Below are 115,343 nucleotides of genomic sequence, written 5' to 3' on the forward strand. Positions count from 1 at the left end.
GGCATTAATTTCTACAACACCAGGCACCATTGCCATTTGCCGTTGCACAATCCAATCTTGCATTGTACGTAAATCGGATAATGAATATTTATCTTCAAATTCAGGTTCTACCTTTAAGGTATATTGGTACACTTCCCCCAAACCTGTTGAAATTGGCCCCATACTTGGCTGTCCAAAACCCTCTGGGATTTGTTCACGTACTTCGGTCAGTTTTTCAGAAACAAGTTGACGCGGTAAATAGGTACCCATATCATCGTCAAAAACGACGGTTACTACGGAAAGGCCAAAGCGGGACACCGAACGAATTTCCTTTACATTGGGCAAGTTGCTCATTGCAACTTCGACGGGATAGGTTACGAATTGCTCAATATCTTCCGTTCCCAGATTAGGGGATTGTGTGATGACCTGTACTTGGTTATTAGTAATATCCGGCACGGCATCAATGGGCACTTGGGTCATACTATATATACCAGCACCAATCAATGCCAGCGTGAGCAGACCGATTATAAATTTGTTATTGATTGAAAAATCAATGATTCTATTAATCATAGATAAGGGTGTTAATTCAGTTGAAATTTTGGTTCTATACATTGAATTAAATGCAATGCACAATGTTGACGAATCCAATAGATGGACACGTCAAAACAGGATATAGTTATCCTATTAAAACTGAATTATGCCTGAGGGGGCTGAAAAAGGGAATGGGGAATATCTTTGCCGAGGTCATCAAAATGGACAAAGAATTCGTGTGGAATAGCAGGCTGTAGCGGTTGAAATGCAACAAGCCCAAAATTTATCGTGTGAACGTGGCAGCAATGACATTGGCAAAAAGGCGAGCATAACTCACAGTCTTGGTCGTGGTCGCCATCAATATCTATTACCGTAACAACTTGGGTGTCATCGGCACTATTTGTCGCATCGCTACAAGGCACTACATTGAGTGCCAAGAAATAAAACGATAAAATGATTGCTACAACTTTCACAATGCAAAGATAAAAATATTTTGGTGCAACTGTGTTGCAAATGATTTTTACAACGAATCAATCACACTTCCGCAAGTCAACATTGCATCGCCATAGTATGGATTTCTTATTTCTTCTTCCATACTTAACCATACCGCACCTTTATTGTTATTTGCCATAGGGCATTTCTGAATGTAATAATTTGTCGAGTTTTCTATGCTCATTGCAATAGGCACGATATTCTCGTTTAGAATGACGAAGTGAGCGCGCTGGTTTTCCAGAATGTCATTGTTTGCAATGGCATCCAGCATCTCAATACTTTTGGTTAAATGTTGTTTTTCCATCGTACCTAAATCATCAGTCGATATTGCTTTTAATTTTTCTGATGTCGCTTTCGCGAAAGCGGAAACTTGACTTGCATCGCTTGCTACAAGGGCATCTTTCATTTTGAGATATGATGGTAATGCTTTGTCGAAATCAGAACTAAACGCATCGCTGAAACTCATTTCCATATCGCCGATCATTGCTGATTCGTCCTGCATCATTTGCTGATTCATCATTGATTTTTTACCCTGTAATTGTGCTGCTGCATCTACCGTGAACGTTCCATTGGTTACTATTTCATCGCCATTATTTAATCCGGAAGATACTTGGTAAGTTTCGCCAGAGCGATTGCCCAAGGTTACTTCGTGCATTTCAAATACAGGCTCGTTAGGATTGGTTTTCACATATACCAATGAGCGCTCGCCCGTCCATAACACAGCACTTGCAGGCACGGTAAGGGTGTTTTCCATAGTTTGTGTTGCGCCTTTAACCTTACCTGTAACAAACATTCCTGGTTTAAATAGGTTGTCTCTATTTTGAAGGGTTGCACGTACCGTTACCGTTCTTGTAGCATTATTTAAAATTGGGTCAATAAATGAAATTGTTCCCTCAAATTCTTTATTTGGATAGGCATTGGTCGTGATGTTGATTTTTTGCCTAACGTTGAATAGCGCTATTTGATTTTCATAGGCATCAAATTCTGCCCAAACCGAATTGAGGTTGCTCAACTTCACAATAGGCTGTCCTTGATTTACATAATCGCCTTGTGCTGCCATTACTTCTGAAACCGTTCCGGAAACCGTTGCATAAATCGGGAAATTCTCTCGTACCGTTCCACTTTCTTCAATAGCATTGATTTGTGTATCTGAAAGTTTCCAGTTTTTGAGTTTATTGCGAACTGCTTTATACAAAGCGGGTTGCGATTCTTTCAACGATGCTGCGGTAATCAATTCCTGTTGTGCCGCTACAAGGTCTGGTGCGTAAATGGTTGCGAGCAGCTGACCACGATTTACTTGTTGACCTTCATAGTTGACGTTGAGTCTTTCTATTCTTCCTTTGAAATAGCTGGCTTGCACAGTATTGTTTTCTTCATTAGCAGCTATTTTTCCAGAAAGGGATATCATCCCATCATCATCGCTGGCTTCTGCATCGCCCACGATAGTGGTTTGAATATTTGCTAATGCCATAGCATTTTCGGTCATTTTTATCTCGTTTGCTGCGAGACCTTCAGCACCAGCTTCAGCAGGGATTAAGTCCATTCCACATATAGGACAATCGCCAGCTTCGGATTGCATTATCTGTGGGTGCATAGAGCACGTCCACATCTGTTCTGCGCTCTCGCCAGAGTGGTCGTGGTCGGACATATCAGACGTATCCTTATTTGCTGCATTGTCTGAGCTATTTCCAAAAATGAGCCAGCCAGCGCCCAAACCTATGATAACGACTATTGCTATATATAAAATGTTCTTTTTCATATTCATAATTTTATTTTCCTAATTTCAAAATATTAAGAGCGCCACGGACAACTACTATAAAAACGATTGCGCCTACAATCAAATCAGGCAATCGTGAGCCAGTCCATAGTACCAAAAGCCCAGCAAGAATAACCCCAGAATTAATAATGACATCATTTGATGTGAAAATCATACTGGCCTGCATATGGGCTTCTTTACTTTTAGATTTTTGAAGAAGAAATAGACATAGCCCGTTGGCCAATAGTGCCAATATTGAGACTATAATCATTGTTTTAAAATCCGGAACTTCTGTTGGATTTATAAACCTTCTCACTATTTCTACAATTCCTATAACCGCAAGAAGTATCTGAAAATAACCGGCAGTTGTCGCTATTCTTTTTTTAAGTAGTTGGGAACCGCCTACTGCAAAAAGACTTAAACCATATACAAATGAATCTGCCAGCATATCAAGACTGTCTGCAACGAGGCCCATTGATTTTGAAATCAATCCTGTAGTCATTTCAATGACAAAAAAAATAAAATTGATAATCAAAACTGACCATAGTAACCTACTCTGGTTGCTTGCTTCTTCCGCAATTACTTCATCGGTTGGTTCTGAAGAAATCAATTCTTCATTAAACTTTAGGTCTGCAATGGCTTTCTGAATTTCTTCCAAGTTGCCATTATGTAAAACCGTTAGTTTTCTGTTTGGAATATCGAAATCCAATTTTAAAATATGACCAACTGAATCCAACTTCATTCGAATCATAGATTCCTCAGAAGGACAATCCATTTTTGATATTTTGAATATTGATTTATCCACTTTGTTTTACTCGTTTTCTAAACGCTCAATCATTGCTTTCATTTCAGCAATTTCCCTACGTTGCGCTTTAATGATTTCTTCAGCCAGTTTCTTAACTTCTGGGTCTTCAATATCTGCTCGTTCACTTGTTAAAATGGCGATGGAATGGTGTGGTATCATTGCTTTCATCCAAAGTACATCGCCTACGGTTGACTTTTGGTCACGTACGAGTCCTAATGCACCTACAAAGAGAACGATACTTCCCAAAACTATGGCGATATTCTTCTTTTTATTTTGATACATTCCACGCATTGCTACAAACATAATGATGGCCATAGCTGCGATACCAAGGCAGACCATATAAAATCTCGTTAGACTAAACCAAACGTGGTCCCATTCATAGGTATTTAAATACATTGTAATATACATTGCTACAAAAGAGCAAGCGAGCATCGCTACAAAACGTGTGTAATGATTTTTGGATTTTCCTGAATTTTTGTGTTCGTTTGATTTCATAATTTTTGGTTTTATAATTAATTATTGAATTGATTTTGTTCTTAATCTGAGGGCGTTGGCGATAACCGATACAGAACTAAAGCTCATCGCCAAAGCCGCAATCATTGGCGATAAGAGTATTCCAAAAAACGGATACAGTAGTCCTGCTGCAATAGGGATACCCAGCGTGTTATAAATCATTGCAAAAAAGAGGTTTTGTTTGATATTGCGCATTACTGCATCACTTAGATTTCTTGCCTTTACGATACCGTGTAAATCGCCTTTCACCAAGGTAATGGCTGCACTTTCAATGGCAACATCCGTACCTGTTCCCATTGCGATACCTACATCACTTTTAGCGAGTGCAGGTGCATCATTGATACCATCGCCTGCCATTGCAACCACCTTGCCTTGCACTTGTAATTTCTCGACTTCCTGCAATTTGTTTTCTGGTAGCATACTTGCTTGAAAATCCGCAAGGTTAAGCTCATCTGCGACAGCTTGGGCGGTGTCGTGATTATCACCAGTAAGCATAATGACCGCAATTCCCTTATTCTGCAAATCCTTGATAGCTTTTGCACTCGTTTCCTTGATTTTGTCGCCGATAACGACGTAGCCGGCAACTTGACCTTCAACAGCGAGATAGGAAACCGTTTTCCCTTGTTTTTGGTAGGATTGTGCCTCTTCTTCCATAGCTTCGGTAAGTGTGGCATTTGCCTGTTCCATCATTTTGACGTTACCTAAAGCCACTTCTTTATTGTTCACTTTACCTTCAACGCCTTTTCCAGTAACTGCGTTAAATCCATCTGCTTTTAAAAACTCTGCGTTTTGTTCTTTTCCATATTTTACGGTGGCTTCCGCCAGCGGATGTTCACTTTGGCTGTTCAAGGAAACGATATATTGCAGCACTTCATTTTCGGTAAACCCCTTGTCAAAAGAACCCACTTTCTCAACTGTAGGTTTTCCTTCAGTTATCGTTCCGGTCTTATCGACAATGAGAGTATCTACCTTATCCATTTTTTCAAGGGCTTCGGCATTTTTGATAAGCACCCCATTCTGCGCTCCTTTACCAACACCGACCATTACAGACATTGGTGTCGCAAGCCCCAAAGCACACGGACAGGCGATAATTAATACGGCAATCGCATTGACCAAAGCATAAACATAGGCTGGCTCTGGGCCCCAAATCGCCCAAACGCCGAAGGTCACGGCAGCGATGATGACCACGATTGGCACGAAATATCCCGAAACGGTATCGGCCAACTTTTGGATGGGTGCACGGCTTCGACTGGCATCATTGACCATCTGTATAATCTGTGATAACAGGGTGTCAGACCCAACCTTTTCAGCTTTCATCAAGAAGGACTGATTGCCGTTGATAGTTCCGCTACTTACTTTATCATCTACTGATTTGTTTACAGGAATGGGTTCGCCTGTAATCATCGATTCATCGATGGAAGTTTCGCCTTCGGTAATAACGCCATCCACAGGAATCTTATCGCCCGGCTTCACACGTAGGATATCGCCCAATTCAATTTCATCGATGGCCACTTCCTGTTCTTCCCCATCAACTACCTTTATAGCCTTGTTAGGTGCCAATTTTAAAAGTTCCTTGACTGCGGAATTGGTCTTGCTATGCGCACGAGCTTCGAGGACTTGACCAAGTAGAACCAAAGTTAGAATCACCGTAGCAGCCTCAAAATAGACGTGAACCGTACCGGCTTCGGTCTTGAATTGGTCAGGGAAAAAATCGGGTACGAGCATCCCGAACACGCTGAAGAGCCAAGCAACGCCAGCACCGATACCGATAAGCGTAAACATATTTAAGTTCCACGTCTTTATACTGCGGTAGGCACGTTCAAAGAACATCCAAGTAGCGTAGAATACCACAGGAATAGAAAGCGCAAATTGAATCCAGTTCCAATATTTTAATTCTAAAACATCATATAAGGGGTTGTTGGGCAGCATTTCGGACATTGCAATGATAAAAATGGGCAAGGTAAAAGCGACCGCTATCCAGAACTTTTTAAGCAGTTTTTTATAGGTCTTTTCTTCTGCGGATAAATCGGGTTCCATAGGAACTAAATCCATCCCACAAATTGGACAGCTTCCCGGTTCATCCTTAATAATTTCGGGATGCATCGGACAGGTATATTGGGTGTCGGAAGTAACCGTTAGGTTAACTTCTTCAACCAAATCCATTCCGCAAACAGGACAGTCGCCTGGTTGGTCATAGGTTTTATCGCCCTCGCAATGCATCGGACAATAGAACGTTCCCGTTCCTTTGCCTTTGGGTTGTGGTTTTTGTTTTTCGACTTCGGTAGTGTGACGTTGTCCAGCTTTATAAATAGTGTAGGTATCTCCATCGTTTTTTAAAACCTCCTGAAAAGTTTCATACGGAATGATACTTTTCATATCTATGAAGGCTTCAGCTTTTTCTAAATCGACGGTAACATCTAAGACACCGTCAACTTGTGATAAAGTCTTTTCTACGTGTGCTCTGCAACCATTACACGTCATACCATTTATGGGATAAGTGCGCGTTTTGATTCCATCAGGTTTGATTGGATGTATATGATATTTAGCCTTTCTCTCTTGGACCGCATTTTCAAATTCTTCAATTTCAATGTGTTGCTCCATCTCAATGGTAGCCGTTTGATTTTCAAAATTAATAGCTACGTCTGTAACTCCTACAACATCTGATAACGCACTTTTTACCGTTCTCAGACAACCTTTACAAGACATTCCTTGTATTTGATATGTGTGTTTCATTCTTGATTTATTTTAATCTGATTAACATTTGCGATTCCAAAGATAAGCACAAAGAATCGCAATCCCACTTCCAAAATCACTGTCGATTTAGCCACTATAGAAACTGGAACTATATCTCCGTATCCAACAGATGAAAATGTTATAATACTCAAGTAGAAATACTCAAAGAACACCGTCCAGATAGAACTATTTATATCATAGTTGCTCTTAAAATTATTGTCATCTATGAGGTGTAATGCTGCGAAGTCGCTTGCAAAAGAAAAGATGATTAAACCTATTAATAAGGTAAATAGAACAAGTACGTGACTAAGTAAATGGCTTTGACTTATAATTTTTACAAGTTGGCTGAAAGAAAGATGCACAATGAAGAATATTTTTACAACAGTAAGCATAAATACCATCCATACATTCCAATTATACTCAATGTTAGAAATAAGACCTATATCTACAAATGCAACTACCAGAATTACAGCTATTGTAAGTCCAGCTTTGCGAAAAAGCTGCTTGTAAAATGAGTCTATTTTTTCTAGTTCCATTTTTATAATTACTGTATTTGTGCCTGATACGAGAAAGGTTCTAACCAACCATCAATGAAAATTACTTTTCCCGTATCAGGACTTAATCTTCTCTTAAGCTATCCATATAGCCTATAATTTCTTTTACTGCGGTACTGTCCATTCGCGCATCACCGTGAATGAGCTCGTAACTATCCATCGGCATTTCGCCGCTTTCTATTTGTTTTATAATAGAACGCAACTTGCTGTTTTTCCTTCGGCTGGAATAGGTGTCCCATTCATTAAAATTAAGTTCATCCTTTCCCTCCTGTATGTGGTCCTCCAGATACCAAGCGGCAGGCTGTATCTTGCTGTACCACGGATACTCTGTATTGTTGCTATGGCAATCATAGCAAGAAACCTGCAACTGATTTTTAATCGTTGCAGGTACTTGATTTACTATCATAAAATCATTTTGTGGTACAGTATCGCTCTCGTTCAAGGTTACTGGAAAGAGCTGGATCACTACCAATGCCACAAGTGAAAGCCACGCTATGATTTTTAAATACTTCAATTAGTTGATTTCTCGCTGTACTTTACCACATCTCAACATTGAACTTCCATAATAGGGATTCAATACATTTTCTTCTTTGCTCAACCACGCTGTACCACCATCGTACATAGGGCAAAATTGCTCGTAAAGTTTAGTCTTTGTACCAGTAATTGCCACCATATCGGTTACATCCTTACTTAATATCTTAAAATGTTCACGCTGATGCTTGATGTCACTTTCTGAAATGTGTTCTGCGTGTTCTGTGGCATCTTCGATAATGTCATTTAATTCTGATTTTTCATTATCGGAATAGTTTGAGGCATCAAAAGATTTAAGAGATTGAGCCAATGTATTTCCCAATTCTTTCGCCTTGCCATTATCATCGCCTACAAGCGCATCTTTTAAATTGAAATAATCCTTCAGGATTGCTTCTGCTTTTGCATCTTGGTTGTCATTCATCGCCATATCCTTTTTGTCATCCATAGACTCTTGGTGCATCTCGCTGCTCATAGGTGCAGTAGATTCATTTTTGTTTCCATCTTTACAGGAAACCGTTAGTACCATTGTGGCAGCAAGTGCCATTATACCTATTGTTCTTTTTACTGTTTTCATCTTGTTTATTTTAAATTGTTAATTATTAAAATCGGGCTAAAAGACCGCCACCCCAGCCATATTTATTATTGTAGTTTCCTTGTATTGAAAAATTACGAGAAATGATATATGAAAGTCCAACCAGCCATTGGGTTTCACTTTCAAAAGATAAATTGTTATCCAAATTATTGACCCAACCAAAATCTGCTCTGTACTCATACTCTCCTTCTAAAAATATTCTTGGAAAAATCAATAGTTCTCTGTCCAAGCGTATTCTTGGGCGTAGTTGGTGGTCCATACTCACATCTACATTAAACCTGTAAGGCGTAAAATATTTAACCCCAACTAATCCTACAGTATTAAATGTGTCATAAGAATCTGGTGTTGAAGTTTCGGTGTTTACTCCTGCATACACCCGTACCCAATCATTGAGGTATCGATTGTAGTTCACTTCTATCTCGGCATTTTGGCTATAATCAAATTCGGCTCGTAAACTAAATTCATTTCTGATATTGCTTGACGTTAAAAAGAGTTCATTAAAGTTTGAACCAGCACGAGCCAATCCCCACGAATAGTAATGGTCTGTCTCATCAATTAGGTTTTGTACTGGATAAGGTTTCATCCTTTCATCTCGTGGTGTATCATAGCTAAATATTCTTGCCATACCACCCAGCATATGGTATAATACGTGACAATGAAAAAACCAATCGCCATATTCTTCGTTATAAAATTCGATGACCACTTTTTGCATCGGTGGTACGTTAACCGTGTGCTTTAATGGTGAACGCTCTCCATTTTCATTAATCACCCTAAAATAATGTCCGTGCAAGTGCATTGGATGGTGCATCATTGTCATATTGTTAAGCGTTATTCGTACAACTTCTCCCTGATTGATTTTTATTTTATCGGTTTCTGAAAGTGGTACTCCGTTTATTGACCATACATATCGGTTCATATTACCAGTTAGGTTAAATAGCATCTCACGTGTAGGTCTGTCTTCGTCAAATTCGGTACTTTCTGGCGCTTTTAAATAGTGATAATTAAATGGGGATTGAAACCGAAACCATAGGCATCAACACATCTTTCCCATTATCGCTGAAGTTGACATCGCTACGTTCCGTTACGGGCAAATAATCCACGCCAAAACCAATCATAGGCAAACTCTCACGCTGGTTGAGCAGTTCAGATTGTGCCACCGATTCATAAAGTTTGTCATATTTGAGCAGTTCAGGGTTGAGTGCAAGCGCTTCATTGTCATAAAAAGGGTCTTCCTGCGGAATTTCCATTTCTGGAACAACGTCAACCGTCATCATTGATTCGCGGTTGAGCAAATTGTTGAAAGCCGTTTGTTCTGCTGTAAATTCTTCTTCCAGCACTTCCTTTTGTTGTTGTAATTCATTTTGTCTAATCTGAAGTCGCAATACATCTACGGCACTCGCTTTGCCCACTTCTACAGATGTGAGTGCAAGTTGCTCGTAGGTTTCCAGAAGCTGTATATTTTCATCCAGCACAGCTTGCTTGGCACGTATAGAATACAGGCTATAATAGGATTGTGCGACCGAAAGTGCGAGCTTGCGCTTTGCAATCGTGATGTCCACATATTCGGCATCTGCCATTGCGGTGGCATAATTTTCACGAGCGGTAATGGTGCCGAACCACGGCAACATTTGCTTGATACCTATTCGTGCACGTTGTGCGCCAACTCTGGTTTCAGGCTCGCTCACAAAGTAGCCAGCACTTACTTCGGTATTGGGAATCCAGTTGGCTTCGTTTACCTTTTCTTCGGCGATATTATAGCGCAGTTCAAAAGCTTGAATTTCTGGATTGTTCGCTTCAGCTTCTTGGATGTAGGATTGTAGTTGTTGCGCCTGCCCGCCGATTCCGACAAGAAGCAACGCTAAAATCACCAAGGCGTTCAGGCGGGCTTTCGCACTTCGTCTTCGCTCAGTATGAACTTCAGCGGAAACAAACAAAAACACGAGTATATATTTTAATTTTTTCATCTGTTTGCTTTTTTAAGTTGGTATTCCTTTTTCCAACTGTATAGGACTGGCAGTAGAAAATAGGACGTAACGTCGATTATCATTCCGCCAAAAATGGGTATCGCCATCGGTATCATTATATCGCTTCCCTTGCCTGTGGATGTGAGTACAGGAAGTAATGCCAACACCGTAGTTACAGTAGTCATCAAACACGGACGAATACGTTTACCTGCGGCTTCCAAAGTTGCGAGACGAATGCCCTTTTTATTGTCTGGTTCGTTGCTTTTAAAAGATTGGTCTAAATAGGTGGCCATTACTACACCATCATCCGTTGCGATCCCGAAAAGGGCAATAAAACCTACCCAAACGGCCACACTTAAATTGATAGTTTTCATATTGAACAAATCCCGCAGATTTTCGCCGAAAAAGCCGAAGTTGAAAAACCAATCTTGTCCGTATAGCCATATCATTATAAAGCCACCAGCAAAGGCCACGGCGATTGCGGTAAACACCATAAGCGATGTGGAAACCGACCTGAATTGGAAATACAAAATCAAGAAAATAACCAGCAAACAAAGCGGTACGACAACCGATAGCGTTTTTTCTGCTCGTAACTGATTTTCATAGGTTCCCGTAAAGCGATAGCTCACGCCTTGTGGTACGACCAGCGAACCGTTATCAATATTTTCTTGAATTAAGGCTTGGGCATTTTCCACCACATCTACTTCGGCAAAGCCATCGAGTTTATCAAACAGCACATAGCCAATTAGAAAAGTATCTTCACTCTTAATGACCTGTGGTCCTTGCTCGTATCGAATTTCAACCAATTCGCCCAGCGGTACGGGACTTCCTTTTTCAACAGGAACATAGATATTATGCAAGTCGTCTGGATTTGCCCGCAATTCTCGTGGATAGCGAACCCGAACGGCATAACGCTCACGACCTTCCACGGTTTGCGTTAGTGGCATACCGCCCACGGCCACTTGAAGGATTTCCTGCACGTCCATTATGGACACCCCATATCGAGCCAATTGGTCTCGCTTAATATCGATGAGCAAGTAGGGTTTGCCCACGATACGGTCTGCAAAGACAGCTTGTTCTTTAACGCCTTCGGCTTGTTTCAAGATGTCTTCCAGTTGCAGTCCAAAATTTTCTATGGACTTTAAATCCGGACCTTTTACCTTGATGCCCATAGGCGCACGCATTCCCGTTTGTAGCATTACCAAACGTGTTTCGATGGGTTGCAACTTGGGTGCAGATGTCACGCCTGGTAGTTTGGTTACTCGAACTATCTCGTTCCAAATATCATCTGGACTCTCGATGTCTGGTCGCCAATTTCGGTAGTACTCGCCATCTTCATCTTCAATCAAGTCTTCGCGTGTGGCAGTAGTTTTTAGCGATATTTCGTCATAGTTGGCATCTTCATCTATCTCGTTGTTCGGATTGATAATGAATTTGTCGTTCTTCAGTACAAACAATCCATCATCATTGACTTTATAGCGTTGTCGTTGGCCAGATGCATTGCGCATATATTCAGATTTATACTGAATGACATTCTCATACATTGAAAGTGGTGCTGGGTCGAGTGCGCTTTCCGTTCTTCCAGCTTTTCCCACCACAGTTTCAATCTCTGGGATGCTTGCCACCGCCATATCCAGCTGTTGCAATACACGTTTGTTTTCTTCAACGCCTGCGTGCGGTAAGGATGTGGGCATCAATAAGAATGAACCTTCATTGAGTGCTGGCATAAATTCCTTACCTGTGTTGCGCATAATGATGATGCCCAACGTGAGCACCGTAGCCGGAATGATTAAGAACAGATATCGGTTCTGAAGTGCCCATCGCAAAATACGCGCATAGTATATCCTAAAAATCGAGAACACACCGAGCAGTCCAAAACAGATGATGGAAACAAATATCAGGTTCATAACAATGCTTCGGTCAAAGCCTAATGGTCGCCAGTATTCTGCTAATAAAACTACGATAGCAATAGATGAAATGATGATGTCAAGCAGGTTTTTGCGCTTTTGCGAAAGCGTACCGCGCATCTTTAAAAATGATGTGATGGCAAAGGCGATTAGAATTAGTCCTAACCAAAAGCCGTAAACGATGGCGAGAATTCCCAATAAAACAAGTGCGCCATTGATGACGTACTGTGTCCGTTCACGCAAATTCGTCTTACGGAAAAGGAATGCCGCAATGGGTGGAATGAGAAACAGCGCAATAATGAGCGATGCCGTGAGTGCCATTGTTTTAGTAAAGGCGAGCGGGCGGAATAGTTTACCTTCAGCACCTATCATTGTGAATACTGGTAGGAAACTGATTATGGTCGTTAAAACTGCCGTAAGGATAGCGCCGGAAACTTCGGCAGTTGCGTTGTAGATGATTTCGTTTGTGGTGTATTCTTTACCGTTTTCATTAAGGCGTAACTTTTCATCTTCCAAGTGCCGTATCATATTTTCGGCGAGTATCACGCCCACGTCCACCATTGTACCGATGGCAATGGCAATACCTGAAAGTGCGACGATATTTGCATCTACATTAAAGAGCTTCATCGTGATGAAAACCATCAAAACGGCTACGGGTAACAACCCTGAAATAAGGATGGATGCACGCAGATTGAAAACCATTATAATAATGACCAAAATGGTAATTAGGATTTCCAAAGTGAGTGCTTCATTGAGCGTTCCCAGCGTTTCTTGTATGAGTTCTGTCCGGTCATAAAATGGTACAATGGTAACTTGCGAAATGCGACCATCTGATAAAGTTTTTGTGGGAAGTCCAGAGCTTATTTCGGCAATTTGCGCCTTGACATTATTGATAACTTCCAACGGATTTGCACCGTAGCGAGCGACTACGACACCACCTACGACTTCGGCCCCTTCCTTATCGAGAATACCACGTCTGGTAGCAGGCCCCAAATGGACGTTAGCCACATCTTTGATGCGGATGGAAGTGAAATTTTCAGAATCTACAACTGCATTTTCAATATCTGCTATGGACTTGACGTAACCCAATCCGCGTACGAGGTATTCGGCTTGATTGATTTCGAGAGTCTGTGCCCCTATATCTTGATTGCTCTGTTTGACGGCTTTAACCACATCGCCCATACTCACATTGTACTGGCGCATTTTTTCTGGGTCAATGTCCACTTGGTATTCCTGAACATAGCCACCAATGGAAGCTACTTCAGAAACACCACTTGCCGATGACAATCCATATTTCACATAGTAATCCTGTATGCTACGCAATTCCTGTAAATCCCATCCGCCAGTTACGTTGCCGTCTTTATCACGACCTTCCAGCGTGTACCAAAAAATCTGTCCCAGACCTGTGGCATCTGGCCCAAGAGATGGATTGACACCATCGGGCAAAAGGTTTGCAGGAAGTGAGTTCAGTTTTTCCAGTATGCGACTGCGCGACCAATAGAACTCGATGTCTTCTTCAAAAATGATGTAGATGCTGGAAAATCCAAACATCGAAGAACTACGAATAGTTTTTACGCCTGGAATACCAAGAAGGGAAGTGGTAAGCGGATATGTGATTTGGTCTTCAATATCCTGTGGCGAGCGACCTTGCCACTTGGTAAAAACAATTTGTTGGTTCTCGCCAATATCAGGTATGGCATCAACGGCAACTGGGTCTGTGGGCAAAAAGCCTGTTTCCCAATTAAAGGGTGCGTTGACGATGCCCCAACCCACAAATAGGGCGAGTAGTAGAACGGCAACAAGTTTGTTTTCTATGAGAAATTTAATGCTCTTATTTAGCATAGCATTTGATTATTAGATAATTGGAATTACGTGTTGCAGAATATGGCAAACACGAGTTTTAGCCCACGACAGCGTAGCTGTTGGGCTTCATTCTGAAAATCTAATAAATCAAATTAAGAAAGTCTGGTGCAGCACTTGCACATCCCGTTTGACAAAGGGTCGCGGGTAATCGTTGAAAGGAACTTCTTCAGATTCGGTTACTTCAAATAAGTTTATATAAGAATAGGTAAAAGCAGCGACGAACGTTTGCTGCTCGAAAGAAAGTGTGTCAAAAGATATTTTAAGGTCGTCTTTGCCTTCCTTTACAATTTGTTGGTCAGTACAACAAGATTTCTCAGTCATTTTAGGATTCTCACAAGTTTTGGTAGGTTGCGCTTTTTCCATTCCGCAACCTTCAGCTTTTGAGAATAAACTGAAATCGACCAAATTGTCCCCACAATAATGCATATCCACAGTAAATGACATAGTAGAGAACATCACTACAAAGGCCATCGAAATGGATAATATTTTATGGAAAGCCTGTTTCATCGTTGCAAAATTACAAAAATTTAACAGTTTTTATTGGGATTAACAGAAATTTAATTTTCTCATTAAGTTTATAGACAACAATTATTTCCAATGTCCAGTTGCAATTAAAAGCCTTTTCATCTTAATGAGTTGGTCTTCATCTTTGAAATATTTATGGTTAAGCATCTTTTTAAGCTGACCAATTGTTTCAGTCGAAGTTAATCCCGTCTTTTCACAAATTTGATGAAACTTTTGAAGTTCCTCTAACTTAAATTTTGCCTTTTCAACAAATTGTTCGCCATTTTCAGATTCTTCATAACTTGATTGAATTTCGAAATGTTTTTCTATTGTTCCTGGCTTTCCAATTATCAACTTCTCAGCATTACTCTGAATGATAGCGTTGGTCGTAAACACATAATCCCTATCGTGAACCATTCTATGAATTATAGTTTGACCATCAGCAATGCTGTTCGGAAAGATTTCCAAATAATATTGAGTATCTAACGGTAAAGTTATTACTGAGTCAGGATTGAAAAGGCCTTCGAATCGCGTTGATTTTATACCACGTATAGATACTGGATTATCGCAGGTAATCAATGGTGCATCTTTATCATTAATTCGATGGACATTTATCGTGCAATCATATTTAAAGTCCACAAACTCTTTCCATTTCTCTAAGTGCTGCACCAAGAATTTAATCCTGTTTCGCTCTTTAAATTCTTGTCTAACTTTATCTATATCCTTTATATTGAACTCGTGTCTTTCTTCTTCAAACGTAAATTTCACCTCGCCATTTTCGTCTGCATACAGTAGCATTCTATCTAAAATTTGGTCAGTAAAGGCATTTTGATGATTAAGAAATCTTGGTGTTCTAAAGTAAAGAGATAGACATACGTATAATACCTGTTTCTTTTGCTCAGGGGTCAATATTTTCACACTTTCATCAACAAGTAGTCTATATATTTTGGGAAATTCTGAATCTACGTGTTCGGCGTAATGGTGTTCTAAATCGTATTTCCTATCAACTTCAGCATTCGGAATTGTGTAAAGATTTTTTTTGAAACAGATACTTTTCGTGCTAATCTTTTCAAGTAGCAAATCGTCTTCAAGTCTATAAGCATCTACTAAATAGTTGCCCTTTTTGGCTTCGACACCAAAATTTTTTAGGTAGGAACGTGGTATGTAGTGTTGTTTGATGGGTTCGTTTTTTGCCATATCTTAAATATTTAATTGTACAGTCCAGGAATATATGTTTTAGGTGTAAGAAAAGGAATTGATAATCTCGCTTGAACGGTTTGATTAAAATTAAAATTTTTGAAATCTGTTATTTCGTAAAAATCGTTTCGTGTGGGTTCAGAATCTAAAGCATAAACAACACCAAATGGTGGGAAGGTAATTTCACCAAGATGATGAAACCCTTTTTCGGTTCTTGCCATTCCCCAGCCATTTCTAACTTGTTTTGTAATGGTGTGGTAAACAAATACTCTCAAGCTATCTGGAAGCGCCCTTGAATCCTTATCCAAAATAAAATCCGCAAGCCCTTCTAAATTTAAAAGTTGGTCGCTTGTATCTATCGCCATAAACATTGCTAAAATCTGTTTGAGAATGTTTAGTGGCTGTAAGGCATATTCAAAAGTAATATCTTTTGATGCCAAAATTCTATGTGTCAGCGCCATCATTCCCATATAGGCGAATTTCTTGTAGCTGTCCCCATAGTAACTACCTGTGAGATTGTTACAAGATTTGCATAAGTAATATCCACCTGCACCTTGATTACTTCGAATTTTTTTACCGTATAGAAAACTTTTTTTGTCGTGAAGATGGACGGACTTTTGAAAGAATACAGGGTTAGAATTGAAGGCACTTTGTGGCGGAACGTGCTCGAACGTCAATTTTGCATACTTACCGCAGATTCTGCAAATTCCTACTTTCTTCAACTAATACTTAGTAATTAAGATTTTTAATTTTCTCAGTTAAACCATCACATTGAATTCTTTCTTTGGCTTCTCGTTCAATCCTTAAACCCAGACCTTTCGTCTGGTTAATATGGTTTGATGTAAGTTGATTGACATAGGCATAGATTATTCCAACTTCCGTATTCATTTTTGTGTTCCAGTCGAAATCATACAGTTCTTTCAATTCTTCAGTTGGTGTTGTTCTAAAGACGAAATTTGGATTTTTATAGTGTCTGCCATCGTCCAGCAATATGACCATAAGAAAGACCCTACTAAAACCTATGTTTATGTAACCATCTGCTTGCTTTGTCCCTTTTTTCTGAACGCTTGTAATCTTGTTGATTTTTGGCGGTTGATTTTCTAAGGATTCTGATTTTACTATTTTACATTCTATGCCAACTGCATTGCTTTCATTGCCTTCTTTGTAAAGAAGGATGTCAATGTCGCCAGGTTTCTTTTTAGGTTCTGTTATTGGTTCTTTCACGCCACAATGATGGATGACAGAGGATGATGAAAATAGATTTTTGAAAAGTATATGTTTAAAGTCGGCATTGCTCATCAACCAATTAATAACATCGTCTTCATTTTCAAAGGTTCTGGTCACGCTTGCACCAGGCTGAGGATTATTCACAAAAAATGAAATTTTTGATGCACCTGTAATAGGTTGTCTATCTGAAATAACAAATTGTGTAACCTCGTATTCAGGCGGTGGTTCTTTTTGAATGAAAGTCCTAATTGTTTTTTTGAGTCTCGCCAGTATTTTCATAAATTAGAATGGCAATATTTGGTCGGTAAATTGCTTGAATATCTCGCTGGCAAGTGTTTTGTTTAAAGCCCTTGCAGCAATTAAATCCCCGAGTTTTGACTTTAACAATTGCCCGAAAGATTTCTTACTTAGCTTGGGAATATCATCTCGTAGCTCATCAAATTCATCAAAAATGATTTGCTGGCCAATTCCCAATTTTTCGACTTCTTTTAGAACACCCTCAATAAGTGCTTTTAACTCTTCATCAGAACTACTAATTTTCGTGTAGTCTGTAACTTGCGCTTTTCTTGACTGTTCTATTGCATACTTTCCTTCCAGCGTAAGTCTGGCGCCTGTATCTTTTGTAGTAATAGTATCAATAAGATTTCTGTTTTCAAGCATTTTGGCATAATCCCAATCTTCGCCGTGATTGTTCAACTTTATACCATTGCCTTCCAGAATCCATTTGATAGAATGATATAATCTGTCATCATAAAGCTCATAGAGTTTGCTAAGAATGAGGTCGAGCCTACCTTCGGTGTCAAGATTCTTGCGTTCTTCTAAATTAATTTCTTCAGCTCTTATTATTGCATCGGAAATGAATAGCATTTTCAAGTAGTAGTCAAGACCATTGATTTCATCTTTTAGGTCTTGAATTATGTTTTTAATCCTTTGGTCAATACCTAATTTCAAGCCAGTATTATAACCTCTTTGGGCTTTGAATTCATATCTAAAGTTTGTATGTTCAGGTTCAAAGGAAGTTTTTACATAGTCTATGACCTCATTTTCCCAACGTTGCTTTTCTTCCTTTAGGCTTTCTAAATCATTTTCAGTTCTTGAAGACCTATATTTTTCGACCAGAGCTTCGCCTTTAGCTTTCTGTTCTTCAATTTTATTTTTAAAATCTATCCATTTGACCTTTAAAACCATACGCAAAAAGTTTAGCTTGTAAAGGTAGAAGAATGAAGTTCTAAAATGTTAAAATTTCTATTTAAGATGTTCACAGCTGGTAAACAATTTGCCTAAAAATTGACAACGCTGTCCAAAGCATCATCTGCATCTTTATGGATGAAATTGGCTTGATATTTTATTGTAGTAGTAACGGATGAATGCCTGTAAAGTTTTTGAAGCATTTTAATAGGAATTTTGTCTTCTGAGATATGGCCAAAGCTGTGTCGAGCTATATGCATAGTTACCTTTTTGGTAATTTTTGCTTTCTTGGCGACCCCAACCAAATATTTATTGAACTTTTTAGTAGCCGTTTTGGTCTTGGCATAGACATCTTTCGCATCTTTTAAATCTGCCTTTTTCATTTCGGGAAAAACGAAATCGTCATTGTCCCGTTTTTCAGATTTGTAATATTCCAATATAGGGAAGACTTTTTCTGGTATTTTGAGAGATAGTAATTTGGAATTTTTATTCATACGGTAGTGAAGTCTATCATCATAAATATCTGACCATCTAATTTTCAGCAAATCGGCAGCTCTGATACCTGCAAAATAGAAACTGAATAACCATACGTTTCGTGCGTGAGTTTCATTTTCAGTAAGATTTTTAGCAGATTCAAACGACTTTATTTCTTTCTTGGTCAATCCTATTTTTTCAGTTTCAGGGAATTTTATCCTAATCTTACCTGAGCCAAATGGATAAAATTTTCTATCAACAACACCCATTTTTATCGCTCTGTTGTATATTGTTCTTATAACAACAAGATTATTAACTATCGACCTTTCAGAGAGATTTAATTTTTTCAAATAAATCTTAAATTTTCTCAAAAAGGCTTCGTCTATTTCTTGAAAGGTCAACTGCTTTGACTTATTAAAGTTTATTACGTGGTTAACACGAGCCTTATCGGTAGACAGTTGAGAGAGCTTTTTATTGGATTCAAGTTCGGAAAGAAAATCTCTTGCAACTTCATAAAAAGTACTCGATTTTGACTCTGAATAGAGTGCTTCTTTTATTTGATTTGCAGAGAAATCTTTTTTATCTGACTGTAAATCTATTAGTGTTTTATTGGCCTCTAATAGCTTGGTGGAAATCAAATTATTTAATCTGTTAGCATTAGTATGGGATTTCCTAACACGTAAGTTCTTCTCATCCCAATCTTTTAAATCTATGTAATGACCAACATAGTGATATGTTGAGCGACGGTTCTTGGTTATGCGGATTGCCAAAGGATAAAGCCCTTCTTTATTTGGTTTCTTTCTTATAACTACTTTTGCATTTGAGGCCATACCATTGAATTTTAGATTATAAAGATAATCAATTTTGGTACAACATAGGTACAACATTTATTGATTTTAAATCATATTAAATGAAATCAATTAATATTAAATATTTATTAATCAGTTGATTATAAGTATATTTAGCTAAATTTACCATCAAATACGCTGGATTCAAAATCCAGTTCCTTTGGAGTGTGGGTTCGATTCCCACCTCGAGTACAGCAAAGACCTCACAAATTCTTGTGAGGTCTTTTTAGTTTCGAGAAATCAAATCTGCAGACTCTTAAGAACATGCATAATATCGATTATTTGTACATAATACCTTACAAATGAGTCGAGTTTAGTAATTGTGAGTTTTATTTGTTATGTAATTCCAGACAAACAATAGTTTGTCTATACAAAAAAATGCCATTTCCCAAAGGTGGTATTGATTAAAACCTACTTTATGCAATATTTATTTACCTATTTAAAGGTAATTTGCGGCTACATATGTGCTATTATCTTTTTGGTTCCCTATAGCATTGAGGCCCAAAGCCATGATAAGGTCAATTTTAAAGAATCTATTTCTATTCGTTCAAATGCCAGTATTTTAAGTGCGGGTACGCAAGAATATGATTTTGAAACCATCAATAAAAAGTCAAAAGAACTCCCTTTTGTTCCCTTACTGGAAATAAAAGAAAATCTTGGGTTTACGGATGGTAACTACTGGATAAAATTTAATCTTGAGAATTCAGCTCCCCAGGCTAAGAACTACTATTTAGAAACTGGGAGGCCAATTACAGATATTGCAAATCTATATTTGGTAAGAGCTAATGGACAAGTAAGCAATCAATATAGTGGTGATAAAATTCCGTTTGGCGAAAAAACAGTGCTCCATAGAAAATCAATTTTCAATATCAATTTGGGAGCCAATGAAAAGGTTGAGGCATTTATTCATTTAAAAAGTGATGGAGAGGTTTTGATGCTGCCTTTAAGATTGTATGAGAAAGATACTTTTTTATACCTGACCTATAAAGAACAAGTATTTTATGGCTTTTTCTATGGAATACTGATCCTAGCATTTATTATTTATTTGTTTTTCTATTTTGCCTTGAATGATAGGGCATTTATTTACTATGGGCTTTATGCCTTTTTTATTGCTACTTTACAATTTACCTTGGATGGTTTTTTCCATCAATATATAACTCCACAAGGAGGTTGGCTTTCAGATAGGTCTGTTTTGATTGCGGCACTACTTTCATTGACTTTCTTTAATAAATACGGGAAACAATTTCTAGCTATCGCATCCCACGGCAAATTTTTGCTCATCACCAATAATCTGTTCAATATTCTTTTGTTGGCATCTTTAGCTTTACTTGTTTGTTTACCTAATGCCCTAAAGGTGCTATATCCTATTGCTAATGTTTTAGGAATGTTGGTAATAGCACAAATGATAGCTTCAATAGGATTTTTAAAAGTAAAAAGAGTGCCTGTAGATGGCTGGTTTATGATTGGAATCTCTTTCTTAGTGCTTGGGTTTATCGTGTTTATTCTTAATAATTTCAACTTAGTGGAAAACTCATTCTTAACAGATAATGGGGCAAAGTTTGGAATTGGATTGGAAATAATTTTTCTGTCTATATCCATGAGCAATAGGATTCGAAATTTAAGAATGGAGAATGAAAAAAATCAATTATTGGCCTTACAACGTTCGGAAGACATGAACCAGATAAAATCATCGTTGTTATCCAATATAAGCCATGAACTTAGAACGCCTTTAAATCTTATTATGGGAATGACTTCATCTTTACAGAACGATAATGGGGATGGAAATTTAAATGAAAAGTATAGACATATCATGAATTCATCTGAAAACCTGTTGGGTTATATAGATGATATTTTGGATTTTACCGTAATTGAAAAAGGAGAGCAAGAGCTGAAAGAAAACAATTTTAATTTAGAAGATTTAGTATCTAGAGTTGCAAAAATCAATGCAAAAAAAGCAGCAGCAAAAAATTTAGAATTCAACTATAAAATAGCTGAGAATCTTCCCAAAGAAATAGTAGGCGACAAGTCTAAAATTGCCCAAATAATGAATAATTTGTTGGATAATGCAATTAAGTTCACTACTTCTGGACAGGTAGATTTTAAAGTAAGATATAACCAAAAGAAAGATGCTGGTTTTGTATTGGAATTTTTGATAGCTGACACAGGTATTGGTATTTCTGAAGAAAAGATGAGTACCATGTATGAGTCTTTTACTAAAAAATCATTTGTTGATAATAGAAAGTTTAGCGGTCTAGGTCTAGGTTTATTTGTGGCTAAGAAGTATGTGGAACTCCACAATGGAACTATTTCAATAAAAAATAATACTACTTTAAATGGGGTTACGTGTAAAGTTTCTTTAAATCTTAAAGAGAATAAGAAACACATTGAAATGGAAACTTCTAAGGAATTAAATTCTGCTTCATTCGATTTAAATAATGCCAGTATATTATTGGTAGAAGACAATAAGATGAACCAAGAAGTGATTAAACTCTTGGTCAAAAAATGGAAGAATGTTTCATTGACAATTGCCAATCATGGAGAAGAAGCAATTAGAATTTTAGGAAAGAACACTTTTGATTTAATTCTAATGGATTTACAAATGCCGATCATGGATGGTTTTGAAGCTACAGAAATGATAAGGAGCGGTAATGCGCCCTGCCAAAGTAATATTCCTATAGTGGTGATTACTGCGGATTGTACCAGTGAATCAAAAGAACGAATTTTGGGCTTGGATGTGAATGATTTTATGACAAAACCCATCAAATCTGCATTACTTTTTCAAAAAATTCAAGGAAATCTTTTCAAAAACGTTGGAACACTTACTAAGCAGGGGATTTCAATGAGTGCTTAATTTTTAAGTTGTTTTGGCATTAAAAGAAAGTACAAATGAGGTCTCCACATTAGGTTTTGAAAATACTTTTAAATTGCCGCCATGCAAGTGCATAATCTGTTTGGATAAACTTAATCCAATTCCAGTTCCTTTTTCTTTGGTCGTAAAAAATGGAATAAAGATGTCTTCTAGAATATCGGTTGGTATTCCTGGGCCATTGTCTTTAACTTCTATATTTTTATTTCCTTTAATATCAACGTAGGCACTAATTTTAAGTTTCCCACCTTTTGTATTTTCTATAGACTGTAGACCATTTTTGACTAGATTAATCAAAACTTGAGTGAGTTGTTTTTCATCTATAAACAGTTCTAAATCTTCAGGTTCATAGTGCCAGGTTATTTCAGTTCCAGCACTAGGATCTAATTGCATTAATACTTGGGCTTTTTCAAATAGTTTCTTTGCACTAACCAGTTCTCTATCGGGCTTTGGAACACTTAATAAACTTCTATAGGATTGTACAAATTCCATTAGATCATTCCCTTGGTTTTTTATTACTTCTATACCTTTAGCCGTACTGCTCAATTTATTTTCATCCAATTGTTCGGATTTAACCAGGCCATCGGGTGTCTTATAGTATTTTAAAATCGATTCAGAAATAGAGGTTATTGGTGTAATGGTGTTCATGATTTCATGGGTCAATACGCGAATTAATCTAATCCATGAATCTGTTTCCTTTTCATCCAGTTCTTTATGGATATCCTGCACCACCACTAATAAAAGCGATTGACCATCCAACGTAATTGGTGTAGACTTTAATGCAAGTTGTATTTGTTCTCGTTCGTTGGTGAGCTGAACCATCTTGCGTTCAAAAGGCTGAAAATTTTTGAAAATGGCATATAATTTTTCATCAATCTTCGCCAGTTGTTTAATATGGTTCAAAGGAGCATAGTTTAATAATTTCTCTAAAGTTGGGTTGGAATAAAGTATATGTCCTTTGTCATTAAAAGTTAAGATACCGATACTGGCTTGCTTTAAAATCTCTTGATAATATTGCTCTCGAACCTGCAACTGTAGATGTACCTCTTGTATTAAACCATTTACCCTATTCAAGCTTTGGTTCAACTCTTTGAATGATTTTATAGAGACCCTTTCTGGGAAACGCAGTGTGAAATCTTCATTTCTGATTGCATCAAAAAAATAGGCTATCTTACGATTGGTACTATTAATAAAGCTTATTAGGGAATAGGTTTGTATGCATATTAGGGCGGCCATTGCTAACGAAAAGTACCATTCTTTTACAACGGCTACAGCTAAAAAGATTGAGGTAAGGGTAATAAAGAGTACCCTGAAAATAAGCTGAAAATAAAAATTTCTACTAGCCATTATTTATCTTCTTTAACTTGTTGTACAAAGTTTGCCTTGACACTCCTAATTGGTCGGCTGCAGCGCTATAGTTCCCATCATTTTCATCTAAGGCTTTTAGAATCATTTGTTTTTCCATTTCCTCTAGCGTGGTTGGACTGTTTGTTAAAGCTGTGGAAGATTTATTGTTTAGAAGAAAATCCTCTGCTTTTAATACTGCTCCTTCGCTAAGTATCACAGCACGTTCTATAGTGTGCAATAATTCCCGTACGTTTCCTGGCCAGCCATATGCCATTAATTTATCTTGTGCAGAATTGTTTATGCGAAGTGCAGGTTTGTCATACTTATTGCCAAAACGCTTTAAGTAAAAATCTGCTAAGATTAGAATGTCTTCATCCCTATCTCTTAACGCAGGAACTTCAACAGAAATCGTATTGATTCGGTATAGCAAATCCTCTCTAAATAGTCCATCGTTTACCATTTGTTCCAAGTTGCAGTTGGTTGCACATATCAACCTAATATCCACCGGAATAGTTTTGTTCGATCCCACTCTAACAATGGATTTATTCTGAATTGCAGAAAGTAACTTTGCCTGTGCCTGTAGGGATAGATTTCCTATTTCATCTAAGAACAGTGTGCCTTTATGTGCAGCTTCAAATTTTCCAGTTCTATTTTCTTTGGCATCTGTGAAAGAACCTTTAACATGGCCGAACAATTCACTTTCCAAAAGATTCTCTGAAATGGAACCCATATCTACTGCTATAAAAACTTCACCTTTTCTTTTGGAAGTTTTGTGGAGTTCTCTAGCTATTAGTTCTTTTCCCGTACCATTTTCTCCAGTAATTAGAACATTGACATCAGTTTTTGCAACTTTTCTGGTAAGGCTCAAAACTGTATTTAAGGCCTTGGAATTACCTATAATATAATTTTTGTCTTCGTTAATGACTTGCTTTAAATTGCTCTCTTTCTTCTTTAGTTGATGTATCTCCTGTTTCGATTTTCTAAGCTCAAAAGCTGCTTTTACGGTAGCTAAAAGCTTATCGTTGTTCCATGGTTTCAATATAAAATCCGAAGCGCCTTCTTTTAGCGCTTGTACTGCTAAGTCTACCGCTCCGTAGGCTGTCATCATAATTACAGACGTATGAGCTGCCTTCTTTTTAATCTCCCTTAACCAAAAAAGACCCTCATTACCTGTATTGACTCCGGCAGAAAAATTCATGTCCAAAAGGATGATATCAACTTCTTTTAAATCTTTAGATGAGATTTGATTAGGGTTAGAAATAGTTTCCACAGTTTTATATTCAAACTGCAATAGAATTTCTAAAGCGCTCAATACACTCTTGTTATCATCTATTACTAAGATTTTTGCGTCTGTCATAGTCTTTTTGCTAAAAAAGCTAAGTTAAAACTACAATATGAATTTTAGTTTTATTTTAAAGTGTAAAATATTTTGACAATATCTGTATAATAATTTTACACGAATCTTATAGCTCAATATCTACTTACAATTTAATTAATTGACTATCAATTAATTAAAATATTGGCATAAGAATAGTATATAGTTTGGCACATTAGTTTTTTATGATAGCAAGAATTAAAATAACCATCCTTCTCATTTGTGCGATTAGCTCCAATGCACTGGCCCAACAAAAATGGTCTTTGGACGAATGCGTTTCCTATGCTTTGGAGCATAATCTGCAATTGAAAGATTTCCAATATACTACAGAATCAAATAGAGAAACCTACAGGCAATCCATAAGAAATTTACTGCCCACTGTAAATGGCTTTGCAAATTATTTTATTCGTTATGGGCGTCAAATAAATCCAGAGGATAACAGTATTGTAAATACTGATATTTTTTCGAATAATTATTCTTTAGATGCCTCTTTTGATTTATTTCAAGGATTTCAAAAAATAAATGCCATTAAAGTTTCAAAGTTTTTACATAAAGCGACTAAAGAAGAAAGTCAACAACAAAAATATCTATTGGCTTTTCGGGTGATGTCAGCTTATTATGATATTCAATTCATAGAGGGACTTATTGTCATTTCGGAAGAGCAGGTCACTATCTCCCAAACCAATTACGACCTTGTTAAAAAACAAATAGAGTTGGGCCTTATGGCTAGAGCAGACCTTTATGAGGCGGAATCGCTATTGTTGACCGATAAATTAACGCTTACACAAAATAAAAACCAATTGAAAGCGGCAAAACTTACACTGCTTCAAGCTATGAATGTTGAGGGTGAAAGTGATATATCCATAATAACAGAATCGATTTCCCCAGAAAAAAAGGAGTCATCAGAAATGGTGGCTACCGATTCCATTTTTGTAAAGGCCAAAGATTTTATACCCTCTATTAAGGCTCAAGAATACCGTATAAAGGCCGCCAAAAAACAGTTAGGGGTAACTCGTGGCGGATTACTTCCTTCACTTACTATAGGAGGAGGTGTAGGTACTGGCTATTTTGAAACGATCAGGGATTCTATTACAAGCGAAACAGTTCCCTTCAGAGAACAATTCCGCAATAATACCTTTGAATATGTTGGGGCCACATTAAATGTGCCTATTTTCAATGGTTGGGCAAATCGTTCTAGGATTAAGCAACAGAAAATAGCCTTAGAACGTGCTAAAAATAATGCTAAAGTCACAGAGCAAGAACTTTATCAAATCGTTCAACAATTAGTACAAGAGCATGATGCTCTTGGCGCAGAGACTGAACAAACGCAAAAGAGAATGAGATTGCAAGAACTTGCCTTTAACATTGCTCAGAAGCGTTATGAAAGAGGCATGATAAACACGATAGAACTCGGTCAAGCAAAAACACTTTTTGCTACTGCACAAAACCAAAATTTACAGGCACAGTTACGATTACTGGTCAACACTACAACACTGGATTTTTACAAAGGACTTCCAGTGTTTAATATAAACTAGAATAGAAAATCATAGCATGGATATTAAAATAGAAAAGAAAAAAGGATTAAAACCAAAACATTTTGGCTACATAGCTCTTGGAGCTTTATTGTTATTTGTTGGTTATCAATTGCTTTCTCCTTCGGTCTCTACATTTAGAACAGAGAAAGACAAACTTTCCATTGCGCAAATTTCTCAAGGAAAGTTTGATGACTATATCACAATTAACGGTAATGTTGCTCCAATTTCTACAATATACATGGATGCTTATGAAGGTGGGAGGGTAACTGAAAAATTGATAGAAGAAGGAGCTACCGTAAAAAAAGGGGATATTATTCTTAAGCTTGAAAATATCAACCTTTACGAACAGATTCTCAATAGTGAAAGTGATTTGGCCTTAAAACAGAATGATTTGCGTTCCACAAGATTAAATTTTGATTCTCGTCAAGTAGAAGGTCGCCGTTCTTTAGCTACAGCAACCACAGATTTACAGCGATTGAAGCGAAATTTTGAGCAGAACGAAGCTTTGTTTAAAGAAGAATTGATTTCAAGGGAAGAATATCAATTATCAAAGGAAAACTACGAACTGTCCAAAAAACAGTACGAAATTTTGAAAGCCCAAACAGAGACTGATGATGAGCTAAGAAAAACTTCGCTTACCGGATTGGATGCAGATTTATCTAGAATGCAGAAAACATTGGGGATGGTGTATCAAAGATTGGACCACCTAAATGTACGAGCTCCAGCCGACGGACAGCTTGGATTTTTAGATGCAGAGATAGGGCAGAATATCACTCAAGGACAACGTATTGGACAGGTTAACGTGTTGACCGATTATAAGATTGAAGCAGATATTGATGAACATTATATTGATAGGGTCAAAAGGGATTTAGTCGCTGTGTTGGAACGTAATGGCACGGAGTATCCATTACGATTGCGCAAGGTATATCCTGAAGTAAGGAACGGAAGATTTAGAGTAGACTTGGTTTTTACAGATGCTAAACCGGAAACTATTAGAACAGGCCAAAGTTATAATATCAAATTACAATTGGGCGAATCTAGTGATGCCCTGTTATTGCCAAAAGGAAGCTTCTTTACAAGTACTGGAGGACAGTGGATTTTTGTTGTTGCTCCTGGTGGTGATGAGGCCTTAAGGCGACCCATCCGTGTTGGAAAGCAAAACTCAAGGTATTATGAGGTTTTGGAAGGTTTAGATGCTGGAGAAGAAGTGATAACAAGTAACTATGACTCTTTTGGCGAAGCGGAAAGAATAGTTTTAAAATAAAATAGAAAATCGTCACAAAAGGCGGAAAATAATTGTCTTTATACTAACTGAAATAATCGAATAGAAATGATAACAATCAAGAATTTAAAAAAGAGCTTTAGAACAGAAGAGGTAGAAACATTAGCACTTAATAATGTTAATCTACATGTAGAGGACGGAGAGTTCGTTGCCATCATGGGACCTTCAGGATGTGGAAAATCCACATTGCTTAATATTATTGGAATGTTGGACAACCCAACAGAAGGAAGCTACAATTTTGCAGGAAATGAAGTTGGCGGACTTAAAGAAAGCCAACGTACCCAGCTTCGAAAAGGAAACTTAGGTTTCGTTTTCCAAAGTTTTAATCTCATTGATGAGCTTACAGTATATGAAAACGTAGAGCTACCGCTCATTTATTTAAAAATGGGCAAAAGCGAGCGTAAAGAAAAGGTCATGGCTGTTTTGGAACGCATGAAGATTGCACATAGGGAAAAGCATTTTCCGCAACAGTTATCAGGTGGTCAACAGCAACGTGTGGCCATTTCACGAGCAGTGGTAACCAATCCAAAATTAATATTGGCAGATGAGCCAACAGGTAACCTGGATTCCAAAAACGGAATCGAGGTAATGAACTTGTTGACAGAGTTGAACCAAGAAGGTACAACCATAGTTATGGTGACTCATTCAGACAGAGATTCGCATTATGCACACAGAGTCGTAAACCTATTTGATGGTCAAATAGTAACAGAGAGTCAGAACAGGGCAATTGGTGCTATGGTGTAGGAGTTTATTCATCTCCCCGAACTTGTTTCCGGGACAATCAATTCAGAAGTTATCAACAAATCAAAAAATGAACAGTCATGAAACTCATTCAAACAAAATTAGCCAAAACAATATTTACTATACTGCTTACATGGTTTGTATCAGAGTGGTCTTTTGCACAAGTAAAAACTTACGAAACTAATCACTTCGATAAGGTTATAGTTAGTCCGCACATCTCAGTAAATTTTGTTGAAGGAGACTCGGAGACAGTTATTGTAAATAGTAGTACTGAACCTATAGAAAAATTAAATATTGAGGTGATTGGAAAAACACTTCGTATTTATCTTGATGATGCCAAAATGGTTACCAAACAAGAAAAGGTTAAAAATGATACATGGAAAGGTAAACAGGATATTTATAAAGGAACTGTTATAAAAGCAACAGTAACATATAAGAGTCTTAGGGAGCTTTCTTTAAGAGGGGAACAAAAATTTATTTGCGAAAGCCCTTTAAGCGGAAAAGACTTCAGACTAAAACTTTATGGTGAGTCACAAGTATACCTTAATGAAGTTGATTTGGAAAATCTGCATACCACTATATATGGTGAAAGCTATCTTGAACTGAAAAAAGGGAAATTAAACTATCAAAAAATCACTGCTTATGGAGAGACTACAATAAATAGCCTAGAAGTCCAAACCAAAAGGGCAAAGGTTACTGCTTATGGCGAAGGGAGTTATCGATTAAAAATTTCCGATAGACTAAAAGTTACTGCGTATGGAGAAGCTACTATTGCTTATGAAGGTTCTCCAGAAATTGACAAAGGAATAATAATAGGTGAGGCCACCATTCAAAAAATATAAGTCATGTTCAAGAATTATTTGAAAATCGCTTGGCGAAACCTCCTTAAAAACAAGGTTTATTCGTTTATAAATATTGGCGGGTTAGCTATTGGAATAACAGCATGCTTGTTGATTTTGCAATATGTGGCCTTTGAAACCAGTTATGAGGATTTTCACGAAAACAAAGATTTGGTTTATCGCGTAAAGCAAGACCGATACAATGATGGTGTCTTGACAACGGAATGGGCTGCAGGTGCTTTTGCCGCAGGGACACAATTTAGTGAAGCCATCCCCGAAATAGAAGAATACGTTAAATTAGTTGATGCAGGTCAAGTAATCGTTGATAACGGGGATGAAACTTTAAAAATCGAAGACGTATTCTATTCAAGTGGGGCATTTTTTGAAATTTTCTCATACCCATTGCTTTCAGGAGACAAGGGAACCGTTTTAGAAGAGAACAGAACTGCCGTACTTTCTGAATCTACAGCGCTAAAAACATATGGCACTACAGATATCATTGGCAAAACGATTGAATTCAATGGCAATAGCCGTTATCGGATAACGGGTGTCTTTAAAGATATGCCCACGAACACTCAGCTTAAACCCAACATATTATTATCCTATACCACCTTTAGGGAAAGAATCTTGGCTGAAAATGACCAAGATCCAGATGCGGATTCCGATACTTGGTGGTTTTCTGACGGCTGTTTGACTTATTTTAAATTGAAGAAGGGTGTTGCCCCTTCCGTTGTAGAGAACAAGTTTGTTTCTGTTGTAGAAGAACAAGCTGGAGAAGAATTGAAAGCGTCCAACTCCAATGCGGTCTATACTTTGATTCCACTAACAGATATTCACCTCTATTCCAACTATATGATGGAACCAGGAACAAATGGTGATGGCAAAACTGTATACCTATTGTTAGGGATTGCATTTTTTATAGTGGTCATTGCATGGGTGAATTACATAAACCTTGCCACCGCTAGGGCCATCAGTAGAGCAAAAGAAGTAGGAATTAGAAAGACTTTGGGATCTCAAAGAAAACAACTGATAGTTCAATTTTTCATTGAATCATTTCTTTTTAATGGATTGGCATTGCTCATTGCCTTGGTTCTAACAGCAATTAGCATCCCATTTTTCAATGATATTTCTGGACAAGAATTGACTATTAACTTTCTTATCGATGGTGGTTTTTGGCTAGGTTTGGTTTCATTATTTTTCTTAGGAGTATTACTTTCAGGTGCTTACCCCGCATTTGTACTATCAAGATTTCGACCGGTAGAAGTTTTAAAAGGTAAGATGGTCAGTACCAAGGAAGGCTCTTTGTTACGCAAAGGTTTGGTTGTTTTTCAGTTTGCCGCTTCCCTATTTTTATTAATAGGTACTTTAACTGTGTACCAGCAAATACAATTCATGCGAAAGCAGTCCCTCGGTCTTGATATTGATAAAACATTAGTAGTCGTTCCACCAATAGTTACTGATTCTACCTACATGGGCCAGATGAGGTCATTTAAAGAAAGCCTTTTACGATACCCTTCAATTAAAAGTGTAGCTGCTGCATCTACTATTCCAGGACAACCAGTAGGTTGGAATGCTGGAGGGATAAAATTGACAACTCAAGAGGAAACTGAAGGAAAACAATATAGAGTTATCGGTGTAGATTATGACTATATGGATCAGTTTGGACTGGAAGTGATAGCAGGTCGGGCATTTTCTGAAGAATTTGGAACTGACCCTGAATCGGTGATTTTTAATAGAGCTGGTATTTCTCAACTCGGTTTTAAAAATCCTGAAGATGCATTGGGTAAGAAAGTTGATTTTTGGGGAAACCAATACACGATTGTAGGGGTCGCTGAAAACTTCAATCAAGAATCGTTAAGACTTCCTTATGAGCCCTTGGTTCTTAGACTAATTCCAGATGTTAGGGGTTATTTTGCCATCAAGCAAAGTTCGCAGGATATTGCCCAGACTGTGGCTCAGGTAGGTCAAGAATGGGATAAGTTTTTCCCTGGAAATACTTATGAGTATTTCTTTTTGGACGATCATTTCAATGAACAATACAATGCTGACCAAAGATTTGGAAAAGTGTTTGGGCTTTTTACGGGATTGGCAATTTTAGTAGCCTGTTTAGGACTTTTTGGATTGGCGTCTTTTACAACTTTGCAGCGCACCAAAGAGATTGGGATTCGAAAGGTCTTGGGTGCCTCCATACCAGGAATTCTAAAACTTTTGTACAAGGAATTTGCGATTCTTTTGGTATTTGCCTTTTTGATTGCAATTCCTATCGCATGGTTTACTTCTAGTAATTGGCTGGAAGGCTATGCTTTTAGAATTGATATGCACTGGTCATATTTCTTACTGCCTTTTCTTGTAATTGTTTTAATTGCATTGGTAACCGTTAGTTTTCAAACTATAAAGGCTTCATTGGTAAACCCCGTAAAAAGTTTACGTACCGAATAACCAATCAAAAACGAAAAATCATGTTCAAAAACTATTTAAAAATCGCTTGGAGAAACTTGTTAAAAAACAAGGGGTATTCTTTGATTAATATCGGAGGCTTGGCCTTAGGTATGGCTGTGACACTTATTATTGGGCTATGGATGCATGATGAGTTAACTTATAACGACTACTTCAACAATAAAGAGAAGATTGCACAAGTATGGCAGTCACAGACCTTCAATGGTAATGTGGGAACTGGACAGGCAATACCTTTGCCCTTGGAACCAGCTTTACGAGATGGTTATGGTGATAACTTTAAGCATTTGATGATGGCCTCATGGACTCAGGATAGTTATATCAAATACAAGGATAACAGTATTTCTAGGCCTGGCAACTATATGCAGCCTATGGCCACAGAGTTATTAAATCTTGAAATCCTTAAAGGTGAAAAAGATGGCTTGCGCGAAATAAATTCCATTATGCTCTCAAAGTCTACAGCTGATGCCTTGTTTGGAGAAGAAGACCCAGTAGGAAAAGTGGTAAAAATTAGTAATCAGTATGATTTGAATGTCAGCGCTGTCTACAATGATATTCCTTATAATAATACATTTAACGATACGGATTATATCATTCCATGGGACCACTATGTTGCCAATCGCGAGTGGATTCAAAATTCATTGGATAACTGGGGCAACAACTCTTTTCAGATGTTTGTACAGTTGTCGGAGAATACCAGTATGGAAAATGTATCCAATACAATTAGGAATGTTAAAAAAGATTTGAACGAAGATACTGCAGAGTTTAATCCTCAAATTTTTCTGCTTCCAATGGAAGATTGGTATCTGCGCAACAACTTTGAACAGGGTATACAAACTGGTGGTCGAATCAAATATGTGTGGCTATTTGGAATCATTGGAGCATTTGTTTTGCTATTGGCTTGTATAAATTTTATGAACCTTAGCACCGCACGCTCTGAAAAGCGAGCAAAAGAAGTTGGTATCCGAAAGTCTATCGGGTCACAAAAAGGACAATTGATCTATCAGTTTTTGAGCGAATCTTTTTTGGTGGTTCTTTTTGCCTATTTCATCGCCATTGTCGTTGTGTTGTTGTGCCTTAATGGCTTTAATGAATTAGCTCGAAAAGAAATTGTATTTCCATGGAATAGCTCAATTTTTTGGACACTTTCAATCGTATTTATTCTTTTTACCGCTTTGTTGGCAGGGAGCTACCCCGCATTATATTTATCTTCTTTTAGACCTGTAGACGTTTTAAAAGGAACTTTTAAAGCTGGAAAATATGCAGGTCTACCAAGAAAGATATTGGTGGTGCTACAGTTTACGGTTTCCGTGGCTTTTATTATTGGTACGGTAATAGTCATGCAACAAATTAACCATGCCAAAAATCGTCCAATAGGCTACGATAGGGAAGGATTAATACAGATTCCCACATGGTCTGCAGATTTTGAGGGCAAAACCGATTTAATGCGGGAACAATTTATAAATTCTGGTGCTGCAATTGCCATGGCAACATCTAGTAGTCCAACAACCCAAATATGGTCTAATAGAAGCGGTTTTACGTGGGAAGGAAAGCCCGAAGGTTTTCAAGAAGACTTCGCCTGGACTGAAGTATCGCCGGAATATGCCAACACACTAGACCTAAAAGTAGTGCAGGGAAGGGATTTTTCTAGGGATATGGCTTCGGATTCATTAGGAATACTTATCAACAAAACTGCTGTAGAATATATGGGGCTGAAAAATCCTGTAGGCACTATAATTCGTGATTCTGATGAAGAAGATCCAGGGCCTGATAGGAAAATTATCGGTGTGGTTGAGGATATTATTGCACAATCGCCTTACGAACCTGTGAAACAAGGTTGGTATGTATACGACCGACACGACAATTTCAGTTATTACAATTTAAGGTTAAACCCAGAACAGAGTGCTAGTCAAAGTATAGCAATTATTGAACGGGTATTTAAGGATAACTTTCCAGCGATTCCTTTTCAATATGACTTTGTAGATGATCAATATGCCAGAAAATTTGCTTCTGAACAACGTATTGGGACTTTGTCAGGAATATTTACGGCATTAGCTATCCTGATCAGCTGTTTGGGCCTTTTTGGTCTTACATCTTATGTGGCGGAGCAAAGAACTAAAGAGATAGGGGTACGAAAAGTATTGGGAGCATCAGTTTTTAATGTATGGAACATGCTCTCTAAAGATTTCTTAAAGTTAGTTGTTATTTCCTGTTTTATAGCTGTGCCAATTGCCTATTATGTAATGAATGGTTGGTTACAGGAATACCCATATCGAGTAATTCTTAAATGGTGGATTTTCGCCTTGGCCATGTTAGCAGCTATGGGTGTTACGGTACTTACAGTAAGCTTTCAGGCAATACGTGCTGCAAAGCAAAATCCGGTGAAAAGTTTACGAACGGAGTAAACTTGATGACTGATTGTTCGGTACTTGAGGGATTTTTTTGGTTTACTAGATAATAGTTCCTTAAAAATTGTAAACTAATTGTACAGATGCTGTCTAAAAATTTTACATAGAATTATTGCAATTGTTTTTTAAATAACTGTTTTTCAGCATATTAAAATATGGCATGAAAATAGGACTACCAAAAACATTATCAATCAAAAAATGAACGGTCATGTTAAGAAATCAATTTAAAATCGCATGGAGAAGCATTAAAAAACAACCCTTTTTAAATGCCTTAAATACTTTTGGCCTAGCTATTGGAATAGCCGGAACACTTTTGATTTGCCTCTACATATATGATGAGTTGAGTTATGATAAAATGTTTGCCGAGGCCGAAAGAATTCACAGGATTAATGTAGATATGAAATTTGGAGGACCGGATAGGGAGATGTCACAAGTTTCGGGTCCAATGGCGGAAGCAGTGCTTAATGATATCCCTCAGGTTGAAAGTACTGTTCGTTTTAAGCCTTGGGGCTCATCCTCCTTAAACAAAACGGAAAACACCAATCTAGTTCTGGAAGATAAAACTGCCTTTGTGGATAGTACTTTGGTATCAATGTTTGGTTTAAACATGATATTTGGAAATCCAGATAAAGCACTTACGGAACCCAATACTTTAATTCTTACCAAAACTGCTGCCGAAAAGCATTTTCCTGTTGCAAGCGCTATTGGACAAAAACTAATTCTAAATGAAGGCATTACTTATACTGTTACTGGAATTATTGAAGATTTACCTGAAAACTCTTTTTTGGAAGGTTACTCGGTGTTTATGTCAATGACAAGCTATGTAGATAACTATTTAAATTGGGGAAGCCATAATTACAACACATTTATCAAACTAAAACCAAATACTGATGCGAGTGATATTGCCGAACCCTTACAAGGCATGATGGAACGTTATTTAATGCCTTATGCCCAACAATTTTTCCCAGGAATTACTATGGAACAATTTGCTGCCTCGGGCAACTATGTCAACTATTCCACCACTCCATTAACAGATTTACATTTGTATTCGCATAGGGAGCAAGATATGGGAAGAAATGGGAACATAGACAATATTTACATTCTTGGTTTTATCGCAATTTTTCTGATTTTGTTGGCCAGCATTAACTATATGAACTTATCTACGGCTTATTCATTAAAAAGAGCTAAAGAAGTAGGTATCCGAAAGACACTTGGTTCAAACAAAGGGTCTCTGGTAAAACAGTTCTTGACCGAATCTGGCTTGATAACTTTTGGTGCCATGTTGGTTGCAATTTTATTATCAATAATTGCCTTACCATTTTTTAACCAGTTGGCTGATAAATCCATTGATGTTCCTCTGCTAAATCCTGTTTTTTGGGCGGTTCTGATTTTGTCTACCGTCCTTTTAGCTCTTTTTTCAGGTAGTTATCCTGCTTTTTTTATGTCAAAATTCAAACCTGTCAAAGTATTGAAAGGAAGTGGAGAGGCTAGTGCAGGTGGTTCAAAATTTAGAAAGACCTTGGTTGTTTTTCAGTTTGCCGTTTCAGTTTTTTTGATTGTTGGCACTTTAGTAGTGTCTAAACAAATAAGCTATATGCAAAACAAAGACTTAGGTTATAGTAAAGATCAAATCCTGTTGGTAAACAACATGAATAGGTTAAACGACCAGGCTGATCCTTTTAAGGAAGAAGTAATGCAATTAGCTCAAGTTTCAAATGCATCTCTTAGCGGTTATGTTCCTACTCCATCGTACAGAAGTGATTCTTCCTATTTCTTGGAAGATAAATTAGAGCAAGAATCGGCAATAAACATGCAAGGGTGGCTCGTTGATTTTGATTACATGGAAACCTTAGATTTAGAGTTACTATCTGGACGGACTTTTGACCCAAATATCACAACCGATTCTACTGCAATAATTGTTAATGAGTCTGCCCTAAAAGTTACAGGCCTTAACCAGCAAGAGGTTTTAGGTAAGCGTATTTTCAATGGAATAGGAGAAGAAGATATTTCTGAGTTCACGGTAATCGGGGTAGTAAAAAATTTTCATTTTGAGACCATGCGACAAGAGGTTCGGCCTCTTTCGCTACAAATAGGAAGAAGTACTGGAAACCTTATCGTGAAACTTAAATCAGGTAGTTTTAAAAACACCATTTCCCAAATACAAGAACTATGGGAAGCAAAATCACCAAGTTTGGCATTTAGTTATCAATTTATGGACGAGTCTTTCAATGAGGTCTATGAAAACGAAAAAAGATTAAGTGATATTTTCATCATATTTACTTCACTTTCAATTTTTATAGCTTGTCTTGGACTTTTTGGACTGGCCGCGTTCAACGCTCAAAAACGTATTAAAGAAATTGGAGTACGGAAAGTACTGGGGGCTAGTGTAAGTCAAATTTCATATAGACTTACCATAGACTTTTTAAGACTGGTAGGAGTAGGTGTTTTAATATCCTTGCCATTGAGTTGGTTTGCTATGAATAGATGGTTACAGGATTTTTCATATCGCATAGAAGTCAGCTGGTGGATTTTGGCATTGGCCGGGCTTTTGGCAATTACAATCGCCATAATTACGGTAAGTTACCAGAGTATAAAAGCTGCTATTGTAAATCCTGTAAAAAGCCTAAGAACCGAATAGAAGAATCAATCAAAGACAATCAATTATGATTAAGAATTATATCAAAATTGCCTGGAGGAACTTATTAAAAAGAAAAGTATTCACAGCCATTAATGTTCTAGGTCTAGCGATAGGTTTTGGCAGTTGTATCCTAATTTTTCTATTTCTTAATTATCACCTGTCATTTGATAATTTTCATGCCAATGCAGACCGCATTTACAGAATAAATACGGAAGAAATTACCGATGATATAGAGTACAATGCAAGCGTACCCCCAGCATTTGCAAAGGTATTTAGAGAAGAATATGACTATTCTGAAAAAGTTGCCAAAATTGTACAACGAAATGATATAATACTTGATATCAATGAAAACGGGAAGCTTAATAAGCTAAAAGAGAATGTCGTTTTTGTAGAAGAAGATTTTTTTGAAATCTTTAATTATCCTTTGATTTATGGTGGAGAAAAAGTACGCCTTGCAGCCCCCAATACGGCTGTACTTACTGAAGATATGGCAATTAAAATGTATAGTAGAGCTGATGTCGTTGGTAATAACTTCGTTTTAGAGAATGATAAGACCATAACAATTACTGGAGTATTGAAAAACCTGCCTCAGTCTACTTTTCTAGATAGAGAACTCTTTATCAGTTTTGAAAATCTAGGTGATAATGCTGGATTTGCGGCCAGTGAAAGCTGGGGCGGTATTACTGGTAACTTACAGTGTTATGCTTTATTAAGACCTAATCAGAATATTGCCAATATCGAAAAAGCTTTAATTGAGCTTCCAAAAAGGCATCGGCCAAATAGTAAGAACAAACATGTATACAAACTACAACCACTTTCTGACATCCATTTTAATGCTGATTACGGCGGACTAAACCCTGTTCTACTATGGATTTTTGGTATTGTTGGCCTTTTCCTTATCGTCATTGCCAGTATCAATTTTATTAATATCTCTACTGCACAGGCTTTCTACCGATCTAAAGAAATTGGCATTAGAAAAGTGCTGGGTAGCTTTAAACAGCATCTATTTTGGCAATTCATATCGGAAACATTTATTATCAGTCTTGTTGCGCTCTTCATAGGCTTTGTACTTTCGGTTTTGTTTTTGCCATCTTTCAATGATCTTTTTAATATTAAACTAGTTATAAATGATTTATGGACTCCTGACTTTATAGGTTTCATTGCTCTTGTATTAGTAGTAGTTTCCTTTTTATCGGGAAGTTACCCTGGAATTCTTATGAGTCGAATAGTTCCTGTATTGGCACTGAAAGGTAAATTGGGGCATAACGATACTGGTGGTGTAGCTACCCGAAAGGTTTTGGTAGTGACTCAGTTTGTCATATCCATAGTCCTTATTGCAACAACAATTATTATCTCAAGGCAAATTGATTATGCTGTGAACTCCGATTTGGGTTTTGACAAAGAGTCACTTGTTATGGTAGAAATCCCAAGCAATATTGAAGAAGACCAACTCTATAGTCTCAAAGAACGGTTAAAACAAATTCCAAGTGTAAGAGAAGTTTCAACTTGTTTCAGTAGTCCTGGTGCATCAAGTAATAATTGGGGTACAAACATTAGATATGGTACAAGACCAGAAGATGAAGAGTTTAGTATCAATGCTAAATTTGCTGATGTAGATTACATTAACACTTTCGGTCTAGAGCTTTCGTATGGCAGAAACTTCTTTAAAAAAGATTCTATTGATGAAGTGGTAGTTAATGAAAGACTAGCCGAAAAACTGGGTCTTTCTTCTCCAGAACACATGTTGGGGCAACAAATTGCTGTAAACGGCGGAACCATAGGTGGAACTATTGTAGGTATCATAAAAGACTTTCATAATAACAGTTTTACAGAAGGTATCAGCCCAGTAATTATAGCGCCTTTAGCCGATACTTATGGCGAGATTGCATTAAAGATAAATAGTAAAAATACGAAACAGGCCTTAGCTCAAATAGATGAAAAGTGGTCAGAAACTTTTGATGGCTATCTTTTCGAATATCGATTTTTAGAAGATAGAGTGACGGAACAATATGAACAAGAGCAACGTTACTTATCTCTTTCAAAGGTTTTCTCTGGTCTTGCCATTTTTATTGGCTGTTTAGGCCTTTACGGGCTTATTCTCTTTTTTGTAGGGCAGCGGACAAAAGAAATTGGGATTAGAAAAGTACTGGGAAGTAACATGGCAAATATACTTACTTTATTGTCACAAGATTTTCTCAGACTTATACTTGTTGCCGGTATATTAGCCACGCCTATTACTTGGTATTTTATGGCGCAGTGGCTCCAAGGATATGCCTATAGAACAGAGATTCATTGGTGGTATTTTGCCATTGCTATTTTAGCAATCATTATAATTACAATAGCAACAATAAGTTATCAAACTTTAAAAGTGGCCATCAAAAGCCCCGTTGATAGCTTAAGAACGGAATGAAATCATCAATCAAAAAAAATCATGTTTAAAAATTATTTAAAAATCTCGTGGCGTAGTCTTCTCAAGAATAAAACATTTACCGTTTTAAATAGTATTGGCCTGTCTGTTGCTTTTGCTGTTGCCATTCTATTGTCCATGGCTGGTTTTTTTGACTTGTCGTATGACCAATTCCACACTAATGGCAAGGACATTTACAAGGTATACTCTATGTGGCAAAATCCTAAAGGACCACAAGTAAGTGTAAGCCATGCTGCTCCTTTGTTGCCCACTATTATGGATGAAGTTCCGGGAATTGAGAGAGCCACTCGCCATTTGCAGCAGGAAGCGGTATTAACATATGGCGAAAAAGAAATTAATATGGATGCTATATGGGTTGATGCTGATTTCTTCAACATGTTTACTTTTCCAGCTATTAAGGGAAAAATGGACAATCCTTTGGAAAAACAATCAGATATCGTCATCACGGAAGAAATAGCAAAATCGTTGTTCGGTGATGAAGAGTCCATAGGTAAAACAGTACAAATTTTAATTAATGGAAAAGACGAGCCTTTTACCATAGGAACTGTAGTAAAGAATAACCCATCACAGAGTACATTGGAATTTGAAGTTGCTGTGCGGTTTGAAAAAGAGGCCGACTATTTAGAAAGCAAAGATGAATGGGGTGCGAGGTATCATGATATATATGTACAATTGGCCAAAAATGTTGCTCCCGGCCAATTTGATATGGCGACACGCTCACTAGTCGCGAATAATTTTAAAGAACGAATAGATAATGCTATACGAGATGGGGCTCATCCAGATGCAGAGGGACTTTATTACAAGGTTGAACTTTTGCCATTACTGGATGAAAATTTTGCGACCTTCAAAAATGGATATATAGAAGTCAGCCGCAGTAACGTCTATTTGGTATTGGGAGTTGCTTTTTTGATTCTATTTATTGCTTGTGTCAACTTTATAAATATGAGTATTGCCAGAAGTGGACTGCGCTTAAAAGAAATTGGAATGCGAAAAACACTTGGAGCGAAACGCAAACAGCTCTTTTTCCAGTTTTGGACAGAAAGCTTACTCGTATTTCTGTTTTCTGTAGGTGTTGGATTGGTGATAAGTATTTTACTCCTTGATGAATTCAAAACTCTGTTCAGAACAGATGTCTCCTTTGGATTAATTTTATCCCCGGTTACCATCCTACTTTTTTTACTCAGCATACTAATAATAACCCTAATTGTAGGTGGTTATCCTGCATTGTTAATGAGTAAGTTAGGTGCTATTCAATCTTTAAAAGGAAAATTGGACTCCTCTGGCAAGAACAAAGTTAGGGACGCTTTAATGATTCTACAATTTGGTATTGCCATATTAATGATAACAGGAACTTTAGTGCTGCATAGTCAGTTAGATTTTATGCGCAATAAAGACCTTGGTTTTAATAAGGAGCAAGTACTCTCTTTTCCTTTGGATGGAAAGAAGAATAGCTATGATGCTCTGGAATTACTGAGAAATGAATTAGCAGGTAATCCTGATATTTTGGAAATATCAGGAGCAGACAATAATTTGGGATACGGAAAAGATGGAAGTGTCTCGAGTAGTATGTTTGGTTTTGAGTATAAGAATAGGGTAATCAATACTAACTATCTAACGGTGGACTATGATTATGTGGAGACATTGGATTTGGAGCTCGTAGCTGGTCGAAACTTTAATAGGGAATTTGCAAGTGATCGCTCAGGGGTGGTCATCAATGAAGCCATGGCAAAGGAGTTTGGGGAAGAAGATCCATTGACGGCATATATTAGTTTTAGTGATTCACTACGTTTTCCTGTAATTGGGGTGGTCAAAGATTATCACTTTGAAGAATTGGATAAGACCATAGCCCCCATTACCATGATGATGAGCCGTGATTATGACTTGTATTATGCCTATGTAAAAGTAGCTCCGGTTAACCTTGCAAAATCCTATGATGCCATTAAAGACGCGTGGGCTCGAGTCTCTCCCAATTCAAAATTCTTGGGATCGTTCTTGGATGAAAACATTAACCGTACTTTTAGAAAAGAGGAGCGAGTGACCACTATGATTACAAGTGGTTCTATACTTGCAATCGCATTGAGCTGTATAGGTCTTTTTGCTATTTCATTGTTGATTGTAAATCAGCGTACTAAAGAAATAGGGGTTCGAAAAGTAGTAGGTGCCAGTGTAACCAACATTACATTTTTATTAACAAAAGACTTTTTGAAATTGGTTGGGATATCATTTTTAATTGCCTCCCCAATAGCCTGGTGGTTTATGAAAGAATGGTTAAAGAATTATCCTTTTAAGATAAACCTTAGCCCCTTATTTTTTATCGCTGCAGGATTGTTGGCCGCAATCATTGCCATATGTACCGTTAGTTTCAGAACGATTAATGCAGCAAAGCAAAACCCAGTAAAAAGTTTACGGACAGAATAGCTAATTAAGTGTAAACATATTATACAAAAACTGTCCAATTATTTTACACTTTAAAAATTAGTATGAGTATATAATAATCTCACATTCATACACTTAAATGTTTGGCATAAAAATCGTTTACCGTACACCATAAAGATTCCATTAACGACTTAAACAAAAAATATGTTCAAGCTTTTTCTCAAAATTGCAACAAGGTATTTGCTTAAAAACAAGTTATACTCTTTTATTAATATTTTTGGCTTGGCTATCGGTGTAACATCCTTTATACTTATTATGCTGTATGTAAATTATGAGCGCAGCTATGATAAGTTTGAGGGTTCAGAAAATGTTTACAGACCGTATATGGATTATTTGGAGGGTGGGACATTTGCTCCAGGTGATGCCATGACGTATAACCTTTCTGGTCCAACCTTAAAAGAGAAATTTCCAGAAGTATTAGATTATGTAAGGTTCTATTATTTTGAAAAACTGACTTTTAAAGTTGGTGATAGAATATTGGAACAACCTTTAGGTTCGTTATCGGATTCATCCTATTTTGATATTTTCAATTATCCCTTATTGAAAGGGGATAAAGAGACTGTTCTTGCCGAACCTTATTCCATTGTACTATCCAAATCATTTGCGGAAAAGCTTTTTGGTAATGAAGATCCTTTACAAAAAACAGTCTCTGCTTTTCAAGATGGTCGAGAAGCGGTATTGACCGTTACTGGGGTAATGGAGGATGTTCCGAAAACAGCTCACTATAGAAATTCGTTTTTAATTTCTTACGAGACAGAGAAAACATGGACAGATTGGGGTCCAAGAGCCCATGAGCTCAACTGGAATATGAATAATTACTATACCTATATTAAGGTAGCTCCAAATACTAATGCCGAACTTCTACGCCAAAAAATAATTGATAGCGATATTGAAGAAGACACAGAAGAACGTCACAATATTGAAGCTATTGAAAGTATTCACTTATATTCTAACAAGCCTTATGAAGTATCTGCTAATGGTAGTGTTACGCGAATCAAGTTTTTAACAGCGATTGCCTTTATTATTCTTATTCTCTCTTGGTTGAACTATGTGAATCTTTCTACAACAAAATCTATGGAAAGGGCAAAAGAAGCTGGTATAAGAAAAGTTGCTGGAGCAAAAAAATCGCAGCTGATTATTCAATCTTTAGTAGAGTCGGTTTTACTCAATTTTATTGCTATGGCAATAGCCCTGACTATGGTTTTAATATTATTGCCCATTTATAACAATATCACAGGCACAGACCTTAGCCTTAATCTAGAAAGCCTTTTCAGTTTCTTGCCCTATTTCGCTTTCATCCTATTAGGCATGATAGTGGCAGGTCTTTATCCAGCACTTTTATTAAGCAGTTATTCGCCTGCGAAGGCACTAAAAGGAAAAATAAAAACTTCAACCCAAGGTCTAAGTATTAGAAAAGGGCTAATTGTCACTCAATTTTTAGCTACTATAATTTTATTGGTAGGCACTTTGGTGGTTACTAAGCAAATAAACTTTTTAGAGAGCCAGCCAATAGGAGCTGATATTAATCAAACTATAGCACTTCGCGGAGAAGTGGTTACCAATGAAGCCGATTCTTTGGTGGTTAATGATTTTAAGGTTTTAAAAGAGGAACTTAAGAATTTACCTTTTGTCAAAAAAAGCGCTATTGCACAGACTTATCCTGGCGATAGTTTTGATAATCTCTCCTCAACGCGAGGAATTATGTTGCCTGATGGACGGAGAGTAGATGAGAAAATATTTTACAGCTATCATTCACAGCCAGATTATTTTGACTTGATAGGATTTGAATTCTTGGCAGGAAGTACATTTCTTCCTTCATCTGATTGGAAAGGTAATCAAGTTGTGGTCAATGAAACTTTCTTAAAGACAATGGGTATTTCATCTCCTGACGAAATATTAAATAAGACCATTAGCTTCTGGGGTAATAATGATTGGAAGGTTACCGGTGTGATTAAGGATTACTACCATTTTGGCTTAAAAAGTCCAGTTTTACCTATTGTTATTAGATACCAAAATCAAGTTAGCAATCTATTAGTGAAGTTAGACGCTTCTGCAACTTCAACCGCAGGGTTTGGTTCGGCAATAAGCCAGATTGAAACTAGATGGAAACAAATCTTTCCGCAGAGTACGTTTAATTATACGTTTTTAGACCAAAAGTTTGAAGCCCAATATGAACAGGACAAAGCTTTTAAATCGGCCTTTCAGATCTTTACATTGCTTGCTATTATTATTGCATCAATGGGTCTTTTTGGGCTTACCTCATACACAGTTGTGCAAAGGAAAAAAGAAATTGGTATCCGAAAGGTAAATGGTGCAACAATAACCCAAGTGCTTACACTATTAAATAAGGACTTTGTAAAATGGGTAGCTTTTGCATTTATCATTGCCGTGCCTGTTTCTTGGTACGTAATGAATCAATGGTTAGAAGGGTTCACTTACAGAACAACACTTAGTTGGTGGGTATTTGGCCTAGCAGGGATTTCAGCATTGTTAATTGCTTTGTTAACGGTAAGCTGGCAAAGCTTCAAAGCGGCCATCACAAATCCGGTAGAATCTTTAAGAGATGAATAAACCATTAATTAATCCGAAAATGATGATAAAGAACTTTTATAAAATCGCTTGGCGAAATTTGATAAAGAACAAACTAAGTTCATTTATCAATATTTTCGGATTAACTCTTGGAATTAGTGTCTGTATTGTGATTCTAATATTTGTTCACTATGAATCGACATTTGATGCGTTTCACGATAAATCTGAGGAAACATTTCGGGTTGTACAACATAACAAGCTACCTAATGAAACATTATATTGGAATACCACAGCTTATCCATTAGCAGAAGCATTACGAAATGATTTTCCACAAGTTGATATTGTCACACAAATTGCCGGACCAGTAAGTCGGGTATTTAAAATTGAAGACTCCTTTAAAAATGAAAACTTATTTGAAGAGCCCAGCGTTTTATTTGTAGATAATTATTATCCAAAAACTTTTGATGTAGAATGGTTGGCTGGAGATAAAGATACTGCCTTAAGGGAAACAGCGTCCGTGGTGTTAACAGAAAAACTTGCAAATAGATATTTTGGCCTCTCTACAGCCAATTACCAAAACGCTCTAGGTAAAACCATCTTATTGCAAAGCAAAGACCCCTTAACAGTTACTGGGGTAATTAAAAGCCCAAAAGGCAATTCTGACCATCAATATAATATGTTAATCCCGTATGAATTTTTTAAAATCAATAACCCCTATTTTTCAGCAAATTGGTCAGGGAATTATCAAGGAACAACTTATGTTGTTCTAAATGAAGCCTCACAAAAAGCAAGTTTTGAATCGAAAATTACCAACTGGAAGAGCAAATATTTAAACCCGCAAGACGATAAACGTATTTCATACCATTTACAACCACTTACTGAAGTACATAATGAGACCATATACGGAGCAAGTCCTGGAGGTTATATCATGCCTAAAAACATATTGAACATAGCATCTGTTGTTGCATTATTTATCTTCATTATTGCCTTAATCAATTTTGTAAACTTGGTAACGGCGCAATCAAACGCTAGATCAAAAGAAGTAGGTGTCAGAAAAGTAATGGGCGGAAGCAGGGCAAACTTAACATTGCAATTTGTTTTTGAAAATGCTTTTATCATTTTATTTGCTGCTGTACTATCTATTGTTGTAATTCAAGGATTTATTCAATTATTGAATAACAACTTAGCTACAATTAACCTTCAACTGGAATTTGAAGCAACTCATTTGCTTTATATACTTTTTGCCATTATTTCGGCCGTAGTTCTTGGTGCGGTATATCCAGCGATTATTCTATCAGGATTTAAACCTATTCAAGCATTAAAAAATAAGTTTAGCAGTCCTACTGGCACTAAAATTAATTTGAGGAAATCATTGGTGACGTTTCAGTTTGTTATGGTTCAGTTATTCGTTATAGCAGCTATTATTTTGGCCTTTCAAATGAATCATTTTAAAAATAGTGAACTGGGTTTTCATAGAGAAGCAGTGGTCATCACAGAGTCTCCGGATTATGAAAAATCTACTGTTTTTAGGGAAAAATTACTTGCTAATGGTGGAATTTCAAAAGTTTCATATGGATCAGGACCACCTATGGCTGTAAACGGATTTCAATTGGGCACCAATTACCGTTTGCCTGAACAGTCGGAAGAAGAATCAATGGATACAGAAATGAAAATAGGTGATTTGCACTATCTTGATTTTTTTAATCTAGAATTATTAGCTGGAAGAAATTTTCTTTCCAACAAAGAAGCTTTTGATGAATTCATCGTAAATGAAACTTTTTTGGCCTCTTTTGGATGGAAACCGAGTGATGCTATTGGTAAGAAAATACAAATAAATGAAGGCCAAGCTACTATTGTTGGTGTAGTAAAAGATTTTCATAATAACTCGTTGCAATATGAAATTACACCTTGTATTCTATTAAACTGGACGTATTATCAAAATAATGCCTTTATTAAAATGAGTGATTCGAATTACACCGCGCTTAATACCATTAAAAGTAATTGGGAAGAAACTTACACCAACGCTATTTACGATTTTCAATTTTTAGATGATGGGATAGCTAAACAATATATGGTTGAAAATATGATTTTTACCGGGTTTGGAATCTTTTCAGTACTCTCTATTTTAATCGGCTGCCTAGGGTTGTTCGGTCTAATGTCATTTATTGTTGCCCAAAAGAGAAAAGAAATAGGGATACGAAAAGTTTTGGGTGCATCCATATTGGAAAATATCTCCTTCTTTACCAAAGAGTATTTTTATTTGGTGCTACTGTCATTTATTATAGCCACGCCTATAGTTTATTATTTTATGAACTTATGGTTAGAGAGTTTTACTTATCGGATTCAACCCTCATTTTGGATGTTTTTAATTGGAGGACTTTCAACTTTTTTAATTGCCATGGTAACTTGTAGTTTTCAATCGATAAAGGCTTCAAGGGCAAACCCAATTATTGCGCTCAGAGAGGAATAAAAAACAAAACAGATTCCCATCTATCTGGGGTTACATAAAATATATAAGTATTATGCTACTACAACTAAACAATGTTTTTAAATGGGTCAATTCTGGAGGCCAGCGTATTTTTTTGCTAAAGGATATTAATCTAGGAGTTGAAGAAGGGGAATTTATTTCTGTGATGGGGCCATCTGGCTCAGGCAAATCCACCTTGCTCAACGTAATTGGTATGTTAGATGGATTTGATGAAGGAGAATATAGTTTTCTATACGAGTCTGTTCATAAGCTTAAGGAAAAACATAGAGCAAACTTGTACAAAGAATATATTGGCTTCGTATTCCAATCCTATCATTTGCTAGATGAACTAACTGTTCAGGAAAACCTTGAAATGCCTTTGCTCTATAAAAAGTTTAAAGGTTCTGAAAGAAAAGCTATGGTTGCAGATATGCTGGACCGCTTTAACATTGTTGGGAAGAAGGATTTGTTTCCTGCTCAATTGAGCGGGGGACAACAGCAACTAGTTGGCGTGGCTCGTGCTCTGATTGCTAATCCAAAATTAATCCTAGCTGATGAACCTACGGGTAATCTTAATTCCAGTCAAAGTGAAGAAATCATGGAACTATTTAAGCAACTTAATCAAGAAGGGGTAACAATTATTCAGGTTACCCATTCTGAACAAAACGCAGCTTATGGTTCTCGAATTATTAACCTGCTGGATGGTAGAATGATATAAAAATTGAAACTAGAATAAAATAAAAAGCCTTCAACGAATGTTGAAGGCTTTTGCGGTCTGGACGGGATGCTGCCCCAGTAATTTAACTTTTCATTAACATACATTATTATACTGATAATCAGTATTTTATGTAAAATAAATTTTTGATTTTACATCATAAAACACTATTTTTGGCAAAAATGCGGCACGAATGCGGCACGCTGATGTACAATTATAAGTTTTACATATCGGACAAATCCAACCAAAATGGAACCCATAGTATCAAATTAAGATACTATGAAAATCGTAATTCCAGAATTCAAATCGATACTGGAATCGAAATTCAATCCAAACATTGGAATAAAGAAAAATCTTTCCTTAAAAAATCAAAGGAAGTGGGTTCAGAATATGTTCAGCTCACTCAAATGGATAGTTTGGCCAATCAAATTATTTCTTCTTATCGAAACCAGGGCAAACCGCTTTCCAAAAAATTATTTAAAAAGCAATTTGAAGATGGGGAACCCTCCATAAACACAAAACCTGTTGAAGATTTTTTTACTGAATTTGAGCATTATCTAGAAAGCAAAAAGGGAAAGGTAGTCAAAGACGTTATCAAGGATTACAATTCCCTTAAAAAGCATTTGGAAGGTTTTCAAGAATTTTCAGGAATTATTGTAGATTTTAATGCGTTCGATTACCATTTCTACCAAGAATGGACGGATTATTTGGCCTACCATGCACCTTTAAAAAATGGAGGAGTCGGTATGAAGAACAATACCATTGGTAAATTGGTCAAGAACCTGAAGGCTTTTCTAAACGATCGTATGCGCAGAAATAGAATCAAACCTATCGATTTAACGGCCTTCAAGGTAGTACAAGAAGAAGTTGACCATATTTATTTAACTGCTGATGAGATACAGGCCATTGCGGCCGTTGATTGTAAAGATGATGAAGAGCTGGAAAGGGTAAAGGATTTCTTTGTAATTGGTTGTTTGACGGGGCTTCGGTTTTCCGATATCTCAAGGATTCGGCCTGAGTATTTGGACAATGAGGGGTTTTTAAATATTCGGCAAAAGAAAACTTCAGGCCGTATTGTAATTCCATTACGCAAACAGGTGAAGGAAGTTTTAGCAAAATATGGTGGCCAAGCCCCGGATATTGATTCCTTTACCTTTAATAAACGTATTAAGGAACTTGGGGATGGGGCAGGACTTCATCAAAAAGTGGAAATTGAACATAAACGGGGTACCATTAAAGAGGCACAACTTTTGGAAAAGTATAAACTGATCAGTTCTCACACATGTAGACGCTCTTTTTGTACCAATGCCTATCTGTATGGTATTGATGTGCAGTTGATTATGAAAATTTCAGGGCATAAATCGGAGAAGGCATTCCGGCGTTATCTCAAAATATCAAATTACGAGGCCGCACAGAAATTGAAGGAGGCTTGGGGGTTATAAACGCGTTAGTTTTTTAAATTATTGTTTCTGGTAATTACAGCAGCCCCTTTAAACCTTGAAAAAATGGGAACCTTTTAGAGGTGAGATCCTATTGAAGCTCGATTACTCCCAAAAACTGAAGAGGAGGCACTTCAATGAGTTCAAAATTTAAGTCATTAAAGGTTCCGTTAAGCGGTAAGTAATAAGATAAATCACATGGGATTTGGGTTAGCTCAGCGAAAAAACTAATCTGGATGGAATTGGTTTCAGATATATGTATAGTGTATTGAAAGCTGGATTCATTCGGAATCAATAGCTGGATGGTATTGTCCAACTTTCTGATATCTGCCTCCGGGACGGCAAATTCCCTAGGAGGATTGAAACTGAAACCTGCATTTGGAAAATCTCCTTCAACCTTTATGCTTTCTGGGTCGAAAGTGCCATTTTCAAATAGATTGGCACCCTCCGCATCTACCAATTCTAGGTAAAGGGAGGGAAAGGCAGGGTCAAAAAGTTCACAGTCAATCCCATTGTTATTTTCTGAACAACTAGTCCAAAACAGCACTGCCAAAAGCAAAAGGTAGATTTTTTTCATATTGTAAAAACTTGCGCACGATACCGTCCAATGCTTTTAAAGAGATGGTAATCCTCCAAAAAGGTTGTTTTAAATACCATTAAAAAAGCATTATCAAATAGAAAGCCCAAGATAATAAGTCCCCAGTTTCAAATATCCAAGCTTCAATAATTGAAGGGTTCAAAGATAAAATTTAGAAAAGAAATAAGTACCAAAAAAGGTTCGTTTTGCAAAACCAATATCAAAAGCGATAACGCGACACGCCAGACGTCCTTAATGTTGAAAAATCCAAAAACAAATTGTCAAACAAGATATGTCTGGATAAACGGCCGTTTTAATCCGCCTATTTCTCCAGAGCCTTATTTTCCATACTGTCCCAATCCATATTTAGCGACCAATGCACCATTTGGTTTCTTGCAGTTTTCTGGAAAGTCGGAAAAATAGATACAATCTGGCAGACCATCCTTGAATTTAACTGTCACAGCACCAGTCTGTTTTCCTAGTAATCCACTAAAATTATAATTGGCTGTCAAGGAAACAGTTTGGGTCTTATCGGAAGACTTAAACTCACGAACATTACTTATGCTATTGGGAACGTACCTATTCATAGCCCACGTTTTGGACTGGTTGCCCAATATGTCGTTGAGCAGCTTGGAAACGTTTTGCTCACCTGCAGGACCACCTAAAATCTTGATTTTCTCATAGACGCTCATCCCTTTTAAACGTGCAGGTGGTTTTTGATTGGCATAGGCCAACAAATTCGTAGCAAACTGCTCTACACTTTTTGAGTCGCAACCGTTCAATCTGAAGAAATTGGCCATATCGGTCTGTAGCGCTTTGGCCTTATGAATCTGATCTACCGAATTGCCCATCGCATTGGGATTGGTATACATATCAATTACGGTGCGCAGGGCGTTCTGGTCTTGTTTTGCGACCAAACGCATTTTTGCAGCGTACAGTTTTGGGTCAGCATAGATGCCTGTACCAACAGTCCGCCAAGCGATGCAATATCGGTCAACTTCCACACCCCAGCCATTTGTGGTGACATTTTCGCGCGAGCATTCTTGCGTCATAATCTCTACTTTATCTTCAGGAAGCTGCTCTGGACAGAGACTACCGAAGGTGTTTAAGTACCCGCTAAGAATCATCAAGAAATGACTGCTGTTGACATCCAGTTCAATATTCTCAAAATGACCACGGTAGATGTAATCGAAGAAAGCGGCATTGTTCAACCCCAAAGTCTTAAACTGCATCGTTCCCTCATCCTTTCCGTTGGTGTTCAAATACGTGATACGATCTTGGCTTTTGGTCAATTTTTCCTGTTGTTTTGCTAGTCTCTGTTTTTCGACCAATTCCTTTTTTCTAGAAACAAGTAGCCCATTTAATTTCTGGTACTGGATAGATTGTATAGGTAAATAGCCTAAATATTCATTTTCCAAACGTTGAAAATTATTACTATCCGCCTGAGCTATTCTATCTTCAATGGTTTTTAATTGGGTTTCAATGAGCCGTTCTTTTCTAGAAAGAAGTTTTTCTTCGCCTTTTTTTACTTCATTATTACCTGAAAATGCATTGTAATCATTTTTAAAATCAAGGATTTTCTGATTGATTTGGGAAATATCCGAATTCTGGTCGACCGAGCTCAGGTCCGAATCGACAGCATTTTTTAATAGTATCGAAGCCTTCATTTTCAGTCGGGATTGGAATTCAACCTGCTTACCTTGAGAAGCTTCAGGTAACAATTGCTGCCCTTGCTGTTTTAGTAGCGTTAATTTGGTCAAAGACTTTTTTTCATTATTTAATTTGTCGATAGAAGATATAACTTCATCAAGTTGAGTATCCACCTTTATGGCAATAGCTGCATCGATTTTTTCATTGGCTTGTTTTAGCTCACTATCTAAAAGTATAGCATACTCACTGGTCAAACTTTTTTTCAACTTCAAAAGTTCAGTTTTGGAAATCCCTTTTTCTGATGCTGTATCTAGTTCGTTTTTAAGTTGGTCGCGTTTAGTATCGACTGTTGCAATTTGTTTGATAAAATTTGGATTGCCGTACCCTAGATAGTTATTGTAAATAATGTTCTGGAACACCCAATTGAAGTGTGGGTCGTTTCTGTAATTTCCTTTGGCAAAACAAGCTTGAATTTTTCTGAAATCCTTGACCAATGCTTTTTGGGAAAGTTGTTCGTAAGCTTTTCCACTATAGGGTTCAAAATAAGCTTTCGAGAAATAGTTGGTTGCTAGTTTTTGCATCTTTCCGCGATTCATAGATCTCAAAGATGTGGTCTCGGGATATTCTTGTTTAATCAAATTCATCCATTCTACCAAGTCATTACAATTTTGAGCAACCACTGTAATGGCACTCAAGGTGAAAACTATAAAACATAGAACTCTTTTGGTCAGCATTGGTTAAATAGTGGGTTTAATTGATTACCATAAAGATATAATCATTTTATGAAGTTTACTTCCTAATCATTAGCATAACTGATATTGTTAAATACACCATCAGTGATTTGTAGCACTTCGCCAGTATCTGAATTTTCCACGTTATACTCGAACTCACCGGATATGGTTTGGGTATCTTTATTGATTGCGGTAATTCTCAAAAATCCAGTACTACCATCCGTATCAAAATCAAAATTTTCGCCTTCAGTTCCATTGGATGAATATCCTCCTGCGAATTGCAGCGCCAATGGGTTAGTTATCGGATTGTTAATCTGAACGCCTTCCGTGACAAGGTCAAAACTTGATCCTGCCATGGAAAGAGCAATGGCTTCACCTTGGGTGATGTCCGCACTTAGGTCAATACCGGCAATGGTAAACGTAAAAAAAACTTCACTTTGAACAAGTTGGGCCGAAATGGTAGACACGCCTCTGTCAACAGGTATCGCCTCAAAATCGTTTCCATTAATCTTTGCCGTGATAAACGAATCGCTCAATACTTGGCCATCATCATCCATAAAATTTGAATCATCCTCACTACTGCAGGCTATCAGTAGAATCGAGAAAAGGATAGGAATAATTCGCTTCATAAGAATTTGTTTTTTTAAAACTTAAAGATGCAAATACCACTTTGAAAAAGCTACAGAAAATGTATTATCGTAGGTCTTAATTAGCTTATCGTCAGGTTTTAATTGTATTACCGTTTTTAATGAGTATTTTGTTAAGCCAAACCAAACTTTAATGAGAATACATATTACCCTTTTCTTATTATGGCTTTGTCATTTAGGTCATTCACAAAATAAAGAAGCGGATTCCATCCAAGAGCTCATTATAAAATATGAGACAAACGATACCACGCTGGTCAACCTCAGGCAGAGCTATGTGGCCAAGAAAATGTTGATGACCCCAGCTGATACCACCTGGCTTGCTTACAATAAAAAAACACTCTCGTTGGCCGAAGAATTGAATTATACAAAAGGCGTACTATTGGCCAACAATAATATCGGAGTTATATATCATTATTTTCGTTCAGACCCTTTAACAGCTCTGGATTACTATCAAACGGCATACAGTATATCCGAAAAAAATCCTTCATTGAAACGCTATCAATTCTCAATGTTGACTAATATGGGTTTAATACATTACGAGCAGGAAGATTATGATAAAGCCATGCCTATCTTTAGAAAGTTACTACAGTATCCGCAACGAAAGAGCAATATGCTCTCCAATATTGGTAATATTTATGGGCTTCAACAGCAAACGGACTCTGCGGTATATTATTTCAAGGCGTCAATTAAGGAAGCAGAACGTACTAATGATATGCTGCAAATTGCCAATGTTAAAAGCAATCTTGGATTGGTACAATCACAAGCGGGACAAGTATCCGAAGGATTGGCCAATACAGCTTTCAGCCTAAAAATGATTGATTCTTTGGGTCTCGAAATGATTAGGGTGCCAGCTTACGTCAATGCTGCAGAAGTCTATATGCACAGCAATGATTTGGACAAAGCTGAACACTATGCCACTGAAAGTCTTAACGCAATCAAATCTCTCAACAATCTATACACAGAAACCAAGTCGCTTCAAACCTTGGCGACCATCCAGGAAAAAAAAGGCGACTATCAAAAGGCTTTGGAAAATTACAAGGCTGCGAATATCCTGAATGACAGCTTGGTGAATGCCGACCGAAAAGTAGAAATATCACGTAAGGAAATTCAGTACGAAGCTGATAAAAAAGAAGCACTTGCTTTAGCAGAGGCAAAACGCCAGCGCACCATCAAAAATATATTACTAGCAAGTAGTAGCGGTATTGTGTTGGCATCTCTACTCGCATTTGTATTCTATAGACGAAAACAAAAGGCGGACACGGCCATAAAGGAAGCTGAGTTCAATGCCACCGTGGCCGAAGTTGAACTAAAGGCACTTCGTGCTCAGATGAATCCACATTTTATCTTTAACAGCCTTAATTCCATCGGCGATTATATCTTGAACAATGATACACAATCCGCGAGTGACTATCTCAGTAAATTTGCCCGGCTGATGCGATTGACCCTGGAAAATTCTGATAAAAAGCTCATCACTTTGGAAGAGGATATTCAATTGCTTAACGCCTACCTGGCCATCGAGCAGAAACGGTTTGATAAGACCTTTGATTTCGAAATCCAAGTTGCCGACGATTTGGACACTGATGAAGTTCTGCTGCCCCCAATGTTGCTTCAGCCCTTTGTAGAAAACAGTATCATTCACGGACTCTCGAAATCGGAAAATGGTGGTAAGATTCAAATTAACTTCCAATCTGTACAGCAAAAATTGATTTGTACCGTAGAAGATAATGGTGTAGGTCGGGCTAAGAGCAAAAATAAGAATGGACATCTGAAGAAAAGTTCAATGGGCGTGACCATCACCCAGAATAGAATTGAGGTTCTAAATAAAACCAAGGATGCCAATGGGTCTGTCAAAATAATTGATAAGGAAATTGGCACCAAGGTAATCGTATCACTACCCTTAGCATTGACCTAATTGAGATTTAGTTTATGGATTATTGGGTTTTGTTATCTTGAAGTCCTTAATTTGACCTACTTCAAGAAAAGTTGCCATGATAAACACGCTAATTGTAGATGATGAATCCCATTGCATCAACCGCTTGTTACATTTAATAGATAGGAAACCTGGAATCTTCAATATTGTTGCAACCTGTAAAAGTGTGGATGATGCGCTCAAGGTCGCAGATAACAACTCATTAGATTTAGTCTTTTTGGATATTGAAATCAAGGATAAAACTGGTTTTGACTTTCTACGTCAAGTAGAGCATACCAACTTTAAAACAATTTTCACCACCGCTTTTGACAACTATGCGATTAAGGCTTTTAAGTTCAGTGCTTTTGATTATTTGATGAAACCCATCGATTTTGATGAATTCAATGAAACTATCGTACGCCTTAAAGAAGAGATACAATTTAAAGGACACTATGGCCACGTGCAACAATTATTTGAAAATATAGAACACGAACAGCCAAAGCTTTTAACCATCCCTTCCGTTGAAGGTTTTGAAACCGTTTTGGTAGCGGATATTGTACACTTAGAAGCGAATGGTAATTATACCTACATCCATACCAAGGATAAAAGGCAAATAGCTAGTAGACCCATAAAATTTTATGAAAATCTTTTAGATGGAAAACAGTTCTTCAAGTGCCATAAATCCCATCTTATCAATATGGAAATGATTAAGACATTTTATAAGGGAAAGCAAGCTTACGTTATAATGACCAATGGTAACCAGGTTCCGTTAGCGGTTAGGCGAAAGGATCGGTTTTTGAGACGGTTCAATTAAATCAACTCTCATCATGTCTAGCTACTTTAATTCCTTCAGCTTAGCAGATTTCGACTCAAAATAATTCTAATACTCTGGTTCGTTTGGTCTACGCGTGTCTGGCTGTAGGGGCATTTTGACGTACGAATGACCTTCATACTATAGTGCTCAAAATCTTCGGTAATCAATCCATAAAATTAGTAGAGTGGGCTTAAATACAAAGGCCACATAGCTGGTTTTGGTAAATAACTCTAATTTCTGGTTTCCCGAATCTTAAATCTCAAGTGGTGCCAAATAACGGCTGTGGATGTTACAGAACTCCGATAATTATCAATTTTAGCTTTTACATGTCGGACAAAAATCCAACCAAAATGGAACCCATAGTATCAAATTAAGATACTATGAAAATCGTCATGCCAGAATTCAAATCGATACCGGAATCGAAATTCCTTTGAAGTATTGGAACAAGGAAAAATCTTTCCTTAAAAAATCAAAGGAAGTGGGTTCTGAATATGTTCAGCTCACTCAAATGGATAGTTTGGCCAATCAGATTATTTCTTCTTATCGAAACCAAGGCAAACCGCTTTCCAAAAAATTATTTAAAAGGCAATTTGAAGATGGGGAACCCTCCATAAACACAAAACCTGTTGAAGATTTTTTTACTGAATTTGAGCATTATCTAGAAAGCAAAAAGGGAAAGGTAGTCAAAGACGTTATCAAGGATTACAATTCCCTTAAAAAGCATTTGGAAGGTTTTCAAGAATTTTCAGGAATTATTGTAGATTTTAATGCGTTCGATTACCATTTCTACCAAGAATGGACGGATTATTTGGCCTACCATGCACCTTTAAAAAATGGAGGAGTCGGTATGAAGAACAATACCATTGGTAAATTGGTCAAGAACCTGAAGGCTTTTCTAAACGATCGTATGCGCAGAAATAGAATCAAACCTATCGATTTAACGGCCTTCAAGGTAGTACAAGAAGAAGTTGACCATATTTATTTAACTGCTGATGAGATACAGGCCATTGCGGCCGTTGATTGTAAAGATGATGAAGAGCTGGAAAGGGTAAAGGATTTCTTTGTAATTGGTTGTTTGACGGGGCTTCGGTTTTCCGATATCTCAAGGATTCGGCCTGAGTATTTGGACAATGAGGGGTTTTTAAATATTCGGCAAAAGAAAACTTCAGGCCGTATTGTAATTCCATTACGCAAACAGGTGAAGGAAGTTTTAGCAAAATATGGTGGCCAAGCCCCGGATATTGATTCCTTTACCTTTAATAAACGTATCAAGGAACTTGGTGATAAGGCGGGGCTGCATCAAAAAGTGGAAATTGAACATAAACGGGGTACCATTAAAGAGGCACAACTTTTGGGAAAGTATAAACTGATTAGTTCCCATACTTGTAGGCGTTCATTTTGTACCAATGCCTATCTGTATGGTATTGATGTGCAGTTGATTATGAAAATTTCAGGGCATAAATCGGAGAAGGCATTCCGGCGTTACCTCAAAATATCAAATTACGAGGCCGCACAGAAATTGAAGGAGGCTTGGGGTTTGGATTGAAATTGTATTTCTATAATTACCAAGTATTAGCCCTCTAAGAAATATATATCCGACCTAGAAGGTTTCAACGATTTAATTTTTATAGGCTTTTAGAGAGGGGATATTTATTTTAGACTTCCTAAAGAAATTTTCGGAAATTTTTTCTGTGAATCACTTCAACGGAAGCATTATAACTTTCCATAAAGGATTCAGGAAATTTGGCTTTGGCTTTTGGACTCCATTTAAACTCGAAACCAGTAATTTTTCCAGATTCTTCTTCAACATAGTCGATTTCTTGTTGCTGCTTTGTTCGCCAGAAATAGGAATTGGCCAAAGAGCCCTCGTAGGCCCGTTTTTTGAGACGTTCTGTTATTAAGAAGTTCTCCCAAAGCCCTCCAATATCACTTCGGCTGTCCAGTGCATTGAAATTCCCGATAATGGCGTTTCTAACTCCAGTGTCATAGAAATATATTTTTTGGTTCGTCTTTATTTCATTCCTTAAGTTTCTGCTAAAACTTGTCAGCCTAAAAATTACATATCCCTTTTCCAGTAAATCGATGTAATTGGCAACGGTATTTTTATCAACTCCCACCAATTGTGCCAACTCATTATAGCTAACCTCATTTCCTAATTGTAGCGCTAGGGCACGTAGAATTTTTTCCAAAACGTGAGGCTTTCGTATCCCGCTGAATGACAAAATATCTTTATACAGATAACTGTTTGTCAATTGTTTTAAAACTTCGATTTCGTCTCCAGGATTGTTGATGACATCAGGATACATACCGTAAAGAATTCTCAATTCGAGCTGTTGTTCTGACTTTACGTAGCCGATATCCCCCTCCAGTTCTTTCCAGGAAATAGGATATAATTTATATTCCCATTTTCTTCCTGTTAAAGGTTCGCTGGTTTGGTTGTTTAATTCAAAGGCTGAGGAACCGCTTACAAATAGTTGTACTTTTTTGAATTGATCAGTAATTATTTTTAAGGTCAAACCAATATTTTCTATGCGTTGCGCTTCATCGATAAATAAGGTGGTATGGTCACCTATGATACTTTTTAATTCCTCTGTATTGGGGTTGGTCAACAAATTTCTTACCGTGGAATCGTCGCCATCCAAAAACAAATGTGACCTATTTTTTAATATAGAATTGATTAAGGTCGTTTTTCCAACTTGTCTAGGCCCAATGACAATGATTGCCTTCCCCTTATCTAACTTGTTTGTTATTTTATCTTCTAAGATTCGTTTTAGCATGGTTATTTAGTGAACGTATTCACCAAAAGTAATTCTTTTTGGTGAATACGTTCACCAAAAGTTATTTAAATTGTATAGAGTTATTACACTAATTGCCCACTATGCAATGATTTTATTCGGGCTTTTCTAACTCCAATATTAAAATCTCATAGCAATATTCGTTTGATAAAATGTATGATAACTGCTTTAAATGAATAATGATACATATGTTCATATGACTATAGCATCATATGATGATAGCAATATTGCATTCTATATTCCGATGGATTGTTTTTGTAATGATTTTACTTTTTTGTGGTTAGGGGAAAAAGACCTAATGTAGACTACCCTTGGTCTTTCGACCCTCCACCTGAGTCATTCCTTTCCCTAGCCACATCCTTTCTGCGAAAGTTCACAAAAACTGCTGGTTTTTGTGAACACCCTTGAAAAAGAGGATAAAGGTGAAAAGCGAAAGGGCTTTTCACCCTTATCTGCCATTCCGTTTCATATCCCATAACATTCAGTTCAAATATGCTGTACAGCATTTTGTGTACAGCACTCAGGTAAAATGCTGTGCAATGCTGCTAGGTTTGTAAAACAAAGTACAAGAGCAACTTGTTGCAAAAAGGGATAAGCGATTCTTTTATAGTCCAGTCTTTTTAAGGTCTTATACTAAAAAGTTGAATTTTTTAAGGGTTACCATACACAAAATGATGTATGCCAAACAAATAAAATCTTGTCCAATGCCATTAGGTTTGTTCAATAAAGTAAATCATTAAACCACTGTATCATGAAACGAATATTTATCATGGACGATGACGGACTCAAGGAATATGTTCCATTAGAATCACTTCAAAAGCAAAAGGATTCCGTTATCGAGAAACCGGCTGAAGAAGTTTCAACCGAAGAAGAATTGTTGACCATCGCAGATTTGGTCAAAAAATTCAAAGTAACCCGGCCCACAATTTATGCATGGATGAATAAAGGGTTGTTGAAAAAAATTGCACTCGGGGGTAGGGTATTGTTTCATCCGGATGATATCAATGAACTTATTAAGCGAATGAGAACTACTTCTTCGTAAAATGAGTAGAAAGAAACTGAAATCTGAATCAACCCTATTTTTAATCGGAGTTCGTGAAGCAAGCCATGTTTTTGCAAGCAAAAACTGCTCACTATGTTCGCATGGCTTGTTGGGAATACTCCCCAAACCCCTAGGATATGGCAGGACCAAAAAAGAAAATACAAGACTTGAAAGCTATTCGGGTCAACGTTAGGATGACCGTATCGGAATATCTAAGGGTATCTGAAAATGCAAGTACCTTGGGCGTTTCAATTCCTGACTTTATGCGTTTGAAAACGACTGGTAGGGTATTGCCCAGAAAAAGAATATCCCTGGAGGACAGAAAACTTTTTATCGAGATGGGTAGAATCGGAAACAACATTAATCAATTGACCAAAAAAGTACACTTGGGAATGAACAACTCTCCGCAACTCAATTCCCTGTTATTGGAACTCAAAAGCAATCTCGATGTCTTAAAATCAAATATTGTAAACAATGATAGCCAAGCAGATTAAAGGAAAAGATTTTTATGGAGTGTTGGCCTATAACGAAAAAAAGGTCGGCCAAGGAATGGGTTATGTACTGGATACCAATATTACCTATGGAAAATCCGTTGATATGACCCAAGAATTCAATATAGTTAGACAGCTGCGACCAAGATTGGGAAAGGCGGTATATCATGTTTCGCTGAGCCTGCCCTATGAGGATACATTGTGCGATAAGCAATTCACTTCTTTAGGAATGGATTACCTAAAGAGCATGGGGTTCGATGACAATCAATATATCATGTATCGACACCAAGACCAAGAACATGAGCATATCCATATCATTGCCAATAGGGTAAAATTTTCCGGAGAACTTGTCAGCGACAGCAAGGATTATGAACGAAGTGAGCAATTGGTGCGGAAACTGGAATTAGTGTACAATCTATCGCAGCTTGAGGATAATAAGTTGACAAGAAATGCAACCATTACCCAGAAAGAGATACAAAAGGTATTTCGAACTGGGGAACCTCCCATGAAGTTGATGCTTCAGTACCATCTTGAAAATTCTATCTCTAATTCCAAGAATACAACAGAATTGATAAGGGAATTGGACGCAAAGAATATAAGTCCCAAGTTCAACGTAAGTAAAAGTACAGGCAGGGTAACCGGAATATCCTTTAGATACAAAGAAATCATTTATAAAGGAAGCAGTCTTGGGCGACACTATTCCTGGAACAACATAATAAAACGTATCGATTATGAACAAGACAGAGACCGTGCGGTTATTCTCGAAACTAATAGCACAGAACGAAGAATTGATATATCTTTTGAAGAAAATTCAAACTCAGCAACAGCACATATCGGAAAAAAACAACCTATTCCAGGACGGCATATCAAAGCTGCTGAGCAACCAAAATCTTATCTGGAAAAAGCTCCATCAGACGGATTGAAACCCTTTCAAATTGAGGATAATCCTTGGAATGCATTCAAATTAGAACTTGATAACGACAGTCGATTTAAAAGGAAAAATCGTAATGGAAAAGGGTGGAAACGGTAGTCGTAATTATTGCCACTATACTTCCAAGTTTACTAAGACCCCGATTAAAATCTTATTTACAGCAAAAAAAATTGAAAAAAATATAATCCTATCACTCAATTTGCTCGGATTCAAATAAGAGAATATTATCTCAAACAAGTCTTACTTCGATTTATTTGTGGACTATAGCAGGGGAAACCTGCTGCAGTAATGAATAAGATAAAGAAACTACTACTATACATTAATCATTCATTAGCCCATGAAACGCTCTAATTAACAGAGATATGGTCTAATATTAGACTAAATTCATTGGAAAGCTTTCGATTTTCTATTAATATGCTATTACAATTATAATTAAATCAATACATTCGTATATCGCGATTCGCGAATCACAAACCATCCATATGAAAAAACATAGTGGTATGCGGCCGCATGATGTGGTTATATTGCTTAAAATTGTTGCTAAGGGCGATGCATCTTGGTTCAATAAAGATTTGGCCAATGAATTATATATCAGTCAGAGCGAAATCAGTGAATCATTAAACCGAAGTAAAATTGCCGGTCTTATTTCTGGAGACAAAAAGCAAGTTTTTAAGTTAGCCCTGCTTGATTTTTTACGATACGGTTTACGTTATGTTTATCCCGAGCAACCGTCATCCTTAGTTCGTGGGGTGCCTACTTCCCATAGTGCTCCACCGCTAAATGAAGTGATTCAAAGCGAACAAAACTTTGTTTGGCCTTATGCCCTTGGTACAAATCGTGGGTTCTCCGTAGAACCCTTACATCCCAATGTACCCAAAGCTTGTTTGGAAGACCCTAAACTTTATGAATTGTTGGCCATGACAGATGCTTTGCGATTAGGAAAGGCAAGGGAACGAAATTTAGCTATTGAAGAACTTGAAAAGCGTCTACAATGAGGAACACGCTAATAAATAAAGAAATTATTAAAAGAGTCGCCTTGGCTTTGGGGGATTTGAACAATGTTGTCATTTATGTAGGTGGTGCTACAGTTAGTTTGTACATTAATGACCCAGCTGCCGATGATGTTCGGCCCACCAAAGATATTGATATTAGTTTACAGATTCTTTCCATTCCACAATTGGAAGAAATCAGGGAGCAATTGAATGAAAAAGGGTTTTCTCAATCCGCTGATCTCGACGTAATTTGTCGTTTTAAGTTGGATGACATTCTAGTAGATGTAATGAGTACCAAGGCTGTTGGTTGGGCTCCTGCCAATCCATGGTTCGCAAAAGGTTTCGATAAAAGGGAGAAAGTGAAGATCGACGATATTTCAATACAAATCATGCCGCTCCCTTATTTTCTAGCCAGTAAATTCTCAGCCTTTAAGGATAGAGGTGGTAATGATCCCCGTCAGAGCAAAGATTTGGAGGATATCACTTATATTTTAAACAATCGCACTGATTGGCATAAAGTTATCAAGGATTCCGGGAAAGAGGTGATAGACTTTTTGAAAATGCATTTTCAAGAAATTTCTAAAAGTGCTGGAATTCAAGAAACCATGCGCGGATTTTTGTTTTACGAAGAGCAATCGGAGCGATTTAAGATGATAACCAAAAAGATTGATTACTTATTATAAATCGATTTTAATTAAAAGAAATGCGGTGGTAAATTTCGTAGCGCGCAATTATTTAAAGCTTTAAATGACCACAGAATAGCGAATAGAAGAAAACCCCATCAAGCACGCCAAAAGATTGTTTTTACCACCTAACTTTTTACTAAAAACGTCGCGGAAAAGACTTTGACAATAACTGCCTTACCGAAGAACATAAATTAGAATGATTACGATTGACGATCAATTGTTAGTAACAGACGAAATGAATGCAGTCGTAATTGATTACACTCAAAAAATAGTCTTGAAAAAATTATTGATGAAATTCGCTTTTAAGTCAGGGGACCAAGCTGAAGTTGTCACCGATTTAATTCAAAGTGTTAATTATTATGGGATGGATACAAACCCTCCCGAAATTGAACTTGAACTTTCAGCGTATGTATGGAGTTTCTTTACGGCTCTCAATAAAGAAGAACTTACCGCTTTATACTTTTGGGTACTTAACAAAAACTACCTCTGCTATTTGGATGAATTTGAATGTAATGACGACCCGTTCAACGAAAGTGAATTCGATAGAAAATTTGGTAGGGAATTGGCCTTTAAAATTTATGAGCCAAATGATAGCGGTTTAATACAAGACACCATTCACGTGCTAGAGAATTTCTTAATCAACTTTGCTACAGAATTGGATTTATCTCTAGTCGATGAATATACTTCAGAACAGATTTTGGAAGAAATAGATTATTACTGCCTGTAATGGAATAATCATTTCATTCTTAAACCTTTTCAGTTAAAGCTGGCCATAAACCTGCCTACTACACAGGTAAATTTAAAAGAATTAGTAAGCATCGATATTAATTGTGCCCCGGCTTTATTGCTCTGACCAATTACTATCACTTAGCGGATTTAATTTTTTAATGACTTCTCTTGCCCAGGATATGTAGTCCTTGGTATTCGAATTCATCTCGTTTTTTTGTACAGCTTGTTCTTCCATTGCGCTTATATAGTGCTCAGCTACTTTTGCTTTATTCCAATTTTCTGCATCAATAAATAATTGGTTCACTTTTGCCTGCTCTGATTCTTTGGCTTTTTTTAGGGCCTCTAGTTTTTGTTCCTGTAGCAATCTCTTATTCTCTTCAATGGCCTGTTCTGTCCTTAGGTCATGCCAATATTTGCAGTCCTTTTCTATCCAGGCTATTATTTCGGGTAGACATTCTTCAAGTTTTCGTTTTGTATTATCAATCCATTTTTTTTGATTGAATGAAGGGCCAGCCTGAAATTCAAGTTTATCAGACTTTTCCCAAGATTCTCTGCTCCATCCGCTTTCATCTTTATTTCTTATTCTATATACCTTCTGCCTTAGGTTTATTTCTGTTTTTTGACCAAACATCTCAACGTGTGCACTATTACAATAAAATACAATTTTACATCCCATGGCTTCCACGATTTTTATTAAAGTGTCCATAAACCGTAATGCTCTGTCTCTATGTTTCAAGTCTGTATGAATGGGTAATAAGTCGTTTTCATTTGCGACTTCCCAGTATCTAAGTCTTTTCTCGCTATTGTCTATTTTTTCCAGGAGTTTCTTTGAAGTCATGATTAATGGATGATACGTTGAGATTCTTGCCGGCACTTTAAAATTTAAATCTCTCCGCTGTTCAAGTTCAAAAGCCCTTCTATGGTAATCGGTTTTAAATTTTTTATGTTGTTGCCTAGGATCAAGGTTTATTTTAGGATTCTTGTTTTCAATTTTTGGTAGGGTAATTTTTTCTATTTCCTTATTGAACCTGACTTTAGACCAATAGCCTCTAGTAGGCAACGGTATGTTGTTTTCTAAGCAAATGTCTTTAAGATATTGGGTTTCGATGTTGAACTTTGTAGCTAGTTTACTTAAAGGTTCATTCCAAACAAGGTCAAATAATTCTTGTCGGGTGTATATTTTTTTAAGCATGATTAAAATGTTTTAGTAAAAATGCGAGATGATTAGTAATTATTGCTAACTTACTCGGAAAATTACTATAAGTGTATTTAGCTGACTACATAAAAGAAAAACTTTCTTTAGAAGAGTACTCATTTTCTACAGAGGAGCTTCAAGCGGTTACACATAAAGAAAAAGAAGCTTTAACAACTGATTTGTCTTACTTGACAAAAAAGGGAGACATTATGCCTCTGAGGAGAGGATTTTATTTAATCATTCCTCCTCGGTACTCTAAACAAGGCAAATTACCTGTACAGCTATATATTGAGAATCTGTTTAAAAATCTCAATCGCCCTTATTATTTGGGTCTATATTCCGCAGCTAAGTTTCATGGTGCAAGTCATCAACAGGTTCAACGTGATTATATTATTACTACCAAACCAACCTTACTTGATATAAATAGAGGGGCTACAGATTTACGTTTTTTTACAACGGCAAATTGGCCCGAAAAAAATATACGTATAAAAAAAGCAGATGCAGGAACGTACAAAATTTCCGACCCGGTTTTAACGGCAGTAGACCTGATTCATTACCAAAACAAATTGGGAGGATTAAATAGAATGCTGTCGGTAATCGAGGAGTTAATAGAGGAAATGACTGATATTTATTTGAAAGACCTACTTAGTTGGTATCCCCATAAAAGTACGTTGCAAAGATTCGGATATTTATTGGAAGATCTTCACCCTGATAATCCATTAATTGATTTGCTATTTGAATACTTCGAGTCAACGAAATTTTATCCTGTTTTGTTAAGTCCAGAATCAAGACAAAAGCCAGGAGCAGTAGATAACAGATGGAAAGTAGACGTTAACCTTATTTTAGAGAGCGATATATGATACCGAGACCCCACCTAGCAGCTTGGCAAGAGCATGCTCCTTGGAAATCATTTTCACAGGTAGAACAAGATTTGGTAATTAGCAGAACTCTGGTAGAACTATTTTCGGATGATTTCTTAAGGGAGCATTTGGCATTTAGAGGTGGTACGGCCTTGCATAAATTATATCTGCATCCTGCACCAAGGTATTCCGAAGATATAGATTTGGTTCAAATTAAACCCGGTCCAATTAAACCGATAATGGAACGTATTAACGAAGTCATCACCTTTTTTGAGGAACCTCGTAATACCAAAGTTAGTGGCCATGGTGCAAAAGCTTTGTATCGCTTTACCTCTGAATATGAAGATATTCGGTTGCGACTTAAATTAGAGATTAACTGTAAAGAGCATTTTAATGTATTGCCATGGGTTGAATTTCCTTTTGAAGTAAAAAGTGATTGGTTTACTGGTAAGGCTAGTATTAGGACCTATAGTATAAATGAACTTTTAGGCACTAAGTTGAGAGCGTTATATCAACGTAGTAAGGGAAGGGATTTATTTGATTTAGACTATTCCAGACTGCATTTAGGTTTAGACCACGAAGCTATCATCCAATGCTTTAAGGACTATATGGCGTTCTCTGTGGGTAAACCACCAAGCCAAAAAGAATTTCTGCTGAATATGGAAGAAAAGGAAAAAGACCTGAATTTTACAGGAGATATGGAGGCTTTATTGCGACCAGAGATAAAATATGACCAAAAAGCCGCTTTTGGGTGGCTGACAAATGAACTCATAACTAAAATGATGTAAATGAGAGTAATAATTACCCTATCTCTTTCAAAAATTGTTTTGCCGTTAGATAAAAAATAGAAAACCAAAAATGACAAGCATAAACCAAAGAGCCGAATTACAAGCCAAAATCTGGAAAATAGCCAACGATGTGCGTGGCTCTGTAGATGGATGGGATTTTAAACAGTTTGTATTAGGCACACTGTTCTACCGATTCATTAGCGAGAATTTCACCATTTACATTGAAGGTGGTGACGATAGTGTAAACTATCCAAACTTGACGGATGATGTGATTACACCGGAAATAAAAGATGACGCGGTAAAGACAAAGGGCTACTTTATCTATCCGAGCCAACTTTTTGTCAATGTTGCCAAAACTGCAAATACAAATTCAAATCTCAATACGGACTTAAAAGCGATTTTTGATGCTATTGAAAGTTCTGCAAATGGCTATCCATCAGAGCAAGATATAAAAGGATTGTTTACTGATTTTGATACAACTAGTTCACGACTTGGTAATACCGTTGAAAACAAAAACAGCCGATTAGCATCTGTTATTAAAGGTGTTGAAGAGCTGAATTTTGGAAAATTTGAAGAGAGCGAAATAGAACTTTTTGGTGATGCTTATGAATTTCTAATTGGTAATTATGCCGCCAATGCAGGAAAATCGGGCGGTGAATTCTTCACTCCTGTTCACGTTTCCAAACTCATTGCTCAATTGGCAATGCATGGGCAAACAACCGTGAACAAAATTTATGACCCAGCAGCAGGTTCAGGATCTTTACTTCTACAAGCCAAAAAACATTTTGATGATCACATCATTGAAGAAGGTTTCTTCGGGCAAGAAGTAAACCATACTACCTACAATCTTGCTCGTATGAATATGTTTTTGCACAACATCAATTACGACAAGTTTCACATTGTATTAGGTGACACCCTGAGGAACCCACAGCTAGCGGATGAAAAGCCATTTGATGCCATAGTATCCAATCCTCCTTATTCTGTAAAATGGATTGGTGATGCTGACCCTACCATGATTAATGATGACCGTTTTGCTCCTGCTGGTGTTCTTGCTCCAAAGTCAAAAGCCGATTTTGCTTTTGTGCTGCATGCACTGAGTTACTTATCTAGCAAAGGGCGGGCTGCCATTGTTTGTTTCCCTGGTATTTTCTATCGCGGTGGTGCAGAACAAAAGATTCGAAAATACTTGGTTGATAACAACTATGTAGAAAGTGTTATCTCCTTAGCTCCTAACCTTTTTTATGGAACATCAATAGCCGTCAACCTTCTGGTACTTTCCAAGCATAAAACCGAAAATAAAACACAGTTCATAGATGCAAGCGATGAAGATTTCTTTAAAAAAGTAACCAATAACAATGTGATGACCGATATGCACATTGAAAAGGTGATGAAAATGTTCGATAGTAAAGAAGAAATAGCTCATGTGGCAACCTCTATAGACAATAGCAAAATTGCTGAAAACGATTACAATCTATCGGTGAGTTCTTATGTGGAAGCGAAGGATAATCGGGAGAAGATTGATATCGTTGAGCTTAACAAAGAGCTCGCAAAAACGGCGGAGAAAATAAAAATGCTTCGTGCCGATATAGATAGAATAGTAAAGGAGATTGAAGCATGAGTGATTTTAGCAATTTGTTAGAGGGTGTGAAATTGGAGTGGAAGATGCTAGGGGAGGTTGTAAATATTAAGAATGGGAAAGATTGGAAGAAATTAAGTCCAGGAGAGATTCCTGTTTATGGTTCAGGTGGGATTATGAACTTTGTAAATACTTACGCATATAACAAACCAACAGTATTAATACCACGGAAGGGTTCAATTACAAATATATTTTATGTTGAAACTCCTTTTTGGAATGTGGATACAATTTATTACACTGAAATTGACACTAATCAAATTATTCCTAAGTTTTTTTATTATTTCATGAAAACTTTGGATTTAATAAAATTAGATACAGGGTCCGGAAGACCGAGTTTAACTCAGGCAATTTTGAATCTTATCCAAATTCCCATCCCACCTCTCGAAATCCAAAAAGAAATCGTTCGTATTCTTGATTCTTTTACAGAGCTTACAGCAGAGCTTACAGCAGAGCTTACAGCAGAGCTTACAGCACGTAAGCAGCAGTATAGTTATTATCGTGAGCAATTGTTCTGTTTTGAAAATGGAGAAGCAGATATGAAATCGCTAAATGAAATTGGGGAATTTCAAAGAGGCAAACGTTTTGTAAGAGCCGATTTAATCTCTGAAGGAATACCCACTATTCATTATGGTGAAATGTATACGCACTATGGTACTTGGGCAGCAGAAACTAAATCTTTCGTTAGCGAAGAACTAGTTAAGAACAAAAATCTAAGAATAGCAGAAAAAGGAGATGTAGTAATTGTTGCAGCAGGTGAAACAATTGAAGATCTTGGAAAAGGAACGGCTTGGTTAGGTGATGAAGGTGTTGTTATTCACGATGCTTGTTTTTCATATAGAAGTCCTTTACACCCCAAATATGTAGCTTATTTTACCCGCACAAGACAGTATCATGACCAAATAAGAAAACACATTTCTTCGGGTAAAATTTCTGCGATTAATTCAAAAGGCTTAAGTAAGGTCGTTATTCCAGTTCCTTCAAAAAAGGAACAAGAACGCATTGTTTCAATCCTTGACAAATTTGATGTGCTCACCAGCTCTATAAGTGAAGGGCTCCCAAAGGAGATAGAGCTTAGACAAAAGCAGTATGAATATTATCGAGGTATGTTATTAACCTTCCCCAAAGAAAATATAGAAGTGTAACATGGGACAATCTTTACCAGAAATAGCGCAAACTCTAAGAGACGCAGATAAAAAAATGCAACTGATTTATGCATTTAATGGTTCTGGAAAAACACGGTTATCTCGTGAGTTTAAAGATTTAATTGCACCAAAAGACCCTGATGCCGAAGGTGAATCTGGCATCAAAGTACTTTACTACAATGCATTCACCGAAGATTTATTCTATTGGGACAACGATTTGGAATATGATAACGATAGAAAGCTAATGATTCAACCAAATAGTTATACCAAATGGATTCTTCTCGAACAAGGCCAAGAACCTAACATCACAAGCCATTTTCAACGCTATACCAACGATAAGCTAACACCTCGTTTTAATGAACAGTATACCATCAAGGATAAGGAAAATAAGGATATAGTTGTTCCTGAATATTCTGAGGTGCATTTCTCATTTGAAACGGGTGACGAATCTGGTTCAAGAGATGTGAAAATTTCAAAGGGAGAAGAGAGTTGCTTTGTATGGAGCGTTTTCTACAGTTTATTAGAGCAAACAATTAATGTTTTGAATGTAGCTGAAGTAGCTGAACGTGAAACGAATCAATTTAATGATTTGCAGTATGTTTTCATTGACGACCCTGTCAGCTCATTAGATGATACACATTTAATTGAATTAGCCGTTGACATTGCTAAGTTGATTAAATCCAGCACATCTGAATTGAAGTTCATTATCACTACACACAACCCACTATTTTACAATGTAATCTTCAATGAATTTAATAGAGTAAGTAGAACTAGAAAATGGCGTTTAGAAAAATTAATTGATAGCACTTTTGACCTTATTGATCAACCAAAAGATTCGCCATTTTCTTATCACTTATTTCTTTTAGCAGAACTTGAAAAAGCAATTGAATCGGGCGAAATTCAGAAATACCATTTTAACTTTCTCCGAAACATATTCGAGAAGGCCTCTACTTTTCTTGGCTTCAATAAATGGGAGGAGCTCCTACCAAGTGATGCCCGTGAATCATATTACAATCGCATCATCAATTTGTCGAGCCATTCAAAACACCACGGAGAAGAGGTTTCAATACTGGAAGCTAATGACAAAAGAGTTTTGGGTTTCTTGGTTAAAGAAATAATCATAAAGCTATACCGCTTTAAACCAACAATTATGGAAGTTGAAAATCAAGAGAATGTCACAGTATAAAACCATAGCGGAATCAAATAACTTCATCGTATTAAACAAATACACGAAGTATTCAGAAGTAAATGAAGCTCCCGTGAGCTATCAAACGGAATCTGCACTTGAGCGAGAGTTTATCCAAGATTTGATTAGTCAGGGATATGACAATCCTATGAACCTAAACACCCTTGAAGCCATGTTGGCCAATGTTAAAGAGCAATTACAGGCGCTTAATGACATGGAGTTTAAAGATGGAGAGTGGGCACGTTTTGTTGAGGAATATTTAGATAAACCCGGAGACAACATTTTAGACAAGACTAGAAAAATACACGATAATTTTATTTACGACTTTGTATTTGATGATGGACATATCCAAAACATCTATTTACTGGACAAAAAGAACATCGTTCGCAACAAAGTTCAGGTAATCTCACAATTCGAACAGAAAGGGGCACATTCCAATCGATATGATGTTACCATTTTAGTAAATGGCTTACCACTTGTTCAAGTAGAATTAAAAAAGCGTGGAGTTGCCATTCGTGAAGCTTTTAATCAAGTGCATCGCTACAGTAAAGAGAGCTTCAATAGTGAAAACTCATTGTTTAAGTACTTACAGGTATTTGTTATATCTAACGGTACTGATAGTCGTTATTTTGCCAACACGGTAAAACGGGATAAGAACAGCTTTGACTTTACCATGAATTGGGCTAAAGCTGATAATTCCTTGATAAAGGATTTAAAGGATTTTACCCTTACATTCTTCGAAAAGCGCACCTTATTAAATGTATTGGTCAATTATTCCGTATTTGATGTAAGTGATACGCTCCTTGTCATGAGACCGTATCAAATAGCAGCTACAGAAAGAATCTTATGGAAAATAGAAAGTTCGTATCAAGCCAAGAAATGGTCAACAAATGAAAGTGGTGGTTTCATTTGGCATACTACTGGTTCGGGTAAAACCCTTACCAGTTTTAAAGCAGCAAGACTTGCTACCCAACTTGATTTTGTTGACAAAGTATTCTTTGTGGTTGATCGCAAGGATTTGGACTTTCAAACCATGAAAGAGTATCAGCGATTCTCCCCTGATAGTGTGAACGGTTCAGATAGTACAGCAGGTTTAAAACGGAATATTGAAAAAGAGGATAACAAGATTATAGTCACTACCATTCAGAAACTGAATAATCTGATGAAGAGTGAAGGTGATCTTTCTATTTATCAAAAACAAGTTTTATTCATCTTTGATGAAGCACACCGATCACAATTTGGAGAGGCTCAAAAAAATCTTAAAAAGAAGTTTAAGAAGTACTATCAATTTGGTTTTACAGGCACGCCTATTTTTCCTGAAAATGCTTTAGGTTCAGAAACCACAGCAAGCGTCTTTGGTCGTGAATTACACTCGTACGTAATTACAGATGCAATAAGAGATGAGAAAGTTCTCAAATTCAAAGTGGACTATAATGACGTCCGCCCTCAATTCAAAGGAATTGAAACTGAGGTTGATGAGACAAAACTAAGTGCAGCAGAAAACAAAAAAGCCTTACTCCACCCTGTTCGCATCAAAGAAATATCACAATACATCTTACAGAATTTCAGGCAAAAAACACATAGAACGAGAGGAGGCAATACAGGTTTCAATGCCATGTTTACCGTTAGTAGTGTTGATGCGGCCAAATGCTACTATGACCAACTGAACAATCTCCAAAAAGACAGTGAAAAGCCTTTGAGGATAGCTACTATCTTTTCATATGCAGCCAACGAAGAACAAAGTGCCATTGGTGAAATTGTTGACGAAACCTTTGAGCCGTCTGCAATGGATCAAAGTGCAAAAGAATTCTTGACCAAAGCCATCAATGATTACAACACCATGTTCAAAACGAGTTATGGCGTTGAAAGCAAAGAATTCCAAAATTATTACCGTGACCTTGCCAAACGAGTAAAGAATAAAGAAATTGATTTGCTGATAGTAGTTGGCATGTTCTTAACTGGTTTTGATGCACCAACACTGAATACCCTGTTTGTTGACAAGAACCTGCGTTATCATGGTTTGATACAAGCCTTCTCACGTACCAATCGAATCTATGACGCTACGAAAACATTTGGTAACATAATTACCTTCCGTGATTTAGAAAAAGCTACTGTTGATGCCATTACGCTGTTCGGTGACAGCAATACCAAAAACGTAGTATTAGAAAAAAGCTACAAGGAATATTTAGAAGGCTTCACAGATATTGCAACAGGAGAAGCACGAAGAGGATATATTGAAGTAGTAAACGAGCTAAATGAAAAATTTCCGAACCCTGACGAGATAGCTACCGAAAAAGACAAAAAGGACTTTACAAAGCTATTTGGCGAATACTTACGAGTTGAAAACATACTCCAGAACTATGATGAGTTCACTAACCTAAAGGCTCTACAATCAATCGATTTAAACGACCAAAAATCTGTTGAAGAATTCAAAGAAACGCACTTTGTAACAGATGAAGACATAGCAGCAATGCAAAAGATTGAATTGCCTGCTGACCGTACAATTCAAGATTATCGTTCAACTTATAATGATATTCGTGATTGGTTAAGAAGAGAGAGAAGCGGAAACGAAGCAGAGGAATCAAATATTGATTGGGATGATGTGGTATTCGAAATAGACCTATTAAAATCACAAGAAATAAATTTAGACTATATTCTTGAATTGATATTTGATAGTAATAAGAAAACTAAAGACAAATCAGAATTAGTAGAAGAAATAAGACGTGTAATTCGTGCCAGTATCGGCAATAGAGCAAAGGAAAGTTTAGTAGTAGATTTCATCAAAGAAACAGATTTAGATGATATAAAAGAAAAGGCCAATATTATAGACGCTTTTTTTGGTTATGCTCAAGAAAAACAAAAAGTAGAAGCATCGGTTTTAATTGAAAATGAAAACCTTAACCAAGATGCAGCTAAGCGTTATATATTATCATCATTAAAACGTGAATATGCTAGTGAAAACGGTACAGAATTAAATTCAATTCTACCTAAAATGAGTCCTTTAAACCCTCAATACTTAACTAAAAAACAAAGCGTTTTTCAGAAGATTTCGTCTTTTGTAGAGAAGTTTAAAGGTGTGGGTGGTCAAATATGAGTTGATTATAGAAAGACAAGAATTGTAGCGAATTTTATTACGAGTATTTCTTCACCTTAATTTCACTTTCGATATTAACTAAAATTGTTTTAAGAAGGTTTGGTAACCAAATAGAATTGCAATATTCCTACAATAATCACAATAATTAAGCTAAATAACGCTATCCAATTTTTTGCTAATACCTGACTACCTCTTTTCATTAAAAGTAAAACAAGAACCATTGTTGAAAGCGAAGCACCAAGAACAGCATAAAAATAGATTGCTTTATCAAAAGAATCAATAAACTGAAAACCGGGAATAGATGCTATAACAAAAGTAACGATGGCAGTAAATATTCCTATAATTTCAAGTGACCTAAAATCATTGTTTTTTAGTTCCTCTTTTAAATCTGTTATTTCTTGCAATTCAGCACCAATTGCCTTTATCGAATTGGTTAGTAGGTTTAGCTTATCAAATTGAAGCTCTAATTCTGTAAATTCCTTTTGATTGGTATACTGGGGGATTGGCAAAACGAATGTTGAGGCATAATATATACCTTTAAATTCAGGATAAGTGACAGGAACAATTGAATCTTTAAAAGGAAGCTGAAAAATTAAACTATGATGATTATATGCCCATTGCATTCTTTCCTTACAACGTTTAATAACAGGCTCCAGTTTTTTTAATTGTTTTGATTCTTGGGTAAGGTTTTTAAATATTTCACGCTCGTCAATAGCAATTTGAATTTTTCTTAACTCGTGATCTATAAATTTCTTATCCGCAAAAAAATTATCAATACTAAACTTCTTCTGTAGTTGTTCTATTTCAACCTTTAAAATACTTAATTTTTTTTCATTTAATTCTGGTATTGAAATCTCCAGAGAATATAGATTATTAAGCACATAAATAATTGCCTTTCTATAAATTTGCTTATCAACCTTTTCATTAATGCCTTTCTCTTTTTGTAAAAGAACGTCAGCTATACCTCTTAGTTCTATAGGATTTTTTTGTACATCCTTATAAAATTTTACTAAAGTGTGTATTTCCTTTAAATTAAGTTTTGATAAATCTTTTGCTTTTAATTGTTGGGAATGTTTCGTTATTTTTTGCTTCCACTGATTGAATAATTCATAGTGGCTATCCGCATATTTAGCCCATTCAGTTAAAATTTCGTTTTGACTATGAAACTCTTCGTCATCAAAATGTTCTTTAACTTCTCCATCAGAAATATATCCTTTACTTCTAATAGAATCATCTAGCATTGAATAAACAAATTGCCTTACAATCCATTTGTGCTTAAGGAAATTCACTTTTTCAATTACTGATGTTTTTATTTTACTCGGGGTTGAAGATTTTTTTAGCAAAGTTAAAATTCTGGAAAGCCTTTGAATAATAGAATCTTCATCATTAAAGTAATGGTCGATTACCTGAACCTCTAAGTAGAGAAGAAAGAGCTTAACTTTATTTCCCAACTCTGATTCTAGATTATTTTTACTTCTAAAATCAATTGCTGAGCTATAACTAATTTCGTGAAAAGGATATGTAGTTAAAAGGGAAAGGTGTGCAGCAAAATTTTTATAATATGAAATCAACCTCCTTAAAAAATCTACAAGTTTACGTTTTATCTGACTTTCAAGGAATTCTTGAATGTGTTCATCCTCTCCTATTTCATCAAATTTTTCGTTAATGAACTTTTCAAGATTGTCTAGCGATTTCTTCGTTTTTTTACTACCAGCTTTCACATATTCACCAGACAATAGTGAATCACAAAATAAATCAAATGAAGTATCTATTGCTTTATCGATTAAATCTGGGTAGTCCTCATTAAGCTGCTTAGCGGACATACCAACTAGCCAATTTTCAGGAAACTCAGATTCTAATTTGCGTTGTATTTTTTTTAAGCTTTTCAAGCACTATTTGATTTGCTAAAGCATGAAGATTTTTTCTTCTTCCTTTATTTCAGAAACAGGAATATGGATGCTATTTAAGCCTTGTTTTTTTGCTAGATTATAATAGTATTGCCAAGAGTACCATGAGTGGCTTAAATCAACTAGTTCAAATGAACTAGCCAAAATGATATTGGGGTTAGAAGTTTTTAAGGATTCGATAGCCTTATCAATATCTATTTTCAATTTTGGAGATGGCAATTCTATATTTGAGTTTGGGGTAATAGTACTATTTCGATTATTTACAGTAATATTTGTGAAATTGTTATTTCTGATTGAACTGTAGATATCACTTTCTACATGGCCATAAGGCATAGCATAGTATTTGTCGAATACAGTATCAAGTAAAGTATCCTCTGAATTCGCTTTTGTATTAACTGCAGATGCGAAAAAAAGAAGTTTAAGTACTTTCAAAGTACTTAAATCATTAGTTTCGGTCCCTGCTTTTTCAGAATGCCAATCAACTAATAATTTTATAAAATATTCGAAGTAAGGAATTTTTTCGTCTTGATTCATAGTTGTGTCACAAAGATATATTAAGTATATGATATATGATAATGCTTTTTATGAATTTTGTAAAAAACATTGAATCAAATAGTTAAGTTTGTAATGCATAAGGATTATTTGTAATTTTTTGGAAAAATCAATTGCCAAAAAAATAAAGTTCTATCTCATAATTCAATTTCAATAAAACAATCTCTTGAAAAATCTAAATGTTCATTTATATCAACATACCCCAATTGATTGCACAACATAGTTGTACCTCCTAACTCCATACCGCAGCCAATGTTTCTATGTACGTGGCCATAAATCCAGTAATCAATGTTTGATGTTGTTATGTAATCGGTTTTATCAACAACAAAGGCATCGTTGAGTAAACTGCCTTTGAATTCTGGGGAATTACACAATGGCGTTGGCAAATGATGGGTAACCACGATCGTTTTACCGACATGATTTTCGAGGTTTTGATTGAAAAAATCAAAAGCCTCCTCATGAAGCTGATTGAAATCATCGACGCTCAGCCGTCTATCCCCCATTCGGATATGATAGAAGTCATTTACCCCACTAGATACCGAGTTTCTATTTTCAGCATGTATATGACTCCAAAAGGTAGAAAATAGCAGCCTGAGATCATTTATTTTTACAGATTGATTATTTAGAAAGAACACGTTACGCTGTAATTCCCATTTAAAAGGTTTTTTATGCGACAACAGGTCATATCCGCCATAGTATTCATGGTTGCCGGCTATTACATAGGTTTGTTGGTAATAGTCAGATGCCCACTTAAAAAAATCAAGATTTTCAAAATCATTCCCCAGATAGTGAGTATCTCCGGCAACAATAAGAATCTCTCCTGAAGGTATTAAAGGGTTATTCGATAGCCATCTTTTGTTTTTGGCAAATTCTAAGTGCAGATCGGAGCAGTATTGTATTCTCACTTTATTTCAATTTAGAAAAAGAAAAGTAAGAAGATAAATTGATTTTATTTCATTTTACAATTAATGCTATTATCAATTGTAGGGTAGTGTAAAATGCTGCAAAGAAGTAAAAAAGGGGTAAAAATGCAGCACGAACGCAGCACGCTGATTAACAATTATTTAACTTTAACATTTTTATAACACTGAAAGTCAGATAATTAAAATAAAAAAAGCCTCTAAAAATAGAGGCTTTTGCGGTCTGGACGGGACTCGAACCCGCGACCCCCTGCGTGACAGGCAGGTATTCTAACCAACTGAACTACCAGACCAATGATTTTATCTTTACGACTCCTGCGACAGCAGAATTCAAATCCTGTTCAAATTGCCTCTCTCAAAGCGAGGGCAAATATACACTCACTTTTTCTTTTGAACAAACAAAATTTTCAAATCAATAGAATTTTTGTCGTTCGGTCATAAACGTATTCAGAACTTTAGAAAAGTCTGAGCGAACATCTACTCCGACATACTTGATTTTATATTGCGAACATTTCAGTTTTAAATCGTTTAAATAATGTTTCACTTTTTTTGAATAGGCTTGTTTAACGTTCTCTGAATAAACATCTATATGCTTCCCGGTTTCAACGTCAACAAAGCGTTTTGGGGAATTGTCGAAATCAAAATCTAGCTCGTGTTCACTATCTAAAAGATGGAACAAGACCACTTCATGTTTGTTATATTTTAAATGTCGGAGTGCTTCAAACAATCGTTCTTCCTCTACTTCGGTTTGGAACATATCTGAAAACAGAAAAATTAAGCTTCTTCGATGCAGTTTTTCAGCGATTTGATGTAAGTAATGGTAAGTTTTACTTTCTTTTGTGGGATTTGTGTCTGCTGTGACTGAGTTTAACTTATCCAATAACATTTGAAAATGGCGCTCACTACTTTTCTCATTTACGTAAAAATTATAGTTATCCGAATAAATACTTAGTCCAACAGCATCGCGTTGCTTTTTTAGAATATTCATCAAAGCAGCAATTGCCATAACTCCAAAACCTATCTTGTTCAAGTTGCCAAGAGATAAGTTTTTGACTTGAGGATAATACATGGATGCAGAATTATCCAATATCATATGGCACCGCAAGTTGGTTTCCTCTTCGTAACGCTTTGTATACAACTTATCTGTTCTGGCGAAAAGTTTCCAATCTATGTGTTTGGTACTCTCACCAGTATTGTAGATTTTATGTTCGGCAAATTCTGCAGAAAAACCATGAAATGGACTTTTATGGATACCACTGATAAAACCTTCTACAACTTGTTTAGCTAACAGCTCTAAGTTGTTAAAAAGTTTTGCTTTGTGAAGTTCTGATTTAATGTCCATTAATAATCCCAAGATAAAATAAAAAGGTCTGACAATTGCCAGACCTTTTCTAAAATGTAACGATTACTAGTGATTACAATAAAGCATCAATAGCGTCAGTATATACTTTTTTAGGTGATACCCCTACTTGACGACTTACAATTTCACCGTCTTTAAACACCAATACGGTTGGAATATTACGAACTCCATATTTAGCAGCAAATTGCTGATTGGCATCCACATCCACTTTGCCAACTACGGCTTTACCGTCATATTCGGTACTAACTTCATCAATGATTGGGCCTACCATGCGGCATGGACCACACCAAGCTGCCCAAAAATCTACTACTACTGGTTTATCGCTTTTTAAAACAACTTCATCAAAAGTTGCGTCTGTTATTTCTAGTGCCATGTTTTCTTTATTTACTGTTATGCAAAGTTAGTCAAATATACCCCTGTTTCCTTACGGGTTAAGCATTCGTTTTGATTATTGATATATCAGTAAAATTTATACTAATTTAACTTGTAATGGACTTCTTGCTCTTCAAGATTATGTAATAATTCGCTGGTAATATGGACTTTTTGTTTTCTGCTGGACAAGTTTAGTTTTATTTCTTCTTCCATTTCATAGACTACAAAATTTAATGAATGACTTCCTTTATGGGAACGAAGCATATCTTTTAATGCCATAATTCGTTTTTCTTGTAATGCTGAAACATTGAGTTTTATGGTCAACTTCTTGGCATAAGCATCCATTACATCTTGCAGTTGCTTAAAATCATTGTACTGTAATCTTGGGTCTCCCTTTTTGCCAGTTTCCCTATTTGTCCAGCCTTCACGAATAAAAACCTTTATGTAAGCAAAGGAATTAATCATTAGAAAATGCCTGAACTTTAAATATTCTTCTCCAAAGATTCTGAACTCATGGGTGTCCGTATAATCTTCCAAAGTAAAAGCTGCCCAACCTTTTCCATTTTTAGAAACCCGATGTTGCACATCAGTAATCACTCCTGCAAAAGAAAGTTCACGATTTACATAACCATTTAAATCATCTTTAAAAACAGAAACACTGGTATTACAGAAAGCCTTTATTTCTTTTTTAAAATCATCTAAAGGATGGCCGGACAAATAGATTCCGACAACTTCCTTTTCACGTCTTAACTTTTCCATAGTGCCCCAATCTTCACACGGTGGAACAACAGGTTCTGGTATTTGTACTTCACTTGCATCTCCAAATAGGCTTACTTGAGAAGAATTCTCGTTTTCTTGAAACTTAGCACCATATTTAATTACTTTTTCTAAGAAAGAAACTCCTTCACCTTCATCGTGAAAGTATTGTGCTCTTAGGGTATCTCCAAAAGAATCGAAACCACCGGCGACAGCAAGATTTTCAAATGCCTTTTTATTGGCAGCACGCAAGTCTATACGTTTGGCCATATCAAAAACTGATTTGAAAGGTCCATTTTCCTTTCGTTCTGCTACAATGGATTGTACCGCGGAACGGCCAACCCCTTTTATGGCACCCATACCAAAACGTACAGCGTAATCTTTGTTTACAGCAAATTTGTAGAAAGATTCGTTCACATCTGGGCCCAATACATCTAATCCCATCCGTTTACACTCTTCCATAAAGAAGGTCACTTGCTTGATGTCGTTCATGTTATTGGATAACACGGCAGCCATATATTCAGCAGGATAGTGGGCTTTTAAATATGCAGTTTGATAAGCGATGTAGGCATAGCAGGTAGAGTGACTTTTGTTAAATGCATAGGAGGCAAACGCTTCCCAATCTTTCCAGATTTTCTCCAAAACTTCCCTTGGATGCCCATTCTTTTCACCGCCATCTAAAAACTGTGGTTTTAATTTTTGAAGTAGAGCGAATATTTTTTTCCCCATGGCTTTTCTGAGCACATCTGCATCACCTTTGGAGAACCCAGCAATTTTTTGTGATAACCGCATCACTTGCTCTTGGTAGACAGTAATTCCATAGGTATCCTTTAGATACTCTTCCATTTCTGGAAGATCATAGGTGATTTCTTCATCCCCATGCTTACGAGCGATAAAGCTTGGAATATATTCCATTGGTCCGGGACGATAGAGCGCATTCATGGCAATCAGGTCATCAAAAACCGAAGGCTTAAGATTTTTCATATGCTTTTGCATCCCAAGGGATTCATATTGAAATATACCAACTGTATCCCCACGCTGAAATAACTCATAGGTTTTTTCATCGTCTAGTGGGAATTCATCTGGGATTAACTCTTCTCCTGTTCTTGCCTTAACAATTTTAACGGTGTCCTTGATTAGCGTTAAGGTTTTTAAACCTAGGAAATCCATCTTCAATAGTCCAGCATTTTCAACAACGGAGTTGTCAAATTGCGTCACATATAAATCAGAGTCTTTAGCGGTGGCTACTGGAACAAAATTTGTAATGTCATCCGGGGTGATAATCACACCACAGGCATGTATTCCAGTGTTTCTTAGTGAGCCTTCTAAAACACGAGCCATGTTTACGGTCCTTCCTTCTAAATCATCTCCTTCAGAAATATTGAGCAACTGATGTACTTTGTCCAAATCATCTGAGCGGAACATCTTTTTAAGTGCCGACTCATCCTTTCCAAAGATTTTACCCAACTTAGACATAGTGGGAATTAATTTGGCGATACGGTCAGCATCATTCAATGGCAAATCCAATACACGTGCAGTGTCTCTAATAGAAGATTTTGCTGCCATGGTACCGTAGGTAATAATTTGTGCTACTTGGTTTGCACCATATTTATTAATAACATAATCCATCACGCGACCACGTCCTTCATCATCAAAATCGATATCAATATCAGGCATAGAAACCCTGTCAGGATTTAGAAATCGCTCAAAAAGTAAATCGTATTTAAGAGGGTCAATATTGGTAATTTTTAAACAATAGGCAACTACAGAACCCGCGGCTGAACCACGACCTGGACCAACAGAAACATCCATGTTCCTTGCTTCGCGGATAAAGTCCTCAACAATTAGAAAATAACCAGGATACCCCGAATTTTCAATGGTTTTCAGCTCAAAATCAATGCGCTCTCGAATCTCATCGGTGATGTCACCATAACGTTCTTCGGCACCTTTGTAGGTAATATGCTTCAAATAAGTATTCTCACCTCGTTTTCCACCATCGGTTTCATCTTTGGAAACCTTAAATTTTTCTGGAATATCGAATTTAGGTAGCAATACATCTCTGGCTAAATCATATGGTTCTACCTTGGAAACAATTTCCTGCAGATTAAAAATCGCTTCAGGAATATCTTGGAACAAAGCCTTCATTTCTTCAGAAGACTTAAAGTAATATTCTTGATTGGGCAAGCCATATCGATATCCGCGACCACGACCTATTGGTGTAGTCTGCTTTTCACCATCTTTTACACACAATAGAATATCGTGCGCTTCGGCGTCTTCTTTGTTGCCGTAATAGGTATTGTTGCTGGCAACAAGTTTTACCTGATGTTTTTTGGCAAATTCTAGGAGTACTTTGTTGACTCGATTTTCATCTTCTTGATTATGGCGCATGATTTCTAGATAGAAATCGTCACCAAATTCTTGCTTCCACCATAAAAGAGCTTCTTCGGCCTGTTTTTCACCAACGTTCAAGATTTTTCCTGGAACTTCTCCATAAAGATTCCCAGAAAGCACTATAACATCTTCTTTGTATTGTTGAATTACTTTTTTATCAATTCTTGGAACGTAATAGAATCCATCTGTATAAGCAATAGAAGACATTTTTGCCAGATTATGATAGCCATTTTTGTTTTTGGCCAAAAGCACAATTTGGTAACCGTAGTCTTTTACATTTTTATTAGTATGATCATCGCAAACAAAAAATTCGCAGCCAATAATTGGCGTTATTTCTTGCTCATTTGGTTGTTCACCATTCTCTATTAAATCACCATTTTTTTCTTTAACGGATTTATTATGTGCTTTTATTTCTTTTACAAAATGAAATGCCCCCATCATGTTCGCATGGTCGGTCAAAGCAACTGCCGGCATTTTTGCATCTGCAGTTTGTTTTACCAATTCTTTCATGGACATGGTGGACTGCAATACCGAAAACTGCGAGTGATTGTGTAGATGCACAAAATCTACATTGGCAAGGTCTTTTATATTCTCATCTAGCTCTTGTTCAGAAATTTCACCCGTGTCCTTTTCCCAAAGTGCATCTGCAATTTTTTTGGAGGCTTTTTTTAGATTGATGTGCTTTAAGCCAATCAGTTCAATCTCTTGCGGGTTTGCCTCAGAAAAATTCTCAAAATAATCTGGCTGAACGTCAAGCTGTTCTTTGGTATATTGTTTTCTTCGAATAAGCTCTAAAAAACAACGCGTGGTAGCTTCAACATCTGCAGTGGCATTGTGCGCTTCTGCAAATGGTTCTTTAAAGAGGTATTCATGAAGTTCAGTAAGCGTGGGAAGTTTAAATTTTCCACCTCGCCCTCCAGGTATTTTACATAGATCAGCAGTATGTTCTGTACACGTGTCTAAAACTGGTAGCTCTTGCAAAGGATTGGCAACACCTTCCCTATGGAATTCCGCTCCCATAATGTTAACATCAAAGCCCACATTTTGACCTACTACAAATTTTGCTTTGGAAAGTGCTTCGTTAAATCGTTCTAAAACTTCATTTAAGGGTATTCCTTCTTGTTCAGCAAGTGCTGAAGAAATGCCGTGAATTTGCTCAGCTTCAAAAGGAATATTAAAACCTTTAGGTTGTACCAAATAATCTTGACTCTCCACTAGATTACCCATAGTATCATGTAATTGCCATGCAATCTGGACACAACGAGGCCAGTTATCCGTATCTGTTATTGGTGCATCCCAACGTTTGGGAAGGCCTGTGGTTTCAGTGTCAAAGATTAAGTACATATATCAAATTCTGTCAGTTCGAGCTCACCCGAAAACTAATTAAAAAGTAGTGAATAAAAATACCTAAAAAGCCTATTTTGAAAAAACAGAGTTGTGCTAAGTTATTAACCAAAAAAGCGGAGCCATGGCTCCGCTTTCTACATCAATCAAAAACGATATTTTATGATACTGCGTTTTCGTATAGATTTGCAGTATCTAAAGTTTCACGTATTGCGTTTCGCTGTGTCATCAACAAGCTTTCTGTTGTTGGTGGCAACACAAAATCCTTATCGTGCAAGATGTCGTTATAAGTTTCGATAGCTTCTTTTTCCCCACGATTAACTTCTTCTAGCATTGCTTCCTCATTGTTATTAGAGAAGAACAATTTGAAATCTATCCATTTTCTATGTATAGTTCCTTTGGTACTTCCGCCTTTATCAGGTGATTGCCCAAATAATTTGATTTCTTTTTTCAATTGGTGTCCAAAGTCATAGCGTTGTGCAGCCCTATTTTCAAAGAACTCCTTAATTACTGGGTTATTTACTTTTTCAGCTGCTTGCTTAAAGCCTTTCTCAGCATCATAAGTTTTTTCTAATAATTCGTTTAATTTGTTTGACATTTCTACTGTAAACTTCATTTATTCATCTTCATTTTAAATTCAAATGTTATTGTCTCTCAATAACTTATACTACTTAATATACAGTAATATCTCGGAAAGTCAAGTATACAAAGGGGTTTAGCATGGTTTTAACGGAATAAGGGCTTAATGTTAAAGCTATTTAACTTTCTCGCCTTGTAATAGTTGTAGTTTTTAAAATAAGCCTTATTTTTGCACCCGCTTTTGTTACGAATGATTTCGTTTCTTGCGAAAGAGAGATTCCCACGTTCGTGGGAATGTATTAATAATCAGGGTCGGGCACCCTACAAATTAATGTGATATGCCAGTAAAAATTAGATTGCAACGCCACGGTAAAAAAGGAAAACCATTCTATTGGATCGTTGCCGCAGATTCCCGCGCAAAAAGAGACGGTAAATTTTTAGAAAAGTTAGGTATATATAATCCTAACACCAATCCAGCTACAATTGATTTAAATGTTGATGGGTCTGTACAATGGTTAAGCAATGGAGCACAACCAACAGACACGGCTAGGGCAATTTTGTCATACAAAGGTGTAATGATGAAACACCACTTGTTAGGTGGTGTGCGCAAAGGAGCCTTGACCGAAGAGCAAGCGGAGAAAAAATTCAATACTTGGTTAGCCGAAAAAGAAAAAGCTATTGCTGCTAAAGTTGATGGTTTGGATAAAGCACAAGCTGATGCAAAAGCAAAAGCACTAGAGGCTGAAAAAGAATTTAGTGATAAAAGAGCTGCTGCTGCATTGCCAGAAGTGGAAGAAGCTGCGGAAGATGTGATTGAAGAAAGCGCACCAGTGGTAGAAGAAGTTGCAGCTGAAGCTACAGAAGTAGTTGAAGAAGCAAAAGAAAAGGTAGAAGGGGTTACTGAGAAAGTGGAAGAGACAGCTTCCAAAACTGCCGACGCAGTTGCTGAAAAAGTAGAAGAAGTTAAAGAAGCAGTAACTGAAACTTCTGACGAAGTTGCTGAGGAAGTAAAGGAGGCTACAAAATCAGAAGCTAGCGAAGAAGAAACTTCAAAAGAGTAATTGTTGTAGACGATGCAAAAGGAAGATTGTTTCTACCTAGGCAAAGTCGTTTCAAAATATAGTTTTAAAGGCGAGGTATTAGTGAAAATTGATACTGATGAGCCTGAGACTTACGAAAACATGGAATCAGTTTTTGTTTCATTGGGAAACAATCTGGTTCCATTTTTTATTGATAGATGCCGTCTTCACAAATCAACTTTGCTTCGAATTGATTTTGAAGAAGTGAAAGACGAAGCTGCTGCGGACAGAATTTTAGGAGCAGAGCTTTACCTTCCATTAGCCATGCTTCCACCCCTTAGGGGCAACAAATTCTACTTTCATGAAGTAATAGGTTTTACACTGCAAGATAAAGTATACGGAAATATCGGTATTATAGCATCCATTAACGACTCTGCTTCGCAGGTTCTTTTTGAAGCTAAAAAGGGAGACAAAGAATTACTGATTCCAGTTACTGATGATATTATCACCAAAGTGGATAGAGATTCTAAAACAATCCATGTTAACTGTCCTGAAGGGTTGGTGGATTTATACTTAAGCTGATAAATGTCCAAACCCTTTGAATTCAAAGAATTTACAGTTAATCAGGACCGATGTGCCATGAAAATAGGTACAGACGGGGTCTTACTAGGCGCGTGGACAGCTTTAGAAAATAACCCAAACTCCATTTTAGATATTGGTACTGGAACGGGAATAATAGCTTTACAAATGGCACAGCGTTCCAATGCTGAAACAATAGATGCCATTGAATTGGAGGAGGGCGCTTATGAGCAATGCGTGCAGAATTTTGAGGAATCCCAATGGGCAGACCGCCTTTTTTGCTATCATGCCAGCTTAAAAGAATTTGCAGAGGAAATGGACGAAACCTATGATTTAATAGTTTCAAATCCACCCTTCTATATGGAAGATGTTTCTAGCGGTGATAAATCGCGAGATAAAGCAAGACAGAATTTGTCCCTTCCCTTTGGAGAACTTATAGAAGGGATTAAAAAGTTACTTTCCAGCGAAGGTGAATTTGCAGTCATAATTCCTTTTAAAGAGGAGGAAAATTTTCTTAAACAGGCAATGGCGTTCGGTTTGTATGCTAACCGAATTACATATGTAAAAGGAAATCCAGATTCAGAAATTAAAAGAAGCTTATTGCAGTTTTCATTTAAAGAAACTACTATCCAAAAGGAGGAACTGGTTATCGAAATAGATAGGCATCAATATACAAAAGCGTATAAAGAATTAACAGCTCCCTTCTATTTGAAAATGTAACAATCGCGATACGTAATGTTACATATCCTTATTACCTTTGAATATCGCAGTAATCATTCTCACGAAGGTGAGAATCTATTATTTTATTAAATGATTAAAGAGATTCCCGCTTTTGCGAGAATCACAAAAAATAAATTCTATTTATGAAGCCTGATCTATTTGAAGCTCCTGACTATTATAATCTGGATGATTTACTTTCTGAAGAACACAAATTGGTTCGTGATGCCGCTCGGCAATGGGTGAAACGTGATATTTCGCCAATCATTGAAGAGTATGCTCAAAAAGCAGAATTTCCAAAGCAGATTATAGGTGGTTTGGCCGAAATTGGTGCTTTTGGTCCCTATATTCCTGAGGAATATGGCGGTGCTGGTTTAGACCAAATTAGTTATGGTCTCATTATGCAAGAAATAGAACGTGGGGATAGTGGAGTAAGATCTACCGCTTCAGTACAATCTTCGTTGGTCATGTACCCCATTTTTGCCTACGGAACGGAAGAACAACGAAAAAAATACCTGCCCAAATTGGCCACAGGAGAATGGATGGGTTGTTTTGGTCTAACTGAACCTAATCATGGGTCAAACCCAGGTGGGATGGAAACTAAATACAAAGATATGGGTGACCATTATTTGTTAAATGGGGCCAAACTTTGGATTTCAAATTCACCTTTTGCAGATGTGGCTGTTGTTTGGGCTAAAAATGAAGAAGGAAGAATACAAGGGCTTATTGTAGAACGCGGTATGGAAGGTTTTTCTACTCCTGAAACCCATAATAAATGGTCTTTACGTGCTTCAGCTACTGGAGAACTAATTTTTGACAATGTAAAAGTTCCAAAAGAAAATTTGTTGCCAAATAAATCAGGTTTGAGTGCACCTTTAGGTTGTTTGGACTCTGCACGCTATGGAATTGCATGGGGAGCAATTGGTGCTGCCATGGATTGTTATGATACTGCACTTAGGTATGCTAAAGAGCGTATTCAGTTTGGAAAACCAATAGCTGCATTTCAGTTACAGCAAAAAAAGTTGGCTGAGATGATTACAGAAATTACAAAAGCACAATTGCTGGCTTTTCGCTTGGGACAAATAAAGAATGAGGGTCGTGCTACCACAGCTCAAATTTCTATGGCTAAACGGAATAATGTAGATATGGCCATTAAGATTGCTCGCGAAGCCAGACAAATGCTTGGTGGTATGGGTATTACTGGTGAGTATAGCATTATGCGCCATATGATGAATTTGGAGAGTGTGATTACTTACGAAGGCACTCACGATATTCACTTGCTAATTACAGGAGCTGACATTACGGGGCATCCTGCTTTTAAGTAAACTATTTAACTTTTTCTATTCGTACAACAATGGATTTGCTAATAGGGGTTTTGCTTCTATCTGCAAAATGATTGTAAGGCACTAACACATTTGTCTCGGGAAAATAGGCACCTAAATTCCCTTGGGGAATATTATAAGGGATAATTAGGAAATTACGAGCCACTCTGAGTATGTTGTCATAATTACTGGTGATATTCACCACATCCAACTTTTTTAAATGGAGCTTATTCATATCCTCTTTATTTATAAATAATACTCTTCGTTCATTGTAGACTCCTCTATATCTGTCATCTAATCCATAAATAGTGGTATTAAATTGGTCATGGGAACGAATGGTCATCAACATGAATTCATCTTCTTTTAAATTATGCTGAGGTAGATTATTTATGGTCAATTGTGCCTTGCCGTTGGGTAATTTGCTAAAGTCCAATTCTCGAACATTATTTGGCAAATAATATCCAACTCCTTTGGAACGTTCCTCTGTTCTATCAAAACCCTTAATTACCTTATCAATATATTCCCGAATTAAAGCATAGTCGTCACCTAAGGTTTTCCAATCCATAGGATGTTTGCCTTTAAAATAAGTATGTGCAAGTGTGGCAATGATTTCCGGTTCACTCATTAGATTATCCGAAGCTGGCTTTAAAATGCCTTTAGATTGGGTGACCCTGCCCATACTATTCTCAACAGTAAATTTACGTTGCACGTCATTTTTCATATCCTTTTCCGATCGGCCAATTGTTGGGAGAATCAAGGCTGTTTTTCCCGTAACTAAATGTGTTCTGTTGAGTTTTGTACTTATCTGTACGGTAAGGGCACAATTCTGAAGTGCTTTTGCAGTATACTCCGTATCAGATGCAGCCATTAAAAAGTTTCCACCTAAACACATAAAAACTTTGACTTTTCCTTCGTGCATTGCTTTCATGGCACCAACGGTATCTACGCCTTCTTCGCTTGGGGGTGTAAAACTAAGGTGTTCCTTTATTCGTTTGTTTAAATTTTTATCTACAAAATGCTGAATTCCTACGGAACGGTCTCCTTGTACATTGCTGTGTCCACGCACGGGACAAGTGCCTGCATTAGGTTTCCCTATTGCACCTTTTAAAAGCAGTAGATTAATATATTCTCGAATGTTCTCTACACCGTTTTTATGTTGCGTAAGACCCATTGCCCAACAAACGATTATTTTAGATTTCTTGGCTAATAGGTCAACTGTTTCATTAATTTTTTCTTCAAAAACACCACATAGAGTTAAAAGCTCATCTTCATCATATTTTTTTAAATCGAGTAGAAGTGTATCATATCCATCTACGTATTTATTGATAAATTCATGGTCAAAGACTTCGTTAGATTCGGTATCTAGCTTTGCCAATCGTTTCAAGATTAATTTTACTAAGGCGATATCTTGATTAATATTTACCTGAAGATGAATGTCTGCGATATCTTCACCTCCACCAACTAGTCCCTTAATGTGCTGTGGGTTTCTAAAGTTGACTAAACCAGTTTCCTCCAGTGGATTTATACTGATGACCTTTCCACCATTTTTTTTGCATTTTTCCAAAGCGGAAAGCATTCTGGGATGATTAGTGCCCGGATTTTGCCCAGCAACTATTACGACTTCAGCTTCATATAAATCTTCTAATTTTATGGAGCCTTTTCCAATTCCCAAGGTCTCTCCAAGTGCTACTCCACTGCTTTCATGACACATGTTGGAGCAATCTGGCATATTGTTGGTTCCCAAGGCGCGCGCGAACATTCCATACAAAAAAGCAGCTTCATTGCTAGAACGGCCAGAAGTATAAAAAATAGCTTCGTCAGGAGCATCTAGTTTCCTTAATTCAGTAGCGATAAGTTTAAATGCTTCTTGCCAAGAAATGGGTTGGTAATGGATACTGCCAGGTTTAAGAACCAATGGCTCTATAAGCCTACCAAACTTATTTAGTTCAAAGTCTGTAAGTAGTGAAAGTTCTTCAACAGAATGTTTTCGAAAGAAGGTTGCATTTGCTTTTGTAGAGGTTGCTTCATCGGCTAAAGCTTTAGCGCCATTTTCACAATACTCTGCAACTTTTGAGGGTTTTTCTGGATCTGGCCAAGCACAACTGGGGCAGTCAAAGCCATCTTTTTGGTTCATTTCCAACAAAGCTTTCATGGAACGGACAATGCCCATTTCTTTAAAACCATGTCGTAAAGCTTCTTTAACTCCTAACAATCCAGCAGCGTGCGCTACAGGTTTATCCAATCTGATATTTAACAGTTCTTCTGACCCACGGACGGATACATTTCTTTTGAAGTCTTGGGACATGTTTAAGCTTTTAAGTTAGCGTTTTTGGGTTAGGATAATTATCAGACTGATCTTCAATGGTGTTGTCTAAACATGTAAAATCTTTTTCCAACAGCAGGTAGAGTTTGTCGCCAGAAGAAAGCTCTTGGACATTCTCAAAACCAATAATAGTACTGGTGTACCAACCTTCAATTTTGGCTCTTGGAATGTGTAAAGTTATTTTTCCCTCGGAGAATGTTGCATTCATTTTTTCGTGATAGGTAGTGATTTGAATGGCATATTTAAAAGCGTTGGATTCAAATAGCACTTTTTCTTCAATAAATCCAATTTCTGTAAGGGTTTTAACCTCAGATTGTGTGAGTCGAAAACGAATGGAGTTACCTTTGATACGAATCTTCATTTAAAATCTTTTGAGGATATTAAAGCTACGTTTTTAATTGTATTTATTGTCTATAGATATTAAAAAGTAAAATGAAGTTTAATAGCACTATAACATCTTAAACAATTCAAGTATTTTTAATACATGTTTGCCTTAGTCGATTGTAATAATTTTTATGCTTCTTGTGAGCGGGCCTTTCAACCGCAGTACAACAATGTGCCTGTCGCTATCCTTTCGAACAATGATGGGTGTTTTATATCTAGGAGTGACGAGGCAAAAAAACTGGGACTCCCTATGGCAGCACCTGCCTTCAAATATTGGCAATTTTGTAAAGAGCATAAGATTAAAATCTTTTCTTCAAATTATCCTTTATATGGGGATATGAGTACTAGGGTAATGAATATCTTGGGAGAGTTTACCCCAGATATGGAAGTTTACAGTATAGACGAAGCTTTTTTAAAGTTTGAAGGTTTTGAGAACTGTGATTTTGATTCCTATGGAAGAAAAATTCAGTATAAAGTCCAAAAATGTACAGGAATTCCAATTAGCATAGGTATTGCACCAACTAAAGCTTTGGCTAAAGTTGCCAATAAAATTTCTAAAAAATTAAGAGACAAAACCAGTGGGGTTTTTGTAATAGACTCAGAGCAAGGAAGGGTCAAAGCCTTAAAATGGACAAAAATTGAAAGTGTCTGGGGTATAGGTCATGGAAATTTAAAGAGACTACAGACCAAAAATGTAAAAACAGCTTTTGATTTTACCCAACTTTCAGATGAATGGGTAAAAAAGCAGTTAGCAATAACGGGCTTAAAACTTAAAAAAGATTTAGAGGGAATCCCTACGCTTGATTTGGATGACGACACTCGTGATAAAAAAGCCATCGCTACCACGCGTAGCTTTGAACGCACATTTTCAGATATTGAAAATATTAGAGAACGTATTTCAACTTTTGCCAGTAGCTGTGCTGAAAAGCTAAGAACTCAAAATAGCAGCTGCAACATTATAGTGGTCTTTTTAAGAAGCGATAGGCATAAAAAAGACAGTCCGCAAGATAGAAGTAGTGCTTTGGTAACGCTTCCTTTTCCAACAGATTCCTCACTTACGATTTCAAATCATGCGGTAAAAGCCATAAACTCTATTTATAAACCAGGCATAAAATATAAAAGGGCAGGAGTGGTGGTGAGTGGATTGGTTCCCACAAACGCACATCAATTAGATATGTTTGAAAGCGAGAACCCCAAGCATAGTTCCCTTATGAAAACGCTGGATGAGGTCAATGCCAAGTTAGGGGATTATAAAATTAAAATTGGCAATCAAGATTTAGAACGTACTTGGAAGATGCGTCAAGAGCATTTATCGCCCAAATACACAACCAATATCAATGATATTATAAGAGTGAGATGAAACCTAAAAAGAAAATAGATAGTAATAAGCTGCGATTTTTTGGTTTAGACCGTGCTGGGTCGTCTTCAATTACAATTTCTAACAATAGTATTTCAGCTGGGTTTCCTTCACCAGCAGATGATTTTAAAGAAACGCGCATAAGCCTTGATAAAACATTGGTTAAGAATGAAGAAGCTACTTTTTATGCTCGAGTTAGCGGAAAGTCTATGATTAATGCAGGACTAGATGATGGAGATTTATTGGTCATAGATAGAAGTCTTGAGCCAGAAAATGGTAAAATAGTAGTTTGTTTTATTGATGGGGATTTTACGGTAAAACGATTGAAAAAAGAAAAGGATAAACTTTTCCTTATGCCAGAAAATGAATCTTACCAGCCAATTGAAATTACGGAAGCTAATGATTTATTGGTTTGGGGCGTAGTCACTTATGTTATAAAAGCTTTATAGATAGTGCATAAGTATATTCTCTTGGCACAATATCAAAACCTTTACTATCTTTGTCATGTTGTGTTGTGTTTCAATTCAATGTTGAATTGAAACTAGGTATTGCATTTAGATGCAAACCAATGAAAGGCTTTCCTTATGGGAGGCTTTTTTTGTTTGATAAAACTCTGTTTTATCAAATCCCGAACTTGTTTCGGAATCAGGCTTTAGAATTCTAAATGAATTACTTGATGAATTAAGGATGCCGCAAGTTTTGCTGTTTGACTGTCTCGGTCATATTTTGGATTCATTTCTGCTAAATCCATACTAACTACTTTTTTGGAAGTAAAGATTTTTTGTAGACAAGCCAGCACAATATCGGGAGCAAAACCCATTGGCGAAGCAGCACTAACCCCTGGCGCATAAGCCGAAGAAAAGCCATCTAAATCAATAGTTACATAAATACCATCTACACGCTTCATGAATGCATCTAGTTTTTTATGGATAGCCCTTAAATGATTTATAGAAAACTCATCTCTAATAACGTAATCAGCATTATATTTTTTTGCGGTTTCAAATAGCTGCGTATCATTGGCATCTTTCCTAATTCCTAAGCATAGATAATTGAAACCTGAATTTTCTTGAGCTATTTGATAAAAGGGAGTACCCGAAGTATTTCCCTTTTCATTAGAACGCAAATCAAAATGTGCATCAAAGTTTAGGATTCCAATTTTTACATTTTTATTCTTGGACTTCAAATATTTATTAATTCCATTGTAATGGCCGTAAGCAATATCATGCCCTCCTCCTAAAAGAATTGGAAAAGTGTTCTTTTGTAGTAGCGATGAAACTTTTTCAGCGAGTAGTTCTTGTGTTTTTTCCATTTTGTCGCCTATGCAAAACACATCTCCGGCATCAACCAAATGTTCTGAGTTGGATAAATGATTGGGCATTTTAGCCAAAGCCTTTCGTATGACATTTGGACCGTCTTTTGCGCCAACCCTTCCCTGATTTCTTTTTACACCTTCATCACAGGCATACCCCAAAAGCGTAAATGTCTTTCCCTTAGCTTCTGCTATGGATGACAGCGATAGAAGCTGAACCTTTTCATGTAAATAAAGCTCTTGGTCAGATACTCTACCTGTCCAATTTTCTTGTGATGGGTTTTGATACGACATAGCTTAAAAAAGGTTGTCCAGTAAATTTTCATTTACCAGATTGGGTAAGGTTATTTTTAACTGTGGTGTTCTTTCCATTTCACGTTTAATGGCAAATATGGCCTCTTTGTTACGAGCCCAACTTCTACGAGAAATACCATTGTTTACATCATAGAAGAGCATATTTTTTAATCGTTTGCTAGCTTCTTCAGAACCATCTAATAACATTCCAAAACCGCCATTAATGACCTCTCCCCATCCAACGCCGCCACCATTATGGATGGAAACCCATGTTGCCCCCCTGAAACTATCTCCGATGACGTTATGTATGGCCATATCAGCTGTGAATTGGCTCCCGTCATAAATATTGCTGGTTTCTCGAAAAGGAGAATCGGTTCCGCTTACATCATGATGGTCGCGCCCGAGTACAACAGGGGCTGAAATATGGCCGGAAGCAATGGCTTGATTAAAGGCCTCTGCTATTTTGGTACGACCCTCAGCATCTGCATATAAGATCCTGGCCTGCGAACCGACGACCAATTGATTGTCTTCAGCTTCTTCAATCCAAGTAATGTTATCCTGCATTTGTTGCTGAATTTCCGCAGGCGATGAAGATTTGATTGCCCTTATGATTTCAAGGGCAATCAAATCGGTTTTTTTTAGATCTTCGGGCTTTCCAGAAGTACATACCCAGCGAAATGGTCCAAAACCGTAATCAAAGCACATTGGCCCCAAAATATCTTGAACGTATGATGGATAGGCCCATCCCCCAGCCCCTTCCCCAAGGGAAGGGTGGCTAGAAAAACTACCTTTATCATTTTTAAAAATTGCTGCTCCTGCGCGAGATGATTCCAATAAAAATGCATTACCATAATCAAAAAAGTAAGTTCCTTTTTCGCTGTGCCTATTAATAGCATCTACTTGTCTTCGTAAAGAAGCTTGAACCTTTTCTTTATATGCTTCAGGATTTTCAACCATCATGGTATTTGCTTCCTCAAAGGATAGTTCAACAGGATAATAGCCACCAGCCCATGGGTTGTGCAATGAGGTCTGATCAGAACCTAAATGGACATAAATAGCTGACTCATAAAATTGGTCCCAAACGGTAACCACATTGCCGATAAAGGCAATAGAAACAACCTCATTGTCATGAATTGCTTTTCGGGTTCTTTCAACAAGTTCATTTATGTCAGAAATAAGTTCATCTACCCAGCCTTGCTCATATCTTTTTTTGGCAGCTGAAGGATTTACCTCTGCGCATACCGTAATACATCCTGCTATATTCCCTGCTTTAGGTTGTGCGCCACTCATACCTCCAAGACCAGCAGTTAAAAATACTTTTCCGTTAGGAGAATCTCCTTTGTCCAAGACTTTCCGAAAAGCATTCATGACAGTGATGGCAGTACCATGAACAATGCCTTGAGGTCCAATGTACATGTATGAACCTGCAGTCATTTGTCCATATTGGGTAACTCCCAAAGCATTATATTTTTCCCAGTCATCGGGTTTGGAGTAATTGGGAATCATCATCCCATTGGTGACAACAACTCTTGGCGCTTCCTTTGAAGAAGGAAAAAGTCCCATGGGATGACCGGAATACATATGAAGTGTCTGCTCATTGGTCATTTCTGCCAAATATTTCATGGTCAATAAATACTGCGCCCAATTTTGAAAGACTGCTCCATTACCACCATAGGTAATCAATTCTTCGGGGTGTTGAGCCACTGCTGGGTCCAAATTGTTTTGAATCATCAACATGATAGCAGCACCTTCTTTGGTATTCGCAGGATATTCATGTATCGGTCTAGCATAAATTTTATAATCCGGCTTAAACCGAAGCATGTAAATTCTACCATATGTTTTTAATTCGTTCGCAAAGTCTACTGCCAATTCCTGATGCCATGCTTTTGGGAAATAGCGCAAAGCATTTTTGATGGCTAGCTTTTTTTCTTCAATAGAAAGAATCTCTTTTCTTTTTGGAGCTGGGTTTCCACTTTTGGGATATGCTCTTTTTTGGGGTAATTCCGAAGGAATTCCTTGTAAAATCTGACTTTTAAAACTATTGTCTAAGGTTGTCTCCATCTTACTATATTTTAGCTCCATTTTTCCAAACAGCATTAGGTTTTAGCTGCCCTTGATGGTATGTAATTTCTTTATAATTGGCTGTTGGGAAAGTGATGAAATCTGCGATTTTTCCTTTCTCCAAAATTCCTTTGTTTTTTAGTTCTAATGCAGCAGCAGCTCGGTAGGTAATACCTGCTAAAACTTCAGCATTGGATAGTTTTTCAAACGTTCCAAGAATTGCAGCCTGCGTCAATAAATCTCCCATTGGTGCTGAACCAGGGTTGTGGTCACTTGCTATGGCTAAAGCTCCACCAGCATCCAACAATTTTCGGGCAGGGATAAAATTGCATCCCAATCCTATTGTTGCCCCGGGCAAGGCAACAGAAATGGTATTGCTCTTTGCCAATAATACAATCTCTTTTTCTGAGCTTGCTTCTAAATGATCTGCACTTACCGCATTGTAATGTATAGCTGTTTCACTACCTCCTACAGAAAACTGATCGGCATGAACGGTTATGCTAAACCCCATAGCCCTAGCTTTTTGAAAATAGGGAGCAATATCTAAAGAAGAGAAAGCACTTTCCTCAATAAAGGCATCAATTCTATTGGTAAGGTTTTCAGACTTTAAAATGGGGAATAGTTTTGAGCTAATTTCTTCTAGATATGCTGATGCGGAGCCATCCCAATCTTTTGGTTTCATATGTGCCGCTAAACAAGTAGGGATTAAATCCGGTTGAATTTTAGAGTCAGCCTCTTTAATTGCCCTAAGCATTTTTAATTCTTCATCTACAGTAAGTCCGTAACCACTTTTTACTTCAATTGTGGTAATCCCAGATTTTAAATGTTTTTTTGCTCGCTCAATGATTCCAGCAACCAATTCTTTTGAAGTTGCTTTTCGGGTTTTAGTGACCGTGTCCCAGATTCCACCTCCCGCTTTTGCAATTTCTAAGTATGATTTACCTGAATTTCGAAGCGCAAAATCATTGGCTCTTGAGCCCGCAAAACAAATATGTGTATGCGCATCTATCATTCCTGGAATACAAACTGATTCGCCTTCAACATGTGCTATTTCAACACCATTAGATTTTAAATCATCAAATTTTCCAATACCGGTTATTTTTCCTTCAGAAATGAGGATGCCCCCATTCGTTATAACTTCAAGTTGATGGTCTTCCAATGCTCCTTTTAATGGAATATTGGTCATGGGTAAAACTTGCGTAAAAGGTCCGATTAAAACTGACTTTTTCATACTAGAAAATTTCAAATTCTTCTTGATGGGTAGTATCCCAAGTTATATTGTTTTCTTTCATTGTATTTTCAACAAGTTGGGTGACTTGACCCGTTTTGACGATGTCAATAGCTGTTTGGATATCATCTGCAAATACACGGTCCTTATCAGCAAAACTTACCTTAGTCCTTAAAAATTGATGCACTTTGTCTAACAAGATACCAGACTTTAATGGTTTTCTAAATTCAAAGGCTTGTGCAGCAGTTAGAAGCTCTATTGCCAATATCTTCTCTACATTTTCCAAGACTTGAAGGGCTTTTCGTCCACTTATAGATCCCATACTAACATGGTCTTCTTGACCCAATGAAGTAGGAATGCTATCTGCGCTAGCCGGAAAGCATAAACCTTTATTTTCACTTGCCAAAGCAGCTGTAGTATATTGCAAAATCATATAACCAGAGTTGATGCCGGTATCGTTCATCAAAAGCTTGGGAACTCCTGGGCTATTGCCCTCTAAAGCTAAGTAAATCCTCCGGTCCGATATATTACCAAGTTCAGAAGCAGCTAATGTAGCATAGTCCAGTACCATGGCAATAGGTTGTCCATGAAAGTTACCTCCGCTAATCGTCAGTTCACTATCAATGATAACTGGGTTGTCAGTAACGGAATTTAATTCTGTTTCTATCAATTCTTTTAAATGTAACCATGTATTTCTGGAAGCCCCATGGACCTGGGGAATACAGCGCAAAGAATAGGGGTCTTGTACACGTTCACAGTCAATATGGTCTTCTAAAATTTCGGAACCTTTAAGTAAGGTTCGGATTCTACCAGCAACATGTTGGTTCCCTTTAAAAGGTCTAAGCTCATGCAACTCTTTAAAAAAGGGTTTAATGGAACCCTGCAGACCTTCAATCATCATTGCGCCTATGATATCGGCTTGTTTTAAACAAGAATGGAGCTTTTCTACAACTAAAACTCCATGTGCCAAAATGAACTGAGTACCATTTATAAGGGCAAGTCCTTCTTTGGGACCTAATTCTATAGGGCTGAGACTTGTTTTTGCAAAAAGCTTAGAGGTTTCAATTTCTTTTCCTTCAAAATAGACTTTGCCTAAACCAATTAAAGGTAAAAAAAGATGTGATAAAGGAGCTAAATCACCAGATGCACCAACTGAACCTTGGGAAGGCACTACCGGAATAGCATCATGCTCTATATGCCACAAAATACGTTCTAATGTTTTTAGTTGTATGCCTGAAAACCCTTTTGCTAAAGCCTGCATTTTTAATATCAGCATTACTTTCGAAAGTTCTTTGCTAATAGGTTTTCCAACACCTACACTGTGACTTTGTAAAATATTTGTTTGCAGTATTTTAGTTTCCTCTTTAGATATTTTGGTGGTGCAAAGAGGTCCAAAACCAGTATTTATGCCATAGACAGGCTCATTCTTTTCTACAATGTCTGCTACAACTTGGACGCTTTTAGCAACCTTTTTTTTAGTTTCCTCTGTTAAGATTCCCTTTACTTGATTACGTGCAATTTTTAGCGTTGCACTTACAGTCAATAGGTCTTCTCCAAACTGAAATATTTTCAATTGCTCTTTCATTGGTTGCGTAGGTTTTATAGTTCTATAAAAGTAAAAGCTATATTTGATAATTACCAATACTATTTTTTGTATTAATTAATAATCATGAGTTATCAAATTGAGTTAAGACACTTTAGTTATTTTTTGGCTGTAGCAGAGGAATTGCATTATAGGAAAGCGGCAGAAAAATTATTTATTTCACAACCTGGACTTAGTACCCAGATTAAACAGATGGAATCAATTTTAGAGGTGAAGCTGTTTGAAAGAGATAAGAAGAAAGTCAGTTTAACGGCTGCTGGAGCTTTTCTTAAGGGAGAAGTGGAATTTATCATGAACCATTTAAATCAAACGAAAAGACATTTAAAACTTATTGATGAAGGTCTTTTAGGGGAAATCCGTATTGGTTTTTTGGGTTCTGCTATGCAAAAAGTAATACCAAACCTATTATTAAGTTTAAAGGATACTGCTCCAGAAGTCCACACAAGTTTGGAGGAACTTTCAAATAATGCTCAGATTAATGCTTTGTTAAAAGATAAATTGGATATCGGCTTTGTTCGATTGGCAAGAGTACCCAATGGGCTTAAAATCAAGCCAGTTTTTGTAGATACCTTTTCACTTGTTGTTCCGGTTGATTTTCATATTGATGAGTCAAACTTTAAAGGAATGCATCAATTAGCGGAGAGTGATTTTATTTTGTTCTCCCAAGATTACAGTTCGTTATACTATGACACCATTATGAGTATTTGTGAGGATGCAGGTTTTACCCCAAAAGTTTCCCATAAATCCGTTCATGCACTTACTATATTTAAGTTGGTAGAGAACGGACTTGGAATTTCAATAGTGCCAACAGCTTTGCAATATGGATTTAAAATGAATGTAAGATTTATTGAATTGAAAAAAGTAAAACAAAAAGCTATCCTTTCTGCTGCCTGGAAAACAGACAATAGGAATCAAGTATTGCAGTTATGTCTAAATTCTCTTTTTGGGCATTAGAATTAGATGTGTTTAGAGTAATTTTATAGTAATAAAATAATAGTATGATTTTTGACCTAATCAAAAGAAGAAGAAGTGTCTTCCCTGTTCAATATAATGATAGGCCAATTGCCAAAGAAGCCCTGGAAAAGTTGCTTGAAGCAGCTAATTGGGCTCCAAATCACAAGAAAACTGAACCTTGGCGTTTTAAGGTGTTGAATGGTGATTCTAAAGCTAAATTAGGTGAGTTTTTGGCAAACAAATACCAAGAAGTCGAGGCCAGGCCCAAGCAGATAAAGATTAAAAAACTTCAGGAAAACCCAAAGAAAGCAGGAGCTATTATTGCTATCTGCATGCAGCGAGACCCAAATGAAAGCTTACCAGAATGGGAAGAAGTTGCAGCTACGGCAATGGCTGTTCAAAATATGTGGTTAACGGCCACCGATTTGGGAATAGGTTCCTATTGGAGTTCTCCAGGACTCATAAAATATATGAATGAGTTCTTTGATTTAAATGATGGGGAGCGTTGCTTAGGCTTCTTTTATCTAGGGTACTATGATGAGGAACTATTAGAAGGAACACGACAACCTATTGAAAATAAGACAGTTTGGTTGGACTAGCTAAACGTAAATAGCTCTGCCCCATACTCAATAGCCTTCCAAATAAATAGTCCTAAATAGATTACGGTCACTAAAAACTTCATAAAAGTCCCTGTTAAAAAACCCAAAAAAGAACCAAAAGCTGCTTTTAGGGCACTTTTCTGATCTGCTTTATTTGCCAATTCCCCAACCAAAGCTCCTACAAAAGGCCATATGATTATCCCAAACGGACCAAGTACCGGGAAAATTATGGCAACCAATAGTCCAATTATCGTGCCCCACATCCCAGCTTTACTACCGCCAAATTTTTTGGTTCCCATAGCTGGAATAATATAGTCCATTATGGTTATAAGTAGCGCAAAGAATAGTGTGATTCCTAGTAGCCACCAATTGTCCGGTACTGCATTGGTCAAATACAATAACAGTAGTCCAACCCAACTGATGGGTGGACCCGGGAGCACAGGCAAAAAACTACCTAAAATACCTATAAGCATTAAGATAAAACCAATAACTAACAGGACTATATCCATTTTAAAATTTATCTATAGGACAAAAATAAGCAGTAAATGTTACAGATTTTTCAAAACCTGTGACTAAAAAACTCCGTAGGTAAAATGAAAATAATAGTAAACATTAAAAACCTTAAGTCAGCTTTTCTATAAAATGGTCTCACTATTAAAAATACCCCGAGTACAAGAATACCTCATTTTACTCTGTTTGCTAACAGTTTCAATAACAAATGCGCAGGTAATAAAAGGTAAGATAACAGACGAAAACAACAAGCCTCTACAGGATGTTGGTATTTTTAATAAAACTAGTGGTCAACATACCCATAGCAATGGGACTGGTTATTTTGTTTTGGAAAGAACTTCAACTTTAGACACGGTTTACTTTTCCAGATTGGGATACGCAACAGAAATCATTCAGATTACAAAAGAGAACCTAAAAGGGCTTCTTAATTTAAAACTAAAAGAATCCTCGGTCTCTTTAGAACAGGTAATAGTAGTTTCAGAAGTTGATGCATTAAGTCATATTGTAGATGTGGATGTTAAGACAAATCCTGTAAAATCATCTCAAGAAATTTTAAGAAAGGTACCTGGTTTAATTATTGGTCAGCATGCTGGAGGAGGAAAGGCTGAACAAATTTTCCTTCGCGGTTTTGATGTAGATCACGGTACAGATGTTGCTCTTCAAGTTGATGGGTTGCCAGTGAACATGGTATCACATGCGCATGGTCAGGGTTATGCTGATCTTCATTTCGTAATTCCCGAAACCATAGAGAATGTCAATTTCGGTAAAGGTCCTTATTATGCAGATCAAGGCAACTTTAATACAGCGGGCTATGTAGATTTAAGATTGCGCAAAAGTCTGGATGAGAGCATGGCTTCTCTAGAAGTAGGAGATTTTAATACCCAACGATTAGTAGGGATGTTCAATGTGCTAGATCAGAGCAATAACAACGCATACCTAGCTTCTGAACTTTATTTAACTGATGGGCCTGTGGAATCTCCTCAAAACTTCAATAGAATAAATATAATGGGGAGATATCGTTACTATTTGCCAGGTAGCCAGGAATTGCTTTTGACCGCTTCACATTTTCAGAGTAAGTGGGATGCTTCTGGACAGATTCCACAGCGAGCGGTAGACCAAGGACTCATAAGTCGTTTTGGGGCGATTGATGATACTGAAGGTGGTGAAACCGGTAGAACAAATTTTTTGGTCAACCATAGTATAACCTTAAATGAAAATCAAACGGTTAAGTCAAAAGCATATGTTTCTAAGTATGATTTTGAATTATATTCCAACTTTACTTTTTTTCTAGAAGACTCGGAGAATGGAGATCAGATAAGCCAACGGGAACAAAGGACTATTATTGGGGCAGAAAGTGTTTTTGAAAATAAACACATGGACCTTTTTGACACTAATTTTGAGTATTCTGCTGGATTGGGTTTCCGCTATGATAATGTTGATGACAATGAACTTTCAAGTACATTGAACAGGCAAACTACTTTAAATCAGATTTCTTTTGGAAATGTGGATGAGGTAAATATGTACGGATTTTTAGATTCAGAATTACAAGCTGGTAATTTTACGTTTAACCCTTCTATACGATTAGATTACTTTAAGTTTGATTATATAAATAGACTAAGTGCCTTGTATGATAATCAAAGCGAATCAAAATTGGCGATAAGCCCTAAATTCAACACTATTTATTCGCCAAATTTTAACACACAATTCTTTTTAAAAACAGGTATAGGGTTTCATTCCAATGATGCTAGGGTAGTGGTTGCTAACGATGGTAAAGATATTTTGCCTGCTGCTTACGGAGTAGATTTAGGAGCTATTTTTAAACCAATGGATAAGTTTGTTCTTAATACAACACTTTGGGGATTGTGGTTAAATCAGGAATTTGTGTATGTTGGAGATGCAGGCGTTGTGGAGCCAAGTGGGAAAACTAGAAGGTTAGGTGTTGAGCTTGGAGCACGCTACCAAGCAACAGATTGGTTATACCTTTATTCTGATGCCAATTACACATGGGGCAGAAGCATAGAAGAACCAAAAGGGGAAAACTTTATTCCTTTAGCGCCAGACTTTACTGCGGTAGGTGGATTTACAGTAAAAACAAATAACGGATTTTCTGGTGGGTTGAATTACAGGTATATTGATGACAGACCAGCAAACGAAGATAACTCCATAGTGGCCGAAGGCTATTTTGTTACTGATGCAAATATTAGTTACACCCATAAGAACGTGACGTTTGGTCTTACGGTAGAAAACCTTTTTGATGTGGAATGGAACGAAACCCAATTTGCCACCGAAAGTCGCCTATTTAATGAATCGGAATCCGTAGAAGAGATTCATTTTACGCCGGGCACACCTTTCTTTTTACGTGGAAAAATTGCTTTTACTTTTTAGAAAGCTGATTTTTAACTAAAAAATTAGTTTAAACTAAGAATTTAGTTATATTTGTTTCATTATTGAACTAAAACATTAGCTAAATGAAACAACTCACCAAGGCAGAAGAAGAAGTAATGCAACTACTTTGGCAGTTACAAAAGGCCAATGTCGCGGCACTTATCAAAGAACTTCCTGAGCCAAAACCTGCATATAATACAGTTTCTACCATTGTTCGCATTTTAGAGGACAAAGGGTTTGTAGATCATGAAAAAATTGGTAAAGGGCATGTGTATTACCCTTTGGTTAATAAATCAGAATACAGTAATCAGTCCATAAATAAATTGGTAGATGGGTATTTTCAAGGGTCATTTAAGAGTATGGTTTCTTTTTTTATGAAAAAAAATGATATCAGCCTTGCTGAATTGGAGAGTATTATGAATCAAATTAAAAAAGAGGAAAAATGATACAGTATATTATAGAATGTTTGGCTTTTCAACTACTCTTTTTGGTGGTTTATGACGTGTTTTTAAAGCGAGAAACTTTTTTTCAATGGAATCGTGCTTACCTAATAATCACTTTTGTTCTTTCTATGTTGCTGCCATGGATAAAAATAGAAGCTTTAAAAACTACTGTTTCTGAAGATTTTGTAAGTTATCCTGTATTTCTGTGGCAACTAGAAGGTGTAGAATTAAGCACTACGCAACCTAAGACTAATTGGTTGGCTTCTTTGCCAACGGAGTACATCATTTTTGGATTAGGAGTAATAGTTTCGGGCTTATATTTTGTATTTAAACTCAATCAAATTTATTCGCTTAAAAAAAAGGGAACTATTCGTTATTATCAGGACTTTACTAAAGTTGTCATCAAGAAAAGTGAGGTGGCATTTTCGTTCTTTAAAAATATTTTTTTAGGGGAAGAAATTCAGAAAGAAAACGAGAACAATATTATTGCACATGAGTTGGTGCATATTAAACAATGGCATTCACTGGACTTGCTCTTTTTTGAAATTATGCGCATTGCTTTTTGGTTTAACCCTCTGGTTTATGTGTATCAGAAAAAAGTTTCAGAACTACACGAATTTATTGCGGATAGTGCAGTTGCAAAAACAGATAAAAAAGGGCAATATCAAACACTTTTGGCAGAAGCTTTTCAAACGGACAATATCAGCTTTGTCAATCAATTTTTTAAAAAATCATTAATCAAAAAACGAATCGTCATGATAAGTAAAGAGAGGTCAAAAAAAATTTATCAGTTTAAGTATTTATTGTTAGTGCCCCTTGTTTTGGGGATGTTGGTCTATACGTCTTGTGAATTAGATAATAAAGAGACATCTGTTGAAGCTGAAACACCTTTAAAGGTCACTGTTGAACAGGAGAGTGTTCCTTTTGCCATAGTGGATGAAGTTCCCATTTTCCCTGGATGCGAAAATGCGGTGGATAAAAAAGCATGCTTTCAAGAAAAAATAAATGAACATATCCGTAAAAACTTCAACTACCCTATTGATGCACAAGAGTCAGGTATCCAAGGAAGAGTTTTAACTTTATTTATTATTGGTGCAGATGGAAAAATTAAAAATATTAAAATGCGTGGTCCAGATAAATTACTGGAAACAGAAGTAAAGCGGATTGTAGAACGTTTACCACAAATGCAACCAGGAAGACAAGATGGAAAAGCGGTAAATGTTCCTTTTTCTATCCCAGTTACTTTTAAATTAGCAGGCACTTCTTCTATTGTTGATAAAGATGGTCTAATAATAGTGGGCTATAATGGACCAAAAGAGAAAAAAAATGTTGACAGTGTTCCTTTTACATTAGTTGATGAAGTTCCCATTTTCCCTGGATGCGAAAATGCAGCAGATAAAAAAGCATGTTTTCAAGAAAGTATGAAAAATCACATTAAAAAGCATTTTAATTATCCTGATGAGGCACAAGAGCTAGGTGTTCAAGGTCGTGTGAGTTTATTGTTTATGATTTCAAAAGATGGTTCCATAAAGAAAATTAGAAAACGAGGTCCTCATGAATTATTAGAGAATGAAGCGGTTCGCATAATTGAGCGACTACCAAAAATGCAACCAGGGAAACATGAAGGAAAAGAGGTGGATGTGCCTTTTGCTATTCCAATAACATTCAAGCTAAACTAATTTGAAACAACTTTTTATCTTATTGATAGTGGTATCTATTTATAAAGCCGAAGCACAATCTTCGGCTTCTTCGGTCGCAGACAGTCTTTACCTTTTAGGGAATTATGCCGCTGCTATAAATGCGTATTCAGAAATAGGGGATGAGAAATCTAGCCTCCAAATTGCTCGAGCATACAATGCCATTGGAAATAAAGAAAAAGCAATTTTACAATACCAAAGTATTCTTTCAAATAACGATAAGAATACCTTAGCAAAGTTTGAACTGGGAAAACTTTTAGACAAGTCTAAGAAGTACGAGAAAGCAGCAATCTTGTTTAGGGAATTGACCACGTCTAAAAGTGAAAACCCAGAATTTTATTACTACCTGGGTAAAGCATTACAATCAAGTTTAGCTTATGAAGAAGGAAATAGAGCATTAAAAAAAGCTATCCAATTAGATAGTACCCATTTAAGGAGTATTTATTTGTTGGGCAAATATTATGTTGGCGTAGAAGAACCTATGAATGCAATTAAAATCATTGATTTAGGTTTAAAAACCGCTCCGAATGATGTTGCTCTTTTAAATTTAAAGGCATTGACCAGGTTTGATATTGGCGAATATAATATAGCTGCACCCTTATTTGAAAGACTTATAGCACTTGGAGAAAAGAAACCTTTTATCTATAAAAAATTAGGATATTCCCAGGCTAATATTAAAGAATATCAAAAGGCTAAAGTTACTTACAAACATCTGGAAGAATTATCCAACTATGAAGCCGATGCATACCAAGGATTGGGACAAGTGTATCTTTTAGAAAAAAAACTAGATAGTGCTGAAACTTATTTCTTAAAATCCATAGAAGAAAGACGTTATATTTTTGACAATGAATATCAAAGTTTAGGGCGAATTGCGCGTTTAAAAGGGGAGCTCAAGAAATCATTGGATTATTATACCAAAGCATGGGAAGAGGATAAGATGAATCAATTGAATTATTGGCAAATTTGTGTCTTGGCAGATGAGTACTATAAAGACCCTAAAATCAAATTGAGGCATTACGAAAAACTTTTGTCAGACTTTGAAAGGGTATACCCTTTTTTAAAGCAAAGAGCACAAAAACGTATTAAGGAATTGAAAGAGGAAATCCATTTTAACTCCGAATGAATTAACCAAAAAATCGTAATTTCAGCCAAATTCTATGGGTTCGCATGCGAAAGTTTTTGTTCTTTTTTTTTCTGTTATCACTTGTTTCTTGTGAGTATTTTAGGTCGCAAGAAAAGCAGACCGAGCAAATAGTTAATGATGAATTACTGGCCATTGATTGGAACGATGTAGATCAATATCCTCTTTTTGAAAATTGTGATGAGAATGCTACCAAAGAAGCACAGCGCAACTGCTTTCAAGTGACAATGTTGAGCTATTTTGCCACTGCTTTTGATGATTTGGAATTTGAAGTTGAAAAGGATATTAATGATACATTGCACATTGATTTTTTGATAGATGAACATGGTTTTATGACGGTATTGGAAATTCAGGAGAAAGATAATGTGAATAAAGTATTGCCCCAGTTAAAAGAAGAGTTTTCTAAAAGATTAAACGATTTAACTACGGTTGCTCCTGCACTTAAAAGAAGTACGCCAGTAAGTGTAAAATTTAGATTGCCAATCGTACTAAATACCACAAACTGATTTGGCCAAAGAGAAAATTATATTAGGTATAGACCCAGGGACAAGCATTATGGGTTTTGGAATCATTAAAGTGGTGAATAAAAAGATGGAGTTTATACAAATGAATGAGCTGCTTCTTAAAAAGTATGATGACCCGTACACAAAGTTGAAGCTTATTTTTGAGCGGACTATAGAATTGATAGACACCTACCATCCAGATGAAATTGCAATTGAGGCTCCTTTTTTTGGTAAAAATGTACAGTCTATGTTAAAATTGGGCCGTGCGCAAGGAGTTGCCATGGCAGCGGGTTTATCCAGACAAGTCCCAATAACGGAATATCTTCCCAAAAAGATAAAAATGGCGATTACCGGTAATGGAAATGCAAGTAAGGAGCAAGTTGCCAAAATGTTACAAGGAATGCTTGGACTAAAATCATTGCCAAAAAATTTGGATAGTACTGATGGGTTGGCAGCTGCAGTTTGCCATTTTTATAATGAAGGGCGTGTTGAGGTTGGGAAGTCCTACACCGGCTGGGAAGCTTTCGTAAAGCAGAATCCTAAGAAGCTCGGATAATGGGAGGAATTTATATCCACATTCCTTTTTGCAAACAAGCGTGTCATTACTGTGATTTTCATTTTTCTACCCAAATGGGGAAAAAGGAAGCTATGGTAAATGCGCTTTCCAAAGAAATTAGACTTAGGAAAAATGAATTTAAGGATAAAGTAGTAGAAACTATTTATTTGGGAGGGGGAACACCTTCCGTGTTATCAGTTTCGGAAATTGAGAGGCTGATAACTTCGGTTTACGATAATTATAAAGTACTAGATGCTCCAGAAATCACACTGGAAGCTAATCCCGATGACTTAACGGAAGAAAAAATTAATCAATTAGCGGAAAGCCCAATCAATAGACTGAGTATTGGTGTGCAATCTTTTTTTGAGGAAGATTTAAAGTTGATGAATCGTGCGCACAATTCAAGCGAAGCTGAACAATGCATTCAGCAAGCTAAGACACACTTTCATAATATTTCTATAGATTTGATTTACGGAATGCCCAATATGCCCAATACTCGCTGGAAAAAAAATATTGAAAAGGCAATTTCATTTCAGATTCCCCATATTTCTAGTTATGCGTTAACCGTAGAACCCAAAACTGCATTAGCAAATTTTGTGAAAAAAGGTTTGGTACAACCCGTTGATGATGAGGTTGCCCAAGAGCATTTTAATATTCTTAATGATACATTAACAGCTGCTGGTTATAGTTGTTATGAAATTTCAAACTTTGGAAAACCTGGTTATTTTTCAAAGAATAATTCCGCCTATTGGCAGCAAAAAAAGTATATAGGTATTGGGCCTTCGGCACACTCATTTGATGGTATGCGAAGAGGTTGGAACATCAACAACAATCCAAAATACATTAAAACCATTGAAAGTGATGAACTGCCCATGGAAGTCGAAGTTTTGTCAAAAACAGATAAGTACAATGAATATGTGATGACCGGCTTGCGAACAATTTGGGGTGTTTCTTTGTCAAAAGTGGCTACAGAATATGGTAATACATACAAGGAATATCTTTTACGACAGGCAGATAAATATATTGAACAGCATTTATTATACCTAGATGATGATACCCTACTTGCAACTAAAAAGGGTAAGTTTTTAGCTGATGGAATAGCAAGTGACCTCTTTATGTTAAATTTGAGGAAATGATTGCTGCCATAAAATATAAATCAACAAAATATAAGATAGATTTAACCAAACCATTGGATATTTCTATTGCGTTGCGAGGAGATTCTTCAGATGTGAATGCATGGTATTTAGAGCATCCAAAGATTGAACCGCACAAAGAGAATGGTTTTATAGGTAAAGTGTCTGAAGGGTCATCAGTGAATTTTAATAACATTTGGTTCAATCCACATTCCCATATAACACATACAGAATGTGTGGGTCATATTTCGGAAGAGTTTCATTCTATAAATCAGAATTTAAATCAGTTCTTTTTTTTGGCAGAACTGATTACCGTAGTTCCTGAAAAGCAAGGGGAAGATTTTGTGATTTCAAAAAAACAGTTGCAATACGCCTTGAGAAATAAAAAACGGGAAGCTTTAGTTATTAGAACGCTTCCCAATTTAGGGAATAAAAAAAGCATGCAATATTCACACACTAATCCGCCCTATTTGGTAGAAAAAGCTGCAATTTATTTAAGAGAAAAAGGGATTGATCATTTATTAATTGATTTACCATCAGTAGATAGAGAAAAAGATGATGGGGTTTTAGCTTCGCATAATGCCTTTTGGAATACGCAAGGTGCTGTAAGAACTAAAGCAACAATTACTGAATTTATTTTTGTGAAGAACGCAATAGCTGATGGGACATACTTTTTAAACCTACAAGTGGCACCTTTTGAGAATGACGCTAGTCCTAGTAGACCGGTGTTGTATAAAATACTAGATTAATGAAATTACTTATAAAGCTGGAAGAACTGGCAATGTTTATTTTAGGAATATATCTTTTTAGTCTTTTACCCTTTCAATGGTGGTGGTTTTTAGTTTTAATTTTAGCTCCCGATATAGGAATGTTAGGTTATTTTTTTGGAAGTAAGACAGGTGCAATTTCATATAATGTTTTTCACCATAGGGGTTTGGCAGTTGTACTCTATTTTTTTGGGATTTATTTTTCGACACCTTGGTTACAGTTGATAGGAATTGTTTTATTTGCCCACGTAGCTATAGACAGGTTTTTTGGTTATGGGCTTAAATATAACAAAGGTTTTAAATTTACCCATTTGGGAGAAATAGGAAAAAATAATGGATAGTTTAATTGAAGCTTTATTAGGATTAGTCTTAGGCGCTATTTTAATGTATTGGGTCTACGGGCTTTTTACAAAAAAGAAGCGTAGGGAACTTACCGAACATCAATCTACAGTGATACTCGACCGAATTAAAAGCGTTTGTAAACTGGTTTCTGTAGAAGGGGATTTTGCTGAGATATATCGTTATGAGAATATTAAAGATGGGTTTATGAGTATTTTAAGCAGCAAGAAGAAAGCTTTAGTGGTTATAAATGCGAAAGCTCAAATAGGTTATGATCTTAAAAAGATAAAAATGTCTGCTGATAATGAAAAGAAAAGAATAATCTTGACTGAATTCCCAGAACCTGAGATTTTATCAATTGAACCGGACATTCAATTTTATGATGTAAAAAACGGACTTTTTAATTCCTTCTCACCTGATGATTTAACACAGTTAAATCAGAATGCAAAAGAACATATCCGGGAAAAAATTCCAGAAAGTGGTTTAATAGATACTGCAAAGAAAGAAGCTTTACAAGCTGTACTTTTAATTGAAAACATAGTAGAGACCATAGGTTGGAAACTAGATTATACCGCTTTAGAGATTAGTAATAGAGAAAAACAATTTTTAGAAAATTAATAGATGAAAAAAGTAATTTGCACTTTGTTGTTCGCTGGACTTTTAATCACATCCTGCAATCAAAAAAATGATAATATGAAAACCTTTGATTCTGCTTTTGCACACACTGTATATTTTTGGTTTAAAAGCCCAGATAATCAAGAACATCGAAGCACGTTTGAGGCTTCACTTAAAAAATTCTTGGCGAACTCAAAATACGCAAAAACCAATTTTATTGGGACACCACCAAAAGCATCAAGAGATGTTGTTGATGGGTCATTTACCTACTCCTTAATCGTAACATTTGAATCTGTAGAAGCACAACAAAATTACCAAGAAGAAGAAGCGCATTTGATTTTTATTGAAGAATGCAAAGACTTTTGGGATAAGGTTATTGTCTATGATTCTAATGGGGTTTAGAAGATGAACGTTGAAGAATTCAGAACGTATTGTTTAGCTAAAAAAGGTGTGACTGAAGAATTTCCCTTTGATGAGCATACCTTGGTTTTTAAGGTTATGGGTAAAATGTATGCTTTGATGTCATTAGAACGAAGGCCTCCTCAAGCTAACCTTAAGTGCGACCCAGAAAAGGCTGTATCCCTTAGAGAAGAATATGATGGTATAATTATTCCAGGATACCATATGAGCAAAAAACATTGGAATACACTGTATTTGGAACAGTTACCGCCAACTTTTACCAAAGAGCAAATAGATCATTCATACGGCCTCGTTGTCAGTGGCTTGACCAAAAAACTTAAAGAAGAGTTGGGAAATCTTTGATTACTAAATCAAAATTTAGTAGAAGTATTGAATACCTATCTTTGAGCTTTTAAAGAAGCAATGCAAAAACTTTTTGAGTTCTACATTAAGAATCTAGAACGTTATACCAGTGAGGGTCTTAAAATTCAGAAACGATTAAAAATTCTTTCTTATTCTCGCTTAGCTATGTTTGCGGCGACTATCATAGCGGTTTATTTTTTATGGTTTGATGTAAAGTTAGCTACTCTTTCTGCTTTTTTGGGTATGGGAACTTTCCTCTTCTTGGTGAGGTATTATGAAGATGTCAAACAGAAATACCGTTTTACACATGCTCTTACAAAAATAAACTCAACAGAGTTAGATGTATTAAAATATGATTTTGATACTCTCCCAGATGGCGCTGAATTTATAGACGCGAACCACGATTATAGTCAAGATTTAGACCTTTTTGGAAAAGGTTCTTTTTTTCAATACATGAATAGGACCCAATTGGATGATGGAACAAATTATTTATCAGAGCTTATAAATAGTAATAATGTTGAGTCCATAATTGCCAAGCAAGAGACTGTTGATGAGCTAGCAAGAAAGCCTGAATGGCGACAGAATTATACTGCCAAAGCCATGCTGATTAAATCTGAAAGCACTACAAAGGAAATCGTTAATTGGTTAAATAAACATACTCCGTTTGTGCCAAAAGTGATGCGTTATTTACCATGGTTGTTTTTAGGGGTTACCATTGCACTTTGCGCTTTACTGTTTTTAGCTTCTTGGTCATTTTCATTATTTATTTTTTGGATTGTTTTAGGACTTGGGATTACTGCAAGATATTATAGACAGATTAGTCTACTGGCAAGGAGAGCGGATAAAGTAAAAGCGGTATTCAAGCAGTACTCAAAACTGATGGCATACATTGAAGAAACTAATTTTGATGGAGCACAATTAAAATATCAGAAACAGAAGTTACTGGTAGGGGATAAAAATGCTTCAGCAACGGTTAAAGAGTTTGGAAAACTACTTGATGTCATGGATTACAATAACAATGTATTCTATGCTATTTTTGGGAATGGATGTTTTTTAGGGGCTTTAAGAACCGCTTATCAAATTGAAACTTGGATTAAAAAACATAAGGACAATGTTCCCGATTGGTTTGAAGTAATTGCATTTTTTGATGCCTACAATAGCTTGGGTAATTTCTCATTTAACCACCCTTTATATACGTATCCCATTGTCCAAGAAGGGCGAGTCTCACTTGCTTGTAAAAAAGCAGGTCATGCAATGATACCTGCCGATAAAAATATTCGTAACGATTTTCAGATTGGCCAAGAGAATTTCTTTATTATTACGGGCTCCAACATGGCGGGTAAAAGTACCTTTCTCAGAACAGTGGGATTAGCTATTGTTATAGCAAATATGGGTCTGCCAGTATGTGCGGAGGAATGTTTTTATTCTCCCATTAAATTAATGACCAGTATGCGAAGTATCGATTCCTTGACTAAAGGGGATTCCTTTTTTCTTTCGGAATTGAAACGTCTACGGAAAATTGTTACAGCTTTGAAAAGTGAACGCTATTTTGTTTTGTTAGATGAAATCTTAAAAGGAACAAATAGTATGGACAAAGCGTCAGGGTCTAAAAAATTCCTAGCTCGTTTAGTCAAAGAAAGAGCTACCGGATTAATCGCCACACATGATTTAAGCCTTTGTTCCTCTGCTAAAGATTTTAAACAAATACATAATTATTATTTGGATGCATCTATTGAAAATGATGAACTCTATTTTGACTATCTCCTAAAAAGAGGGGTTAGTAAAACAATGAATGCTTCTTTCCTATTAGAAAAGATGGATATAGTTTAATGAACTAGATTGTTATTTCAGGTTGTAAGGCTGAGCGCAGTAAAAGCCTAAAGCCCTTTGATCTGTGTATTGTGAAATGAATTTGCTTGTAAGCGCATCAATTCTTCTGCTTTTTCTTTTTTGTATCTATATAGCTCTTCTTCAGACTTAATGTCCTCATAGATTTCTTGGTTCATGGCAGCATCGGTGGACATTAATAATTTACGTTGAGTTACTTTTTGTGTAACCCAAGTTGCAACGATACTTTCTTGCTCTTCAAGCTTATAATCGTATTCTCCTTTTGGAGCCAAAAGCTTGGCAATGATTGGAGCAGTTTCGATAGCTAAGAATAACAAAAAAATAAAAAATGAAGGTAGCCACGGTAACTTGTTTAAAGCGTTGATACGAGCCATAAGCCCATCAAAACCATCAATAACTGGCTGCGAGGTAGTTACGGCTTTATCATAATCAGTATTCAAAGAAGCAATTTGATTTTCAATTACAGCAATCTTTTCACCATTAGTTTGTTTTAACTGCTGCAGTTCTGCCAAGTAAGCATCATGTTTTTCGCGCTTTTCAGCATAAACTGGACCTTTTCCTAAGAGTTTGGTTCCAGCTGTACCTTCGGCTTCAGCTATATAAGTATTGTAAAGCGCATTTGTTTCAGCCTCTTTTTGAGCAACCTCATTTTTTAGGTTGGCAATATCCTGATTCAGACTTTCAATTGTTGGAGTGTATTGTAAAGCCAGTTGTTCTTTGTTTTCTAAAGTCATGGCATTTTTTTCCTCTAATAAAACCTGGTTGATTTCTTTTTCAAAGATTTTCATCTCCAAAGGCTTAGAAATAACGATGGCTATAATGATGGCAAGGATAACCCTTGGAGCAGCTTGTAGCAATTCACTTTTAAAACTGTCTCTTTTTTTAATAGTAGAAACTATATATCTATCTAAATTAAAGATAAGCAAGCCCCATATGAGGCCGAAGAAAATAGAAGTATATACATTGTCGAAAACAGTATAAAGTGCATAACCACTTGCAATAAAAGCCATTACGGCGGTAAAGAAAACAGTGGCGCCTATACCAGCATATTTATTGCGTTCTCCGTTGGAACAAGTATCTAGAATATTAGTGTCCGCTCCAGAGCAGAAGATGAAGAATTTTTGTAACATGATAGTGCTCGTTTTGGTTTGATAGACTATTAGAACGTGGGTATTTATATTTTGTTACACAAAAAGCCTTCTAAATGAAGGCTTTAACAGTGATTTATGATTTTGATGGAGCCAAAGATTTCAAGTCTTTTTCCAGAAATAGACTTTTGGTTTCCCATTTTTAGCTCCAACAGTTTGTACACGTTCTATATGCTCGTTTTTAGTAAGCCATAATGCTCTTTCTATAGAAATAGGTTCGTCATTATAGAAAAAAGAAGCTTCTTTTTTTATCATTTCTGTTAAATCGATAACTGAGTTTGGATTGCTATTTTTATTGTGATTATTGTAGGAACTTTTGCTTAAATCGGTTAAAACTATCGCATATTCATCTTCGGAATAATCTTCGGTGGCAACCTGTATGGATTTGTTGTTGCGCATTAATTGATGCGCTTTAGCAGAGCTTATTTTTTCTCCATCAAGGTAAAAGGTAGGTTTCCTCTTTTGATTGCTGGCTAACAATCTGCCCTGCTTATCCACTTGTTGTCCTTGTCCATTAAAATATCTGGTAATACCATCTTTTTTAATGTAAAATAGTTCTTTGCCATCCACTTTAATATTACCAGTTTCTAGATTTACTCCAGAAGAAGTTTTTTTAATGCGTATTGGCGCTTTAGAGATTTTTACTTTAGGATTTTTAGAGTCGGTCTTAGATGTTTGGATGTTTAGGTTTTTGTCCTTCTTAAAAAGTTCAATGGCTTTATCTGAAGAAATTACCTTTCCTTCATAATAAAAATCAGCTCCCTTTTTTGCCATCTTAACTATATAATCCAAAGGTTCAATTGGCTTTGGTGGAAGCGGAGGCTGCGGAGGGAAAATGCTAACATTATCCGTATTGAATCCAACTACTACATTACCTTCTTTATATACCTTTGAAATTACCTGCCCTTCAATTATATCCTCTGCATGGGCTTGTTTTGGATTTAGAATTTTGCCTTTACCATTTACTTTTTGCCCCCAACGATTGTAATATGTCTTGTTACCTTTTTTAGAAACATAAAATAGGGTTTGACCATCTACTTCAAGAAATCCAGTTTTTGAATTCTTCTTTTTCTGTAGGGGAGCTTCTGGCGCTTCGGGAGCAGTTGGTGGCTTGGGAAAATCCGGAAAAGACTCAGCGTCTGCTCTTTGCTTGTTGGACATTATGCTGTAAATATATTTTAACTGCTCTACATCTTTCATTGAAATCCGCATATCATCACGGGACATTTCATTGTATTTTTTTGCTAAAGCATTGTATGTTGCCATTTGTTCGCGGGAAGCTCCTTTTTGAATATTCTTTGGCAAACATTCTGGAAAAGGCTGGGCGTTTTCTTTTTGCTCATTGCTCATTTTACGATAAATGAGTTCCAAGACTTTTAAATCGTTTAATGGTATTACCCGTTTTTCAATCGGTATTGCATTGTATCTTTTAGCTAAAACATTGAATTCTATAATTTCTTTTTTACTTGCACCATCTGTATCTACTATATTCACAGGTAGTTGGTTTGTTCCTTCTAATTCCTTTTTTATGTTTTTTTCTATATTAGATTTTGTCCTTTCAATGAGTTTGGTTTCTGTAAACCCGTATAGCATCATTGTTAAAAGAGGTAGAAGTAATAAACTTCGCAATAGAATCGCTTTTTTTGATGTTTGTGTTTTCATGACATTAAATCGTTTTTTGATTGATGAATAATTAATGGCATTTGCCATTCTTGACTGATAATTGGTGTGGCTGTCGGGTGATAAATACGACATTAATGTATTTTGGTAAGTTGGTTTATCTATGTTCTTTTTAAGCACTGCTTGATCGGCTAAAAATTCGTGGTTTAGCTTGATGGCCTTTTTGAAAAAATAGACCAACGGATTGAACCAAAGAACAGCCTGAAGCAATTCTATGAAAACCACATCATAGCTATGCTTCTGTTTTGCATGGGTTTCTTCATGTAATAACACTTCTTTTGGTATTTTGTTGGATTCCAATCTCTTTTTATTCAAAAAAATGTATTTAAAAAAGGTGTGCGGTGGAAAGTTCTCTTGTAGCAATACCTGAATAAAGCTAGCAGACCTTTGTCTAGGATTTTTACGAATACGCCATATAATCTGACCAAGATTTCTAATGAACTTTAATCCGAAGAATGTCAATCCCAAAAAATAAATAGTCCATAACATAGGTTCAAAATGGAAGATATCGTTTTCCAGGGCGGCTGGCACTCCTATATAATCATTGTCGGTTATGGCAGGCGACTGTATTTCAATAGTAGCTTCAGGATTAACTACAACATATTCTGTAAAAACTAGAGCTGGAATCAAAAGCGAAGCTACTATGGACAAAAGCAAATAGAATCTTTTGAAAACGTGCATATTTTCTTTCTCTAGTAGCAGTTTATAAAAGACAAAGAATATAGCCATGCAGGCTGCAGACTTAAAGATGTAAATAAGCATGATTATTTCTTTTTTATTTCGTTATCGATTAAGGCCTTTAACTCTTCTAATTCATCTTTACTCAAATCCGTG

89 protein-coding genes, 1 tRNA gene and 4 pseudogenes (1 of these 94 running past the window's edge) are annotated in these 115,343 nt (G+C 36.6%); 51 read left to right on the forward strand and 43 right to left on the reverse strand.

What is annotated here, in order from left to right; all coding sequences use genetic code 11:
- The 18 genes and pseudogenes from AACP56_RS13870 to AACP56_RS13955 all read right to left on the reverse strand — a co-directional run.
- On the reverse strand, positions 1-549 hold a 549-nt coding region (locus tag AACP56_RS13870), incomplete at its 3' end, for an efflux RND transporter permease subunit (RefSeq protein WP_339337547.1).
- A 125-nt stretch (positions 550-674) separates the two neighbouring features.
- Positions 675-983, reverse strand: coding sequence for a DUF6660 family protein (locus tag AACP56_RS13875; RefSeq protein WP_179241116.1), 309 nt, complete (start codon positions 981-983; stop codon positions 675-677).
- A gap of 47 nt (positions 984-1,030) precedes the next feature.
- Complete coding sequence (locus AACP56_RS13880; protein ID WP_339337546.1) at positions 1,031-2,761, reverse strand: efflux RND transporter periplasmic adaptor subunit; 1,731 nt, start codon at positions 2,759-2,761, stop codon at positions 1,031-1,033.
- A 10-nt stretch (positions 2,762-2,771) separates the two neighbouring features.
- A complete protein-coding gene (locus AACP56_RS13885) occupies positions 2,772-3,563 on the reverse strand; it encodes a cation transporter (protein ID WP_339337545.1) in 792 nt (263 codons plus the stop codon).
- A gap of 6 nt (positions 3,564-3,569) precedes the next feature.
- On the reverse strand, positions 3,570-4,058 hold the full coding sequence (locus AACP56_RS13890; RefSeq protein WP_339337544.1) for a DUF305 domain-containing protein: 489 nt from the start codon (positions 4,056-4,058) through the stop codon (positions 3,570-3,572).
- A 21-nt stretch (positions 4,059-4,079) separates the two neighbouring features.
- Positions 4,080-6,809: a heavy metal translocating P-type ATPase gene (locus AACP56_RS13895; protein ID WP_339337543.1), complete on the reverse strand. Its 2,730-nt coding sequence runs from the start codon at positions 6,807-6,809 to the stop codon at positions 4,080-4,082.
- Complete coding sequence (locus tag AACP56_RS13900) at positions 6,806-7,393, reverse strand: ion channel (protein WP_339339981.1); 588 nt, start codon at positions 7,391-7,393, stop codon at positions 6,806-6,808. The genes AACP56_RS13895 and AACP56_RS13900 overlap by 4 nt, the downstream gene beginning before the upstream one ends.
- Positions 7,394-7,427: 34 nt before the next feature.
- Positions 7,428-7,877 carry a heme-binding domain-containing protein gene (locus AACP56_RS13905; protein ID WP_339337541.1) on the reverse strand — a complete coding sequence of 150 codons (450 nt, stop codon included), beginning with the start codon at positions 7,875-7,877 and terminating at the stop codon, positions 7,428-7,430.
- Positions 7,878-8,468, reverse strand: coding sequence for a DUF3347 domain-containing protein (locus AACP56_RS13910; protein ID WP_339337540.1), 591 nt, complete (start codon positions 8,466-8,468; stop codon positions 7,878-7,880). It abuts the gene before it with no gap.
- A 25-nt stretch (positions 8,469-8,493) separates the two neighbouring features.
- Positions 8,494-9,492 (reverse strand): annotated as a pseudogene (locus AACP56_RS13915) (multicopper oxidase domain-containing protein); the annotation flags it as partial.
- Positions 9,491-10,357, reverse strand: a pseudogene (locus tag AACP56_RS13920) (TolC family protein); the annotation flags it as partial. The pseudogenes AACP56_RS13915 and AACP56_RS13920, both read right to left, overlap by 2 nt.
- 89 nt (positions 10,358-10,446) lie before the next feature.
- Positions 10,447-14,199 carry an efflux RND transporter permease subunit gene (locus AACP56_RS13925; protein WP_133642511.1) on the reverse strand — a complete coding sequence of 1,251 codons (3,753 nt, stop codon included), beginning with the start codon at positions 14,197-14,199 and terminating at the stop codon, positions 10,447-10,449.
- Between the two features lie 108 nt (positions 14,200-14,307).
- Positions 14,308-14,727 (reverse strand): HYC_CC_PP family protein, encoded by a 420-nt coding sequence (locus AACP56_RS13930; RefSeq protein WP_133642510.1) that lies wholly within the window; start codon positions 14,725-14,727, stop codon positions 14,308-14,310.
- 81 nt (positions 14,728-14,808) lie between these two features.
- The gene (locus tag AACP56_RS13935; protein WP_133642509.1) at positions 14,809-15,921 is read right to left on the reverse strand and encodes a DUF4238 domain-containing protein; all 1,113 of its coding nucleotides are present in this window, start codon (positions 15,919-15,921) and stop codon (positions 14,809-14,811) included.
- Positions 15,922-15,932: 11 nt separating this feature from the next.
- Positions 15,933-16,643 (reverse strand): hypothetical protein, encoded by a 711-nt coding sequence (locus AACP56_RS13940; RefSeq protein WP_133642508.1) that lies wholly within the window; start codon positions 16,641-16,643, stop codon positions 15,933-15,935.
- 7 nt (positions 16,644-16,650) lie between these two features.
- Positions 16,651-17,427, reverse strand: a complete 777-nt coding sequence (locus tag AACP56_RS13945) for a hypothetical protein (RefSeq protein ID WP_133642507.1) — start codon at positions 17,425-17,427, stop codon at positions 16,651-16,653.
- Positions 17,428-17,430: 3 nt separating this feature from the next.
- A complete protein-coding gene (locus AACP56_RS13950; protein WP_133642506.1) occupies positions 17,431-18,336 on the reverse strand; it encodes a hypothetical protein in 906 nt (301 codons plus the stop codon).
- Positions 18,337-18,428: 92 nt separating this feature from the next.
- The gene (locus AACP56_RS13955; RefSeq protein ID WP_133642505.1) at positions 18,429-19,640 is read right to left on the reverse strand and encodes a site-specific integrase; all 1,212 of its coding nucleotides are present in this window, start codon (positions 19,638-19,640) and stop codon (positions 18,429-18,431) included.
- Positions 19,641-20,076: 436 nt separating this feature from the next.
- Here AACP56_RS13955 and AACP56_RS13960 point away from each other — a divergent pair, with 436 nt between their 5' ends.
- Complete coding sequence (locus AACP56_RS13960) at positions 20,077-22,509, forward strand: hybrid sensor histidine kinase/response regulator (RefSeq protein ID WP_339337539.1); 2,433 nt, start codon at positions 20,077-20,079, stop codon at positions 22,507-22,509.
- Positions 22,510-22,512: 3 nt separating this feature from the next.
- Here the strand turns inward: AACP56_RS13960 and AACP56_RS13965 are convergent, their stop codons facing one another.
- Together AACP56_RS13965 and AACP56_RS13970 are read right to left on the reverse strand one after the other, a co-directional pair.
- A complete protein-coding gene (locus tag AACP56_RS13965) occupies positions 22,513-23,871 on the reverse strand; it encodes a sensor histidine kinase (protein WP_339337538.1) in 1,359 nt (452 codons plus the stop codon).
- Positions 23,864-25,228, reverse strand: coding sequence for a sigma-54-dependent transcriptional regulator (locus AACP56_RS13970; protein WP_339337537.1), 1,365 nt, complete (start codon positions 25,226-25,228; stop codon positions 23,864-23,866). The genes AACP56_RS13965 and AACP56_RS13970 overlap by 8 nt, the downstream gene beginning before the upstream one ends.
- Before the next feature lie 203 nt (positions 25,229-25,431).
- Between AACP56_RS13970 and AACP56_RS13975 the strand changes: the two genes are divergently transcribed.
- From AACP56_RS13975 to AACP56_RS14035, 13 genes are all read left to right on the forward strand, one after another.
- Positions 25,432-26,781, forward strand: coding sequence for a TolC family protein (locus AACP56_RS13975; protein WP_339337536.1), 1,350 nt, complete (start codon positions 25,432-25,434; stop codon positions 26,779-26,781).
- A 16-nt stretch (positions 26,782-26,797) separates the two neighbouring features.
- The gene (locus tag AACP56_RS13980; RefSeq protein ID WP_339337535.1) at positions 26,798-28,045 is read left to right on the forward strand and encodes an efflux RND transporter periplasmic adaptor subunit; all 1,248 of its coding nucleotides are present in this window, start codon (positions 26,798-26,800) and stop codon (positions 28,043-28,045) included.
- 66 nt (positions 28,046-28,111) lie between these two features.
- Positions 28,112-28,807: an ABC transporter ATP-binding protein gene (locus tag AACP56_RS13985; RefSeq protein WP_339337534.1), complete on the forward strand. Its 696-nt coding sequence runs from the start codon at positions 28,112-28,114 to the stop codon at positions 28,805-28,807.
- A 77-nt stretch (positions 28,808-28,884) separates the two neighbouring features.
- On the forward strand, positions 28,885-29,646 hold the full coding sequence (locus AACP56_RS13990; protein ID WP_339337533.1) for a head GIN domain-containing protein: 762 nt from the start codon (positions 28,885-28,887) through the stop codon (positions 29,644-29,646).
- A gap of 3 nt (positions 29,647-29,649) precedes the next feature.
- Entirely contained in the window at positions 29,650-32,082 is a 2,433-nt protein-coding gene (locus AACP56_RS13995) for an ABC transporter permease (RefSeq protein WP_339337532.1), read from the forward strand.
- Positions 32,083-32,102: 20 nt separating this feature from the next.
- Entirely contained in the window at positions 32,103-34,502 is a 2,400-nt protein-coding gene (locus AACP56_RS14000; RefSeq protein ID WP_339337531.1) for an ABC transporter permease, read from the forward strand.
- 211 nt (positions 34,503-34,713) lie between these two features.
- Positions 34,714-37,143: an ABC transporter permease gene (locus AACP56_RS14005; protein ID WP_339337530.1), complete on the forward strand. Its 2,430-nt coding sequence runs from the start codon at positions 34,714-34,716 to the stop codon at positions 37,141-37,143.
- A 25-nt stretch (positions 37,144-37,168) separates the two neighbouring features.
- Positions 37,169-39,553 (forward strand): ABC transporter permease, encoded by a 2,385-nt coding sequence (locus AACP56_RS14010; protein WP_339337529.1) that lies wholly within the window; start codon positions 37,169-37,171, stop codon positions 39,551-39,553.
- 21 nt (positions 39,554-39,574) lie between these two features.
- A complete protein-coding gene (locus AACP56_RS14015; protein WP_339337528.1) occupies positions 39,575-41,989 on the forward strand; it encodes an ABC transporter permease in 2,415 nt (804 codons plus the stop codon).
- 162 nt (positions 41,990-42,151) lie between these two features.
- Positions 42,152-44,578 carry an ABC transporter permease gene (locus tag AACP56_RS14020; protein WP_339337527.1) on the forward strand — a complete coding sequence of 809 codons (2,427 nt, stop codon included), beginning with the start codon at positions 42,152-42,154 and terminating at the stop codon, positions 44,576-44,578.
- Positions 44,571-47,006 (forward strand): ABC transporter permease, encoded by a 2,436-nt coding sequence (locus tag AACP56_RS14025; protein ID WP_339337526.1) that lies wholly within the window; start codon positions 44,571-44,573, stop codon positions 47,004-47,006. Before AACP56_RS14020 ends, AACP56_RS14025 begins: the two co-directional genes overlap by 8 nt.
- Positions 47,007-47,058: 52 nt before the next feature.
- The gene (locus AACP56_RS14030; RefSeq protein WP_339337525.1) at positions 47,059-47,721 is read left to right on the forward strand and encodes an ABC transporter ATP-binding protein; all 663 of its coding nucleotides are present in this window, start codon (positions 47,059-47,061) and stop codon (positions 47,719-47,721) included.
- 179 nt (positions 47,722-47,900) lie between these two features.
- On the forward strand, positions 47,901-49,160 hold the full coding sequence (locus AACP56_RS14035; RefSeq protein ID WP_339337524.1) for a site-specific integrase: 1,260 nt from the start codon (positions 47,901-47,903) through the stop codon (positions 49,158-49,160).
- 88 nt (positions 49,161-49,248) lie between these two features.
- Here the strand turns inward: AACP56_RS14035 and AACP56_RS14040 are convergent, their stop codons facing one another.
- The 3 genes from AACP56_RS14040 to AACP56_RS14050 form a co-directional block, all read right to left on the reverse strand.
- Positions 49,249-49,734 (reverse strand): hypothetical protein, encoded by a 486-nt coding sequence (locus tag AACP56_RS14040; RefSeq protein ID WP_339337523.1) that lies wholly within the window; start codon positions 49,732-49,734, stop codon positions 49,249-49,251.
- A gap of 338 nt (positions 49,735-50,072) precedes the next feature.
- The gene (locus AACP56_RS14045; RefSeq protein ID WP_339337522.1) at positions 50,073-52,118 is read right to left on the reverse strand and encodes a hypothetical protein; all 2,046 of its coding nucleotides are present in this window, start codon (positions 52,116-52,118) and stop codon (positions 50,073-50,075) included.
- A gap of 62 nt (positions 52,119-52,180) precedes the next feature.
- The gene (locus AACP56_RS14050) at positions 52,181-52,744 is read right to left on the reverse strand and encodes a DUF6252 family protein (protein WP_339337521.1); all 564 of its coding nucleotides are present in this window, start codon (positions 52,742-52,744) and stop codon (positions 52,181-52,183) included.
- Between the two features lie 151 nt (positions 52,745-52,895).
- Here AACP56_RS14050 and AACP56_RS14055 point away from each other — a divergent pair, with 151 nt between their 5' ends.
- The 4 genes and pseudogenes from AACP56_RS14055 to AACP56_RS14070 all read left to right on the forward strand — a co-directional run bounded on the left by AACP56_RS14055 (position 52,896) and on the right by AACP56_RS14070 (position 57,031).
- Complete coding sequence (locus tag AACP56_RS14055; protein ID WP_339337520.1) at positions 52,896-54,674, forward strand: histidine kinase; 1,779 nt, start codon at positions 52,896-52,898, stop codon at positions 54,672-54,674.
- A 76-nt stretch (positions 54,675-54,750) separates the two neighbouring features.
- Entirely contained in the window at positions 54,751-55,485 is a 735-nt protein-coding gene (locus tag AACP56_RS14060; RefSeq protein ID WP_339337519.1) for a LytR/AlgR family response regulator transcription factor, read from the forward strand.
- A gap of 349 nt (positions 55,486-55,834) precedes the next feature.
- Positions 55,835-56,053, forward strand: a pseudogene (locus tag AACP56_RS14065) (Arm DNA-binding domain-containing protein); the annotation flags it as partial.
- A 42-nt stretch (positions 56,054-56,095) separates the two neighbouring features.
- Positions 56,096-57,031 carry a site-specific integrase gene (locus AACP56_RS14070; protein WP_339339986.1) on the forward strand — a complete coding sequence of 312 codons (936 nt, stop codon included), beginning with the start codon at positions 56,096-56,098 and terminating at the stop codon, positions 57,029-57,031.
- A 118-nt stretch (positions 57,032-57,149) separates the two neighbouring features.
- Here AACP56_RS14070 and AACP56_RS14075 read toward each other — a convergent pair whose 3' ends face one another.
- Positions 57,150-58,262: an ATP-binding protein gene (locus AACP56_RS14075; RefSeq protein ID WP_339337518.1), complete on the reverse strand. Its 1,113-nt coding sequence runs from the start codon at positions 58,260-58,262 to the stop codon at positions 57,150-57,152.
- Positions 58,263-59,031: 769 nt separating this feature from the next.
- Here AACP56_RS14075 and AACP56_RS14080 point away from each other — a divergent pair.
- From AACP56_RS14080 to AACP56_RS14105, 6 genes are all read left to right on the forward strand, one after another.
- Positions 59,032-59,322 carry a helix-turn-helix domain-containing protein gene (locus AACP56_RS14080; protein WP_339337517.1) on the forward strand — a complete coding sequence of 97 codons (291 nt, stop codon included), beginning with the start codon at positions 59,032-59,034 and terminating at the stop codon, positions 59,320-59,322.
- Between the two features lie 137 nt (positions 59,323-59,459).
- Positions 59,460-59,816: a plasmid mobilization protein gene (locus AACP56_RS14085; RefSeq protein ID WP_339337516.1), complete on the forward strand. Its 357-nt coding sequence runs from the start codon at positions 59,460-59,462 to the stop codon at positions 59,814-59,816.
- Positions 59,797-60,843, forward strand: a complete 1,047-nt coding sequence (locus tag AACP56_RS14090) for a relaxase/mobilization nuclease domain-containing protein (protein WP_339337515.1) — start codon at positions 59,797-59,799, stop codon at positions 60,841-60,843. The genes AACP56_RS14085 and AACP56_RS14090 overlap by 20 nt, the downstream gene beginning before the upstream one ends.
- A 383-nt stretch (positions 60,844-61,226) precedes the next feature.
- On the forward strand, positions 61,227-61,739 hold the full coding sequence (locus AACP56_RS14095) for a hypothetical protein (protein ID WP_339337514.1): 513 nt from the start codon (positions 61,227-61,229) through the stop codon (positions 61,737-61,739).
- Positions 61,736-62,419 (forward strand): nucleotidyl transferase AbiEii/AbiGii toxin family protein, encoded by a 684-nt coding sequence (locus AACP56_RS14100; protein ID WP_339337513.1) that lies wholly within the window; start codon positions 61,736-61,738, stop codon positions 62,417-62,419. The genes AACP56_RS14095 and AACP56_RS14100 overlap by 4 nt, the downstream gene beginning before the upstream one ends.
- Positions 62,420-62,618: 199 nt before the next feature.
- On the forward strand, positions 62,619-63,149 hold the full coding sequence (locus AACP56_RS14105) for a hypothetical protein (protein WP_339337512.1): 531 nt from the start codon (positions 62,619-62,621) through the stop codon (positions 63,147-63,149).
- Positions 63,150-63,263: 114 nt separating this feature from the next.
- Here AACP56_RS14105 and AACP56_RS14110 read toward each other — a convergent pair whose 3' ends face one another.
- Positions 63,264-64,343 (reverse strand): hypothetical protein, encoded by a 1,080-nt coding sequence (locus AACP56_RS14110; RefSeq protein WP_339337511.1) that lies wholly within the window; start codon positions 64,341-64,343, stop codon positions 63,264-63,266.
- 71 nt (positions 64,344-64,414) lie between these two features.
- On the opposite strand from AACP56_RS14110, the gene AACP56_RS14115 reads away from it, so the two are divergent.
- From AACP56_RS14115 to AACP56_RS14140, 6 genes are all read left to right on the forward strand, one after another.
- Positions 64,415-65,206, forward strand: coding sequence for a type IV toxin-antitoxin system AbiEi family antitoxin domain-containing protein (locus AACP56_RS14115; RefSeq protein WP_339337510.1), 792 nt, complete (start codon positions 64,415-64,417; stop codon positions 65,204-65,206).
- Positions 65,203-65,994 (forward strand): nucleotidyl transferase AbiEii/AbiGii toxin family protein, encoded by a 792-nt coding sequence (locus tag AACP56_RS14120; protein ID WP_339337509.1) that lies wholly within the window; start codon positions 65,203-65,205, stop codon positions 65,992-65,994. The genes AACP56_RS14115 and AACP56_RS14120 overlap by 4 nt, the downstream gene beginning before the upstream one ends.
- 70 nt (positions 65,995-66,064) lie before the next feature.
- The gene (locus AACP56_RS14125; protein ID WP_339337508.1) at positions 66,065-67,612 is read left to right on the forward strand and encodes a type I restriction-modification system subunit M; all 1,548 of its coding nucleotides are present in this window, start codon (positions 66,065-66,067) and stop codon (positions 67,610-67,612) included.
- The gene (locus AACP56_RS14130) at positions 67,609-68,772 is read left to right on the forward strand and encodes a restriction endonuclease subunit S (protein ID WP_339337507.1); all 1,164 of its coding nucleotides are present in this window, start codon (positions 67,609-67,611) and stop codon (positions 68,770-68,772) included. The genes AACP56_RS14125 and AACP56_RS14130 overlap by 4 nt, the downstream gene beginning before the upstream one ends.
- A 1-nt stretch (position 68,773) precedes the next feature.
- The gene (locus AACP56_RS14135) at positions 68,774-69,958 is read left to right on the forward strand and encodes an AAA family ATPase (RefSeq protein ID WP_339337506.1); all 1,185 of its coding nucleotides are present in this window, start codon (positions 68,774-68,776) and stop codon (positions 69,956-69,958) included.
- Positions 69,945-73,052: an HsdR family type I site-specific deoxyribonuclease gene (locus AACP56_RS14140; protein ID WP_339337505.1), complete on the forward strand. Its 3,108-nt coding sequence runs from the start codon at positions 69,945-69,947 to the stop codon at positions 73,050-73,052. Before AACP56_RS14135 ends, AACP56_RS14140 begins: the two co-directional genes overlap by 14 nt.
- Positions 73,053-73,141: 89 nt before the next feature.
- Here the strand turns inward: AACP56_RS14140 and AACP56_RS14145 are convergent, their stop codons facing one another.
- The 8 genes from AACP56_RS14145 to AACP56_RS14180 form a co-directional block, all read right to left on the reverse strand.
- Positions 73,142-74,941: a hypothetical protein gene (locus AACP56_RS14145; protein ID WP_339337504.1), complete on the reverse strand. Its 1,800-nt coding sequence runs from the start codon at positions 74,939-74,941 to the stop codon at positions 73,142-73,144.
- A gap of 15 nt (positions 74,942-74,956) precedes the next feature.
- Positions 74,957-75,493: a type II toxin-antitoxin system antitoxin SocA domain-containing protein gene (locus AACP56_RS14150; RefSeq protein WP_339337503.1), complete on the reverse strand. Its 537-nt coding sequence runs from the start codon at positions 75,491-75,493 to the stop codon at positions 74,957-74,959.
- A gap of 155 nt (positions 75,494-75,648) precedes the next feature.
- Positions 75,649-76,416 carry a metallophosphoesterase gene (locus AACP56_RS14155; protein WP_339337502.1) on the reverse strand — a complete coding sequence of 256 codons (768 nt, stop codon included), beginning with the start codon at positions 76,414-76,416 and terminating at the stop codon, positions 75,649-75,651.
- Between the two features lie 234 nt (positions 76,417-76,650).
- Positions 76,651-76,724: transfer RNA gene (locus tag AACP56_RS14160), tRNA-Asp, on the reverse strand.
- Positions 76,725-76,843: 119 nt separating this feature from the next.
- The gene (locus AACP56_RS14165; RefSeq protein WP_339337501.1) at positions 76,844-77,773 is read right to left on the reverse strand and encodes a DUF58 domain-containing protein; all 930 of its coding nucleotides are present in this window, start codon (positions 77,771-77,773) and stop codon (positions 76,844-76,846) included.
- Between the two features lie 73 nt (positions 77,774-77,846).
- Positions 77,847-78,164 carry a thioredoxin gene (trxA, locus tag AACP56_RS14170; protein ID WP_339337500.1) on the reverse strand — a complete coding sequence of 106 codons (318 nt, stop codon included), beginning with the start codon at positions 78,162-78,164 and terminating at the stop codon, positions 77,847-77,849.
- A 101-nt stretch (positions 78,165-78,265) separates the two neighbouring features.
- Positions 78,266-82,654, reverse strand: coding sequence for a DNA polymerase III subunit alpha (dnaE, locus tag AACP56_RS14175; protein ID WP_339337499.1), 4,389 nt, complete (start codon positions 82,652-82,654; stop codon positions 78,266-78,268).
- 160 nt (positions 82,655-82,814) lie between these two features.
- The gene (locus AACP56_RS14180; protein ID WP_339337498.1) at positions 82,815-83,270 is read right to left on the reverse strand and encodes a ferritin-like domain-containing protein; all 456 of its coding nucleotides are present in this window, start codon (positions 83,268-83,270) and stop codon (positions 82,815-82,817) included.
- Between the two features lie 301 nt (positions 83,271-83,571).
- Here AACP56_RS14180 and AACP56_RS14185 point away from each other — a divergent pair.
- From AACP56_RS14185 to AACP56_RS14200, 4 genes and pseudogenes are all read left to right on the forward strand, one after another.
- Positions 83,572-84,114 (forward strand): annotated as a pseudogene (locus AACP56_RS14185) (30S ribosomal protein S16); the annotation flags it as partial.
- Positions 84,115-84,306: 192 nt separating this feature from the next.
- A complete protein-coding gene (gene rimM, locus AACP56_RS14190; RefSeq protein WP_339337496.1) occupies positions 84,307-84,834 on the forward strand; it encodes a ribosome maturation factor RimM in 528 nt (175 codons plus the stop codon).
- A gap of 3 nt (positions 84,835-84,837) precedes the next feature.
- Positions 84,838-85,551 (forward strand): tRNA1(Val) (adenine(37)-N6)-methyltransferase, encoded by a 714-nt coding sequence (locus tag AACP56_RS14195; protein ID WP_339337495.1) that lies wholly within the window; start codon positions 84,838-84,840, stop codon positions 85,549-85,551.
- Positions 85,552-85,694: 143 nt separating this feature from the next.
- Positions 85,695-86,873 carry an acyl-CoA dehydrogenase family protein gene (locus tag AACP56_RS14200; protein WP_339337494.1) on the forward strand — a complete coding sequence of 393 codons (1,179 nt, stop codon included), beginning with the start codon at positions 85,695-85,697 and terminating at the stop codon, positions 86,871-86,873.
- A 1-nt stretch (position 86,874) separates the two neighbouring features.
- Here the strand turns inward: AACP56_RS14200 and AACP56_RS14205 are convergent, their stop codons facing one another.
- Both AACP56_RS14205 and AACP56_RS14210 read right to left on the reverse strand, forming a co-directional pair.
- Positions 86,875-89,175 (reverse strand): FdhF/YdeP family oxidoreductase, encoded by a 2,301-nt coding sequence (locus AACP56_RS14205; protein WP_339337493.1) that lies wholly within the window; start codon positions 89,173-89,175, stop codon positions 86,875-86,877.
- Between the two features lie 10 nt (positions 89,176-89,185).
- Positions 89,186-89,554, reverse strand: a complete 369-nt coding sequence (locus tag AACP56_RS14210) for a DUF7009 family protein (RefSeq protein ID WP_339337492.1) — start codon at positions 89,552-89,554, stop codon at positions 89,186-89,188.
- A gap of 123 nt (positions 89,555-89,677) precedes the next feature.
- Here AACP56_RS14210 and AACP56_RS14215 point away from each other — a divergent pair, with 123 nt between their 5' ends.
- Both AACP56_RS14215 and AACP56_RS14220 read left to right on the forward strand, forming a co-directional pair.
- Entirely contained in the window at positions 89,678-90,937 is a 1,260-nt protein-coding gene (locus AACP56_RS14215; RefSeq protein WP_339337491.1) for a Y-family DNA polymerase, read from the forward strand.
- Positions 90,934-91,383 (forward strand): LexA family protein, encoded by a 450-nt coding sequence (locus tag AACP56_RS14220; RefSeq protein ID WP_339337490.1) that lies wholly within the window; start codon positions 90,934-90,936, stop codon positions 91,381-91,383. Before AACP56_RS14215 ends, AACP56_RS14220 begins: the two co-directional genes overlap by 4 nt.
- A gap of 203 nt (positions 91,384-91,586) precedes the next feature.
- On the opposite strand, the gene hutG is transcribed toward AACP56_RS14220, so the two are convergent.
- From hutG to hutH, 4 genes are read right to left on the reverse strand one after another with little or no spacing between them, the layout of a single operon-like run.
- Positions 91,587-92,537 carry a formimidoylglutamase gene (gene hutG, locus AACP56_RS14225; protein ID WP_339337489.1) on the reverse strand — a complete coding sequence of 317 codons (951 nt, stop codon included), beginning with the start codon at positions 92,535-92,537 and terminating at the stop codon, positions 91,587-91,589.
- Positions 92,538-92,540: 3 nt separating this feature from the next.
- Positions 92,541-94,598, reverse strand: coding sequence for a urocanate hydratase (locus AACP56_RS14230; protein WP_339337488.1), 2,058 nt, complete (start codon positions 94,596-94,598; stop codon positions 92,541-92,543).
- A gap of 4 nt (positions 94,599-94,602) precedes the next feature.
- Complete coding sequence (hutI, locus tag AACP56_RS14235) at positions 94,603-95,829, reverse strand: imidazolonepropionase (RefSeq protein ID WP_339337487.1); 1,227 nt, start codon at positions 95,827-95,829, stop codon at positions 94,603-94,605.
- A 1-nt stretch (position 95,830) separates the two neighbouring features.
- A complete protein-coding gene (hutH, locus tag AACP56_RS14240) occupies positions 95,831-97,411 on the reverse strand; it encodes a histidine ammonia-lyase (RefSeq protein WP_339337486.1) in 1,581 nt (526 codons plus the stop codon).
- Positions 97,412-97,495: 84 nt separating this feature from the next.
- Here hutH and AACP56_RS14245 point away from each other — a divergent pair, with 84 nt between their 5' ends.
- Positions 97,496-98,383: a LysR family transcriptional regulator gene (locus AACP56_RS14245; RefSeq protein ID WP_339337485.1), complete on the forward strand. Its 888-nt coding sequence runs from the start codon at positions 97,496-97,498 to the stop codon at positions 98,381-98,383.
- A 44-nt stretch (positions 98,384-98,427) separates the two neighbouring features.
- A complete protein-coding gene (locus AACP56_RS14250) occupies positions 98,428-98,982 on the forward strand; it encodes a nitroreductase family protein (protein ID WP_339337484.1) in 555 nt (184 codons plus the stop codon).
- Here the strand turns inward: AACP56_RS14250 and AACP56_RS14255 are convergent.
- The gene (locus AACP56_RS14255) at positions 98,979-99,491 is read right to left on the reverse strand and encodes a DUF456 domain-containing protein (RefSeq protein ID WP_339337483.1); all 513 of its coding nucleotides are present in this window, start codon (positions 99,489-99,491) and stop codon (positions 98,979-98,981) included. The two genes, AACP56_RS14250 and AACP56_RS14255, sit on opposite strands and share 4 nt — an antisense overlap.
- 133 nt (positions 99,492-99,624) lie before the next feature.
- Here AACP56_RS14255 and AACP56_RS14260 point away from each other — a divergent pair, with 133 nt between their 5' ends.
- The 13 genes from AACP56_RS14260 (at position 99,625) to AACP56_RS14320 (ending at position 111,663) form a co-directional block, all read left to right on the forward strand.
- Positions 99,625-101,877: a TonB-dependent receptor gene (locus AACP56_RS14260; RefSeq protein WP_339337482.1), complete on the forward strand. Its 2,253-nt coding sequence runs from the start codon at positions 99,625-99,627 to the stop codon at positions 101,875-101,877.
- An 83-nt stretch (positions 101,878-101,960) separates the two neighbouring features.
- On the forward strand, positions 101,961-102,323 hold the full coding sequence (locus tag AACP56_RS14265) for a BlaI/MecI/CopY family transcriptional regulator (protein ID WP_339337481.1): 363 nt from the start codon (positions 101,961-101,963) through the stop codon (positions 102,321-102,323).
- Complete coding sequence (locus AACP56_RS14270) at positions 102,320-103,999, forward strand: M56 family metallopeptidase (protein ID WP_339337480.1); 1,680 nt, start codon at positions 102,320-102,322, stop codon at positions 103,997-103,999. Before AACP56_RS14265 ends, AACP56_RS14270 begins: the two co-directional genes overlap by 4 nt.
- A gap of 1 nt (position 104,000) precedes the next feature.
- Positions 104,001-105,140, forward strand: a complete 1,140-nt coding sequence (locus tag AACP56_RS14275) for a tetratricopeptide repeat protein (protein ID WP_339337479.1) — start codon at positions 104,001-104,003, stop codon at positions 105,138-105,140.
- A 44-nt stretch (positions 105,141-105,184) separates the two neighbouring features.
- Complete coding sequence (locus AACP56_RS14280; RefSeq protein WP_339337478.1) at positions 105,185-105,664, forward strand: hypothetical protein; 480 nt, start codon at positions 105,185-105,187, stop codon at positions 105,662-105,664.
- A gap of 1 nt (position 105,665) precedes the next feature.
- The gene (gene ruvC, locus AACP56_RS14285; protein WP_339337477.1) at positions 105,666-106,217 is read left to right on the forward strand and encodes a crossover junction endodeoxyribonuclease RuvC; all 552 of its coding nucleotides are present in this window, start codon (positions 105,666-105,668) and stop codon (positions 106,215-106,217) included.
- The gene (gene hemW / locus AACP56_RS14290; protein ID WP_339337476.1) at positions 106,217-107,353 is read left to right on the forward strand and encodes a radical SAM family heme chaperone HemW; all 1,137 of its coding nucleotides are present in this window, start codon (positions 106,217-106,219) and stop codon (positions 107,351-107,353) included. The genes ruvC and hemW overlap by 1 nt, the downstream gene beginning before the upstream one ends.
- Complete coding sequence (locus AACP56_RS14295; RefSeq protein ID WP_339337475.1) at positions 107,350-108,099, forward strand: cyclase family protein; 750 nt, start codon at positions 107,350-107,352, stop codon at positions 108,097-108,099. The genes hemW and AACP56_RS14295 overlap by 4 nt, the downstream gene beginning before the upstream one ends.
- Entirely contained in the window at positions 108,099-108,458 is a 360-nt protein-coding gene (locus AACP56_RS14300; RefSeq protein ID WP_339337474.1) for a DUF4260 domain-containing protein, read from the forward strand. Before AACP56_RS14295 ends, AACP56_RS14300 begins: the two co-directional genes overlap by 1 nt.
- Positions 108,451-109,074, forward strand: a complete 624-nt coding sequence (locus tag AACP56_RS14305) for a DUF4230 domain-containing protein (protein WP_339337473.1) — start codon at positions 108,451-108,453, stop codon at positions 109,072-109,074. The genes AACP56_RS14300 and AACP56_RS14305 overlap by 8 nt, the downstream gene beginning before the upstream one ends.
- A gap of 3 nt (positions 109,075-109,077) precedes the next feature.
- Positions 109,078-109,473 carry a Dabb family protein gene (locus AACP56_RS14310; protein WP_339337472.1) on the forward strand — a complete coding sequence of 132 codons (396 nt, stop codon included), beginning with the start codon at positions 109,078-109,080 and terminating at the stop codon, positions 109,471-109,473.
- Between the two features lie 3 nt (positions 109,474-109,476).
- Positions 109,477-109,833 (forward strand): MmcQ/YjbR family DNA-binding protein, encoded by a 357-nt coding sequence (locus AACP56_RS14315; protein ID WP_339337471.1) that lies wholly within the window; start codon positions 109,477-109,479, stop codon positions 109,831-109,833.
- A 60-nt stretch (positions 109,834-109,893) separates the two neighbouring features.
- The gene (locus AACP56_RS14320; protein WP_339337470.1) at positions 109,894-111,663 is read left to right on the forward strand and encodes a MutS-related protein; all 1,770 of its coding nucleotides are present in this window, start codon (positions 109,894-109,896) and stop codon (positions 111,661-111,663) included.
- A gap of 47 nt (positions 111,664-111,710) precedes the next feature.
- Here the strand turns inward: AACP56_RS14320 and AACP56_RS14325 are convergent, their stop codons facing one another.
- The 3 genes from AACP56_RS14325 to AACP56_RS14335 form a co-directional block, all read right to left on the reverse strand.
- Complete coding sequence (locus AACP56_RS14325) at positions 111,711-112,811, reverse strand: DUF4407 domain-containing protein (protein ID WP_339337469.1); 1,101 nt, start codon at positions 112,809-112,811, stop codon at positions 111,711-111,713.
- A gap of 120 nt (positions 112,812-112,931) precedes the next feature.
- Positions 112,932-115,271, reverse strand: coding sequence for a M56 family metallopeptidase (locus AACP56_RS14330; protein WP_339337468.1), 2,340 nt, complete (start codon positions 115,269-115,271; stop codon positions 112,932-112,934).
- A gap of 2 nt (positions 115,272-115,273) precedes the next feature.
- On the reverse strand, positions 115,274-115,343 hold the 3' end of the coding sequence (locus AACP56_RS14335) for a BlaI/MecI/CopY family transcriptional regulator (RefSeq protein WP_339337467.1). Its footprint extends 296 nt past the window's final position; the window shows 70 of its 366 coding nt (coding positions 297-366); its start codon lies beyond the right edge, outside the window; its stop codon occupies positions 115,274-115,276.

Origin of the sequence: Croceitalea sp. MTPC6 (genome assembly GCF_036985525.1) — a bacterium.
Taxonomy (GTDB): Bacteria; Bacteroidota; Bacteroidia; order Flavobacteriales; family Flavobacteriaceae; genus Croceitalea.

What these genes read in the sequence shown, in the direction of transcription:
- AACP56_RS14295 (WP_339337475.1), top strand. Translation starts at nt 107,350, where the DNA reads ATGATTGCTGCCATAAAATATAAATCAACAAAATATAAGATAGATTTA.
- AACP56_RS14045 (WP_339337522.1), bottom strand. Translation starts at nt 52,118, where the DNA reads ATGCTGACCAAAAGAGTTCTATGTTTTATAGTTTTCACCTTGAGTGCC.
- rimM (WP_339337496.1), top strand. Translation starts at nt 84,307, where the DNA reads ATGCAAAAGGAAGATTGTTTCTACCTAGGCAAAGTCGTTTCAAAATAT.
- AACP56_RS14100 (WP_339337513.1), top strand. Translation starts at nt 61,736, where the DNA reads ATGAGGAACACGCTAATAAATAAAGAAATTATTAAAAGAGTCGCCTTG.
- AACP56_RS14270 (WP_339337480.1), top strand. Translation starts at nt 102,320, where the DNA reads ATGATACAGTATATTATAGAATGTTTGGCTTTTCAACTACTCTTTTTG.
- AACP56_RS14095 (WP_339337514.1), top strand. Translation starts at nt 61,227, where the DNA reads ATGAAAAAACATAGTGGTATGCGGCCGCATGATGTGGTTATATTGCTT.
- AACP56_RS14080 (WP_339337517.1), top strand. Translation starts at nt 59,032, where the DNA reads ATGAAACGAATATTTATCATGGACGATGACGGACTCAAGGAATATGTT.
- AACP56_RS13935 (WP_133642509.1), bottom strand. Translation starts at nt 15,921, where the DNA reads ATGGCAAAAAACGAACCCATCAAACAACACTACATACCACGTTCCTAC.
- AACP56_RS14265 (WP_339337481.1), top strand. Translation starts at nt 101,961, where the DNA reads ATGAAACAACTCACCAAGGCAGAAGAAGAAGTAATGCAACTACTTTGG.
- AACP56_RS13925 (WP_133642511.1), bottom strand. Translation starts at nt 14,199, where the DNA reads ATGCTAAATAAGAGCATTAAATTTCTCATAGAAAACAAACTTGTTGCC.
- AACP56_RS14090 (WP_339337515.1), top strand. Translation starts at nt 59,797, where the DNA reads ATGATAGCCAAGCAGATTAAAGGAAAAGATTTTTATGGAGTGTTGGCC.
- AACP56_RS14180 (WP_339337498.1), bottom strand. Translation starts at nt 83,270, where the DNA reads ATGAAGTTTACAGTAGAAATGTCAAACAAATTAAACGAATTATTAGAA.
- AACP56_RS14330 (WP_339337468.1), bottom strand. Translation starts at nt 115,271, where the DNA reads ATGCTTATTTACATCTTTAAGTCTGCAGCCTGCATGGCTATATTCTTT.
- AACP56_RS14230 (WP_339337488.1), bottom strand. Translation starts at nt 94,598, where the DNA reads ATGGAGACAACCTTAGACAATAGTTTTAAAAGTCAGATTTTACAAGGA.
- AACP56_RS14105 (WP_339337512.1), top strand. Translation starts at nt 62,619, where the DNA reads ATGATTACGATTGACGATCAATTGTTAGTAACAGACGAAATGAATGCA.
- AACP56_RS14280 (WP_339337478.1), top strand. Translation starts at nt 105,185, where the DNA reads ATGCGAAAGTTTTTGTTCTTTTTTTTTCTGTTATCACTTGTTTCTTGT.
- AACP56_RS13970 (WP_339337537.1), bottom strand. Translation starts at nt 25,228, where the DNA reads ATGACAGACGCAAAAATCTTAGTAATAGATGATAACAAGAGTGTATTG.
- AACP56_RS13985 (WP_339337534.1), top strand. Translation starts at nt 28,112, where the DNA reads ATGATAACAATCAAGAATTTAAAAAAGAGCTTTAGAACAGAAGAGGTA.
- AACP56_RS13955 (WP_133642505.1), bottom strand. Translation starts at nt 19,640, where the DNA reads ATGGCCTCAAATGCAAAAGTAGTTATAAGAAAGAAACCAAATAAAGAA.
- trxA (WP_339337500.1), bottom strand. Translation starts at nt 78,164, where the DNA reads ATGGCACTAGAAATAACAGACGCAACTTTTGATGAAGTTGTTTTAAAA.
- AACP56_RS14110 (WP_339337511.1), bottom strand. Translation starts at nt 64,343, where the DNA reads ATGCTTAAAAAAATATACACCCGACAAGAATTATTTGACCTTGTTTGG.
- hutI (WP_339337487.1), bottom strand. Translation starts at nt 95,829, where the DNA reads ATGAAAAAGTCAGTTTTAATCGGACCTTTTACGCAAGTTTTACCCATG.
- AACP56_RS13895 (WP_339337543.1), bottom strand. Translation starts at nt 6,809, where the DNA reads ATGAAACACACATATCAAATACAAGGAATGTCTTGTAAAGGTTGTCTG.
- AACP56_RS13950 (WP_133642506.1), bottom strand. Translation starts at nt 18,336, where the DNA reads ATGGTTTTAAAGGTCAAATGGATAGATTTTAAAAATAAAATTGAAGAA.
- AACP56_RS13965 (WP_339337538.1), bottom strand. Translation starts at nt 23,871, where the DNA reads ATGGCTAGTAGAAATTTTTATTTTCAGCTTATTTTCAGGGTACTCTTT.
- hutG (WP_339337489.1), bottom strand. Translation starts at nt 92,537, where the DNA reads ATGTCGTATCAAAACCCATCACAAGAAAATTGGACAGGTAGAGTATCT.
- AACP56_RS14200 (WP_339337494.1), top strand. Translation starts at nt 85,695, where the DNA reads ATGAAGCCTGATCTATTTGAAGCTCCTGACTATTATAATCTGGATGAT.
- AACP56_RS14245 (WP_339337485.1), top strand. Translation starts at nt 97,496, where the DNA reads ATGAGTTATCAAATTGAGTTAAGACACTTTAGTTATTTTTTGGCTGTA.
- AACP56_RS14325 (WP_339337469.1), bottom strand. Translation starts at nt 112,811, where the DNA reads ATGTTACAAAAATTCTTCATCTTCTGCTCTGGAGCGGACACTAATATT.
- AACP56_RS13910 (WP_339337540.1), bottom strand. Translation starts at nt 8,468, where the DNA reads ATGAAAACAGTAAAAAGAACAATAGGTATAATGGCACTTGCTGCCACA.
- AACP56_RS14310 (WP_339337472.1), top strand. Translation starts at nt 109,078, where the DNA reads ATGAAAAAAGTAATTTGCACTTTGTTGTTCGCTGGACTTTTAATCACA.
- AACP56_RS14315 (WP_339337471.1), top strand. Translation starts at nt 109,477, where the DNA reads ATGAACGTTGAAGAATTCAGAACGTATTGTTTAGCTAAAAAAGGTGTG.
- AACP56_RS14300 (WP_339337474.1), top strand. Translation starts at nt 108,099, where the DNA reads ATGAAATTACTTATAAAGCTGGAAGAACTGGCAATGTTTATTTTAGGA.
- AACP56_RS14215 (WP_339337491.1), top strand. Translation starts at nt 89,678, where the DNA reads ATGTTTGCCTTAGTCGATTGTAATAATTTTTATGCTTCTTGTGAGCGG.
- AACP56_RS14120 (WP_339337509.1), top strand. Translation starts at nt 65,203, where the DNA reads ATGATACCGAGACCCCACCTAGCAGCTTGGCAAGAGCATGCTCCTTGG.
- AACP56_RS13945 (WP_133642507.1), bottom strand. Translation starts at nt 17,427, where the DNA reads ATGAAAATACTGGCGAGACTCAAAAAAACAATTAGGACTTTCATTCAA.
- AACP56_RS14220 (WP_339337490.1), top strand. Translation starts at nt 90,934, where the DNA reads ATGAAACCTAAAAAGAAAATAGATAGTAATAAGCTGCGATTTTTTGGT.
- AACP56_RS14260 (WP_339337482.1), top strand. Translation starts at nt 99,625, where the DNA reads ATGGTCTCACTATTAAAAATACCCCGAGTACAAGAATACCTCATTTTA.
- AACP56_RS14030 (WP_339337525.1), top strand. Translation starts at nt 47,059, where the DNA reads ATGCTACTACAACTAAACAATGTTTTTAAATGGGTCAATTCTGGAGGC.
- AACP56_RS14050 (WP_339337521.1), bottom strand. Translation starts at nt 52,744, where the DNA reads ATGAAGCGAATTATTCCTATCCTTTTCTCGATTCTACTGATAGCCTGC.
- AACP56_RS14205 (WP_339337493.1), bottom strand. Translation starts at nt 89,175, where the DNA reads ATGTCCCAAGACTTCAAAAGAAATGTATCCGTCCGTGGGTCAGAAGAA.
- AACP56_RS14305 (WP_339337473.1), top strand. Translation starts at nt 108,451, where the DNA reads ATGGATAGTTTAATTGAAGCTTTATTAGGATTAGTCTTAGGCGCTATT.
- AACP56_RS14075 (WP_339337518.1), bottom strand. Translation starts at nt 58,262, where the DNA reads ATGCTAAAACGAATCTTAGAAGATAAAATAACAAACAAGTTAGATAAG.
- AACP56_RS14255 (WP_339337483.1), bottom strand. Translation starts at nt 99,491, where the DNA reads ATGGATATAGTCCTGTTAGTTATTGGTTTTATCTTAATGCTTATAGGT.
- AACP56_RS13960 (WP_339337539.1), top strand. Translation starts at nt 20,077, where the DNA reads ATGCAATATTTATTTACCTATTTAAAGGTAATTTGCGGCTACATATGT.
- AACP56_RS14135 (WP_339337506.1), top strand. Translation starts at nt 68,774, where the DNA reads ATGGGACAATCTTTACCAGAAATAGCGCAAACTCTAAGAGACGCAGAT.
- AACP56_RS14250 (WP_339337484.1), top strand. Translation starts at nt 98,428, where the DNA reads ATGATTTTTGACCTAATCAAAAGAAGAAGAAGTGTCTTCCCTGTTCAA.
- AACP56_RS13975 (WP_339337536.1), top strand. Translation starts at nt 25,432, where the DNA reads ATGATAGCAAGAATTAAAATAACCATCCTTCTCATTTGTGCGATTAGC.
- AACP56_RS13880 (WP_339337546.1), bottom strand. Translation starts at nt 2,761, where the DNA reads ATGAAAAAGAACATTTTATATATAGCAATAGTCGTTATCATAGGTTTG.
- AACP56_RS14195 (WP_339337495.1), top strand. Translation starts at nt 84,838, where the DNA reads ATGTCCAAACCCTTTGAATTCAAAGAATTTACAGTTAATCAGGACCGA.
- AACP56_RS14005 (WP_339337530.1), top strand. Translation starts at nt 34,714, where the DNA reads ATGTTAAGAAATCAATTTAAAATCGCATGGAGAAGCATTAAAAAACAA.
- AACP56_RS14055 (WP_339337520.1), top strand. Translation starts at nt 52,896, where the DNA reads ATGAGAATACATATTACCCTTTTCTTATTATGGCTTTGTCATTTAGGT.
- dnaE (WP_339337499.1), bottom strand. Translation starts at nt 82,654, where the DNA reads ATGTACTTAATCTTTGACACTGAAACCACAGGCCTTCCCAAACGTTGG.
- AACP56_RS14025 (WP_339337526.1), top strand. Translation starts at nt 44,571, where the DNA reads ATGAATAAACCATTAATTAATCCGAAAATGATGATAAAGAACTTTTAT.
- AACP56_RS13890 (WP_339337544.1), bottom strand. Translation starts at nt 4,058, where the DNA reads ATGAAATCAAACGAACACAAAAATTCAGGAAAATCCAAAAATCATTAC.
- AACP56_RS13990 (WP_339337533.1), top strand. Translation starts at nt 28,885, where the DNA reads ATGAAACTCATTCAAACAAAATTAGCCAAAACAATATTTACTATACTG.
- AACP56_RS14210 (WP_339337492.1), bottom strand. Translation starts at nt 89,554, where the DNA reads ATGAAGATTCGTATCAAAGGTAACTCCATTCGTTTTCGACTCACACAA.
- AACP56_RS14020 (WP_339337527.1), top strand. Translation starts at nt 42,152, where the DNA reads ATGTTCAAGCTTTTTCTCAAAATTGCAACAAGGTATTTGCTTAAAAAC.
- AACP56_RS14125 (WP_339337508.1), top strand. Translation starts at nt 66,065, where the DNA reads ATGACAAGCATAAACCAAAGAGCCGAATTACAAGCCAAAATCTGGAAA.
- AACP56_RS14010 (WP_339337529.1), top strand. Translation starts at nt 37,169, where the DNA reads ATGATTAAGAATTATATCAAAATTGCCTGGAGGAACTTATTAAAAAGA.
- AACP56_RS14060 (WP_339337519.1), top strand. Translation starts at nt 54,751, where the DNA reads ATGATAAACACGCTAATTGTAGATGATGAATCCCATTGCATCAACCGC.
- AACP56_RS14085 (WP_339337516.1), top strand. Translation starts at nt 59,460, where the DNA reads ATGGCAGGACCAAAAAAGAAAATACAAGACTTGAAAGCTATTCGGGTC.
- hemW (WP_339337476.1), top strand. Translation starts at nt 106,217, where the DNA reads ATGGGAGGAATTTATATCCACATTCCTTTTTGCAAACAAGCGTGTCAT.
- AACP56_RS14165 (WP_339337501.1), bottom strand. Translation starts at nt 77,773, where the DNA reads ATGGACATTAAATCAGAACTTCACAAAGCAAAACTTTTTAACAACTTA.
- AACP56_RS14040 (WP_339337523.1), bottom strand. Translation starts at nt 49,734, where the DNA reads ATGAAAAAAATCTACCTTTTGCTTTTGGCAGTGCTGTTTTGGACTAGT.
- AACP56_RS14035 (WP_339337524.1), top strand. Translation starts at nt 47,901, where the DNA reads ATGCGGCACGAATGCGGCACGCTGATGTACAATTATAAGTTTTACATA.
- AACP56_RS13980 (WP_339337535.1), top strand. Translation starts at nt 26,798, where the DNA reads ATGGATATTAAAATAGAAAAGAAAAAAGGATTAAAACCAAAACATTTT.
- AACP56_RS14015 (WP_339337528.1), top strand. Translation starts at nt 39,575, where the DNA reads ATGTTTAAAAATTATTTAAAAATCTCGTGGCGTAGTCTTCTCAAGAAT.
- AACP56_RS14320 (WP_339337470.1), top strand. Translation starts at nt 109,894, where the DNA reads ATGCAAAAACTTTTTGAGTTCTACATTAAGAATCTAGAACGTTATACC.
- hutH (WP_339337486.1), bottom strand. Translation starts at nt 97,411, where the DNA reads ATGAAAGAGCAATTGAAAATATTTCAGTTTGGAGAAGACCTATTGACT.
- AACP56_RS14000 (WP_339337531.1), top strand. Translation starts at nt 32,103, where the DNA reads ATGTTCAAAAACTATTTAAAAATCGCTTGGAGAAACTTGTTAAAAAAC.
- AACP56_RS14130 (WP_339337507.1), top strand. Translation starts at nt 67,609, where the DNA reads ATGAGTGATTTTAGCAATTTGTTAGAGGGTGTGAAATTGGAGTGGAAG.
- AACP56_RS13995 (WP_339337532.1), top strand. Translation starts at nt 29,650, where the DNA reads ATGTTCAAGAATTATTTGAAAATCGCTTGGCGAAACCTCCTTAAAAAC.
- AACP56_RS13930 (WP_133642510.1), bottom strand. Translation starts at nt 14,727, where the DNA reads ATGAAACAGGCTTTCCATAAAATATTATCCATTTCGATGGCCTTTGTA.
- AACP56_RS14140 (WP_339337505.1), top strand. Translation starts at nt 69,945, where the DNA reads ATGTCACAGTATAAAACCATAGCGGAATCAAATAACTTCATCGTATTA.
- AACP56_RS14150 (WP_339337503.1), bottom strand. Translation starts at nt 75,493, where the DNA reads ATGAATCAAGACGAAAAAATTCCTTACTTCGAATATTTTATAAAATTA.